The sequence below is a fragment of the Thermopolyspora sp. NPDC052614 genome, assembly GCF_040678635.1.
Classification (GTDB): Bacteria; Actinomycetota; Actinomycetes; order Streptosporangiales; family Streptosporangiaceae; genus Thermopolyspora.
Genome location: NZ_JBFATZ010000004.1, coordinates 78395 through 193095, shown reverse-complemented (window position 1 = coordinate 193095; position 114701 = coordinate 78395). Strand labels below are relative to the sequence as shown.

At 70.8% G+C, this 114701-nt stretch carries 99 protein-coding genes, 3 pseudogenes, 1 CRISPR repeat array and 1 riboswitch (1 of these 104 cut by a window edge); of the genes and pseudogenes, 60 read left to right on the top strand and 42 right to left on the bottom strand.

Going from position 1 to position 114701, the window contains the following annotated elements; translation table 11 throughout:
* The 4 genes and pseudogenes from lpdA to AB0K60_RS10470 all read right to left on the bottom strand — a co-directional run.
* On the bottom strand, positions 1-1329 hold the 5' portion of the coding sequence (gene lpdA, locus AB0K60_RS10485) for a dihydrolipoyl dehydrogenase (RefSeq protein WP_364051130.1). The gene continues 51 nt to the left of window position 1, outside the view; 1329 of the gene's 1380 nt are visible here — the first part of the coding sequence; it begins with the start codon at positions 1327-1329; its stop codon lies beyond the left edge, outside the window.
* Between the two features lie 106 nt (positions 1330-1435).
* The gene (locus AB0K60_RS10480; protein WP_364051127.1) at positions 1436-2923 is read right to left on the bottom strand and encodes a leucyl aminopeptidase; all 1488 of its coding nucleotides are present in this window, start codon (positions 2921-2923) and stop codon (positions 1436-1438) included.
* Positions 2924-3053: 130 nt separating this feature from the next.
* Positions 3054-3935, bottom strand: a pseudogene (locus AB0K60_RS10475) (adenosylcobinamide-GDP ribazoletransferase).
* Positions 3936-4009: 74 nt separating this feature from the next.
* On the bottom strand, positions 4010-5689 hold the full coding sequence (locus AB0K60_RS10470; protein ID WP_364051124.1) for a bifunctional adenosylcobinamide kinase/adenosylcobinamide-phosphate guanylyltransferase: 1680 nt from the start codon (positions 5687-5689) through the stop codon (positions 4010-4012).
* 90 nt (positions 5690-5779) lie between these two features.
* On the opposite strand from AB0K60_RS10470, the gene AB0K60_RS10465 reads away from it, so the two are divergent.
* Entirely contained in the window at positions 5780-5989 is a 210-nt protein-coding gene (locus AB0K60_RS10465) for a hypothetical protein (protein WP_364051121.1), read from the top strand.
* Positions 5990-6074: 85 nt separating this feature from the next.
* Here the strand turns inward: AB0K60_RS10465 and AB0K60_RS10460 are convergent, their stop codons facing one another.
* Together AB0K60_RS10460 and AB0K60_RS10455 are read right to left on the bottom strand one after the other, a co-directional pair.
* Positions 6075-7082: an aldo/keto reductase family protein gene (locus AB0K60_RS10460; RefSeq protein ID WP_364051118.1), complete on the bottom strand. Its 1008-nt coding sequence runs from the start codon at positions 7080-7082 to the stop codon at positions 6075-6077.
* Positions 7083-7213: 131 nt separating this feature from the next.
* Positions 7214-7837, bottom strand: coding sequence for a DUF3043 domain-containing protein (locus AB0K60_RS10455; RefSeq protein WP_364051115.1), 624 nt, complete (start codon positions 7835-7837; stop codon positions 7214-7216).
* A gap of 228 nt (positions 7838-8065) precedes the next feature.
* Between AB0K60_RS10455 and AB0K60_RS10450 the strand changes: the two genes are divergently transcribed.
* From AB0K60_RS10450 to AB0K60_RS10430, 5 genes are all read left to right on the top strand, one after another.
* Positions 8066-8908 carry a PspA/IM30 family protein gene (locus tag AB0K60_RS10450; RefSeq protein WP_364051112.1) on the top strand — a complete coding sequence of 281 codons (843 nt, stop codon included), beginning with the start codon at positions 8066-8068 and terminating at the stop codon, positions 8906-8908.
* Positions 8905-9183, top strand: a complete 279-nt coding sequence (locus AB0K60_RS10445; RefSeq protein ID WP_364051109.1) for a hypothetical protein — start codon at positions 8905-8907, stop codon at positions 9181-9183. Before AB0K60_RS10450 ends, AB0K60_RS10445 begins: the two co-directional genes overlap by 4 nt.
* A gap of 66 nt (positions 9184-9249) precedes the next feature.
* Complete coding sequence (htpX, locus tag AB0K60_RS10440; protein WP_364051106.1) at positions 9250-10161, top strand: zinc metalloprotease HtpX; 912 nt, start codon at positions 9250-9252, stop codon at positions 10159-10161.
* 5 nt (positions 10162-10166) lie between these two features.
* On the top strand, positions 10167-10760 hold the full coding sequence (locus AB0K60_RS10435; protein WP_364051103.1) for a hypothetical protein: 594 nt from the start codon (positions 10167-10169) through the stop codon (positions 10758-10760).
* Between the two features lie 89 nt (positions 10761-10849).
* Positions 10850-13318 carry a protein kinase gene (locus tag AB0K60_RS10430; protein ID WP_364051100.1) on the top strand — a complete coding sequence of 823 codons (2469 nt, stop codon included), beginning with the start codon at positions 10850-10852 and terminating at the stop codon, positions 13316-13318.
* Positions 13319-13380: 62 nt separating this feature from the next.
* Here AB0K60_RS10430 and nadA read toward each other — a convergent pair whose 3' ends face one another.
* Positions 13381-14550 (bottom strand): quinolinate synthase NadA, encoded by a 1170-nt coding sequence (nadA, locus tag AB0K60_RS10425; RefSeq protein ID WP_364051097.1) that lies wholly within the window; start codon positions 14548-14550, stop codon positions 13381-13383.
* 207 nt (positions 14551-14757) lie between these two features.
* Here nadA and erpA point away from each other — a divergent pair, with 207 nt between their 5' ends.
* Together erpA and AB0K60_RS10415 are read left to right on the top strand one after the other, a co-directional pair.
* Positions 14758-15111 carry an iron-sulfur cluster insertion protein ErpA gene (gene erpA, locus AB0K60_RS10420; RefSeq protein ID WP_364051094.1) on the top strand — a complete coding sequence of 118 codons (354 nt, stop codon included), beginning with the start codon at positions 14758-14760 and terminating at the stop codon, positions 15109-15111.
* 166 nt (positions 15112-15277) lie between these two features.
* On the top strand, positions 15278-16264 hold the full coding sequence (locus AB0K60_RS10415) for a carbohydrate kinase family protein (RefSeq protein ID WP_364051091.1): 987 nt from the start codon (positions 15278-15280) through the stop codon (positions 16262-16264).
* Positions 16265-16362: 98 nt separating this feature from the next.
* Here AB0K60_RS10415 and AB0K60_RS10410 read toward each other — a convergent pair whose 3' ends face one another.
* The 3 genes from AB0K60_RS10410 to AB0K60_RS10400 all read right to left on the bottom strand — a co-directional run bounded on the left by AB0K60_RS10410 (position 16363) and on the right by AB0K60_RS10400 (position 18307).
* Positions 16363-16797 carry a CBS domain-containing protein gene (locus AB0K60_RS10410; protein WP_364051088.1) on the bottom strand — a complete coding sequence of 145 codons (435 nt, stop codon included), beginning with the start codon at positions 16795-16797 and terminating at the stop codon, positions 16363-16365.
* A 107-nt stretch (positions 16798-16904) separates the two neighbouring features.
* Positions 16905-17174, bottom strand: coding sequence for a sulfurtransferase TusA family protein (locus tag AB0K60_RS10405; RefSeq protein ID WP_364051085.1), 270 nt, complete (start codon positions 17172-17174; stop codon positions 16905-16907).
* Positions 17171-18307 (bottom strand): aminotransferase class V-fold PLP-dependent enzyme, encoded by a 1137-nt coding sequence (locus tag AB0K60_RS10400; RefSeq protein WP_364051082.1) that lies wholly within the window; start codon positions 18305-18307, stop codon positions 17171-17173. The genes AB0K60_RS10405 and AB0K60_RS10400 overlap by 4 nt, the downstream gene beginning before the upstream one ends.
* A gap of 277 nt (positions 18308-18584) precedes the next feature.
* On the opposite strand from AB0K60_RS10400, the gene AB0K60_RS10395 reads away from it, so the two are divergent.
* From AB0K60_RS10395 to AB0K60_RS10380, 4 genes are all read left to right on the top strand, one after another.
* A complete protein-coding gene (locus tag AB0K60_RS10395; RefSeq protein WP_364051079.1) occupies positions 18585-19334 on the top strand; it encodes a cytochrome c oxidase subunit II in 750 nt (249 codons plus the stop codon).
* Positions 19331-20998, top strand: coding sequence for a cytochrome c oxidase subunit I (gene ctaD, locus AB0K60_RS10390; protein WP_364051076.1), 1668 nt, complete (start codon positions 19331-19333; stop codon positions 20996-20998). Before AB0K60_RS10395 ends, ctaD begins: the two co-directional genes overlap by 4 nt.
* The gene (locus AB0K60_RS10385) at positions 20995-21390 is read left to right on the top strand and encodes a cytochrome c oxidase subunit 4 (protein ID WP_364051073.1); all 396 of its coding nucleotides are present in this window, start codon (positions 20995-20997) and stop codon (positions 21388-21390) included. Before ctaD ends, AB0K60_RS10385 begins: the two co-directional genes overlap by 4 nt.
* A gap of 210 nt (positions 21391-21600) precedes the next feature.
* The gene (locus AB0K60_RS10380; RefSeq protein ID WP_364051070.1) at positions 21601-22839 is read left to right on the top strand and encodes an Ig-like domain-containing protein; all 1239 of its coding nucleotides are present in this window, start codon (positions 21601-21603) and stop codon (positions 22837-22839) included.
* A 180-nt stretch (positions 22840-23019) separates the two neighbouring features.
* Here the strand turns inward: AB0K60_RS10380 and AB0K60_RS10375 are convergent, their stop codons facing one another.
* From AB0K60_RS10375 to AB0K60_RS10360, 4 genes are read right to left on the bottom strand one after another with little or no spacing between them, the layout of a single operon-like run.
* Complete coding sequence (locus AB0K60_RS10375) at positions 23020-24696, bottom strand: cytochrome bc complex cytochrome b subunit (RefSeq protein ID WP_364051067.1); 1677 nt, start codon at positions 24694-24696, stop codon at positions 23020-23022.
* A complete protein-coding gene (locus AB0K60_RS10370) occupies positions 24693-25790 on the bottom strand; it encodes a Rieske 2Fe-2S domain-containing protein (protein WP_364051064.1) in 1098 nt (365 codons plus the stop codon). The genes AB0K60_RS10375 and AB0K60_RS10370 overlap by 4 nt, the downstream gene beginning before the upstream one ends.
* Positions 25787-26602 (bottom strand): c-type cytochrome, encoded by an 816-nt coding sequence (locus AB0K60_RS10365; RefSeq protein WP_364051062.1) that lies wholly within the window; start codon positions 26600-26602, stop codon positions 25787-25789. The genes AB0K60_RS10370 and AB0K60_RS10365 overlap by 4 nt, the downstream gene beginning before the upstream one ends.
* A 17-nt stretch (positions 26603-26619) precedes the next feature.
* On the bottom strand, positions 26620-27231 hold the full coding sequence (locus AB0K60_RS10360) for a heme-copper oxidase subunit III (protein ID WP_364051059.1): 612 nt from the start codon (positions 27229-27231) through the stop codon (positions 26620-26622).
* 215 nt (positions 27232-27446) lie between these two features.
* Here AB0K60_RS10360 and AB0K60_RS10355 point away from each other — a divergent pair, with 215 nt between their 5' ends.
* Positions 27447-27848 carry a hypothetical protein gene (locus tag AB0K60_RS10355; RefSeq protein ID WP_364051056.1) on the top strand — a complete coding sequence of 134 codons (402 nt, stop codon included), beginning with the start codon at positions 27447-27449 and terminating at the stop codon, positions 27846-27848.
* A 144-nt stretch (positions 27849-27992) separates the two neighbouring features.
* Positions 27993-29039: an anthranilate phosphoribosyltransferase gene (trpD, locus tag AB0K60_RS10350; protein ID WP_364051053.1), complete on the top strand. Its 1047-nt coding sequence runs from the start codon at positions 27993-27995 to the stop codon at positions 29037-29039.
* 297 nt (positions 29040-29336) lie between these two features.
* Here trpD and AB0K60_RS10345 read toward each other — a convergent pair whose 3' ends face one another.
* Both AB0K60_RS10345 and AB0K60_RS10340 read right to left on the bottom strand, forming a co-directional pair.
* Positions 29337-29624: an Lrp/AsnC ligand binding domain-containing protein gene (locus tag AB0K60_RS10345; protein WP_364051050.1), complete on the bottom strand. Its 288-nt coding sequence runs from the start codon at positions 29622-29624 to the stop codon at positions 29337-29339.
* 218 nt (positions 29625-29842) lie between these two features.
* Positions 29843-31591, bottom strand: a complete 1749-nt coding sequence (locus AB0K60_RS10340; RefSeq protein WP_364051047.1) for a DEDD exonuclease domain-containing protein — start codon at positions 31589-31591, stop codon at positions 29843-29845.
* A gap of 322 nt (positions 31592-31913) precedes the next feature.
* Between AB0K60_RS10340 and AB0K60_RS10335 the strand changes: the two genes are divergently transcribed.
* From AB0K60_RS10335 to AB0K60_RS10310, 6 genes are all read left to right on the top strand, one after another.
* The gene (locus tag AB0K60_RS10335) at positions 31914-32465 is read left to right on the top strand and encodes a hypothetical protein (protein WP_364051044.1); all 552 of its coding nucleotides are present in this window, start codon (positions 31914-31916) and stop codon (positions 32463-32465) included.
* Between the two features lie 379 nt (positions 32466-32844).
* Positions 32845-34167 carry an NYN domain-containing protein gene (locus AB0K60_RS10330; protein WP_364051041.1) on the top strand — a complete coding sequence of 441 codons (1323 nt, stop codon included), beginning with the start codon at positions 32845-32847 and terminating at the stop codon, positions 34165-34167.
* Positions 34168-34405: 238 nt separating this feature from the next.
* On the top strand, positions 34406-35353 hold the full coding sequence (locus tag AB0K60_RS10325; RefSeq protein WP_364051038.1) for an NlpC/P60 family protein: 948 nt from the start codon (positions 34406-34408) through the stop codon (positions 35351-35353).
* 1079 nt (positions 35354-36432) lie between these two features.
* Positions 36433-36596: riboswitch (cyclic di-AMP (ydaO/yuaA leader) on the top strand.
* Between the two features lie 82 nt (positions 36597-36678).
* A complete protein-coding gene (locus AB0K60_RS10320) occupies positions 36679-37251 on the top strand; it encodes a C40 family peptidase (protein ID WP_364051035.1) in 573 nt (190 codons plus the stop codon).
* Positions 37252-37636: 385 nt separating this feature from the next.
* On the top strand, positions 37637-38461 hold the full coding sequence (locus AB0K60_RS10315) for a hypothetical protein (RefSeq protein ID WP_364051032.1): 825 nt from the start codon (positions 37637-37639) through the stop codon (positions 38459-38461).
* A 409-nt stretch (positions 38462-38870) separates the two neighbouring features.
* Positions 38871-40019 (top strand): glycosyltransferase family 4 protein, encoded by a 1149-nt coding sequence (locus AB0K60_RS10310; protein WP_364051029.1) that lies wholly within the window; start codon positions 38871-38873, stop codon positions 40017-40019.
* On the opposite strand, the gene AB0K60_RS10305 is transcribed toward AB0K60_RS10310, so the two are convergent.
* Positions 39994-40404 (bottom strand): DUF2000 domain-containing protein, encoded by a 411-nt coding sequence (locus AB0K60_RS10305; protein WP_364051026.1) that lies wholly within the window; start codon positions 40402-40404, stop codon positions 39994-39996. The two genes, AB0K60_RS10310 and AB0K60_RS10305, sit on opposite strands and share 26 nt — an antisense overlap.
* A gap of 298 nt (positions 40405-40702) precedes the next feature.
* On the opposite strand from AB0K60_RS10305, the gene AB0K60_RS10300 reads away from it, so the two are divergent.
* Positions 40703-41686, top strand: a complete 984-nt coding sequence (locus AB0K60_RS10300; RefSeq protein WP_364051023.1) for an AraC family transcriptional regulator — start codon at positions 40703-40705, stop codon at positions 41684-41686.
* Positions 41687-41764: 78 nt separating this feature from the next.
* Here AB0K60_RS10300 and AB0K60_RS10295 read toward each other — a convergent pair whose 3' ends face one another.
* Positions 41765-43558, bottom strand: a complete 1794-nt coding sequence (locus AB0K60_RS10295) for a long-chain fatty acid--CoA ligase (RefSeq protein WP_364051020.1) — start codon at positions 43556-43558, stop codon at positions 41765-41767.
* Between the two features lie 164 nt (positions 43559-43722).
* Between AB0K60_RS10295 and AB0K60_RS10290 the strand changes: the two genes are divergently transcribed.
* The 7 genes from AB0K60_RS10290 (at position 43723) to AB0K60_RS10260 (ending at position 49964) form a co-directional block, all read left to right on the top strand.
* Positions 43723-44490 carry a metallophosphoesterase gene (locus AB0K60_RS10290; protein WP_364051017.1) on the top strand — a complete coding sequence of 256 codons (768 nt, stop codon included), beginning with the start codon at positions 43723-43725 and terminating at the stop codon, positions 44488-44490.
* 110 nt (positions 44491-44600) lie between these two features.
* Entirely contained in the window at positions 44601-45038 is a 438-nt protein-coding gene (locus tag AB0K60_RS10285; protein WP_364051014.1) for an SRPBCC family protein, read from the top strand.
* Entirely contained in the window at positions 45035-46261 is a 1227-nt protein-coding gene (locus AB0K60_RS10280; protein ID WP_364051011.1) for an ArsA family ATPase, read from the top strand. The genes AB0K60_RS10285 and AB0K60_RS10280 overlap by 4 nt, the downstream gene beginning before the upstream one ends.
* The gene (locus tag AB0K60_RS10275) at positions 46245-46889 is read left to right on the top strand and encodes a hypothetical protein (protein WP_364051008.1); all 645 of its coding nucleotides are present in this window, start codon (positions 46245-46247) and stop codon (positions 46887-46889) included. The genes AB0K60_RS10280 and AB0K60_RS10275 overlap by 17 nt, the downstream gene beginning before the upstream one ends.
* A 62-nt stretch (positions 46890-46951) precedes the next feature.
* Positions 46952-47896, top strand: coding sequence for an ROK family glucokinase (locus AB0K60_RS10270; protein WP_364051005.1), 945 nt, complete (start codon positions 46952-46954; stop codon positions 47894-47896).
* A gap of 100 nt (positions 47897-47996) precedes the next feature.
* A complete protein-coding gene (locus AB0K60_RS10265) occupies positions 47997-48692 on the top strand; it encodes an endonuclease/exonuclease/phosphatase family protein (RefSeq protein ID WP_364051002.1) in 696 nt (231 codons plus the stop codon).
* 117 nt (positions 48693-48809) lie between these two features.
* Positions 48810-49964, top strand: coding sequence for a hypothetical protein (locus tag AB0K60_RS10260; protein WP_364050999.1), 1155 nt, complete (start codon positions 48810-48812; stop codon positions 49962-49964).
* Between the two features lie 138 nt (positions 49965-50102).
* Here AB0K60_RS10260 and AB0K60_RS10255 read toward each other — a convergent pair whose 3' ends face one another.
* The gene (locus tag AB0K60_RS10255) at positions 50103-50546 is read right to left on the bottom strand and encodes a hypothetical protein (RefSeq protein ID WP_364050996.1); all 444 of its coding nucleotides are present in this window, start codon (positions 50544-50546) and stop codon (positions 50103-50105) included.
* A 23-nt stretch (positions 50547-50569) separates the two neighbouring features.
* A complete protein-coding gene (locus tag AB0K60_RS10250) occupies positions 50570-51331 on the bottom strand; it encodes an alpha/beta fold hydrolase (RefSeq protein WP_364050993.1) in 762 nt (253 codons plus the stop codon).
* A gap of 173 nt (positions 51332-51504) precedes the next feature.
* On the opposite strand from AB0K60_RS10250, the gene AB0K60_RS10245 reads away from it, so the two are divergent.
* Both AB0K60_RS10245 and AB0K60_RS10240 read left to right on the top strand, forming a co-directional pair.
* On the top strand, positions 51505-52239 hold the full coding sequence (locus AB0K60_RS10245; protein WP_364050990.1) for a lysophospholipid acyltransferase family protein: 735 nt from the start codon (positions 51505-51507) through the stop codon (positions 52237-52239).
* 149 nt (positions 52240-52388) lie between these two features.
* On the top strand, positions 52389-52943 hold the full coding sequence (locus AB0K60_RS10240; protein ID WP_364050987.1) for a YceI family protein: 555 nt from the start codon (positions 52389-52391) through the stop codon (positions 52941-52943).
* A gap of 147 nt (positions 52944-53090) precedes the next feature.
* On the opposite strand, the gene AB0K60_RS10235 is transcribed toward AB0K60_RS10240, so the two are convergent.
* The 5 genes from AB0K60_RS10235 to AB0K60_RS10215 all read right to left on the bottom strand — a co-directional run bounded on the left by AB0K60_RS10235 (position 53091) and on the right by AB0K60_RS10215 (position 59746).
* Entirely contained in the window at positions 53091-54707 is a 1617-nt protein-coding gene (locus tag AB0K60_RS10235) for a hypothetical protein (protein ID WP_364050985.1), read from the bottom strand.
* A 3-nt stretch (positions 54708-54710) separates the two neighbouring features.
* The gene (locus AB0K60_RS10230; RefSeq protein WP_364050982.1) at positions 54711-55664 is read right to left on the bottom strand and encodes an OmpA family protein; all 954 of its coding nucleotides are present in this window, start codon (positions 55662-55664) and stop codon (positions 54711-54713) included.
* Positions 55665-55668: 4 nt separating this feature from the next.
* Positions 55669-58149: an Hsp70 family protein gene (locus tag AB0K60_RS10225; protein WP_364050978.1), complete on the bottom strand. Its 2481-nt coding sequence runs from the start codon at positions 58147-58149 to the stop codon at positions 55669-55671.
* A complete protein-coding gene (locus AB0K60_RS10220; protein WP_364050975.1) occupies positions 58149-58493 on the bottom strand; it encodes a hypothetical protein in 345 nt (114 codons plus the stop codon). The genes AB0K60_RS10225 and AB0K60_RS10220 overlap by 1 nt, the downstream gene beginning before the upstream one ends.
* 638 nt (positions 58494-59131) lie before the next feature.
* A complete protein-coding gene (locus tag AB0K60_RS10215) occupies positions 59132-59746 on the bottom strand; it encodes a hypothetical protein (protein WP_364050972.1) in 615 nt (204 codons plus the stop codon).
* Positions 59747-59896: 150 nt separating this feature from the next.
* Between AB0K60_RS10215 and AB0K60_RS10210 the strand changes: the two genes are divergently transcribed.
* Genes AB0K60_RS10210 through AB0K60_RS10195 form a run of 4 tightly spaced genes read left to right on the top strand, consistent with a single transcriptional unit; the run spans position 59897 to position 63569 of the window.
* Positions 59897-60289 (top strand): hypothetical protein, encoded by a 393-nt coding sequence (locus AB0K60_RS10210; protein WP_364050969.1) that lies wholly within the window; start codon positions 59897-59899, stop codon positions 60287-60289.
* A complete protein-coding gene (locus AB0K60_RS10205) occupies positions 60276-61304 on the top strand; it encodes an MvdC/MvdD family ATP grasp protein (protein WP_364050966.1) in 1029 nt (342 codons plus the stop codon). Before AB0K60_RS10210 ends, AB0K60_RS10205 begins: the two co-directional genes overlap by 14 nt.
* The gene (locus tag AB0K60_RS10200; RefSeq protein ID WP_364050963.1) at positions 61297-61818 is read left to right on the top strand and encodes a hypothetical protein; all 522 of its coding nucleotides are present in this window, start codon (positions 61297-61299) and stop codon (positions 61816-61818) included. Before AB0K60_RS10205 ends, AB0K60_RS10200 begins: the two co-directional genes overlap by 8 nt.
* Complete coding sequence (locus AB0K60_RS10195; RefSeq protein WP_364052078.1) at positions 61818-63569, top strand: ABC transporter ATP-binding protein; 1752 nt, start codon at positions 61818-61820, stop codon at positions 63567-63569. Before AB0K60_RS10200 ends, AB0K60_RS10195 begins: the two co-directional genes overlap by 1 nt.
* A gap of 30 nt (positions 63570-63599) precedes the next feature.
* On the opposite strand, the gene AB0K60_RS10190 is transcribed toward AB0K60_RS10195, so the two are convergent.
* The 4 genes from AB0K60_RS10190 to AB0K60_RS10175 form a co-directional block, all read right to left on the bottom strand.
* A complete protein-coding gene (locus AB0K60_RS10190; protein ID WP_364050960.1) occupies positions 63600-64574 on the bottom strand; it encodes a Gfo/Idh/MocA family oxidoreductase in 975 nt (324 codons plus the stop codon).
* 281 nt (positions 64575-64855) lie between these two features.
* Positions 64856-68017, bottom strand: coding sequence for a DEAD/DEAH box helicase family protein (locus AB0K60_RS10185; protein ID WP_364050957.1), 3162 nt, complete (start codon positions 68015-68017; stop codon positions 64856-64858).
* Positions 68017-69261 (bottom strand): restriction endonuclease subunit S, encoded by a 1245-nt coding sequence (locus AB0K60_RS10180; protein ID WP_364050954.1) that lies wholly within the window; start codon positions 69259-69261, stop codon positions 68017-68019. Before AB0K60_RS10180 ends, AB0K60_RS10185 begins: the two co-directional genes overlap by 1 nt.
* A complete protein-coding gene (locus AB0K60_RS10175; RefSeq protein ID WP_364050951.1) occupies positions 69258-71003 on the bottom strand; it encodes a class I SAM-dependent DNA methyltransferase in 1746 nt (581 codons plus the stop codon). Before AB0K60_RS10175 ends, AB0K60_RS10180 begins: the two co-directional genes overlap by 4 nt.
* Before the next feature lie 372 nt (positions 71004-71375).
* Between AB0K60_RS10175 and AB0K60_RS10170 the strand changes: the two are divergent.
* Positions 71376-71543, top strand: a pseudogene (locus tag AB0K60_RS10170) (IS5/IS1182 family transposase); the annotation flags it as partial.
* 20 nt (positions 71544-71563) lie between these two features.
* Here the strand turns inward: AB0K60_RS10170 and AB0K60_RS10165 are convergent.
* Entirely contained in the window at positions 71564-72922 is a 1359-nt protein-coding gene (locus AB0K60_RS10165) for a helix-turn-helix transcriptional regulator (protein WP_364050948.1), read from the bottom strand.
* A gap of 144 nt (positions 72923-73066) precedes the next feature.
* On the opposite strand from AB0K60_RS10165, the gene AB0K60_RS10160 reads away from it, so the two are divergent.
* A complete protein-coding gene (locus AB0K60_RS10160) occupies positions 73067-73612 on the top strand; it encodes an ATP-binding protein (protein WP_364050945.1) in 546 nt (181 codons plus the stop codon).
* A gap of 171 nt (positions 73613-73783) precedes the next feature.
* On the opposite strand, the gene AB0K60_RS10155 is transcribed toward AB0K60_RS10160, so the two are convergent.
* Positions 73784-75244: a rhamnulokinase family protein gene (locus AB0K60_RS10155; RefSeq protein ID WP_364050942.1), complete on the bottom strand. Its 1461-nt coding sequence runs from the start codon at positions 75242-75244 to the stop codon at positions 73784-73786.
* On the bottom strand, positions 75241-76248 hold the full coding sequence (locus AB0K60_RS10150; RefSeq protein ID WP_364050940.1) for a substrate-binding domain-containing protein: 1008 nt from the start codon (positions 76246-76248) through the stop codon (positions 75241-75243). Before AB0K60_RS10150 ends, AB0K60_RS10155 begins: the two co-directional genes overlap by 4 nt.
* A 285-nt stretch (positions 76249-76533) precedes the next feature.
* Between AB0K60_RS10150 and AB0K60_RS10145 the strand changes: the two genes are divergently transcribed.
* The 13 genes from AB0K60_RS10145 to AB0K60_RS10085 all read left to right on the top strand — a co-directional run bounded on the left by AB0K60_RS10145 (position 76534) and on the right by AB0K60_RS10085 (position 89483).
* Positions 76534-78051, top strand: coding sequence for a sugar ABC transporter ATP-binding protein (locus AB0K60_RS10145; protein ID WP_364050938.1), 1518 nt, complete (start codon positions 76534-76536; stop codon positions 78049-78051).
* A complete protein-coding gene (locus AB0K60_RS10140) occupies positions 78048-78266 on the top strand; it encodes a hypothetical protein (protein ID WP_364050936.1) in 219 nt (72 codons plus the stop codon). Before AB0K60_RS10145 ends, AB0K60_RS10140 begins: the two co-directional genes overlap by 4 nt.
* The gene (locus AB0K60_RS10135; protein WP_364050933.1) at positions 78263-79369 is read left to right on the top strand and encodes an ABC transporter permease; all 1107 of its coding nucleotides are present in this window, start codon (positions 78263-78265) and stop codon (positions 79367-79369) included. Before AB0K60_RS10140 ends, AB0K60_RS10135 begins: the two co-directional genes overlap by 4 nt.
* Positions 79370-79418: 49 nt before the next feature.
* Positions 79419-80489: an ABC transporter permease gene (locus AB0K60_RS10130; protein ID WP_364050930.1), complete on the top strand. Its 1071-nt coding sequence runs from the start codon at positions 79419-79421 to the stop codon at positions 80487-80489.
* Positions 80486-81601, top strand: coding sequence for a rhamnose ABC transporter substrate-binding protein (rhaS, locus tag AB0K60_RS10125; protein WP_364050926.1), 1116 nt, complete (start codon positions 80486-80488; stop codon positions 81599-81601). The genes AB0K60_RS10130 and rhaS overlap by 4 nt, the downstream gene beginning before the upstream one ends.
* Before the next feature lie 22 nt (positions 81602-81623).
* Entirely contained in the window at positions 81624-81941 is a 318-nt protein-coding gene (locus AB0K60_RS10120; RefSeq protein WP_364050923.1) for an L-rhamnose mutarotase, read from the top strand.
* Positions 81942-81952: 11 nt separating this feature from the next.
* Entirely contained in the window at positions 81953-83119 is a 1167-nt protein-coding gene (gene rhaI, locus AB0K60_RS10115; RefSeq protein WP_364050920.1) for an L-rhamnose isomerase, read from the top strand.
* A 64-nt stretch (positions 83120-83183) separates the two neighbouring features.
* Complete coding sequence (locus AB0K60_RS10110) at positions 83184-85211, top strand: bifunctional aldolase/short-chain dehydrogenase (RefSeq protein WP_364050917.1); 2028 nt, start codon at positions 83184-83186, stop codon at positions 85209-85211.
* Between the two features lie 630 nt (positions 85212-85841).
* The gene (locus tag AB0K60_RS10105; protein WP_364050914.1) at positions 85842-87302 is read left to right on the top strand and encodes an MFS transporter; all 1461 of its coding nucleotides are present in this window, start codon (positions 85842-85844) and stop codon (positions 87300-87302) included.
* Between the two features lie 102 nt (positions 87303-87404).
* A complete protein-coding gene (locus tag AB0K60_RS10100; protein ID WP_364050911.1) occupies positions 87405-88229 on the top strand; it encodes an MOSC N-terminal beta barrel domain-containing protein in 825 nt (274 codons plus the stop codon).
* A 588-nt stretch (positions 88230-88817) separates the two neighbouring features.
* Positions 88818-89003 carry a hypothetical protein gene (locus tag AB0K60_RS10095; RefSeq protein WP_364050908.1) on the top strand — a complete coding sequence of 62 codons (186 nt, stop codon included), beginning with the start codon at positions 88818-88820 and terminating at the stop codon, positions 89001-89003.
* Positions 89000-89200, top strand: a complete 201-nt coding sequence (locus AB0K60_RS10090) for a hypothetical protein (protein WP_364050906.1) — start codon at positions 89000-89002, stop codon at positions 89198-89200. Before AB0K60_RS10095 ends, AB0K60_RS10090 begins: the two co-directional genes overlap by 4 nt.
* 10 nt (positions 89201-89210) lie before the next feature.
* Positions 89211-89483, top strand: coding sequence for a hypothetical protein (locus AB0K60_RS10085; protein WP_364050903.1), 273 nt, complete (start codon positions 89211-89213; stop codon positions 89481-89483).
* A gap of 76 nt (positions 89484-89559) precedes the next feature.
* Here AB0K60_RS10085 and AB0K60_RS10080 read toward each other — a convergent pair whose 3' ends face one another.
* From AB0K60_RS10080 to AB0K60_RS10070, 3 genes are all read right to left on the bottom strand, one after another.
* Entirely contained in the window at positions 89560-89871 is a 312-nt protein-coding gene (locus AB0K60_RS10080) for a hypothetical protein (protein WP_364050900.1), read from the bottom strand.
* A gap of 6 nt (positions 89872-89877) precedes the next feature.
* Positions 89878-90302: a CRISPR direct-repeat array (repeat unit 30 nt; unit sequence GTTGCGACCCCTCGTAGGGGCGATGAGGAC).
* A 601-nt stretch (positions 90303-90903) separates the two neighbouring features.
* Entirely contained in the window at positions 90904-92217 is a 1314-nt protein-coding gene (locus tag AB0K60_RS10075) for an FMN-binding glutamate synthase family protein (RefSeq protein WP_364050897.1), read from the bottom strand.
* Positions 92218-92273: 56 nt separating this feature from the next.
* Complete coding sequence (locus tag AB0K60_RS10070; RefSeq protein WP_364050894.1) at positions 92274-93020, bottom strand: hypothetical protein; 747 nt, start codon at positions 93018-93020, stop codon at positions 92274-92276.
* Positions 93021-93438: 418 nt separating this feature from the next.
* Here AB0K60_RS10070 and tnpA point away from each other — a divergent pair, with 418 nt between their 5' ends.
* Positions 93439-93861, top strand: coding sequence for an IS200/IS605 family transposase (tnpA, locus tag AB0K60_RS10065; protein WP_364050891.1), 423 nt, complete (start codon positions 93439-93441; stop codon positions 93859-93861).
* The gene (locus AB0K60_RS10060; protein ID WP_364050888.1) at positions 93848-95038 is read left to right on the top strand and encodes a transposase; all 1191 of its coding nucleotides are present in this window, start codon (positions 93848-93850) and stop codon (positions 95036-95038) included. The genes tnpA and AB0K60_RS10060 overlap by 14 nt, the downstream gene beginning before the upstream one ends.
* A 560-nt stretch (positions 95039-95598) precedes the next feature.
* On the opposite strand, the gene AB0K60_RS10055 is transcribed toward AB0K60_RS10060, so the two are convergent.
* Together AB0K60_RS10055 and AB0K60_RS10050 are read right to left on the bottom strand one after the other, a co-directional pair.
* Positions 95599-98088: a VIT domain-containing protein gene (locus AB0K60_RS10055; protein ID WP_364050885.1), complete on the bottom strand. Its 2490-nt coding sequence runs from the start codon at positions 98086-98088 to the stop codon at positions 95599-95601.
* Positions 98085-98993, bottom strand: a complete 909-nt coding sequence (locus tag AB0K60_RS10050; RefSeq protein WP_364050882.1) for a MerR family transcriptional regulator — start codon at positions 98991-98993, stop codon at positions 98085-98087. The genes AB0K60_RS10055 and AB0K60_RS10050 overlap by 4 nt, the downstream gene beginning before the upstream one ends.
* A 139-nt stretch (positions 98994-99132) precedes the next feature.
* Here AB0K60_RS10050 and AB0K60_RS10045 point away from each other — a divergent pair, with 139 nt between their 5' ends.
* Entirely contained in the window at positions 99133-99600 is a 468-nt protein-coding gene (locus AB0K60_RS10045; RefSeq protein ID WP_364050879.1) for a DNA starvation/stationary phase protection protein, read from the top strand.
* A gap of 925 nt (positions 99601-100525) precedes the next feature.
* Positions 100526-101383 carry an alkaline phosphatase PhoX gene (locus tag AB0K60_RS10040; RefSeq protein WP_364050876.1) on the top strand — a complete coding sequence of 286 codons (858 nt, stop codon included), beginning with the start codon at positions 100526-100528 and terminating at the stop codon, positions 101381-101383.
* A 176-nt stretch (positions 101384-101559) separates the two neighbouring features.
* Here the strand turns inward: AB0K60_RS10040 and AB0K60_RS10035 are convergent, their stop codons facing one another.
* Entirely contained in the window at positions 101560-102468 is a 909-nt protein-coding gene (locus tag AB0K60_RS10035) for a helix-turn-helix domain-containing GNAT family N-acetyltransferase (RefSeq protein WP_364050873.1), read from the bottom strand.
* A gap of 245 nt (positions 102469-102713) precedes the next feature.
* Here AB0K60_RS10035 and AB0K60_RS10030 point away from each other — a divergent pair, with 245 nt between their 5' ends.
* Positions 102714-103739, top strand: a complete 1026-nt coding sequence (locus AB0K60_RS10030; RefSeq protein WP_364050870.1) for a 6-phosphofructokinase — start codon at positions 102714-102716, stop codon at positions 103737-103739.
* A 471-nt stretch (positions 103740-104210) separates the two neighbouring features.
* Here the strand turns inward: AB0K60_RS10030 and AB0K60_RS10025 are convergent, their stop codons facing one another.
* Complete coding sequence (locus AB0K60_RS10025) at positions 104211-105134, bottom strand: MHYT domain-containing protein (RefSeq protein ID WP_364050866.1); 924 nt, start codon at positions 105132-105134, stop codon at positions 104211-104213.
* A 754-nt stretch (positions 105135-105888) separates the two neighbouring features.
* On the opposite strand from AB0K60_RS10025, the gene thiI reads away from it, so the two are divergent.
* The gene (thiI, locus tag AB0K60_RS10020; RefSeq protein WP_364050863.1) at positions 105889-107100 is read left to right on the top strand and encodes a tRNA uracil 4-sulfurtransferase ThiI; all 1212 of its coding nucleotides are present in this window, start codon (positions 105889-105891) and stop codon (positions 107098-107100) included.
* A gap of 137 nt (positions 107101-107237) precedes the next feature.
* Here thiI and AB0K60_RS10015 read toward each other — a convergent pair.
* A pseudogene (locus AB0K60_RS10015) lies at positions 107238-107801 on the bottom strand (DUF4142 domain-containing protein); the annotation flags it as partial.
* A 200-nt stretch (positions 107802-108001) separates the two neighbouring features.
* Positions 108002-108169, bottom strand: a complete 168-nt coding sequence (locus tag AB0K60_RS10010) for a hypothetical protein (protein ID WP_364050860.1) — start codon at positions 108167-108169, stop codon at positions 108002-108004.
* Here AB0K60_RS10010 and AB0K60_RS10005 point away from each other — a divergent pair.
* Complete coding sequence (locus AB0K60_RS10005) at positions 108168-108560, top strand: hypothetical protein (protein ID WP_364050857.1); 393 nt, start codon at positions 108168-108170, stop codon at positions 108558-108560. The two genes, AB0K60_RS10010 and AB0K60_RS10005, sit on opposite strands and share 2 nt — an antisense overlap.
* A 215-nt stretch (positions 108561-108775) precedes the next feature.
* Here the strand turns inward: AB0K60_RS10005 and aroF are convergent, their stop codons facing one another.
* Positions 108776-109831 (bottom strand): 3-deoxy-7-phosphoheptulonate synthase, encoded by a 1056-nt coding sequence (aroF, locus tag AB0K60_RS10000; protein ID WP_364050854.1) that lies wholly within the window; start codon positions 109829-109831, stop codon positions 108776-108778.
* Positions 109832-110113: 282 nt separating this feature from the next.
* On the opposite strand from aroF, the gene AB0K60_RS09995 reads away from it, so the two are divergent.
* The 4 genes from AB0K60_RS09995 to AB0K60_RS09980 form a co-directional block, all read left to right on the top strand.
* The gene (locus AB0K60_RS09995; RefSeq protein WP_364050851.1) at positions 110114-110734 is read left to right on the top strand and encodes a molybdopterin-dependent oxidoreductase; all 621 of its coding nucleotides are present in this window, start codon (positions 110114-110116) and stop codon (positions 110732-110734) included.
* Between the two features lie 721 nt (positions 110735-111455).
* Positions 111456-113255 carry a histidine kinase gene (locus AB0K60_RS09990; protein WP_364050848.1) on the top strand — a complete coding sequence of 600 codons (1800 nt, stop codon included), beginning with the start codon at positions 111456-111458 and terminating at the stop codon, positions 113253-113255.
* A gap of 66 nt (positions 113256-113321) precedes the next feature.
* The gene (locus AB0K60_RS09985) at positions 113322-114089 is read left to right on the top strand and encodes a LytTR family DNA-binding domain-containing protein (RefSeq protein WP_364050845.1); all 768 of its coding nucleotides are present in this window, start codon (positions 113322-113324) and stop codon (positions 114087-114089) included.
* A gap of 135 nt (positions 114090-114224) precedes the next feature.
* On the top strand, positions 114225-114701 hold a 477-nt coding region (locus AB0K60_RS09980; RefSeq protein WP_364050842.1), incomplete at its 3' end, for a hypothetical protein.

Sequence of the window (114701 nt, the reverse complement as noted above, 5' to 3'; positions counted from 1 at the left end):
GACAGCCTCCGACTGGGTGGGGTGGGCGTGGATGAGCTGGGCGACCTCGGCGGGCAGCGCTTCCCAGTTGTAGATGAGCTGCCCCTCGGTGACGAGCTCTCCGATGCGGCGGCCGACCATGTGCACCCCGAGCACAGGGCCGTCCTCGGCCGCGATGACCTTGACGGCCCCCTGCGTCTGCAGAATCTGGCTGCGGGGGTTGCCGCCGAGGTCGTACACGAACTCGGTGATCTTGTAGCCGCGTTCCCTGGCCGTCGCCGAGGTGATGCCGACCGAGGCCACCTCGGGGTCGGAGTAGGTGATGCGCGGCACGCCGTCGTAGTCGATCGGCGCCGGGTTCCGCCCGGCGATGTGCTCGGCGACGAGGATGCCCTCGGCGAATCCGGCGTGCGCGAGCTGCAGGGTGGGGATCAGGTCGCCGACCGCGTACACGCCGGGCACGCTGGTGCGGCAGTACTGGTCCACCGTGACCGTGCCGCGCTCGATGACGACCCCGGCCTCCTCGTACCCGAGCCCGGCCGTGACCGCGCCGCGCCCGACGGCGACCAGCAGCAGCTCCGCCTCGAGCGTCTTGCCGCCCTCGAGGGTGACGACCACGCCGGTGTCGGTGGTCTTCACGCCCTCGAAGCGCACGCCCAGCTCGTACTTGATGCCGCGCCGCCGGAAGGCCCGCTCCAGCAGCTTGGAGCTGGACTCCTCCTCAAGCGGCAGCAGGTGCGGCAGCGCCTCGACGATCGTCACCTCGGCGCCGAACGAGCGCCACACGCTGGCGAACTCGACGCCGATGACGCCGCCGCCGAGCACCACCACCGAGCTCGGCACCCGGCCGAGGGTGAGCGCGTGCTCGCTGGTGATCACGCGCTCGCCGTCGATCTCCAACCCGGGCAGCGACTTGGGCGCCGACCCGGTGGCGAGCACGACGTTCTTCGCCTCCAGCGTCTGGCCGCCGACCACCACCCGGTTCGGCCCCGCCAGCCGCCCGGCGCCCTCGACGATCGTGATGCCCTTGCTCTTCAGCAGGCCGGTGACGCCCTTCCAGGCCCGATTGACGATCTTCTCTTTGAAGGCGTGCACGGCGGGCATGTCGATGCCGTCGAAGCGGGCCTTGACCCCGAAGGTCTCGCTCTCGCGGGTCTCGTCGGCGACCTCGGCGCTGTGCAGGAGCGCCTTGGTGGGAATGCAGCCCCGATGCAGGCAGGTGCCGCCGATCTTGTCCTTCTCGATCAGGGCCACCTTCTTGCCGAGCTCGGCCGCCCGCAGGGCGCAGGCGTAGCCGCCGCTGCCGCCCCCCAGGACCACGATGTCGAAGGGGCCGCTGCCTTCAGCCACGGAAATGCTCCTTGTCGGATGTCGGTGCGCCGTCGGGGGGCCGGGTCACGGCCGCTCCCAACGGCATCTTTTCACTTGCGCGCACGCGTTGTGACGGGCTTGACCGTCACTTCGCGTACCTGGAGGCGAGGCCGACCAGCGTGCGGGTGATCACGCCGGTTCCTCCCTTGGGGATGTATCCGTACGGCTCGGCCCGGTGGAACGCCGGTCCCGCGATGTCGACGTGCGCCCAGCGCAGCCCCTCGGGAACGAACTCGCGCAGGAACACACCCGCCGCGAGCATGCCCGCCACCCGGTCGGGGTGGACGTTGGCGATGTCGGCGACCGCCGAGTCCAGCGACTTGCGCAGCTCCTCCGGCAGCGGCATGCCCCACGCCGCCTCGCCGGCGGCGTTCGCGACCTCGACCACCTCGGCGCGCAGCGTGTCGTCGTTCGCCATCACCCCGCTCGTACGGTTGCCGAGCGCGACGATCTGCGCCCCGGTCAGGGTGGCCACGTCCACCAGCACGTCGGGCGCGTCCTGCGCCGCCCGGCCCAGGCCGTCGGCGAGCACGAGCCGCCCCTCGGCGTCGGTGTTGAGCACCTCGACCGTCTTGCCGCCGAAGGTGGTGAGCACGTCGGAGGGGCGCTGCGCGGTGCCGCTCGGCATGTTCTCGGCCAGGCACAGGTAGCCGATGACGTTGACCTTCAGCTCCAGCTTCGCGATGGCGACCAGCGCGCCCAGCACCGCGCCCGCGCCGCCCATGTCGGACTTCATCCAGTCCATCGACGCGGCGGGCTTGAGCGACAGGCCGCCGGAGTCGAAGGTGATGCCCTTGCCGACGTACGCGAGCGTCGCGGCGGCCTCCGGGTGCCGGTAGGAGAGCCGGACCAGGCGCGGCGGGCGGACCGAGCCCTGCCCGACCCCGATGAGGCCGCCGTAGCCGCCCTCCTTCAGCGTGGTCTCGTCGAGCACCTCCACGTCGAGCCCGACATCGGCGCCGCGCTCGGCGGCGATCTGCGCGAAACGGTCGGGCCACAGGTCCGATGGCGGGGTGTTGACCAGGTCGCGCACGAGCGTGACCGACTCGGCGAGCACGGTCGCCCGCCGCGTGGCCTCGTCGGCCCCGGACGCGGCGCTCAGCACGATCACCTCGCCCACCGGGTCCTTGTGCTCGCCGGTGGTGCGGTACCGGTTGAACGCGTACGCGCCGAGCAGGCCGCCCAGGGCCACCGCCTCGGCCTGCTCCGCGGTGGCGGCCGGCAGGGCGAGCGCCACGCGGGCGGAGCCCGCCAGGGAGCGTGTCGCGGCGCCGGCGGCGCGACGCAGCGTCTCCAGGTCGTAGGCGCCCCCGTCGGGCGCGTCCCCGAGGCCCACGGCGACGATCAGCGGGGCGGGCGACGACGCCGGTGCGGGGATCTTGGCGATCTCCCCGGCCTTGCCGGTGAAGCCCAGCGCGGTCAGGCTCGCGGCGAGCCGTCCGTCCAGGGCCTGGTCGGCGCTCTCGGCGCCGGGAGCCGGCAGCGGGCCGTCGGATGCGGAGTGCACGCCCACGACCAGGGCGGCGAGATCGCCGGGAACGGTGCCGGACGAGTCGAGATTCACGGTGGTCACGTAGCCCGATGCTAGCCCTGCTTTGCGCCTACTCATAAACAGGGGTTCATCCTACCTTCGCGAAAGCACTGATCTTGCCCCGGGCATGTCGTGATTGTCATGGCGTGAATGTGCGGGCGGCCTCGCCTCGTCAGGCGGTCAGCGCGCAGACGACGAGCGCGGCCGTCGCGGGTGCTTCGACCAGGGCGCCGAGCACGTCCCCGGTCACCCCGCCGAGCCTGCGTACGGCCTGTCGCCGCAGCGCTGCTCGTCAGGCGGTCAGCGCGCAGACGACGAGCGCGGCCGTCGCGGACGCCTCGACCAGGGCGCCGAGCACATCCCCGGTCACCCCGCCGAGCCTGCGTACGGCGTGCCGCCGCAGCGCCCAGGCCACGCCCAGGCCCGCCGCGACCGCGAGCACGTGTCGGACGGCGGTCCCGAGCAGGCCTGCCGCCCCAACCCCGGCGGCGAACGGCGCGGCGACTCCGGCCAGGACCACGACGACCGCCACCGCCGCGCCGGTGGCCGCCCAGGCCGCCCGGGGGCGTACGGTGCCCGCGACCATCGCGCCGAGGCCCTCCGGGCGGGCCGGGGGCACCGTCGGCAGGCAGGCCCAGGTGACCGCGAGGCGGCCGGTGACGCAGGCGATGACCAGCGCGAGCGGCCCCGCCCGGCCCAGCGCGGCCACCTGAATCAGGGCCGTGAACACCAGCGTCATCACCCCGAACGGGCCGATGTCGGAGCGTTTCATGATCTCCAGGGCGCGCTCGGCGGGCTTGCCGCTGCCCAGGCCGTCCGCCAGGTCAGCGAGCCCATCCAGGTGCAGGCCCCGCGTGAGCACCGCGAGCAGGCCGATCGCCAGGGCGGACGACAGCAGCGCGCCCGCGCCGGTGAACGCTTCAAGGGCCCCGCAGACCGCCCCGGCGATCCCGCCGAGGAGCAGGCCGACGGCCGGCGCCAGCGTCATCGCCCAGCCGGCGGTCCGCCGGTCCACCCGTGCCACCCGCACCGGCAGCACGCTCAGCGTCCCCACCGCCAGGCGCAGCCCGTCCACCACGTCGGACGCGGAGAAGGCCGGAGGGTCCGCGGGGCGGCCCGCGTTCGCCGTCACGTCGGCAGCGGAAGGAGACGCCCGGCGACGACCAGCGCGACCTCCTCCGACTCGGCGGCTAAGCGCTGGTTGAGACGCCCGAGCGCGTCGCGGAACCGCCTTCCGCTCGCGCTCGCGGGCACCACACCGAGACCGACCTCGTCCGACACCGCGACGACCGTGTGGGCGGTGTGCCGCCAGGCGTCCACCAGTTCGTCGCAGCGCCGCGCGACGCCTTCCCGTCCCGCCGCGGACTCCCACGCGTCGCAGGCGTCGAACACCGCCGCGAGCCAGGTTCCCAGCCCGTCGACGAGCAGCGCAGCGGTGCCGTCGCGGAGCATCCCGGCCACGTCCACGGTCTCCACCGTGCGCCAGTGCGGCGGACGCCGCTCCCGGTGCGCCCGCACCCGCGCTTGCCACTCGGCGTCGCCCACCCCGGACGGCCCGGTCGCGACGTACACCACCTCGGGCAGCCCGGCGAGCCGCAATTCGGCCTCGGCCGACTTGCCCGACCCGCTGCCGCCGAGCAGCAGCGTCCGGCGCGGACGCCGGTGACCGACCGGATTCGGCCATGCTCCGGGCGACTCGACGCCGCCCGCCCGCACCCGCGCCGTCACCATGGCGGCGGCCCGTGTGCGCGGTGTGCCGGGACTGCTCGTGTACGCCCGCGGGGTCGCCTCAGCGGTGGTCTGTGCGTGCGGTGTGTCGGGACGGCCCGTGTACGCCTGCAGGGTCACCTCGGCGGCGGCCTTTGTGTGCGGTGGGCCGGGGCTGCCCGCCCGCTCCTCTGGCGTCACCTCGGCGGCCTTTGTGTGCAGTGTGCCGGGACTGCCCGCCCGCTCCTGCGGGGTCACCTCGGCGGCGGCCTTTGTGTGCGGTCGGTCGGGGCTGCCCGCCCGCTCCTGTGGCGTCACCTCGGTGGCCTCTGTGTGCGGCGTGCCGGGACTGCCCGCTCGCTCCTGCGGGGTCACCTCGGCGGCGGTCCGCGTGTGTGGCGTTCCCACGCTGTTCGTTGTCGTCTGCGGTATCTCGACCATGCCAGGGCGCACCTCAAGCACGGTCTCGTCCGGCACGGACGTCACACCCCACATGGCCAGCCGCCGGGCCAGTTCCGCCTCGCTTGGCACGCGGTGGTCGATGCCCACGGCCACCAGCACGGTCCGCTCGTGCGCCACGCCTCGCCGACGCAGATCCCCCAGCCGCTCCGGCCGGTCGAGCACGTCGATGAGCACCAGGTCGCAGGGAGGGGTCGGTTCGCTCTGGGCGGAGTCCGCGGGAAAGGAGCCGTCGGGGAGGGGGAAGGCGTGCAGCAGTCGCGTCCCGTCCGGTCCTGTCACCAGCCAACCGTCGGCGGTGGCGATCACCGCATGGGAGGCATCGGCCGCCGCGTCGCGCCCGCTCGGCGCGCCCACTTCGTCCCCGCGCCGAGGGGCGGCCGCGTCGCGAAGCCTGCCGTCGTCACCGGATTCGCCCAGGTGGCCCGGCTCGCTCGCGTCGATCGACCGGTGTCCGTGGCCGGATCGCACCGGCTCGCCCGGCGACGGACGGCCGCCGACCGCCCCCAGCCGCAGCCGGTCGTCGACGACGACCGACAGGGGGCGGCGGTGGCCCGGCGGCACCCTGCCGCAGGAGGCGCACCGGCATCCGGGGACCGGCCAGCCCTCGGGACCGCCCGTCCCGGCGAGCCGTACCCGCATGCCTGCCGCCTCCCCGGGCCTGTGGTCGGATAGGGTCTGCTGCACCTGCCCGCAAGGAGGCGCGGCGTGACAAGACAAGGAGCGTAGAACATGGCCTGGCGGTGGCGTTACGAGGATGCACGCGGAGCCGAGGTCGTCGACCGCCCGCTGCCCCGCGAGCTGTTCTCCAGCCAGGCCGACGCGGAGTCGTGGCTCGGCGAGAACTGGAGCGACCTGCTCGCCCAGGGGGTCGAGCAGGTCACGCTCCTTGAGGACGAGCGGGTCGAGTACTCGGGCATGTCACTGCGCCCGGCGGAGTGAGCGCCCCCTAGCCCCGCTGGACCTACTTGGGCCCTACCTGAGCCCTACTGTGCACTACCGGGCCCTATCTGGGCCCCGCTGAGCCCTACTGGGGACGGGACCGGGGGCTCATCGCACGGGTCTTGCCGGGGTCGCGCTCCACCACGGGGTCGAGCACCTCGTCGATCCGCCGCAGCACCTCGGCGTCGAGGCGTACGCCGCTCGCCTTGACGTTGTCGCGCACCTGCTCGGGCTTGGTGGCCCCGACGATCGCCGAGGACACGTTCGGGTTCTGCAGCACCCAGGCCACCGCGAGCTGGGCGAGGCTCAGGCCGAGGTCGGCGGCGATCGGCTTGAGCTCCTGCACCCGGGTGAGCACGTCCTCCCGCAGGTTCCGCGAGACGAAGGTGGACCCGACCGGGTCGGTGGCCCGCGAGCCCTCGGGCGGCGGCTGGCCGGGCAGGTACTTGCCGGTCAGCACGCCCTGCGCGATCGGTGAGAAGACGACCTGGCCGATGCCCTCCTTCTCGCACAGCGGCACCACCTCGCCCTCGATGACCCGCCAGAGCATCGAGTACTGCGGCTGGTTCGACACGATGCGGTCGAACCCCATGCTGTCGGCGATCTTGAGGGCCTGGGCGATCTGGTCGGCGGTCCACTCGCTGACGCCCACGTACAGGACCTTGCCCTGCCGTACCAGGTCGTCGAAGGCCTTGAGGGTCTCCTCCAGCGGCGTCTCGTAGTCGAAGCGGTGCGCCTGGTAGAGGTCGACGTAGTCGGTCTGCAGCCGCCGCAGCGAGCCGTGGATGGACTCGAAAATGTGCTTGCGGGACAGGCCGCGGTCGTTCGGCCCCGGCCCGGTCGGCCAGTAGACCTTGGTGAAGATCTCCAGGGACTCGCGGCGCACGCCCTTGAGCGCGCGGCCGAGGACCTCCTCGGCCCTGGTGTTCGCGTACGCGTCGGCGGTGTCGAACGTGGTCACGCCCTCGTCGAGCGCGGTGCGCACGCACGCGGCGGCGGCGTCCTCCTCCACCTGGGAGCCGTGGGTGATCCAGTTGCCGTAGCTGATCTCGCTGACCATCAGGCCGCTGCGGCCTAGGTGGCGGAACTCCATGAACACATCCCATCGTCCGATAGCGTTGACCGTGCGTGATCCAGTTTCGCACTGCCCCGCGCGACGCTATCGAACGCGCCCACCGTTACTTCTGACGCCTACTTCTAACGCGTCGCCCGTTACGTGTTCGGCTACTTCTTCTGGGGGACCGGGCGGCCGCCGGGGAGCACGGTCGGCGGGGGGAAGCGCAGGCGGCGGATCTGCAGGGCGCGCATCGCGGCGTAGAAGCCGACCCCGCGCAGGTTCTCGTCCGGGAACTTCTCGGCGGCCACCCGCTTGACCCGCCAGGCGACCCAGATCGAGGTGAACAGCACGCCCACCATCATCAGCGGCCACGCGATCGTGAGGACCGCGAAGTAGACGAAGGCGCGCACGTCGGGCTGCAGCGGGATCCACGTCGCCAGGAGGATGACCAGGGCGAACGGCAGGAAGTACTGGCTGACCAGCCGGCGCGAATCCACCCAGTCGCGGGCGAACCTGCGCACCGGGCCCTTGTCGCGAGCGGGCATGTACCGCTCGTCGCCGCGGGCGATGCCCTCGCGGACCCGGCGGCGCTCGGCGTCCTGCCGGGCGCGCATCTGCCGGTAGGCCTCCTTGCGGTTGGCGGGGGCGGTCACCGGCTGTCGCCGGCGTCCCTCGGCCTCCCGCCGTTTCGGGGTTGGGCGGCCCTTGCCTTGCGTCGCGGACTTAGGCTGTTCGGAGGAGACGGCCTGCGCGGCGTCTTCGGCGGGCGTTTCACTACGGCGTCGGAACACGTCGTAAGCGTACCGGGAGCGCAACTTAGTGACGCCCCCGTACGTTATGCGTAGGGTTAACCTAGGCGGCTCCGTCGTTCATTCGGGGTTCGGGGCTGGGTGACCCGGTGGCATGGGTGACCGACGCGAGGGAGCGAGGATGCGAGCGCACGAAGCCGGTGGCCGGCGATCGAGGCGACCAACGCGACCATTGGCGCAGCACAACATAGAAGGGGACGGCCGACGCGCATGAGCGTGATGAAGAGACTTTCAATGATCTTCAAGTCCAAGGCCAACAAGGCCCTGGACCGGATGGAAGACCCGCGCGAGACCCTCGACTACTCCTATCAGCGGCAGCTCGAACTGCTGCAGAAGGTACGGCGGGGCGTGGCCGACGTCGCCACCTCCCGTAAGCGGGTGGAGCTGCAGATCAACGGGCTGAAGCAGAAGGCCGACAAGCTGGAGGAGCAGGGGCGCAAGGCGCTGGGCGTCGGCCGCGAGGATCTGGCCCGCGAGGCGCTGACCCGCCGCTCGGCGATTCAAAGCCAGATGGCCGAGCTGCAGGTTCAGCACGACAATCTGCAGGCCGAGGAGGAGAAGCTCACCCTCGCCAGCCAGCGGCTGCAGGCCAAGGTGGACTCCTTCCGTACCAAGAAGGAGACGATCAAGGCGACCTACACCGCGGCCGAGGCGCAGACCCGCATCAACGAGGCCTTCTCCGGCATCTCCGAGGAGATGGGCGACGTGGGCCTGGCGATCCAGCGGGCCGAGGACAAGACCGCGCAGATGCAGGCCCGCGCCGGCGCGATCGACGAGCTGCTCGCCAGCGGCGCGCTCGACGACTTCAGCGGCAGCCGCGGCGACGACATCCAGGCCGAGCTCGACCGCCTCGGCGGCGGCCGGGACGTCGAGCTGGAGCTGGAGCGCATGAAGGCCGAGCTCGGCCAGGGCCCCGCGCCGCGCGAGGCGATCGAGGCCGGCCAGCCGGGCCAGACCGGGCAGCCGAGCCAGGCCGCCCAGACGGGCCAGGCAGGGCCGCCTCCGCAGGCGCCGCACACCCAGCAGTACCGGCAGCCGGGGGAGGGCCTGTGATCGTCCGGATTATGGGGGAGGGGCAGGTCGAGATCGCCCCCGCCGACCTCGACGTGCTCAACGCCCTCGACAGCGAGCTTGAGGCCGCGATCGAGTCCGGCGACGAGGGCGTCTTCCGGGTCAAGCTGCACGCCCTGCTGGACAAGGTCCGCCATGTCGGCAAGGCGCTGCCGGACGACGCGCTGGAGCCCTCGGAGCTGATCCTGCCGCCCGCCGACGCCTCGATGGACGAGGTGCGCGACATGCTCGGGGACTCCGGCCTCATCCCGGGGTAAAGGAGACGCACGACAGGTCGCGCGCCGTCATGGTCGACGGCCGCGATCCGTAAGGGGGCGGTGGCGATGACCAGGACGCGATATGCCGCCGATCGGGGGCTGACGACCCGGATGACGGTCACGATGTTCCTGCTCGGGCTGTTGTACGTCGTGTTCGTGGGCGTGCTGATCGCCCTGGGCGTCCGCGCGGTTGTCGTGCTGCTGTTCGCCGCGGGCCTGCTGCTGGTGCAGTTCCTCCTGTCCGACAAGATCGCCCTGTTCGCGATGCACGGACGGGTCGTGTCCCCGCAGGAGGCCCCCGAACTGCACGGCGTCGTCGATCGTCTCGCGGCGCTGGCGAACATGCCCAAGCCCAAGGTCGCCGTCGCCGACTCCGACGTGCCCAACGCCTTCGCGACCGGCCGGGGCCAGAAGACGTCGGTGGTGTGCGTCACCACCGGCCTGCTGCGCCGCCTGGAGCCGGCCGAGCTCGAAGGCGTGCTCTCCCACGAGATGTCGCACATCGCCCACCGGGACGTGGCGGTGATGACGATCGCCTCGTTCCTCGGCATCGTCGCCGGGCTCATGACCCGGGTCGCCCTCTACACCGGCCTCGGCCGCGGCCGGGGCGACCGGAACGCGCTGCCCGTCGGCTTGATCATCCTGCTCGTGTCCGCCCTGGTCTACGCCGTCAGCTTCCTGCTCACCCGTGCGCTGTCCCGCTACCGGGAGCTGGCGGCCGACCGCGCGGGCGCTTTGCTCACCCAACGCCCGTCGGCCCTGGCCTCGGCGCTGGTCAAGGTCAGCGGGGAGATGGCCCGCATCCCCACCCGCGACCTGCGCGAGGCCGAGCCGTTCAACGCCTTCTACTTCGCGCCCGCGTTGTCGGGCGGTCGTGGCGGGGTGGGGCTCGCCGCCCTGTTCGCCACGCATCCGCCGCTGGAGCGGCGGCTCGACCAGTTGCGGCGGATCTCCGCCGAGCTGGGCCGGGGGGTGTGAGCGGCATGGGCTGGCTGGACAACCTGCTCGGCCGCAGCAAACCGGCCAAACCCGACCTCGACGCGCTGTTCGCGCTGCCGTCCGCCGCCGTCACGCTGCAAAGCGCCACCGGCCTCGCCCCGACCGGCGTCGGCTCGGTGTGCTTCCGCTCGGCCGAGGGAGGGGCGTTCGCCACGCTGGAGAAGGAGATCCGGGCCCTGCTGGACGCCGGCGGCGGCCCGCCGGTCGAGCAGACCCGCGACTCCTACGGCTACACCTGGCTGGTGGTCCGCCGCCCGGCCGACGACGTGGCCGCCCTCGTGACCGATCTGCACGCGGTGAACAGCTCGCTGGAGGGGGCCGGGTTCGGGCCGTCCCTGCTGTGCTCCCTCGTCGCCTTCGCCACTGACCCGGGCGACCCCGACGACTCCGGCGGGGTCCGCCGGGTCGCCCTCGTCTACCTCTACAAGCAGGGCACCTTCTACCCGTTCGCCCCGGTGGGGGACCAGCGGCGGGACAACGCCCTCGAACTGCACATCCGCGGCGTCCTGGCGGACGAACTGAGGATGGAGCCGGATCTTGGCCGCTGGTTCCCGCTGTGGGGCGCGCCGGGGCTGTGAGTCTCGTGGCCCGCGACATCGGGTGGCAACGGCATCACAATGGTGTGAAATACATCCATAAAACGGGGTGAGGACAGGGAGGGCGGCACATGCCGAACCCGGAGCCGCTGCGGCCGGGCGATCCCGACCGGGTGGGGCGGTACCGCCTGAGCGCGCGGCTCGGCGAGGGCGGTCAGGGCGTGGTCTATCTCGGCACGTCGCCGACCGGTACGCGGGTCGCGGTCAAGGTGCTGCGCGCGGACCTGGCGACCGACGAGGACGCGCTGGAGCGGTTCGTCCGCGAGGTGTCGGTCGCCCAGCGTGTGGCCACGTTCTGCACGGCGCAGGTCATCGAGACGGCGGTCGACGACGGGCGGCCGTACATCGTCAGCGAGTACATCGACGGCCCAACGCTGGACGCCGTCGTCACCGAGGACGGCCCGCGCAGCGGCAACTCGCTGCACCGGCTGGCGATCGGCACGGTCACCGCGCTGGTCGCCATCCACCAGGCCGGCATCGTGCACCGCGACTTCAAGCCGTCGAACGTGCTGCTCGGGGACGACGGGCCGCGGGTGATCGACTTCGGCATCGCGCGGGCGCTCGACCGCACCTCGACGCTGACCTCCATGGTCATCGGCACGCCCGCGTACATGACGCCCGAGCAGCTCGCCGGGGATCCGCCGGGGCCCGCGACGGACATGTTCGCCTGGGGCTGCACCATGGTGTTCGCGGCCACCGGCGAGCCGCCGTTCGGCACCGACAGCCTGCCCGCGGTCTTCAACCGGATCATGCACAAGGAGCCCGACGTCAGCGCGCTGCAGGAGCCGCTGCGCGGGCTGGTCGCGCAGTGCCTCGACAAGGACCCCGAACGGCGCCCGGCCGCGGGCGAGGTGCTGATGCGGCTGCTCGGGCACGCTCCCGCGCCGACGCCGCCGGAGGCCATCCTCGCCGAGGGCAGCGCGGCCGCCACCCAGATCAGCATCCCCGGCAACAAGCCGCTGCCGCCGCAGTGGGCCAGCCCGGCCGGGGACTCGCGGCCCGGTGAGCCTCAGCCCGGTGCGCCTCAGTCCGGTGCGTCGCAGCCCGGTGCGCCTCGGTCCGGTGCGTCGCAGCCCGTCCGGCACGAGCCTGTGCGGGCGCGGCAGGGCGACCAGGGGAGGGGCGCCGAGGGCGGAGCGGCCGACGGGCCGGCCTACGTCGAGGGGGTGACCTTCGCGCGTCCGCCCGCGCCCGCGGCCGGGCCGTACCGGCCGCCTCAGCCGTCCCAGCCGTACCCGTATCCCGGCGGGCAGCCGCAGGGCGGCCACCACCAGGGCTTCTACCAGGGCGCGCCCTATCAAGGCCACCCTCAAGGCGGGTACCAGGGCGGGCCGTATCCGGGGTCGGGAGGCCATCCGGGCGGTCCGGCCGGGCCGTGGCAGGGACCCGGAGGCCCGCAGGGGCCGGGACCGGCGGAGCAGACCGGGCCCTCCGGCGGCGGCAACCGGGGCCTGATGGTCGTGCTGGGCGCGATCGGCGGAGTCGTCCTGCTGGTGGGCGGGATCTTCCTGACCATACAACTGACCGGCGGGTCGGGCGGGTCGCAGAGCCCGTCCCCGGAGGTGGTCGCGCAGAGCGACCCGGCGCGGACCTCGGCCCCGCCGTCGAACCCGCCGTCGAGCCCGGCGCAGACCTCGACCCCGCTGCCGACTCCGACGGGCAAGGTGGATCTGCCCGGTCTCGACATGTCCGTGTACGAGAACGCCGACGATCCGATCAAGCTGAGCTCCTACCGCTACGACGAGGGACGCAACGTCTACCTCAGGGACGGCGAGCGCTTCAGCAAGACGAGCAAGTACTTCGAGATCGCGTACGACACCGGGATGACCCGGCTGGTCGCCCCCGACGTGCAGCTCAACGCCGACGGTTACGCCACCGTCTCCATCGTCGACCGCGCCACCGGCAAATCCCGCAAGGTCGTCACGGTGAAGTCGCCGCAGTACGTCTGGAGCCCCGTCTGGTCACCCGACGGGACCAAGGTGCTGCTCACGGTCCATTCGCGGGTCGGTGAGAAGAGCACGCCCCGGGGTTTCGGCATCATCGACGCGGCCACGGGGAAGTGGACGTTCTCCCGGGTCAAGGACACTCAGGTGGGCGAGTGGTCCTACTTCTGGCCGGGCGACGGGCAGACCGTGGGCACCTGGGCGACCGGCGGCGGCACCGACGCGATCCGGTTGTTCAACCTCGACGGCACCGTCCTGCGCACGCTCGACGACGTCGGCGCGCCGCTCGCGGTCACCAGCTACGACGTGGCCCCCCGGGGCGACCGGTTCCTCAGCCTGTGCCGGAAGAACGGCTCGGAGGTCTGCGTGTGGACGCTGGCCGACGGCCGCGAGGTGGCCCGCATCCCGTTCCCCACCCAGCAGCTCATCGGCTGGTACGACGACGAGCACCTGGCCGGATGGCGCAAGCGCGAATCCGGCCAGCCCGGCTACGAGGCGGTGGTGTTCGACCTGAAGGGGAACGTGGTGCGGCTGCTCGCCACCGCCACCGACGACGCCTACCAGACCGCCTTCCTGCTGTATGCCCGCCAGCGGTGACGGGGCCCTGACCGCCGCCAGGGCCCCTCGGGTGGAGGTCAGGGCAGGGTTCAGGGCAGGGTTCAGGGCAGGGCGAGCATGCGGTCGAGGGCGACCTTGGCCCAGTGCGTGGTGTCGGGGTCGACCGTGATCTGGTTGACGACCGTGCCCTCGGCGAGCGACTCCAGGGCGTGCACCAGGTGCGGCAGGTCGATCCGGTTCATCGTGGAGCAGTAGCACACGGTCCGGTCGAGGAACGAGATGGACTTGTCCGGGTGCGTCGCGGCCAGCCGCCTGACCAGGTTCAACTCGGTGCCGATCGCCCACGCCGACCCGGCGGGCGCCTCGGCGATCGTGCGGATGATGAACTCGGTCGAGCCGATCAGGTCGGCCTTGGTGACGACCTCGTGCCGGCACTCGGGGTGCACCAGGACGTTCACGCCGGGGATGCGGGCCCGCACGTCGTCCACCGACTCGGCGGTGAAGCGGCCGTGGACCGAGCAGTGCCCGCGCCACAGGATCATCTTGGCGTCCCGCAACTGCCGCTCGGTGAGCCCGCCGTTCGGCCGGTGCGGGTTGTAGACCACGCAGTCGTCCAGGGACAGCCCGAGCTCCAGCACGGCCGTGTTGCGGCCCAGGTGCTGGTCGGGCAGGAACAGCACCTTCTCGCCCTGCTCGAAGGCCCAGGTCAGGGCGCGGCGGGCGTTGGAGGAGGTGCACACGGCGCCGCCCCGCCGGCCGCAGAAGGCCTTGATGTCGGCCGAGGAGTTCATGTACGTGATCGGCACGGTGACGTCGGCGACGCCCGCGTCGGCCAGGACGTCCCAGGCGTCCTCGACCTGGTCGAAGGTGGCCATGTCGGCCATGGAGCACCCGGCGGCGAGGTCGGGCAGCACGACCCGCTGCTCGTCGGAGGTGAGGATGTCGGCGGACTCGGCCATGAAGTGCACGCCGCAGAAGACGATGTACTCCGCCTGCGGCCGGGCCGCGGCGTCGCGGGCCAGCTTGAACGAGTCGCCGGTCACGTCGGCGAACTGGATGACCTCGTCGCGCTGATAGTGGTGGCCGAGCACGAACAGCCGGTCGCCGAGCGCGGCCTTGGCCTTGGCCGCGCGTTCCACCAGGGCGGGATCGGAGGCCGGCGGCAACTCGCCCGGGCAGTCCACCCCGCGCTCGCTGTGCGGATCGGCGCCCTGGCCGAGGATGAAGAGCGGCAGCCGAGTCTGAGTGGCCGGCGTCTGGGTGGTCGTCACGACCACACCCCCTTGCGCTTGCGGACTTATCGTCGAACTGACGACTAATGATGACACATGGATTGTGCGGGTTTATTCCGGGGTGGGCTGTTTTTTCGGGGGTGGACGGTGGAATGTGTAGTCTCCCCCGCGTGTTGGTAGCGTCTAGGTAGGACGTCACAGACAACCGGTCGCCGGGGCGGCCGGCGTAGACGCGGGAGCTAGCACATGACCGTTAAGAGCGGCGAGACCACGCAGCAGGGCATCATCCTGACCGACGCCGCTGCGGCCAAGGTCAAGAGCCTTCTGGAGCAGCAGGGAGAGGAAGGCCTGCAGTTGCGCGTCGCCGTGCAGCCCGGCGGCTGTTCGGGCCTGCGGTACCAGTTGTTCTTCGACGACCGCCAGATGGACGGCGACATCGTCTCCGACTTCGGCGGCGTGGGCGTCGTGACGGACCGGATGAGCGCCCCGTACCTGATGGGGGCCACCATCGACTTCGTCGACACCATCGAGAAGTCGGGGTTCACCATCGACAACCCCAACGCCACCGGTTCGTGCGCCTGCGGCGACTCGTTCAACTAGGCGACAACGCGGCGAATCACGGCGATACGCGGCGATAACCGGCAAAACGCGGTAACACGCGGCATACAGGACAATGATCACGATGACCCCCGTCCGGCTTCGGGCCGGCGGGGTCGTCGCGTATTCTTGACCGGTTCGCGCTGCTGACAACGAGGAGAATGACCCCGTGCGCATCGCCGTATCCGGCTCAATCGCGACCGATCATCTGATGACCTTTCCCGGTCGCTTCGGCAGCCAGTTCATCGCCGAGCAGATGGACCGGGTGTCGCTGTCCTTTCTCGTGGACGATCTGCAGATCCGGCGCGGCGGCGTCGCCGCCAACATCTGCTTCGGCATGGGCTGCCTGGGGCTGCGGCCGATCCTGGTCGGCGCGGTCGGCGACGACTTCGCCGACTACCGGTCCTGGCTGGAGCGCCACGGGGTCGACTGTGACTCGGTGCACGTCTCGGAGCTGCGGCACACGGCCCGGTTCCTGTGCACCACGGACGAGGACCACAACCAGATCGCCTCGTTCTACAGCGGCGCGATGGCCGAGTCCCGCGACATCGAGCTGCAGCCGATCGCCGAGCGCGTGGGCGGGCTCGACCTGGTCGTGGTGAGCCCGAGCGACCCCGAGGCGATGCTGCGGCACACCGACGAGTGCCGGCAGCGCGGCATCCCGTTCGCCGCCGACTGCTCCCAGCAGCTCGCCCGGATGGAGGGCGCGGAGATCCGCAGGCTCGTCGACGGCGCGGCGTACCTGTTCGGCAACGACTACGAGAAGGCGCTGATCGAGCAGAAGACCGGCTGGGACGACGAGGAGGTGCTGTCCCGCGTCGGCGTGCGGGTCACCACGCTCGGGCCCAAGGGCGCCAGGATCGACGTCAAGGGCGAGCCGTCGCTGCACATCCAGCCCGCCCCCGAGCTGCGCAAGGCCGACCCGACCGGGGTCGGCGACGCCTTCCGCGCGGGCTTCCTCGCCGGTCTGTCCTGGGGGCTGTCGCTGGAGCGGTGCGGGCAGATCGGCAACCTGACCGCGACCCACGTGCTGGAGCACGTCGGCGGCCAGGAGTACGAGCTGGGGCAGAAGGTCTTCCTTGAGCGGTTCACCGACGCGTACGGCGCGGACGCCGCCGCCGAAGTGGCCGCGCACCTGCGCTGCTACTACCCCTGACCGGCTGGCCCGATACGTCCGTTCCCGGCCCGGCCGCCAGGCGTGCAGCCGCGGCGGCCGGGGGCGCGCGCCGGGTCGTCACGGGGCGCCGCCGGGGCTCAGCGGAAGGCGTAGACCCGGTGGACGAACTCGGCGAGCTTGTCCTCCGGCAGGCTCCTGGCCAGGTCCGCCTCGCTGATCATGCCGACGATGCGGTGGTTGTCGATGACGGGCAGCCGCTTGATCTGGTACTGATGCATCATCCGCAGCGCGTCCTCCACCGACGCGTTCGCCTCCACGTACACCAGGCCCTGGGCGAACTGGCCCGCCCTGGTGCTGGTGAGGTCCCTGCCTTCGGCGCAGCACTTGATGACGATGTCGCGGTCGGTGAGGATGCCCTTGAGCCGGTCGTCCTCACCGCAGATGGGCAGCGCGCCCACGCCGAGATCGCGCATCATCTGGGCGGCCCTCTGCAGGCTGTCGTTCTCGCCGATGCACTGTGCGCCCGGATGCATCATGTCGCGTACGGTGCTGGGACCGCTGTAGGTGCTCATCTCGTCCCTCCCGAGTGTTGACGGACTTGCTCTCGCCCCCTACCCCGGTCGTACGAGGGAATGCCGCTAAAGCGGACAAACGTGGCAATTTGCCGCGCGGATCGGCGTCAGTAGTTGCGCCGCACGTGGATGGCCCAGCCGCCCCCGGGCAGTTCGAAGCTGCCCAGGTGGGTGTGCGACTTCAGCCGGCACCACGCCGGCACGTCGCTGAACGCGGCCGGGTCGTCCGCCAGGACCGCCACCACCGCGCCCATCGGCACGTGATTGATCTGCTGCGCGAGCATGATGATCGGGATCGGGCACTTGCGGCCGAGCGCGTCGATCGTCAGCGTGGGAGCCGCCTGCTGCCACTCGGTTCCGGTTGGCCGGCTCGTCACCACATCACTCCTGCTTCTTCGCGGATACGGCGCACCAGCGGGGGCAGGACCTCCAGAAAACGGTCCACGTCCGCCGCCGCGACTCCTCGTGGCAGTGATACCCGGACGTTCCCGTGCGTGACCACGCCCATCGCCTCCAAAACATGCGATGGACGAAGCGTACTCGCCGTGCAGGAGCTTCCGGACGAGATCGCGAATCCCGCCTTGTCCAGCTCGGTCAGCAGCGCCTCGCCCTCCACGTACAGACAGGAGAAGGTCACGATGTGCGGCGCCCGCTCGACCGGGTCGCCGATCACCTCGACGTCGGGGACGAGCCGGGGCACCCGCTCCCTGATGCGATCGACGAGAGCCGAGGCCCGCCGGTTCTCCTCCTCGGCCTCCTCCAGGCGCGCCCGCAACGCGGCCGCCGCCGCCACGACGGCCGGGACGTTCTCGAAGCCGGGCACCCGTCCGCGCTCGCGCTCGTCCTCCGGCAGCGGCGAGCGCCAGCGCGTCCCCTTGCGGATCACCAGCACGCCGACGCCCGCGGGCCCGCCCCACTTGTGCGCGCTGCCGGTCAGCAGCGACCAGCCCTCGGGCACGGGCAGCCGGCCCAGCGTCTGCGCCGCGTCCACCAGCAGCGGCACCCCGGCCTGGCGGCACGCCCGGGCCGCCTCCTCGACCGGCTGGAGGGTGCCGACCTCGTGATTGGCGGTCTGCAGGCAGGCCAGCGCGACGCCCGGGGCCGCCACCGCCTCGGCGAACGCCTTGGCGTCCACCCGCCCCGTACGGCTCACGCCCACCGTCGCCACGCCGCCGCCGTCCCGCTCGTGCAGCGCGGCGGCGTGCAGCACGGCCGAGTGCTCGACCGCGCCGGTCACCAGGCCGCGGCCCACCCGGCGGCGGGCGGCCAGCGCGCCGAGCACGCCCAGATGGATCGCCTGCGTGCCGGACGCGGTGAAGGTCACCTCGTCGGGGCGCACGCCGAGGGCGTCGGCGACGTCGGCGCGGGCCCGGTCGAGCAACAGGCGGGCCCGGCGTGCCTCGCCGTACAGGCGGGCCGGGTCGGCCCAGCCGGCGTCGAGCGCCGCCAGCAGGGCCTCACGCGCCCGGGGGTGCAGGGGCTCGGTGGAGGCCGCGTCGAAGTACGCCACCCGCCCATCCTCGCACCCCCGGGGCGAACGTCCCTTCTCAGGGGATCCCGACATCCTGGGGCCGCGCGGGAGGGCGACCGTGGTAGGCGCTAATGTGTCCCGTGCGTGACTGGAACCCATAACTGGAATAGCCGAGAACGCGATTGTTGCGAAACAAGGAAGAGCGCCCAAGAGAGGGACTCTTGGGCTTGATCTATGGGGTAGGCGATCCGTGAGTCCGACCCGCCGTTCGACGCGGCGCAGCCCGGCGGCCCGCAGGGCGTCGAGCGTTGCCGCCTTGGCATTGCTGCTGGCGTCCGTGACGGCGTGCAGCGGTGAAGAGTGGGCCCGGGGCGGGATGCCCCACAACGTCACAGAGCAGAGCGAGCGCGTTCTGTCGCTGTGGCAGGGCTCCTGGGTGGCCGCGCTGGCCACCGGCGCCGTCGTCTGGGGTCTCATACTTTATGCCTGTATCTTCCACCGCAAGCGGCGGCGGAAGGGCGCGCCGGAGAACGAGCTTCCGCCGCAGGTGCGGTACAACCTGCCGATCGAGATCCTCTACACCGCCGTGCCGATCGTCATGGTGGCGGTGTTCTTCTACTTCACCGCGCGCGACCAGGACTACCTGTTCGAGAAGACCGACAAGCCCGACGTCACGGTGACGGTCGAGGCCCTGCAGTGGAGCTGGCGCTTCACCACCGAGTACCAGGGCAAGACCGTGCAGGTCGTCGGCGTGCCGGTGAGCGACTACCGGCAGGGACCGCAGCTCGTGCTGCCGAGCGGCGGCAAGACGGTGCGGTTCAAGCTGGAGTCGGACAACGTCATCCACTCGTTCTGGGTTCCGGCCTTCCTGTTCAAGCTTGACGTCATCCCCGGCGTGCACAACCAGTTCGACATTAAAACGCTCAATCACACCGGCACCTTCGCCGGCCGGTGCGCCGAGCTGTGCGGGCAGGACCACTCACGCATGCTCTTCAACGTGAAGCTCGTTGAGCCGAGCAAGTTCGAGCAGTACATCAACAGCCAGGCAGCCAGGAGTACCCAGTGAGCGCCGCCGACCACGCCCTCCAGCCCCCGGACGGCCGCCGCCCCACCCGGGCGGGAGCGATCATCGCCAAGTGGGCCTCCACCACCGACCACAAGGTGATCGGCAACCTCTACCTGATCACCGCGTTCGTGTTCTTCCTGATCGCGGGCGTCATGGCGCTGGTGATCCGCGCCGAGCTGGCCCAGCCGGGGCTCCAGTTCGTCAGCACCGAGCAGTACAACCAGCTGTTCACCATGCACGGCGCGGTGATGCTGCTGCTGTTCGCGACCCCGCTGTTCGCCGGCTTCGCCAACGCGGTGATGCCGCTGCAGATCGGCGCGCCCGACGTGGCGTTCCCCCGGCTCAACATGATCAGCTACTGGCTGTTCCTGTTCGGCGGCCTGATCGCGATCAGCGCCTTCTTCACGCCGAGCGGCGCGGCCTCCTTCGGCTGGTTCGCCTACACGCCGCTGTCGGACTCAACGTATTCGCCGAGCATCGGGCACGACCTGTGGATCATGGGCCTGACCCTCGGTGGTCTGGGCACGATCCTCGGCGCGGTCAACTTCATCACCACGATCATCTGCATGCGCGCCCCCGGCATGACCATGTTCCGCATGCCGATCTTCACCTGGAACGTGCTGCTCACCAGCCTGCTGGTGCTGATGGTCTTCCCGGTGCTCGCCGCCACGCTGCTGGCCCTGGAGGCCGACCGCAAGCTCGGCACGCACATCTTCGACCCGGCCAACGGCGGGCCGCTGCTGTACCAGCACCTGTTCTGGTTCTTCGGCCACCCCGAGGTGTACATCATCGCGCTGCCCTTCTTCGGCATCGTGACCGAGATCATCCCGGTGTTCAGCCGTAAGCCGATCTTCGGCTACATCAGCCTGATCGGCGCCACCATCGCGATCGCCGGTCTGTCGATGGCCGTGTGGGCGCACCACATGTTCCCGACCGGCCAGGTGCTGCTGCCGTTCTTCTCGTTCATGACGTTCCTCATCGCGGTGCCGACCGGCGTGAAGTTCTTCAACTGGATCGGCACGATGTGGCGCGGCCATCTGACCTTCGAGGCGCCGATGATATTCACGGTCGGCTTCCTGGTCACCTTCCTCGCCGGCGGCCTGACGGGCGTCATCCTCGCCTCGCCGCCGCTGGACTTCCACATCACCGACACCTACTTCGTCGTGGCGCACTTCCACTACACGGTGTTCGGCACGGTGGTGTTCGCCATGTTCGCCGGCTTCTACTTCTGGTGGCCCAAGCTCACCGGGAAGATGCTCAACGACCGGCTGGGCAAGGTGCACTTCTGGATGCTGTTCTTCGGCTTCCACGGCACGTTCCTGGTCCAGCACTGGCTCGGCGTCGTGGGCTTCCCGCGCCGCTACGCCGACTACTCGGAGATCGACGGCTTCACCACGCTGAACATGTTCTCCTCGGCCGGAGCGCTCCTGCTGGGCCTGTCCACGCTGCCGTTCCTCTACAACGTGTGGCAGACGGCCCGCAAGGGCAAGCGGGTCATGGTCGACGACCCCTGGGGCTTCGGCAACTCCCTGGAGTGGGTGACCTCGTGCCCGCCGCCGCGGCACAACTTCGTCTCCCTGCCCCGCATCCGGTCTGAGCGTCCCGCTTTCGACCTAAAGAACCCGCACCTCCCGCCGGAGCGGGAGCTTGAGGAGGTCCGATGAAAGTTCAGGGATGGATGCTGCTGATCATCGGCCTGTTCTTCGCGGCGGTGGACATCGTCTACTGGTTCTGGTCGCGTGAGCCGGCCGGCACCACGGCGCTCGCCATCAGCGTCGGCCTGGCCTTCATGATCGGCTACTACCTCATGTTCACCGCGCGCCGCGTCGGTGATCAGCCCGAGGACGACAAGCAGGGCGAGATCCACCAGGCGGCAGGGGAGGTCGGCTTCTTCCCGCCGCACAGCTGGTGGCCGCTGTTCGTGTGCGCGGCGGCCGCGCTCGCCACGGTGGGCTTCGTCATCGGGTGGTGGATGTTCCTCATCGGGGCCGCCGCCGTCGTCCTGACGCTGGTCGGCTTCGTCTTCGAGTACTACCGCTCGCACTTCTCCCACTGATCTCCCGCTGATCTCCCACCGGATCCGGGGCTCTCCCCGGATCCGGTTTCCGGATCGCACGCCCTCGCGGGCGGCCACGGTTTCGCCAAGAACCCGTCGGCCGCCCGCGATGGTGTTTTTTGCTCCCCCACTTCGCCATATGTGGAGCGATGGTCGCCGACAGGGGTATCTATCCTGCGCAAGTGATCAATCCGGAGCTGGGGGACTCAGGTGCGACACATTTCCGCGTACGGGGTGGGGGCGCTCGCGCTGGTGCTGGCCGCCGCCTGCTCGTCGGCCCCGAGACAACAGACCGCCCCGCAACGGCAGCAGGCGGCGCCCGATGTCTGGATCACCCCGTCCAACGGCACGAACGGCGTCCGGCCGGACCTGCCGATCCTCGTCGGCACCGCCCACGGCAGGCTCAAGCGGGTGACCGTGCAGGCCGCGGGCAAGCCCGTCGTGGGGCGGCTGAGCGCGGATCGCACGCGCTGGCGCAGCGTCCGGCCCATGGCCCCCGGCCGGACGTACACGGTGACGGCCGTCGTGACCGGGCCCTCCGGCGAGACGAGCGGGACCAGCACGTTCACGACCGTGTCGGCCGCCCAGACCTTCACCATCACCGAGCTGCTGCCGAAGAAGGAGGTCACCGGCGAGACGGTCGGCGTGGGCATGCCGATCATGATCACGTTCGACCGGCCGATCGCCGACCGGGTGTCGGTGGAGCGCAACCTGCGGGTGCTCTCCTCCAAGCCCGTCGAGGGCGCCTGGCACTGGTTCGACGACAAGACCGTGCACTACCGGCCCAAGCGGTTCTGGCCCGCCAACACGAAGGTCAGGGTGGAGGCGCTGCTGGAGGGGACCGCCGGGGGCGGCGACGTGTACGGCGACCGCGACCTCGTGCGGGAGTTCCGCGTGGGCAGATCCCAGATCAGCACCGCGGACATCCGCACCCACCAGATGCGGGTCGAACGCGACGGCCGGGTCATCCGGAGCATTCCGATCAGCGCCGGCAAGGGCGGCGTGCGCAAGTACCACACGACCAACGGCATCCACCTGGCCATGTCCCGCGAGGACGTGACCGTCATGACCTCGCCCGACGCGGGACCCGGCGACCCGGGCTACTACCAGCTCACCGTGTACGACACCGTCCGCATCTCCAACAGCGGCGAGTACATCCACGCGGCCCCGTGGTCGGTGGGCTCCCAGGGGCACGCCAACGTCAGCCACGGCTGCGTCAACGTCAGCCCGGCGCACGCCAAGTGGTTCCTCGACCACACGCTGATCGGCGACCCCATCATCGTGACCGGGTCGCCGCGGGAGCTGGAGCCCACCAACGGATGGGGGCAGTGGCAGGAGTCCTGGCCGCAGTGGCTCCGGTGGAGCGCCCTGCGCACCGGTGGCATCACCGAGTCCCTGTCCGGTCCCAAGCACACGGAGGTGGCCGCGCAGGCGCGTACCGGCTCGTGAGGGCCGCGCAGAGAGAAGCAGGTGCCAGAGAGAAGCAGGTGCCAGAGAGAAGCAGGTGCCAGAGAGAAGCAGGTGCCAGAGAGAAGCAGGTGGCAGAGAGAAGCAGGTGAACGAGAAACGGCCCGGACGGGGAACCCCGTCCGGGCCGTTTCTCGTTGTGGCGGGCCGGGCGACGCCGGCTCAGTGCAGCTGCTTCTGCTCCTCGCCCGCGCCGACCGCGACGTGCTCCTCGCCGTGGGCGTGGCCGTCCCCCTCGGGGAGCGGGACGTGGTCGGTGCCGTAGATGCGGCTCATCCTGGCGCGGATCCTGCCCAGCGGACCCCGCAGGCCCTTGGGCGGGATGCCCTCGCCGTCGGCCTCGGCGGGCAGCATCGGAATCTCCTTCTTGCCGCGCATGTGCTCGGCGATGTCCTCCGCCGGCGCGGTGTGGATCTCCGAGTACCCGCCCTCCGGGGAGCGCACGATCACGCCCGACTCCACGCCGTGCGCCAGCACCTCGACGTCCGCGCGCTGCAGGCCCAGGCAGACCCGGTACGTGATCAGATAGGCGAGCGCCGGGCCGAGGAAGATGGCGAAGCGTCCGAAGATCGACAGCGCGAACAGGCTGATGTGGAAGTTCGCCGAGATCTCGTCGTTCGCCCCCAGCAGCCACAGCAGGCCGTAGAAGGTGATGACCGAGACGCCGATGGAGGTGCGGTGCGGGTTGTTGCGCGGGCGGTCGGCGATGTGGTGCTCGCGCTTGTCCCCGGTCACCCACCGTTCGATGAACGGGTACAGCGCCGCGCCCGTCATCACCAGGCCCAGTGGCACGAGGGCCGGGATGATCACGCTGAGCGGCAGCGTGTAGTCCCCGATGTTGATCTCCCAGGGCGGCATGATTCGCAGCGAGCCTTCGAGGAAGCCCATGTAGAAGTCGGGCTGCGATCCCGCGGAGATGTCCGCCGGGGTGTAAGGGCCGAACAGCCAGATCGGGTTGATCTGGGCGAAGGTCCCCAGCCCCGCCAGCACGGCGAAGGTGAACAGGAAGTAGGCGCCCGACTTGGCCATGAAGGCAGGGTAGAACGGCGCGCCCACCACGTTCGTCTCGGTGCGGCCCTTACCCGGCATCTGCGTGTGCTTCTGCACCCACATGAGGATCATGTGCGCGCTGATGAGAGCCAGCAGGAGGCCGGGGATGAGCAGGATGTGCAGGCTGTAGAACCGCCCGATGACGTCGAAACCGGGGTATTCGCCGCCGAACAGGAGGAACTGGAGGTAGGTGCCCACCAGCGGCAGCGACACCAGCACGCCCTGCGTGATCCGCAGACCGGCGCCGGACAGCAGGTCGTCCGGGAGCGAGTAGCCGAACAGGCCCTCGACCAGGGCGAGCGTGAACAGGCCCAGGCCGATCAGCCAGTTGAGCTCACGCGGCTTGCGGTACGCCCCGGTGAAGAACACCCGCAGCATGTGGGCCATGAGTCCGGCGACGAACAGCAGGGCCGCCCAGTGGTGGATCTGGCGTATCAACAGGCCGCCGCGGACGTCGAAGCTGATCTCCAGCGTCGACGCGTACGCCTGCGACATCATGACGCCCTTGAGCGGCTCGTACGAGCCGTTGTACTCCACCTCGTGCATGCCCGGCTCGAACCAGAACGTCAGGAACGTGCCGGTCAGCAGCAGGATGACGAAGGAGTACAGAGCGATCTCGCCGAGCAGGAACGACCAGTGGTCGGGGAAGATCTTGCGCATGTTGCGCTTGAGGAAGTTCCCCGCGCCGATCCGGTCGTCCATGAACGTGCTGACGCCGCCGATCGCCTTGGGCGGCGTGAAGCCGCCGGCGGTCGGGCGCCCGCCGGAACCGACGGTCGCGCTGGTCATGCCTTCCCCCTAACTTCCGCTTCCGCGTCGCCCCGCTCCCAGAAGCTGGGACCGACCGGGACCAGGAAGTCGCGCTGCGCGACGAGATACCCCTGACCGTCGACCGTGATCGGAAGCTGGGGCAGGGGCCGGGCGGCCGGGCCGAAGATCACCTTGGCGCCGTCGGTGGCGTCGAAGGTCGACTGGTGGCACGGGCACAGGATGTGGTTGGTGGTCTGCTCATACAGCGCGGCCGGGCAGCCCACGTGCGTGCAGATCTTCGAGTACGCCACGATTCCGTCGTGGGTCCAGTTCAGGTTAGTGCCGGACTTGAACTGCTCGGGACGCAGCTTGATGAGGATCAACGTGGACTTGGCCAGGGCGTTGAGGTTGTGCTCGTACCCCTCGGGGACCACCGACAGGATGCCGCCGGGGGAGTTGAAGTCGGCCGCCCGGATCGGCTGCCCGGTTCCCTCGACGACCAGCCGCATGCCCGGCTTCCACACCGTGTGGCGCAGGCTCTCGCGGGGCAGCGGGCCGAGGTCCTTCAGCAGCACCAGCGGCGCGAGGCCGAGCGGCGCGGCGGCGAGCAGCAGCGTACGGCGCAGCAGCTTGTGCTTGACGAAGCCGCTCTCCTCGGCGCCCTGCACGAAGACCTTGGCGACCTCGTCGCGCACCGCCGGCTCCGAGGCCATCGGGTGGCGCTCCTGGACCAGGTTGTACTTCGGCATGATCCGCCGGACCCAGACCACGATGCCGCAGGCGAGCGAGAGGAGGGCGAGCGTCAACGTGCCGCCCAGCGCGAGGTTGGACGTCGCGGTCTTGTCCAGGTCGCCGACCTGGAAGACCACGTAGGACACGATGAAGGCGATCCCGGCGAGGAAGGTCACCAGGAACAGCAGCGCGACCAGGCGCTCGGCGCGGCGGGCGTCCGCCGGGTCGGGCAAGATCACCCCGGTGCCCGGCTCGGCCTCGTGCACGTCGCTCTCGGTGCCGCCGAGCACGCCCACCGCACCGCCCGGACCGTCGCTGAGCCGACCGCCGGGGGTCGGCGTGCCGATCACGCGGCGTGGGACGCGCTCCTCCGGCGTACCGGTGTTTTCCGTTTCAGTCATTTCTTCGCCCGCTTCTTCGCGGTGATCCAGATGGCGGCGAGGCTGAGCAGGCCGAGGCCCGGAAGCCATGCGACGAGTCCCTCGGTGACCGGGCCGATGCGGCCCAGACCGCTGCCGCCCGGATCGGTCTGCTCACGGACCTTGACGATGTAGGCGATCATGTCCCGCTTCTGCTCGGGAGTGATCGTGGAGTCGTTGAACACCGGCATCGCCTGCGGACCGGTGATCATCGCCTCGTAGATCTGAGCGGGGGTGGCCTGGTTCAGGTTGGGCGCGTACTTGCCGCCGGTCAGCGCGCCGCCCGCGCCCGTCCAGTTGTGGCACTGGATGCAGTTCGCGCGGAACAGCTCGCCGCCCTTGGCCGGGTCGCCCTTGGCCGGGTCGACCTGCTCGGCCGTCGGCCGCGTCGGGCCGCCGCCCAGCGACTGGATGTACGCCGCCAGGTCGTCGATGGCCTTCTGATTGACCCAATCCGCCGGCTGCTTGCGCGGCGCCTGCGCGTCTTCGCTGTTGGCCGCGGGCATGCGTCCGGAGCTGACCTGGAAGTCGACGGCCGCCGCTCCCACACCGATCAGCGACGGGCCGCGGCCCGGAATGCCCTGCGCGTTGAGGCCGTGGCAGCTCGAGCAGTACTCGTCGAACAGCGCCTTGCCGCTGCCCACGTCGTCGGTCTTGCCCGACGCGATGGCCGCGTCCGCCGGCTCCCCCAAGGGGGAGAACAAGGCGTACGCCCCCCCGGCCAAACACAGGGCCAGAAGGAGGACGGCATATCGCGCGAGGGGATGCCGCCGTCGCGCGGTGATCGAGTTCACCGGAATCCCCGTTCTGATCAATGGATGATGTAGATGGTCGCGAACAGACCGATCCAGACGACATCCACGAAGTGCCAGTAATACGACACAACGATTGCGCTGGTGGCCTGCTCGTGGGTAAAGCGCTTCGCGGCGTACGTGCGTCCCAGCAGGAACAGGAACGCGATCAGTCCACCGGTCACGTGCAGGCCATGGAAGCCCGTCGCCAGATAGAAGATCGAACCGTAGGCGTCGGACGACAGGGTGAGACCCTCGTGGACCAGGTTGCCGTATTCCCAGAGCTGACCGCCCACGAAGAAGGCGCCCATCAAGAAACTGACGACATACCAGAAGCGGAGCTTCCGGACCTGACCACGCTCGGCCGCCCACACGCCCATCTGGCACGTCACACTGGACAGCACCAGGACGGTCGTGTTCGTGAGCGCGAACGGGACGTCAAGTTCGACCGCCGGCCAGGGCTTGTCCTGGCCGAGGCTGACCGACCGGATGGTGAAGTACATCGCGAACAGCGCCGCGAAGAACATGAGCTCGGAGGACAGCCAAACGATCGTCCCCACGCTGACCAGATTGGGTCGGCGCGAGGAGTGTGCTGTCGTCATAGTTGCGGATGCTGTCGCCACGCCCAGCATTATTGCGGCTACGGTGGCCGGTCCTCCGCACGGCCCCCCAATAGGTCTTCCCAAGGGCCTCGTGCGCGTGTCCTGATAGGGGTCCCGATAGGGGGTCCGATAGCGGTGTACGGCCGTCGGGCCGCCGGGCCCCGCCCGCCCGCCGGGAAATCGCGGCCGCGCGGACGGGTAGCATCCCAGGTGACCATACCTCGCCGACCGACAGTGAGCGTGACATGAGGGTTCTCGTCTACAGCGACGACGCGAGCACCCGCGAGGAGATCCGGCTGGCGATCGGGCGGCGCCCGGCCCCCGACGTGCCCCTCGTGGAGATCGTGGAGTCCGCCACCCCGCCCGCGGTGCTCAAGCACCTCGACTCCGGGGAGATCGACGTCGCCGTGCTCGACGGCGAGGCCGTGCCGGCGGGCGGCATGGGCATCTCCCGGCAGGCCAAGGACGAAATCTATGACTGCCCGCCGATCTGCCTGATCATCGCGCGGCGCGACGACCGGTGGCTGGCCAACTGGTCGCGGGCGGACGCGGTCGTGCCCCGGCCGCTGGACCCGGTGGTCCTTGCGGAGACCGTCGCGGACCTGATGCGCCGCCGGGCCGCCTCCCGGCTGCCCACCCCGCGGTGACGCCCACCCCGCGGTAACCCCGCGTTGACGGGGTGTTCGCGCGCCGGGATCCGGGCACGCCTCGGAGATAATGGGGCATCCGGATCCGGGCTCGACCGATAGGGTCCGGGGCGCAGGCGAGTTACCGAATCAACGGAGACGCATATGGACGCGCGTACCACCTGGCCCGCGTTGCTGTCGGCCCTGCTGGCCGGAGAGCACCTGACCGCCGACGAGACCGCCTGGGCGATGGACGAGATCATGTCGGGCTCGGCGACCTCGGCGCAGGTGGCGGCGTTCGCCGTGGCGCTCCGGGCGAAGGGCGAGACCGTCGCCGAGGTGACCGGCATGGCGCGCACGATGCTGCAGCGCGCCGTCCCGCTCAGCGTCGAGGGCCCGGTGGTCGACGTCGTCGGCACCGGCGGCGACCGGGCGCACACCGTCAACGTCTCGACGATGGCGGCGATCGTGACCGCCGCGGCGGGCGCGCGGGTCGTCAAGCACGGCAACCGGGCGGCATCCTCCTCCTGCGGCGCGGCGGACGTGCTGGAGCACCTCGGCGTGGCGCTCGACCACACGCCGGAGAACACCGCGCGCATCGCGGCCGAGGCCGGGATCGCGTTCTGCTTCGCGCCGGTCTACCACCCGGCGCTGCGGTTCGTCGGCCCGGCCCGCAAGGAGATCGGCGTGCCGACGGTGTTCAACTTCCTCGGACCGCTCACCAACCCGGCCCGGCCGACCTCGCAGGCGATCGGCGTGTTCGACGCGCGGATGCTGCCCGTGGTCGCCGGGGTGTTCGCCGAGCGGGGCGTGTCGGCGATCGTGTTCCGCGGCGACGACGGCCTCGACGAGCTGACCATCTCCACCACCTCGACGGTGTTCGTGGTCCGCGAGGGCACGGCCGTGCAGACCACGTTCGACCCGGCGGTGCTGGGCATCGCGCGGGCGGAGCCGGACGCGCTCAAGGGCGGCGACGTGGAGTTCAACGCCCAGGCGGTGCGCGATCTGCTGGCCGGCCGTACCGGCCCGGTGCGTGACGCGGTGCTGCTCAACGCCGCCGCCGCGCTGGCCGCGGTGGACGGCGCGGGCAAGGAGTTCGGCGACGCGATGGCCGAGGGCTACGAGCGGGCGGCGCGGGCGGTCGACTCCGGCGCGGCGGCGCAGACCCTGGAACGCTGGATCGAGGTCAGCCGCTCGCTGCACTCGGCCTGAGCACGTCGGACCGGCGGTCGCGACGAACGCCTCGCGCCGCCGACGCCGGAGCGCCCGGTCGGCGAATGATCGCCGTCATCGCCGGGTGCCGGGCCGGTGGGCGTACTGGGTGTTGCGCCCTGGCCGGTGGTGTGCGCGGGGCGGGAGCGCCGGTCGGCGGGTGATCGCCGTCATGGCCGGGTGCCGGGCCGGTGGGCGTACTGGGTGTTGCGCCCTGGCCGGTGGTGTGCGCGGGGCGGGAGCGCCCGGTCGGTGGGGTGTCCACCGGGGGCGGGCGCTCGTCCGGCCCGCCCGCCGTCAGTCGGCCTCCTTCAGGCCGATGGAGAACGCGGCCTCCACGTCGTGCCGTGAGTAGGTGCGGAAGGCGAGGTGGGTCTCGGTGGCGAGGACGCCGTGGACCTTGTTGATGCGGCCGGGGATGACCTCGGCCACGTCGTCGTAGGCCGCCACGCGCACGATCGCCAGCAGGTCGTAGTCGCCCGTGATCGAATAGACCTCGCTCACCCCGGGGATGTCGGCGATCGCCTCGGCGATCTCGGGAATCCTGTCGACCTCGGTCTTGATGTGCACGATCGCGGTGACCATCGCTGCCCCTTCCTGACACGAGTGCGGTCCGGGTCGCCCCTGCGTCCCGGACGGGTTGGTATGCGTGCTGACGCGGACGCGTCCTGCGTTGTCACGGCACGCCGGGGCGCTGACGCGGCCTCGGCGCGGGTGGTCGGTGAATCGACGGGCCTTGGGTCGCGGTGAGCCGCCGATGCGCGCTCACGCCCGGCCCGTGCCCGACTCTAGCGCGCCACCGATCACCTCAGCGGGCGGCCCTCGCGCGGCGAGCGCTCCGCGCCGCCGTTCAGCCTTGCGTCGGAGCGCCCCGGGTAGGCGCGGTCGATGCCGGCCTTGAGGCGCCCGGCGCCGCGCACGGGCAGGCTCCACGACCCGTCCACCTGAACCAGGCGCACGCCGGGGGCCTCCAGCCAGCGCAGGATGCACTCGGTCTCCTCGGCGGTGGCCGCCGGGGTGGGGCCGGGGCCGGGGACGACCGTCTCGGCGGTGGCGGTCAGGGCCTCCACGTACGGCGTGGGGTGGGCGCCCCGGGGCATGACGCCCGCGGCGGCGAGCCTGCCGTGCCGTACGACGTGGATGTCCCAGCCGCCTTCGAAGGCCGGGCTGGCGGCGATGAGCTGCGGAATCCGGGTCAGCGACGCGAGGCGCTGCATGCGGGCCGCCGCGCGCACGAAGACGGCCAGGCGGTCGCGATCGACGGCGGCCTCCTCGTAGCGCTGCTCCGCGGACAGGCGGTCCATGCGGGCCTTGAGCGCGGCGTAGACGGGCCCGGCGTCCTCGATCATGGCGCGGCGGGCGTTCGCGACGTGCACCGCGTACTCCTCGGGCGTCTCGCCGCCCTCGCAGGGGGCGCCGCAGCGGCCCAGGCCGGCCAGCGCGCACGCCGGGCGGCGGGCGCGGGTGGTGACGCGCTCGGCGCACCGGCGCAGCGGCACCGCCTCGTGGATGGCGGCGCGGGCGTCGTCGGCGGCGCGCATGCCGCCGAACGGGCCGAGGTAGGTGCCGCCGTCGTCCTTGACCTCGCGGACGACGGCGAGGCGGGGGAACTGCTCGTCGGTGAGCTTGAGCCACACGACCCGCTCGGGGAAGCGTGATCTGCGGTTGTAGCGGGGCTTGGCGGACGCGATCAGGCGTAACTCGCGGACCTCGGCCTCCAGGCCCGTGGCGCAGACGATCGGGCGCACCCGCTCGGCGATGCCGATCATCTCGCGGACCCGGGGGCGGGTCTCGCCGGCGGTGAAGTACGAGCGGACCCGGTTGCGCAGGTTGGAGCTCTTGCCGACGTACAGGGGCTCGCCGCGCTCGTCCTCGAACACGTAGACGCCGGGGGCGCCGGGGATGGCGTCGGCGAGGTGGCGCTTGCGCTGCTGTTGCGGGGAGGGGGCGCGGACGAACCCCTTCAGCTCCTCCAGCGTGCTCACGCCGAAGGCGCCGGTGCGTTCCAGCAGGCCGTGCAGGACGTCCACGGTCGCGCGGGCGTCGGCGAGGGCGCGGTGGCAGGGCTGGTTCGGGCTGTGGAAGATCCGGGCCAGGGTGGCGAGCTTGCAGTTGGGGGTCTCGTCCCGGGTGAGCACCCGCCGCGCCAGGTCGGCGGTGTCGACCACCGGGTTGGCCGGGGGCGGGTAGCCGAGCGCGGCGCAGGCGGCCTTGATGAACCCGACGTCGAAAGGGGCGTTGTGGGCGACGAGCACCGCTCCCCGGATGAACTCCAGAAAGGACGGCAGCACCGACTCCAGCTTCGGCGCGGCGACGACCATCGCGTCGGTGATGCCGGTCAGCACGGTGATGAACGGCGGGATCGGCCCGCCCGGATCGACCAGCGTGGCCAGCTCCCCGAGCCGCTCGCCGGCCTTGACCTTGACGGCGCCGATCTCGGTGATGGCGTGCTCCTTCGCCGACCCCCCGGTGGTCTCCAGGTCGAACACCACGAACGTCACCTCGTGAAGAGGGGTGCCGAGGTCGTCGAGAGTGCCCTGTACCGGTTCCACGACCAAGGACATTAGAGGTGCCCACCGACAATCGCCATCGCGATCGCCATCGCCCCAGCCAGGTACCCAGTCAGGCCCCCCCGGGGTCTCGGGGGGACGTTCTCGCACCTCAGAGGCTCGGCGGAGATCCGTCGCGGTCGGATCCGCCGCTGTGGCAGGGCTTTCCGCCCGTGCTCGAAGGTAACGGAAGGTCATCTATTTGCGCGAAAGAGCGATCGTTCGCATGAGGACTCGTTGGATGCTTTGTAGCGGTGCGTTTACAAACGTCCGAATGCGTCACTCGCACCACTTGCACCACAGCACTACGACGGGGAGTCAGGCAATGAAGCGACTCATCACGACGTTCACCTCGCTCGCGGTCGCCGCGAGTACCTTCTGGGCCGCCGCGCCGGCTCAGGCCGCCGCTCAGGCCGCCGGGGCCCAGAGCACCGCGAAGGCCGCCGCGGCCGAGAGCGCGACCGCACGCCGTCCGTACGTCCGGGTGACCTTCCCCACCCGGGTCGCCAGGGGCGGGCTGGCCACCTACACCGTCCGGGCCACCGGGCTCCGGTCCGCCCGGGGCGAGGCGATCGTCATGGTCTCCTACCTGCCCAGGCACCTCGGCACCGTGCGCATCATCCAGCGGCCCAGCAACTCCACCTGCGGTTTCCGCGCGAGCAAGTGGGCGGTGTACTGCGTGGTCTTCCTGCGCGGCCAGAGCAGCGCCCAGTGGCGATTCCGGCTCGACTGGAACTACCGCTACGCGGGCTGGTACCGCGTCGACAACTACGCCAAGGTGGTGTCGATCGGCGGTGGCACCGGTTGGGACTACGCCAGCCAGATCACCAAGGCCGACCTGATCGGCAAGCCCGCCCGCACGAAGATCCTCCGCTAGCACGATCCTCCGCTGGTACGGCGCAGCCGGATACCCGGAAGCCGCGAGTTCCGGGTATCCGGCCCGATCACCGATTCCACCGCTTGTTTCCACCGCTGTCCCCGCCGCTGTCCCCGCCGCTCGCCGCAGCCGGCGGCGAGGACCCGCCTGAACCTCCCCTCTCCACCGGCCTCCGTCCCTGGGACGGAGGCACGCGTCCCGCCGACCGCCGCGCGGACGCGCGGTTGAATCGGCTTGACCGTCCGTTTACCCGCGCTTCATGTCGCGCGATGTGACCTCGTGGACTCGATCAGGTGCGACACGGTCGTACCCTTGACAGAACAGACATGGAGAGTTCAACGAAGGCGCGCATGCTAGGGGCCAGACTGGGAGCAATGGGATGAGTTCAGCCGGAGAGGGTCTGTCTCGTCCGCTGCCCGAGCAGGTCCGCGCCCACGTCGTCGATCTCGCCGCGCAGGTTCTGGGCACGATGCCGCCCGCCGCCGTGCCGCCGCCGCTGCGCGGCATCGCCCGGTTCGACCCGCGCAAGCGCGCCCGGCTCGGCGGCGCGCCGATCGCCGCGCAGCTGGAGACCGACAAGAAGTTCCGCGAGGTCGTGGCCGAGGCCCTGGCCGAGGCCTGGCCCGAGCTCGTGACCAGCCTCGCCGAGGGCACCGTGCCGCCCGCCGCCGAGCCTGTGGTGGTCGCCGCCGCCGCGTACCTCACCCGTCCGCCCGGCTGGCCGGAGCTGGTGGAGGCCGCCCGCGTCGATCTGGAGCAGAGCGCGGCCGTGGCCGAGGGCACGGCCCAGGAGCAGGCGATCGCCCGGCTGCGCGAGCAGCTCGCCGCGCAGAAGACCGCGAGCCGGGAGGAGATCGAGCGGCTGCGCGAGCAGCTCAAGAGCGCCCGCGCGGAGATCTCCGACCTGCGCCGCAAGCTGCACGAGTCGCGGGAGCGGGCCAAGGCCGCGGAGGCCAGGGCCGACGAGCTGGAGAAGGCCGCGGCCGAGGCCAAGGCCGTGGCGGCGATGGCCGGCAGCGCGGGGGAGGCCGAGCTGCGGCGGCTGCGCGAGCGGCTCGCCGAGGCCGAGTCGCAGGTGGAGGCGAGCCGCCGGGCGGCCCGCGAGGGGCGCAGCGTGGACGACGCGCGCATCCGGGTGCTGCTGGACGCGCTGCAGGACGCCGCCGCCGGGCTGCGCAACGAGCTGGCGCTCCCGACGACCATCTCCCGCCCGGCCGACTCGGTGAGCGCGGTGCGCCCGGGACGGCCCGGCGTGCGCGCGGTGCCCGCGCGGGCGCTCGCCGACGACGATCCGGCGCTGCTGGACCAACTGCTGGCGATACCGCGCCTGCATCTCATCGTGGACGGCTACAACGTCACCAAGACCGGGTACCCGTCGCTGACCCTGGTCGATCAGCGTTCGCGGCTCTTGACGGGCCTCGGGGGGCTTGCCGTACAGTCGCGCGTGGAGATCACCTGTGTGTTCGACGGCGCGGAGCTCGACGGGCCCGTGCAGGTGCAGGCTCCGCGCGGGGTGCGGGTGCTGTTCAGCGCGCCCGGCGAGATCGCCGACGACCTCATTCGCCGGCTGGTGCGGGCCGAGCCGCCGGGACGGGCGATGGCCGTGGTCTCCTCCGACCGGGAGGTGGCCGAGTCGGTGCGGCGCATGGGCGCGCGCCCGCTGCCGTCGTCGCTGCTGCTCCGCCGCCTGAGTCGTGGGTAGATACCATATTTGTACGGCTGTGCCGGATCTTTGGTTCAATGCGGTTGAACAGGTTGAATACCACAGATCGCTTGAGTAACGTCTCGCCCCAGTTGTCTCGCTGGGGAAGGCTGGCACCAACGTGGCCGTTCGCGAAGTTCGGGATGGGCGCGCTTTTGACGAGCCCGGCCGGGATGATCTGTTCCGCCGGGGGCGTCGCGCGTGGAGCCGCAGGGGTCCGCTCGCCGTCGGCGTCTCGATGACGGTGCTGCTCGTCACGCAAGGCGGCCTGCAGGGCGACGCGATCGCCGATCCGAGGCCCACGATCGCCCAGGCCAAGGCGCGCCTGGCGAAGCTGGAGGACAAGGCCGACCAGGCCGTCGAGCGCTACAACGAGGCCAACGAAAGCTGGAAGAAGAAGCGCAAGAAATACCAGGAGCTGAACGCCGACTTCAAGCGGCAGCAGGAGCGCGTGCTGGCGATGCGGTCGAGCATCGTCGGCCTCGCGGTCACCGCCTACCAGGGGGCCGACGCGCTCGCCATGCCCGGCATCGCGGGCGGGGGCGACCCACTCATGACGCTGAACGGCCTGGCGACACTGAGCCAGATCTCGAAGGTGCGCTCCGAGGCGATGAGCGGGTACGAGGCCGAGGTGAAGGACCTCGGGGCCCGCAGGGACAGGGCCAAGACCGCCTTCGAGGAGGCCGCGGACGACCGCGAGAAGTTCCGCAAGAAGCGGGACGAGGTCGAGAAGCTGGTCACCGAGCAGGAGCGGCTGCTGCGTCGGCTGGGGACCTACAACGCCGGGAACACCAACAGCACCGGCCTGAAGTACACCGGCCCCGCCTCGGGCAACGCCAGGACGGCCCTGCAGTTCGCCTACAGCCAGATCGGCAAGCCGTACCGGTACGGCGGCACGGGACCGGGCGTGTGGGACTGCTCGGGGCTCACTCAGGCGGCCTGGCGGGCGGCCGGGGTCGAACTGCCCCGTACGACCACGCAGCAGTGGGCCTGGGGGGCGAACCGCCGCGTGTCGATGGACGATTTGCAGCCCGGCGACCTGCTGTTCAGCAACGGGCTCGGGCATGTGGGCGTGTACGCCGGTGACGGCAAGATGGTGCACGCGCCACGCACCGGCGACGTGGTGAAGGTCGTGACGCTGTCGTCCTACGGCATGGGTCGGTTCGTCGGCGCCGTGCGGCCCTGACCTCGGGCCCGGATTCTCGGGACGCCTGCGAAGAGCGCGTCGGCCCTCCGCGTCCGCGCCCCGCGTGCTGCGCCGGGTTTGGTGGGGTTTATTCGGGTTCGCATGTGACGCGGTCGGTTCCCGGTCGCGTTCACGCCCGTACGGTGCCGTTCATCGCCGCCCGCGGTGAGGTGCAGCGCGTCCGGCATCGTGTGCGTGCAGACCGGCGGGCCCTCGGCGGCATGACCCTCAGCAGGGCGCTCGCCCGGGCCGGTGGCCCCGGCGAGCGGCCGTGGGCGAGTCGAACCGCTGCGCCGCCTGGCCGGTTCGCGGTCGCATCCATGCCGAACCGCTGCCGCGCATCCAGTCCGGGGCGCATCGATGCCGGGCCTTCGCGTCACGCGGCCGGTCCGTGGCCGACCATCCGACCCGCGCCCAGATGGTGTGCCGCGACGTCCTGAATGCCCCATCGGGTCAGGGGGCCCACGCCGAGGCCCTCGCAGGAGGCCGTCTCACCTCGCCTCGTCGAGCGAGGGAGACCGGACGTCCATGAGTCGGCCGGGCGTCTCCGTCCCGTTCTTCACCAGGTCGAGGAGGCCGGTGCGGGGTGCGCTCGGTCTCGTCCGGCGTGAGCCTCTTGGCGATGTGGCATTAGTCACTTTTGAGGCAGTCAAATTCGGGGAATCGCTGCTTGATTCATCATGATTTGTCCGATCCGCCCCCTTCTGTGTGGACATTCGGATGTTCCGCTTTCGTTGGATGGCCGAGATTTTCGATCATGTTTTGGGCCCTCCCGGGGTTGTTACTCCTGTTACTGATGATGTTCGTGTGACGATCAATGGCCGCCTTCCAGTGATGTGATAAGCATCACAAACGGGTAACTTACTTCTCGTTTGTGCTGGGCTTTTATTTCGTTCGAAGCCTTGTCTTGTGGCGATTTCGGCGGAATCGTCGACGGCATTTGCTTGGCGTGTGTAGATTTGCGCCTCGCAGCGACATGCCATGCCGCTGCCAAGAACACCCGGCTGATCACCGGGTGATCAGATAACAGATCCATAATGTCGCCGCAACCCGAACCAATGGTTTAATGTTCAACGGTTTGCGGAGGCAGGCCGAATCCATGCAGTCAGGAGGCATGGAGCCGGGGACCCAAATGCCCTCCGGTGCGAGGGAGCGGGGTGAATCGGTGATGTTCACCGAAGGGCGATCAGACTTCCCCGCCCGAACCCGTCAGCTAACCCGGTAGGCGCAAGTGGAAGACCCTAGGAGAGATCCTGTCCACCACCTCGCACAACCCCCGTCTGTCGCGTGCCGTCCGGGTCTCCCTCGGCGGAGTGGCCCTCACCGTGACCGTCTCAGCCGGAGCGGTCACCCTGCAGAGCACCGCGGCCCACGCCGCGACCGCCGGCACGCCGACGACAGCCCAGGCCGGCCTGCCGGCCACCGTCCAGATGTCCGGGCAACTCAGCGGTGCGACGTTGAGCGGCGTCAATTTGGGCGGCGTCAAACTGGGCACGAGGAAGGCCACCCGGAAGCTCGGTAAGGTCGCGCGGCAACGCGCCAGGGCGAACCGGGCCATCGCGGCGGCCAAGGCGCAGATCGGCACGCCGTACCGCTACGGCGGCACCGGCAAGGGCGGCTTCGACTGCTCCGGTCTGGTGCAGTACGCCTGGCGGAAGGCGGGCGTGAAGATCCCGAGAGTGACGACGGCACAGTACCGTGCGATCAAGACCAAGGTCTCCTGGAAGAACCTCCGTGGCGGAGACCTGATCTTCTTCTACGGCAAGGGCCATGTCGGCATGTACGTCGGGAACGGAAAAATGATCCACGCTCCCAGCTCGGGGAAGCGGGTGCGCATCGACAAGCTGAACGCATGGCGCAGGGCGTCGTTCAGCGGCGCGGTACGTCCCGGCCTGTGACGTAGCCGAGACGCCGACCGCGGCACCACGGCCCCGCCCATCCTCTCCTCACGGTGGGCGGGGCCGCGTCATGCCCGGCTGCCGCATCCTCGCGCCACGCCTTGTGTCAGTCCGGGTGCCATGCCCGGGTGCCGCATCCTCGTGCCACGCCTTGTGTCACGTCCCGGTGCCGCGTCCGGGTGCCACATCCGAATGCCATGCCCGGGTGCCGCATCCTCGTGCCACGCCTTATGTCACGTCCGGGTGCCATGTCCGGCTGCCGCATCCTCGCGCCACCCCTTGTGTCACGTCCCGGTGCCGCATCCGGATGCCACGCCCCTGTGCCGCATCCTCGCGCCACGCCTTGTGTCACGTCCGGGTGCCACGCCCCGTACCATGCCGCATCATGCGCAGATGGGCCGCTCGGGCGCTTGCCGTGCTCCTGCTGGCGGCGACCGCCGCCGGAGCGGTGCCGCCCCCCGACCCGCTCCTGGGCCGCGCGCTGGCGCTCGTCCGCGAGCACCCCGCCGTCTGGACGGGTGCCGCGGCGATTACTCGGGGCGACCGGGTCGTGGTGGTCGGCGGCGGCTCCGCACTGCGTGCCGAACTCGTGGACCTCGCCGAGCGGGCCCGCCGTACCGTGGCACGAGTCTGGGGGACCGTGGACGCGATCGTGCTCGTGCCGTCCACCACCGCCCGCGCGGCCGTTCTCGCCGCGCCCGCCGACGTGCGCGGCCTGGCCGCGCTCGCGGGCGACGGCCACGTGATCGTCGAGCCCGCGGGGTTCGCCCGGCTCTCGGCGGCGGGACGGCGGGTCGTGCTCACTCACGAGCTGACCCACGTCGCCACCGGCGCCGCCGTCGACCACGACACTCCCCGATGGCTGGTGGAGGGGTTCGCCGATTATGTCGGTTTCCGTGACTCGGGCATCCCGGTGCCCGTCGCCGCGGCCGAGTTGGCCGCCGAGGTGCGCGCGGGACGGCTTCCCGACGCCCTGCCCGGCCCGTCGGACTTCGACCTGGGGCCGCGACGCGTGCGGGCCTACCAGGAGGCGTGGCTCGCCTGCCGGTACGTCGCGGCCCGCTTCGGCGAGAACCGGCTCGTTGACCTCTACCGTTACATGCGCCTCCGGCCTCGGGATGCCGACGCGGTCCTGCGGCAGGTGCTGGGGATGGGGTCGGCCGAGTTCACCGCCGCCTGGCGCGAGTATCTGCGCAGGGAACTGACATGATCGGGTCCCGCCCTTGCGTCGGCGGCCGAGGGTCTCATGGCGATATCCGATGGGGAGGACGTGGGCCGAGTTCACCGCCGCCTGGCGCGAGTATCTGCGCAGGGAACTGACGTGGACGGGTCCCGCCCTTGCGTCGGCGGCCGAGGGTCTCATGGCGATATCCGATGGGGAGGACGTGGGCCGAGTTCACCGCCGCCTGGCGCGAGTATCTGCGCAGGGAACTGACGTGGACGGGTCCCGCCCTTGCGTCGGCGGCCGAGGGTCTCATGGCGATATCCGATGGGGAGGACGTCGGCCGGTGGAGACGATCGTGCAGTAGATTCGAAACGCGTTACATCGTTACATCCGGGGGTTCCGGGGCGGCCGGCCTCGGCCCGATCCCTCGCGCGGCGAAACGGTCTGCCCTCACGTGAGCACTCTGATCGTCACCAACGACTTTCCGCCCCGGCCCGGGGGCATCCAGGCGTTCGTGCATGCCCTGGCCATGCGCCGGCCCCCTGGGTCGCTGATCGTCTACGCGCCCCGGTGGCGGGGGTGCGAGGCGTTCGACGCGCGGCAGCCGTACCGGGTGGTCCGGCATCCGACGACGCTGATGCTGCCCGTGCCGACGGTTGCCCGGCGCGCGGCGCGGCTGGTGCGCGAGCACCGGATCGACACGGTCGTGTTCGGGGCGGCGTTGCCGATCGGGCTGCTCGCGCCCGCGATGCGGCAGGCGGGCGCGAGTCGGATCGTGATGCTCACGCACGGGCACGAGGCCGCCTGGGCGGGCCTCGGCGTCGGGCGGGGGCTGCTGCGGCGCATCGCGCGGGGGGCCGACATCGTCACCTACCTGGGCGGCTTCAGCCGGGACCGGCTCGCCGGGTCCGTCCCCGAGGACAAGCTCGTACGGCTCTCGCCCGGTGTGGACACCGACGTGTTCCGCCCCGGCGCGGGCGGTGCGGAGATCAGGTCGGCGCTCGGCCTCGGGCAGCGGCCCGTCGTGGTGTGCGTGTCGCGGCTGGTGCCGCGCAAAGGGCAGGACACGCTGATCCGCGCCTGGCCGGAGGTGCTGCGCGCGATCCCGGGGGCCTTCCTGTTGCTGGTCGGCGGCGGACCCTACCGCAGGACGCTGGAACGCATGATCGCCTCGCTGGGGCTGGGCGGATCGGCGCTCGTCACCGGGTCGGTGCCGTGGAGCACGCTGCCGGCCTACTACGACGCGGGGGACGTGTTCGCGATGCCGTGCCGTACCCGCCGGTGGGGCCTGGACGTCGAGGGGCTCGGCATCGTCTACCTGGAGGCGTCGGCGACCGGCCTGCCCGTCGTCGCCGGGAACTCCGGAGGAGCCCCGGACGCGGTCGTGGACGGGCAGACCGGCTTCGTCGTGGACGGCCGCCGGCCCTCCGACGTGGCCGCCGCCCTGATCGGGTTGCTGAAGGATCCCGCCGGTGCGCGGGCGATGGGGGAGCGGGGCCGGGCCTGGGTCGAGCGCGACTGGCGCTGGGACGCGGTCGCCGACCGCTTCGCCGCGCTGCTGACCGGCGCACCCGACCTCAGGGATGCAGGGACAGGCCCTTGAGCACCTTGTCCACGGCGTTGCGGGGGCCGTAGACGCAGATGCCGACCAGATTGAGCTCCTCGGCGGGCACGGCCGCGACGGCCGCCCGGTTGTCGTCGTCGTTTCCGGTCTTGAACAGCTCCTCGGTGTAGAGGGCGACGGACAGGCCACGGGCGAGGGCCCGCTCCCGGACGCGGGCCAGTTCCGGGAGTTCGGCCGTGTAGACCAACATGGGCTGGCGGATCATCGGCAGGTAATCGTTGCCGGAGCCGTCCCGGTAAGGCAGCCCCATGACCCCGGGCACGCCCCCGGCCACGCCGCTGGCGAGGAACGCCACGACGTTGAGCTTCTGCCAGCCGGCCAGGTCCGGGCGCACGCAGATGCCAATCTTGGTGTCGAAACGCATGCACGGCAGCCTGCCTCGCGCCCTCGCCTCCGTCTTGAACGCTGGTGCGCCTCGCCCGTACGGCTGGCGCCGACGCGCGGCCCTCGCCCCCGGCCCTGCCGCCGGACCCTGCCGCCGGACCCCGCCCCCGGCCCTGCCGCCGGACCCTGCCGCCGGACCCCGCCCCCGGCCCTGCCGCCGGACCTCGCCGCCGGACCCCGCCCCCGGCCCTGCCGCCGGACCTCGCCGCCGGACCCCGCCCCCGCACCCCCGCCTCCGCACCCCGCCCGACGAATACCCTGGGAACTACTCTGGGAGCGTGGACCGACACCAGACCTGGGAGCGGGCCCGCTTCGCCCCGGTCCCGCCGCGGCGGCCGGGCGTCCCGACGGTCGAGCGGGCCGGATGGACCGGGCGGGCCGAGCGGACCGCGCATGCCTCCCAGGGCGAGCACAACGGGCGGGGCGGGCGGGGCGGCGACTGGGCGAGGTACTGGCGCAGCGCCGATGAGCCGCTGGAGGCCATGTACGCCCACTTCCGGCGGCACGTCTACCATCGGCACAGCCACGAGTCGTACTCCTTCGGCCTCACCGAGGCCGGCAACCAGGGCTTCACCTGCCGGGGCGCGCGGCACACCAGCGCGGCGGGCATGCTGCTCGCCTTCAACCCCGACGAGCCGCACGACGGGCACCCCAACGACGGCGCGGGCTTCACCTACCGCATGATCCATGTCGGCGTGGACCTGATGGGCGACATCCTCAACGACGGCATCCTCGCCGACGGCGCGGACCGGACGCCCGGCCTGCCGCTGTTCCCCCGGCCGGTGGTGGCCGCGCCGCGCGCCGCGGCCCGGCTGCGGGCCCTGCACGCGGCCCTGCTCGGCGGCGCGTCCCGGCTGCGCCGCGACGAGCTGCTGCGGGCCGCGATCGCCGCCGTCGTGCGCGAGGGGGCGGCCCGCCGGGTCTCGACGGGCGACCGGTACCTCGCCGTCCCCGGGATCGCCCGGCGGGCCCGGGAGGTGATCGCCGACCGCTACCTGGAGGACATCTCGGCCGCCGACCTCGCCGCCGCCACCGGCGCGAGCCGTTTCGCCGTCTACCGCTCCTTCCAGGCCGCGTACGGCCTGGCCCCCAGCGACTACCAGCGGGACCTGCGCCTGCGGCGGGCCCGGCGGCTCATCGCCGAGGGCATGCCGATCGCCGAGGCGGCCGCCGCGACCGGGTTCGCCGACCAGAGCCACCTGACCCGCTGGTTCGTACGCTGCTTCGGCGTCACGCCCCGCGTCTACCAGACGGCGATCTGACCCGGGCGGCTCAGGGGCGGCTCAGGGGTGGCACAGCGGCGGCTCAGGGGCGGCTCAGGGGGGCGGCTCAGGGGCGGCTCAGCCGTACAGGGCCTCGATCTGCTTGCCGAAGTCGCGCATGACGACGTTGCGCTTGAGCTTGAGGCTCGGCGTGACGTGCCCGGTCTCCTCGCTCAGATCGGTCTCAAGCACGGCGAACTTCTTGATCTGCTCGGCCTTGGAGACCATCCGGTTGGCCTCGTCGACGGCCTTTTGCATCTCGGCGAGGATCGCGGGGTCGGTGGCGAGCTCGGCCAGCGTGGCGTCCGCCTTGCCGTTGGCCTGCTTCCACTGCTCAAGCGCCTCGAGGTCGAGGGTGATCAGCGCGGCGACGAACGGCTTGTCGTCGCCGACCACCATCGCCTGGCTGACCAGCGGGTGGGCGCGGATGCGGTCCTCCAGCGGGGCGGGCGCGACGTTCTTGCCGCCGGCGGTGACGATGATCTCCTTCTTCCGGCCGGTGATCCGCAGGTAGCCGTCGTCGTCGAGCTCGCCCACGTCGCCGGTGCGGAAGCGGCCCTGCTCGTCGAACACCTCGGCGGTGGCGGCCTCGTTGTTCCAGTAGCCGTCGAAGACGTGCCGCCCGGAGACCAGGACCTCCCCGTCGTCGGCGACGGTGATCGTGACCCCGGGGAACGGCCGTCCCACCGTGCCGATCTTGTTGGCGCCCGGCAGGTTCACCGTGGAGGGGGCGCAGGTCTCGGTGAGGCCCCAGCCCTCAAGGACCTCGATGCCGACGCCGCGGAAGAAGTGGCCCAGGCGCTCGCCGAGCGCGGAGCCGCCCGAGACGGCGGCGGTGAGGTTGCCGCCGGTGGCCGCGCGCAGCTTGCCGTACACGAGCCTGTCGAAGATCGCGTGCTGGAGGCGGAGGCCGAGCCCGGGGCCGCCGGTGTCGAGCGCCTTGCTGTAACGGATGGCCACGTCCGCCGCCAGGTGGAAGATCCTGCCCTTGCCCTCGGCGGTCGCCTTCTGCTCGGCGGAGTTGTAGACCTTCTCGAACACGCGCGGCACGCCCAGCAGGAACGTGGGCTTGAACGACTGCAGATCGGGCGCGACGTTCTTGATGTTGGCGGTGTGCGCGAGCACGGTCGAGGTCTCGATCAGCGCCACCTGGATCAGCCGGGCGAAGCTGTGCGCGAGCGGCAGGAACAGCAGCGCCGCCCGGTCGGAGACGTGGAACAGCTCCTTCAGCGAGCCCTGGGTGACGTTGCGGGCGGTGAACAGCAGGTTGTCGTGGGTGAGGCGGCAGCCCTTGGGCATGCCGGTGGTGCCCGACGTGTAGATGATCGTGGCGAGGTCGGGGCCGCCGCGGGCGGTGCGGCGCTCGGTCAGGACCTCGTCGGAGACGTCCGCGCCGGCGGCGATCAGCTCGTCGAGCCCGCCGTCCTCGATCCGCCAGACGTTCTTCACCTCCGGCAGCTCGGCGAGCACCTCGCGCACCGTCGCCTCGTGCGAGGCCAGCTCGACGAACACCGCCTTGGCGCCGCTGTCGGAGAGGTTCCAGCGCACCTGGTCCGGCGCCGAGGTCTCGTAGACGGGCACGCTCACGCCGCCCGCCGCCCAGATGCCGTAGTCGAGCACGGTCCACTCGTACCGGGTGCGCGACATGATCCCGACCCGGTCGCCGGGCTCGACGCCCGAGGCGATCAGCCCCTTGGCGATCCGGGAGACCTCGTCGGCGAATTGGCGGGCGGTGACGTCCGCCCACGCCTCGCCGATCTTGCGGCGGATGACGACGGCGTCGGGCTCCCGCTCCGCGCGGCCGAACACCGTGTCGGCGCAGTTGTCCGTGGCGGGGACGTCCACGAGCATGGGGACGCTGTACTCGCGCACAAGTGGCTCCTCGATGCACGCTCCGGTGGCTGCCTGGACGTTACACCCATTGTTTACGCATGGGTAGCTTGCCCGGTCGGGGCGTTGTGAATCGGGCTCGTTTCCGGCCGCTCAACGCCACGGTACCAACCGTTCCGCGCCGGTGCCGGGTTACGATTTGCCCCATGCGGGTGCACGTCGTCAGTGATGTCCACGGCCGTGCCGACGCGCTGGCCAAGGCGGGCGATGGGGCCGACGCGCTGATCTGCCTGGGCGATCTGCTGCTGTTCATCGACTACGACGACCACGCGCAGGGCATCTTCCCCGAGCTGTTCGGCGCCGAGCACGCCTCCCGGTTCATCGGGCTGCGCACCGAGGGGCGCTTCGACGAGGCGCGGGAGCTGTCGGCCGCGCTGTGGGCGGGCCTCGGCGGCGATCCGCGCGAGCACATCGAGCGGGCGGTGCGGGCCCAGTACGCCGAGCTGTTCGCGGCGATGCCCGTCCCGGCCTACCTCACCTACGGGAACGTGGACGTGCCGCCGCTGTGGGCCGAGCACCTGCGCGACGGCCACCGGGTGCTCGACGGCGAGACCGCCGAGATCGGCGGGCTCGTCTTCGGGTTCGTCGGCGGCGGGCTGCGCACCCGCTACCGCACCCCCAACGAGATCGACGAGGAGGAGTACGCGGCGAAGGTCGAGGCGCTCGGCCCCGTCGACGTGCTCTGCTCGCACATCCCGCCCGCCGTCCCCGAGCTGCTGTACGACGTGGTCGCGCGGCGGTTCGAGCGGGGCAGCGAGGCGCTGCTCGCGGCGATCCGGCGGACGCAGCCGCGCTACGCCCTGTTCGGCCACGTGCACCAGCCGCTGTACGCGCGTACCCGGATCGGCCGCACCGAATGCGTCAACGTGGGGCACTTCCGCGGGCGGGGCACGCCGTACGCGCTGACTCTGTGAACGCGCTGACGTGCTGACTCTGTGAACGCGCGGAACCTGTGACGCGCCGAATCCGTGAAACGGCGGTCCGGCTGAACGGCGAGCGGCGCGAGAACGAGTACGGTGAACCCATGGCGGATCGCACCACGTCGAGTATCTCCATAGCCGCGGACCGGGCGGCCATCATGAAGGTCATCGCCGACTTCGGGGCCTACCCCGAGTGGGCCGGGCAGGTGAGGAAGGCCGAGGTGCTCGCCGCCGGCGACGACGGGCGACCGGCCACCGTGCGCTTCGTCCTGGACGCCGGGGTGATCAGCGACGAGTACACGCTGGGCTACGCCTGGTCCGGCGACGAGGCCGTGACCTGGCACGTCGTCGAGGCCGGCCGGATGGTGTCGGCGCTCGACGGCAGCTACCGGCTGGCGGACGAGGGCGGCGCCACCCGGGTCACCTACGAGCTCGCGGTGGACCTCAAGGTGCCGATGATCGGCATGATCAAGCGCAAGGCCGAGAAGGTCATCATCGACACCGCGCTCAAGGGCCTCAAGAAACGCGTCGAGAGCTCGTGACGCGTCCGGAGGCGCCGGTCGCGACGCCGCGCGTGCTGTTGTTCACCGGCAAGGGCGGCGTCGGCAAGACGACCGTCGCCGCGGCCACCGCGACGCTCGCCGCCCGCGCCGGGCACAAGACGCTCGTGGTGTCCACCGACACCGCGCACTCGCTCGCCGACGCCCTCGCCGTACCGCCCACGGACGAGCCGGCCGAGGTCACGCCGGAGCTGCCCGGCCTCCACCTGCAGCAGATCGACACCCAGCGCTCGCTCGAGCGGCACTGGGGCGAGCTGCGGGCGTACGCGCGGGGCGTGCTCACCGAGCTCGGCCTCGACGAGATCACCTCCGAGGAGATCACCGTGCTGCCCGGCGCGGAGGAGGTGATCGCCCTGCTGGAGCTGCGCGAGCAGGTGCGCACCGGCCGCTGGGACGTCATCGTGATCGACTGCGCGCCGACCGCCGAGACGCTGCGGCTGCTCGCCCTGCCCGAGGCGCTGGACTGGCACGTCAACCGGCTGCTTCCGGTCGGCCGCCGGGTGATGCGCGCGGTCTCGCCGCTGATGCGGCGGGTCGCCCGGGTGAGCATGCCCGGCGACGACGTGGTCGGGGCCGGGGAGCGGCTGCACCGCGGCCTGCTCGACGTGCGCGCCATCCTCACCGGCGAGAACGCGTCGGTGCGGCTCGTGCTCACCCCCGAGGCCGTCGTCGTCGCCGAGGCCCGCCGCACGCTCACCTCGCTCAGCCTGTACGGCTACCGCGTCGACGCCGCGATCGCCAACCGGGTCTTCCCCGCCGACGGCGCCGACCCCTGGCGGGAGCGGTGGGTGGCCGCGCAGGGGCGGCACCTGGCCGACGTCGCCGAGTCGTTCGCGCCGCTGCCCGTGCACACCGTGCCGTACCTGCCCGCCGAGCCGGTCGGCGTGGCGGCGCTCGGCGCCCTCGGCGCGACCCTGTACGGCGACGCCGACCCGTTCGCCCGCCCCGCCGTCGAGCCGCCGATGCGCGTGACGCCGGATGGCCGGGGAGGCTGGGAGTTGTCGCTGGCGCTGCCGTTCGCCGACCGGGACGCGGTCGACCTGGCACGCAAAGGGGACGAATTGATCATTACGGCTGGGCCGTACCGGCGGGTCCTGGCGCTGCCCGCGGCGCTCGCCCGGCGCACCGTCGCCGAGGCGGCGCTCCGCGACGGCCGGCTGCGGGTACGGTTCGAGGCAGGAGGGCCAGATGACCGAGAATCGTGACAACGGACAGCCGGAGAACGGCAAGGTCCCATCCGCCGAGGCGCCCGAGCAGGAGCGGACGGGCGAGCCCCAGGCTGAGACCGCAGGGGCAGCGGGCGCCACGGGCGCCACGGGCGCCACGGAGGCAACGGGGGCCACGGAGGGCGCGGCAGGAGGCAACGGTGGATCGCGCGGCACCGAAGGCGCCGGCCAGACCCCGCGCGACCCGCTCGGGTCGGTCGCCGAGGAGGCGATGAAGCTGTTCGACGCGCTGCAGCAGCGCGTCATGCGCGAGGTGGGCAAGAACGTCGTCAAGAGCGGCGCCAGGGCCGGCATGAGCGGCCTGGGCCAGGCGTTCGGCACCGGCAGGTCCGCCCCGCGCGACGTGTGGAGCGAGGCGGTCGCCGAGCACGACCCGCACGGCGATGAGGAGTACATTTGCCGCGCCTGCCCCATCTGCCGGATGAAGGCGGCCTCACGGGAGTCCGGTGGCGAGGTCACCGACCACCTGGTCGCCGCGGGCGGCGAGCTGTTCGCCGCCTTCCGGCAAGCGTTCGAGGCGCTGCAGCGCCCGGCGTCCGGGAGCCGGTCCCGGGACCGCGAGCGGGAGCCGCGTCCGTCCCGGGTGGAGCACATCGACCTCGGGTGATCCCGGGGAGGCGGAGGACGGCGACCGGCATGCGGCGACGTGCCGGCGGAAAGGGTTAGGCCATGGCGCTCACCATCGGCATCGACGTCGGCGGGACCAAGGTCGCGGCCGGCGTGGTCGACGAGAACGGCAAGATCATCGAGCATCTGCGCCGGCCCACGCCCGCACAGGAGCCCGACAAGGTCGCCGAGGTGATCGCCGAGGTCGTACGCGAGCTGTCGAGCCGCCACACGGTGGACGCGGTGGGCCTCGGCGCGGCCGGCTTCGTCGACGAGACCCGCTCGGTCCTGCGCTTCGCGCCCAACCTGGCCTGGCGGGAGGAGCCGCTGCGCGAGAAGGTCGGCGCGCTGATCGACCTGCCCGTCGTGGTGGAGAACGACGCCAACGCGATGGCCTGGGGCGAGTACCGCTTCGGCGCGGGCCGCGGCGAGAGCCACGTGGTGTGCGTGACGGTCGGCACCGGCATCGGCGGCGGCCTCGTGCTCGACGGCCGCCTCTACCGGGGCCGATGGGGCATGGGCGCCGAATGGGGCCACACGCAGATGGTGCCCGGCGGGCGTCCGTGCGGCTGCGGCAACCAGGGCTGCTGGGAGCGGTACGCCAGCGGCAGCGCCCTGGTCGCCGACGTCCGCGAGGCGATCGCGGCCGACCCGGCGCGCGGGGCCCGGCTGCTGGAGATGGCCGGCGGCAGCCTGGAGAACGCCGAGGGCGAGGTGGTCGCCGCCGCCGCCCACGAGGGCGACCCGGTCGCCCTGGAGGCGTTCGCGCTGCTGGCCCGCTGGCTCGGCCAGGGCCTGGCCGACCTCGCCGCCACCCTCGACCCGGGCTGCTTCATCATCGGCGGCGGCGTCTCCCGCTCGGCCGACCTGTTCCTCGACGCCGCCCGCGAGGAGTACGCCCGCCGCGTCGTCGGCCGCGGCCACCGCCCCCTCGCGGTCATCAAGGCCGCCGAACTCGGCCCCGCCGCCGGCCTCGTCGGCGCGGCCGACCTGGCCCGCACCCGCTGACCCCGCACCGACGGCCTTGACCACGCCCGAGCCTGGGCCCGAACCCGCGCCCGAACCCGGGCCCGAACCATCTCGCGGGGACGCCGAACGGGCCGCGGCCGTGTCGCTCCGGGTGGCCTCCTACAACGTGCGGTCGCTGCGCGACGACGTGGGCGCGCTGGTGCGGGTCATCCGCGCCATCGAGCCCGACGTACTGTGCCTGCAGGAGGCGCCCACGGGGTTGCGGTGGCGGCGCGGCCGGGACCGGCTCGCGGAGCGCGTCGGCATGACCGTCGTCGCGGGGCGGCGCAAGGGCGGTCTGGCGATCCTCGCCGGGCCGGGCGTGCGGGCCGTACACGCCGAATACCACCTGCTGAGCCCCCGGCCGAGGCTGCAGCGGCGGGCGCTGGCCATCGCCGTCGTGGACAAGGACGGGCGGCGGGCCGCGGTCGGCTGCGTCCACCTCGACCTGTCGGCGACGGCGCGACTGGAGCACGTCGCCGAGATCGAGGAGCACATGGCCTGGGTGCGCGACCGCTTCGGCGTGCCGGACGCGCTCGCCGGGGACTTCAACGAGGAGCCCACCGGGGCCGCCTGGCGCCGCCTGACGCGACGCTACACCGACTGCTTCGCGGCCGCGCCCGACGGCCACGGCGGCACCTTCACCGCCCGCCACCCGGCCAAACGCATCGACGCGATCTTCGCGGGGCCGGGTCTCGCCGTGCGTTCCTGCGGGGTGCCCCAGGCGGATCCGGCCGACCTGGCCGTGGCGACCGACCACCTTCCCGTCCAGGCCGACCTGCTGTTCCCGGCCTGAGCGCCCCGGCGATCCGCCGCCCTGCGACGTCGCGCTTTGTGCCGTGACGTCGCTGTTTCACCGTGACTTGAGGCAGGTGTGCCACGCGGGCGGCACGCCGCCACGTACGATTTGCTCATGACCCGCCGCCCGTCGCGGCGTGCGGCGCCGTTGTGCGTGCTCCTCACCGGCCTCCTCGCCGGGACGCTCATGCGCCCCACATCGGCCGCGCACGCCCGAGTGGATCCCACTCCCGCCGCCAGGATCACCTCGGCGGCGACGACGCCCGACCGTCACCCGGCCGCCACCGCCCGGCTGCGCGCCGACGGCTCGCTGTCGGACATCGCGGCGCTCGGCGCGACCAACGTGTGGGCGGTCGGTCAGGAGGGGATCTGGGACGACTGGCAGAGCCGGGGCGTCATCACCCACTGGGACGGCGACTCCTGGAACGCCGTCGGCATCCGCAACGACGCCTCCGGCGCCGGCCGGCTGCGCTCGATCGCGGCCGCCTCCCCGACCGAGCTGTGGGCCGTGGGGGAGGGGCACGACAGCCTGCCGTACGTGGCCAGGGGCGACGGCTCCACCTTCGACCGCGTCGCCGTCGGCTCGCTGCGCGCCGGAGACTGGCTCGGCGGGGTCGCCGCCGTGCCCGGCCGCGTGGTCGCGGTCGGCGGGCGCGCGGGCCGTCCCCTGATCGCCACCGGCGCCGCCACCGGCTGGACCGCCGCCGCCCGCCGCGCCGAGGGCACCCTGTACGGCGTGGCCCTGCTGTCGGCCAAGGAGGGCTGGGCGGTCGGCGAGACCGGCGACGGCCCGATGATCCTGCGCCTGTCCGGCAACACGTGGAAGACCGTCCGCGTGCCGCGCGTCAAGGGCGGCTTCCTGCGCGACGTGTACGCCGACGGGCCCAAGCGCGCGGTCGCCATCGGCGGCGTCTACCACGGGACCGGCGGCCGTATCTACCCACTGGCCCTGGAGTGGAACGGCAAACGCTGGTCCCGCATGCGCGTCCCGAACCACGCCGCCGAGCTCTACGGCGTCACCGGCGACGAACACGGCCGCTACTGGGCCTCCGGCTACGACCCGGCCCACTCCCACGAGCCGTTCCTGCTCCGCTACGAGAGCGGCAAATGGCGTACCGACCGAGGGGAGAAGACCGGAGACGACCAGATCGTCCGCCTCCAGGCGGTCGGCCACGTCGCCGGCCTCACCATGGCCGTCGGCCACCTCGTGGACGCCTCCGGCCGCTACACCGACATCATCGAGACCCTCGACGCCGACGAGGCCAAGTGAGCCCGTCCCCGCCGTCCGTGCCGTCCGCGCCGTTCGCGAACGTGCAGCGGGCGGGCGCCATCCGCGTGGCGCCGCCCGACGCCGTACTCCATCCCAGGGCGCACCAGCACCTACCGGACGAATCTCAGCCTCAAGACACTAGATGACGGCGCCGTCGTCCCAGCCGGAGTCCTTGGGCGGCCCGTCGCCCATGCGCACCACCAGCGCCACGAAACCGCCGATGAACGCGGCGACGGCGGCGAACAGGATCCAGCCGTCCATCGGCCAGCCGAACACGGCCGCGAGCAGCAGGTAGGCGGGACCGCCGAACAGCGCGAACCAGGCGATCTTCGTGCCCAGATCGAGCTTCGGCAGCGGCGGCGGGGGAGGGGGCACGTAGTGCTCCTCCTCGACCGCCGGGGACCGCTCCTCGCCGTCCTCCTCCACCGGGTCGTCGGCCTCGGAACGCCGCCGATCGGCGGGACGCTCCGGGACGTTCTCCCGGTCGGGCCATGGCTGACCTGCCGAGCTCACCTCGGCCGGCTCGTTGAAGGAGGCGACGATCTGACGCCAGACCTCGTCCTCGTCACTCTGCGGCGTCACCGGTCACTTCGTTCCTGGGCCGATCAGTCCTGTTGCAAGGGTACCGAGGCGTGCGCGGTGACGAACTCCAGGCTCCCCTGGAAGATCGTCTCCGCGTCGTTGTCCAAGGTCGCGACGTGGTAGCTGTTCGGCAGCTCCCGCACGGTGAGGTTGTCCCCGAGCCGCTCGCGCAGCAGCCGTACGCTCGCCGGTTTGACCACGTGATCCTCTGGACTGTGGTAGACGAGCACCGGTTGCGTGACCTTGTCCAGCTCGCTCTGCACGAGCGACCACAGCCGGAGCAGCGTGGCCGCGGCCCGCACCGGCGTCCGGTCGTAGGCAAGCTCGGTGGCCCCTTCCTTCTTGATGTCGTTGGCCACCGGCGCCACCGTCGGCACCAGCCACTTCAGCACCGGTGCCAGCTTCAGCAGCGGCGCGTCGTTGACGATCGACGGGTTCACCACGACGACGCCGCGCACGGCGTCCCCGTGCACCTGGGCCAGCCGCAGGGCCATGCACCCGCCCATCGACAGTCCCATCACGAACGTGTCGGGGCAGCGCCCGCGCAGTTCGTCATAGGCGTGTTCGAGCTCGCCGTACCAGTCCTCCCAGCCGGTGTGGCTCATCTCCTGCCAGGTGGTCCCATGGCCGGGCAGGCGCGGCAGGGACACGGTCAGGCCCGCCCGCGCCAGGAACTCCCCCCACGGCCGCAGCGACTGCGGCGTGCCGGTGAACCCGTGGCACAGCAGGACCCCGATCTTCCCGCCGTCATGGTGGTACGGCTCGGCGCCCGGCATCAGCGGCATGGCGGCACCCCTCTCGTCCATCGACGCGCACGCGCGGGGACGCGCTGGCCCGATCGTCGCACGTTCCACGCCCTCACCGCGAGTGCCCCGGTCGGCCGGGGTGGGAGTGCGGGTCGGAAGATGGGAAGATGACGCCACACATATGACCGCCTGCGCAGAAGTGAGGTGCCCAAGTGCTGTACTGGGTGGTGAAGGTCATCCTCGGACCCATCCTCCATCTGGTGTTCCGCCCTTGGGCCGAGGGCGTGGAAAACGTCCCGAAGCAGGGCCCGGTGATCCTCGCGGGCAACCACCTGTCCTTCGCCGACCACTTCTTCGGCCCCCTCCACCTTTCCCGCAAGGTCATCTCCCTCGGCAAGGCCGAGTACTTCACCGGCACCGGCGTCAAGGGCCTGATCAGCCGCCTGTTCTTCAGCGGCGTCGGCACCGTCCCCCTCGACCGCTCCGGCGGCAAGGCCAGCGAGGCCGCCCTCCGCACCGGCCTCCGCATCCTCCGCGAAGGCAACATCCTAGGCATCTACCCCGAAGGCACCCGATCTCCCGACGGCCGCCTCTACAAGGGCAAGACCGGCGTCGCCCGCCTCGCCCTCGAATCCCGCGCCCCCGTCGTCCCCTGGGCCCTCATCAACACCTTCGAGATCATGCCCACCGGCCGCCTGTTCCCCAAGCTCGGCATCCGCCCCGGCATCCGCTACGGCAAGCCCCTGGACTTCTCCCGCTACTACGGCATGGAGGAGGACCGCCTCGTCCTGCGCGCCGTCACCGACGAGATCATGTACGCCCTGATGGAACTGTCCGGCCAGGAGTACGTCGACAAGTACGCCGCCAGCGCCAAGGTCGAGATGGCCCGCGCCGCCAAGGAGGCCGCCAAACAGGCCGCCGCCGGAAACACGACGACAACCGGCTGACCCGTCACTCGCGACCGCCCGCGGCGGACCTGCCCCGTCGCGCCCTCGGCGGTCGTGCACAAATCTTGGCGCAGCCTTGCCCAATCCTGCCCACTCCACCGTTCTCCGGCGGCGGGCCTGGCGCCGCCAGGGCGGGCTAGCCTGGCACGGTGAGCATCGCTTCAGGGGATTACACCTTCGGCGCCGAATCCGGGCGTCTCATGATCGAGACGAGCCGTACGGGGCTGGGGGCGAAGGCGGGGCACGATCTCACCATCGAGGTCACCCGCTGGTACGGCGAGGCCACGATCGACGCCACAGATCCGGCCGCCTCCTCGGTGAACGTCGAGGCCGACGCGGGGTCGTTCGAGGTGCGGAAAGGAACCGGCGGCGTCAAGCCGTTGACGAGTTCCGATCGCGGCGAGATCGAAAAGATCATCCGGGAGAAGATCCTTCACACGACCCGCAACGCGACGATCACGTTCCACTCGACCCGCGTGGCCGGCACGGCGGAGTCCTTCCGCGTAGAGGGCACGCTCACCATCGCGGGCGTCACGCGGCCCATCACCGTGCAGTGCGCGTCGGCCGAAGGGCGCGTACGCGGCTCCACGAGCATCACACAGTCCCGATGGGGTATTCGGCCATACTCGGCCTTCTTCGGCGCCCTCAAACTCAACGACGAGGTCGAAGTCTGGTTCGACGTGGAACTCGTCCCGAAGAACTGATCCCGAGGGCTCGGCGGCGGCGCGGAACCTGTCGGCGGTGGCGGGGCCGCCCACCGGCCCGGCCTCGGCGGTCCGGGCGAGGGCCGCGACGCGACGCCGCCGAGGACCGCGTACATCTCGCATACGCCCTTCGGGGGACCGCTCTCGTCACCCGAGGTTCGGCGGCCGTTCGCCCAATCGCCAGCCCTGCGCGATCAGATACCGCACCGGCTCGAACGCCTGGACCGGCTGCTGCGGCACGCCCCCTTGCGAGCCGCTCGCCGCCAGCGTGAAGAAGCCGCCGATCAGGCCGATTCCGATGACGCCGAACCCGAGGCCGGGCCCGGCGGCCGCGAACGCCGGGATCGAGAGGGCGAGGATCAGCAGGGTGCCGGCGCAGCCGAGGCGGGGCGCCGTCGGCGACTTCGGCGCGTGCGCGGCCATGCACGAGGCGCAGCGCGGCACGCGGACCGTGGCGGTCCGCCAGGTGACCTGGATCTGCGGTCCGCCGTCGGCCCAGCCGACCACGGACGGCTCGACCTCGCCGTACAGCTTCTGCTCGTACGCGCAGGCGTCGTCGGCGGGGTTCTGCTCGCAGAATTGGCACGTCAGGTACTGGAGTTGGTCGCGGGCCCGGTCGAGGTTCTCCCTGATGCGGTCCTTCGTGGCCGGCGTCGCCGCCAACGGGACGGCGCGTTCGAGAAGGTCGACGCCGGCGTCCCAGCGGCCGGTCTCCGTCACGAAGGGCACGACGCAGCGCAGGACCTTGAGCGCCACGTCGTCCGCGGCGCCCTGCAGGACCGGATGTCGTTCGGGGAAGGCGAAGGCCAGCATGGTGAGTAGGGGCGCGGATCGGTCGAGCAGCCGGGTGGCCGCCTGGTCGCCGGTGGCCGGATCGGCGTCGGCTGCGCGCTCGGCGTCGTCGCACATGGCCCTGAGCCGGGCGAGGTCGGGTTCCACCGCGCCGCGCAGCGCGTCGTCGATCAGCGCCCCGTCGAACCCGGAGCCGCGCATGAGCGCGACGTGCTCGGCCGCGTCGTCCGTCCGGTCGTCGTGATAGGCGCGTACGGCCAGCCCGGCGTTGATCGACAGGAGCGTGGTGGGCAGGGCGGCCCGCATCTCCCGTACGGTGGCCGGGGTCAGCCGCGGATCGTCGATTCGCCTGACCCGCTCCTCCAGCAGCTCCCAGACCGCGTCCGTGGCGTGGGCGTCCCGCCAGTGGGCGAGGGCCCGCTCCCACTGGTCTCGGCTGCCGTCGTCCAATTCGTCCGCGTCGAGCGCCCGGGTGTGCGCGAGGACCGCCAGGTTGTGTACGGCGACGGCCCCGGCGAGCGCGTCCGGGGACGAGGGCGTGTCGCCGCCGCGCAGCGCGGCCAGCAGGCCGCCCATGCCGCCTGGGCCGTCGTCCGCGTCGCCATGCTCGGCGGCCGGTCTCAGCCGCGACCACTCTCGTTCGGCCGCGTCGAGGTCGCCGCCGCGCAGCGCCGCCATCGCGTCGTCCGGCGTCCCGTTCGGGGCGGGCCAGAACCAGAACAGCTCATCGACCAGGCGGGCGCCCGGATCCCGCAGGCGCTGCATGGCGCGCTGGACGACCGTTTCGTCGGGAGGCCGGGGCGGCGGCAGCACGCTCGGCCCGGGGGACGCGGCCAGGCCCACCTTCTCCATCACCCGCAACCGCTCCGCGCTGCGCCGGATGTCGCGGGGCGTGGCGTCCACCGCGAGCCCGGTGATCCGGAACGCGTTCTCCCGGTACAGTCCGGGCCCCACCCCGTCGAAGACGGGCATCGTTCACCCCCTTCCGGCCGCGGCGATGCGCAGGCTCACCGTCCGGTTCCGCGCCCTGGCCCACGGATCGTCGCCGCGGTACGGCGGCATCATCGCGCCCAGGGCCGACACCGAGAACCTGGCCGTCGGAATGCCCGCGGCGTCGCGGAGCACCTCGCGGACGACCGTGGCCCGGAGCATGGCCAGCTCCATGTTGCTGGCGTAGGGGCCGCCGGGCGGCACCGCGAGATCGTCGGTGTGGCCGATGACGGCGACCGAGATCCGATCGGCGTGCGGGCGCAGCCGTACGGCCAGCTCGCGCAGGACCGCCCGGCCGCCCGCCGAGAGTGTGGCGCCACTCCGGAACAGCCCGTCCTCGAAGGTGACCGCGATCTCGTCCGGCGATCGCCGTACCCGGAGTCCCCGCGCCTGGAGGTCAAGCTCGTCGAGCACGGAAGCCGTAGGTGGGGCCGTAGGTGGGGCCGTACGTGGGGACGTGGAGGAGGCGATGGAGGGAGAGGGCGCGGGGGCGGACGTCGGCGTCGTGAGGGCGTAGTCGACCGGCGTCTTGATCACATCCCGGGGCTCGCCCACGGTCAGCCGGATCTCCACCGGCGGCACCAGCACGGCCGTGGCCAGGAACCCCGCGCCGATCACGACGGCGGCTCTCGCGCGCCGCCAGGCGACGGGCCCGCGCGCCGTCATCGCGGCGATCCGCCGCCGCCCCGCCGCGATCTCCCGGTCGCCCGGGGCGAGCCGTTCGGCCTCCGCCCAGTACCGGTCGGCCGCGCGCAGGTCGCCCTGCTGCGCCTTGATGCGGGCGAGCAGGTCCAGAAAGGGCACGCCGCGGTCCGCGCCGCGCCAGGCGTCCTCAAGCAGGCCCTCGGCCTCGGCGTACCGCCCGTTCCTGGCCAGGATCCGGGCCTGGGCCAGCGCCACCTCGCGTGCGGCGAGCAGGGCCGCGGTCGGCTCGCTCATCGGCTCACCGCACCGTGCTGAACGGGTCCGGCGGAGGCGGCGGCTTGGGCAGCAGCCCCCGGAGCTGGTCGTTGACGACCCGGACCGTGTCGACGTCGCCGGTCTGCGCCGCACGCGCGCCCGTGTCGATCAGCCGCCCGGCGAGCTCCGGATCGCGCATCTCGGGGCGCAGCAGGCGGAGCTGGTCGAAGGCCATCAGGTCGAGCTCGCCGGAGTCCCGCAGCACCCGCGCCGCCACCAGCCGTAACTCGTCCATGCGCAGGCGGAGCAGGTCGGCGTCGTGCGTCGTGATGGCCTGTTCCACGGCCGCCTCGGCGTGATCCAGGACCCGCAGCTGGTCGGCGTCGCCCCGCGACAGCACGATCTCGCGGATGAGCGGCATCTCCTGCCTGGTCTCGCGGACCAGCCGGGGCCACTCCAGCGTCCGCTCGGCCTCGTCGATGGCCGCCTTCAGGTCCAGCAGCCGCTTGGCGCAGGTGGTGGCCGCGTCGGGATCGACGCGCGCGGCGTCCACCAGGGCGTCGATGTCCTGCACGGTCCGCTCGCGGTCGATCCGGGAGAGCACCTCCAGGGCGCGCGCATCGCCGATCTCGGCCGCCTGCTCGCGGACCTCGTCCAGCCGCCGCCGCTCCGCCTGCGCCTCCCGCAGCAGGTCGGCGTGCTCGGGGACGGTCTCGGTCCGCAGGTTGATCACATGCTCGAACTCCTCGTCCAGGATGGGGACGTACGCCCGCGCCACCACCAGCCGGGACTCGTCGATGACGATCGTGAAGTCGACCTCGCTCCCCTCGGGCACGTCCCGCCGGATCTGCCCGGGGCGGACCTCGACGCGGCCGATGCGCCGGTTGCGGTCGGCGCGGCGGTGCTCGCCCTCCACCACGGGGATCCGGAGCATGCCCCGGCCCTCGCCGCGGCTGATCGCGACCGTCGTTCTGAGCACCTCCCGCCGCCGCGCGGGCAGCGGCGTGCCCCGCTCCACCAGCACCTTCACCTGGTTGTCCTGCAGCCCCACGCCGATCGAGTGGGTGAGCGTGGGCTGGGTGTCCACGACGCCGACGGTGTACGTCAGGGTGCTGGGGCTCACCTCGCGCCGGGTGCCGGTCGGATCGGTGAGCTCCAGGTGGAAGACGTTGGCCCGCCCCTTCTCCGCCCAGAGCGTGACGGCGAACGCCCCGTCCGCGGACAACGCGATCCTCCCGCTGCGCCAGACCGGCTTCGCCTCCGGGTTGACGAACTCGACGGCGAACCCGGCCGTGTCCACGCCCGACACCCTGCCGCCGACCAGCGGCTCGGTGTCCGGGCCGACCGGCCGGTACACCAGCTCGACGGTGTGCCGCCCGGGCGGCGGCGCGGCGGCGGCGGTCGCGGCCGGGCGCAGGAACTGGGTCCCCGCGAAGATCGCGGCTCCCCGGGCGACCACCGTGATCGGATCCTGGCTGTGGTCGAGCGGGACGCCCAGCCCCTCGCGCGGGTCGGCGAGCCGTTCCCGCAGGTACGGTGAGAGCGTGGGCCCGCCCACCAGCAGCACCTTCTCGATGTCGCCCGGCCCGAGCCCGCTCTCCTGCAACGCCTTGCGGCACAGGTTCACCGATCGCACGATGTACGGCTCGGAGAGCCGCTCCACGTCCGCGCGCATCAGGTCGTACTCGAACTCGAACGGCCGCCGGTCGTCGTCCTCCAACTGCAGGAGGATCTCCGCGGACTCGTCCCGCGACAGCCGGATCTTGGCCGCCTCGGCGGCGAGCTTGAGCTTGTTGACGACGGCGAACCAGCGCGGGTTGCCCCGGGCGAGCCCGGTGAGCCGATGCTCCCGCGTCACCGCGGGGATGAGCAGCTCCTCGACGATCTTCCAGTCGATGAGCTTGCCGCCGAGGAAGTTGTCCCCGGCGTGCTTGACGACGGTGAACTCGCCGTCCCGCATGTTGATCACGGCCGCGTCGAAGGTCCCGCCGCCGAAGTCGTACGCCAGCCAGTAGACGTTGTCGGACTCGCTCTGGAACCCGTACGCCAGGGCCGCCGCCGTGGGCTCCTGCAGCAACGGCGCGTACCTGAGCCCCGCCAGCTCGGCCGCCCGCCGGGTGGCGTCGCAGGCGCTCAGGTCGAAGGCCGCGGGCACGGTGATGACCGCCGCCTCCAGGTCCTCCCCGAGCCGCTGGGCGACGTCGTTCTTCAGCGACTTGAGCACCTCGGCCGACATCTGCTCGGGATCCATCGACCGCCCGCTCGCCGCGAACACCTTGGGCCGGCCGGTCGTGCCCATCCGGAGCTTGAACTCGACGCAGGTGTTGTCCGCGTCGAGCTCGCCGCGCTCCTTGGCGGCCCTGCCCACGTACAGCCGGTTGCGGCGATCGATCCACAACGCCGACGGCGTCGTCTCGAACCCGTCGTTGTTCTTGACGATCTCGGCGTTGACCCCGTTCAGCACCGCGATCGCGCTGTTGGTGGTGCCCAGATCGATGCCGAAGTCGATCGTGGTCCTCGTCATCATCCCCCCGTCCGATCACGCTCGTCCGCGTCCGGCGACGCGTCGCCGCCGGAATCCGGAGTTCCCACGATCACCTCGCCGGTCTGGATCGCCCGATCGCCGAGGTAGATGCTCGGGCGGACCGCCTCGATCACCTGCTCGCGGGCGAGCCCCGGCGTCGGCTGGTAGGCCACCACGGTCAGGGACAGACCCAGGTCGAAGGGCTCGCCCACGTGATCCCGGATCTCGACGCCGGCCTGGATGAGCGCGTCCCACGTCATCTCCAGATGCCGCGCCACCGAACGCGGCGTCTCCTCGGGCGCCGCCGCCACCCGGTTGCGCATCCGCCAGATGCCCGTCGCCACATCGGCCAGCGAACGCCCGGAGAGGCCGGGCTCCCGCGCGGAGGCGTCCTGGCCGAAATGCGTAGCGTCCTCCCCGAGACGATCGGAGCCGTTCCCCGTCTCGGACCCGCGATTTTCCCCGTTCCCGACCGCTCTCAGCACGTCGAGCGCCTCGGCCGGCCACTCCGCCCGCCGGATTCTGAATTCGTGAGGAAATCTCAATTGTCGAATGGCCGCTCTTATTTCACCCACGTCACGTCACAACCGGAGTCGCGGGCGGATCCCCTCGCCGAAGGGGCCGGACCGTGCGCACTCGTGGCCGCATCGGTACGGCGTCCGCAGCTGACCTGCGGAAACGCGCCGACCCGACGACGGCCGCCTGTTCAGCATGCCCATGATCATCCCTTCGGGGGTCGACTCGACGCATGCCGACGCGGTGAAGCGGAAATTTCGCCGACATGATCCTACCCGAGGCGATGGGCCCGAGGGAACACTAATTCGCGGACCCGGTGAATGACCTGCGGAAACCGGAAAGAGCCGGGCGGGTTTCCGAGATGGCAACATTTTTCGCCCGGCTCGCCCCGGCGGACGCCCCCCTCGCGGGACTCGGCTTCCCGAACGCGGCGCCGGCCACGCCCCCGCACGGCGGGCGCGAGCGGTCAGCCGGGCTCGCCCGCCGCGTCGTTCATCCGCTCCGCCCGCGCCAGGGCCTCGGCGAGCGGGGGCACGTCCCAGGCGGCGCGCTCCTCATCGGTGGTGGCGGGATCGACGCGATACAGCGCCCAGGCGCCGCCGGTGTCCACGTACTGCGTGCCGTACCGCTGGGGCAGCCCGTGGTGGAGCAGCCAGCGGTCCAGCGCGGCGGCGGCCAGCCAGCGGGCCGGGCGGTGACCGGCCGCGGCGGCGCGGCGGCACAGCTCGAAGCCGAGGTGGTAATGCTCCGCCCTGCTTCCATGCTGCAGGATCATCGCCAGGTGGTAATAGTCGCCTGGGGAACGGACCTGGCCGGCCGCGAACTTCTCCATCGCCCGCCTCCGCCGTCGGCTGTCGCGTACGCCGCAGCCCTCCGCGAGCACGCCCCCCGCCCTGTCGCGCTGGTCGAGCTCGAACAGCTCCCGCAGTTCTGAATCGTCCACCGCGCCCGGGTCCGGATCGGGCAGGTCGCGCAACGTCTCCGGCAGGTTGAACGCCTCCGTCCCCGGGTCCGCCGACCAGGCGTCCGCCGCCCGGTCGCGGGCCTTTTTCCAATGCCTGCGCCCTTGTTCGTTATCCATGCCGTGAGCGTAGCCCGCGCCGCAGGTCGCCGGGTGTGCGGCAGGTCATCCGGCCTCGCGCAATTCATTGTTTATTGACAGGATTCTGTGGAAGGTGTCATCCTCCCATGAGACTTCACGACCCGGAATCGTGGAAAGGGTGAAATTTCAATGGGTGTAATCGCATCGGCGGTGGCCTGCAAGGCGAACTCCTCGTTTCGGCGATCCGATATCGCGCTGAATCCGCTTCCGCTGGGCGTCCCATTCGGCGTTCCGCTCGTGGTCCCGGACGAGGTCAAGGAGCGGGCGGAGGTTTTCGGCCTCACCTTCGCCCGTCCCTGCGCGACCCTGGTGTTCCAGGAGGAGCTCCAGTACGACGACGAGCTGCAACTCGCCCTGCGGTCGCTCGACGGGGACTGGGACGGCTCCATCCTGCCGAGGATGGTGACCATCGCCGGGAGCATCGAGCAGACCCCCGCCACCGGGACGATCGTCTCCACCGGCGAGCCGGCCTGCCCGGACCGCAGCCCGGACAGCGACGCCTCCGACCGTGACCGGGACTGAGCGGCCGCAGGGGGCGATCCTCGTCCTCACCCACGAGATCGACCCCACGGCCGACTTCGTCGCCCACGAATTCAACCGGCGGAATGTACCGTTCATTCGGCTCGACCTCGGCGAATTCCCCGCGAAACTCAGCCTGTCGGCCGCGATCGACGCCGAACACGACGATTGGAGCGGCATCCTGAAAAGACCCCGGCGGAGCGTACGGCTGGGCGATATCCGGAGCGTGTGGTGGCGCCGCCCCACGTCATTTCAATTCCCCGAGCATTTGAGCAGGGAAGAGCGGTGGTTCGCCCGGGACGAGGCGGCCGCCGCGCTCGGTGGATTGCTGCGCCTGCAGGACGCGTTTTGGATGAACTATCCGGAGTCGTGCATGCGCGCCGAGTTCAAGCCGGTTCAGTTGAAGGCGGCGCGGCGGGAAGGGCTGGAGATACCGCGCACGCTGATCAGCAACCAGGTGGGCGACGTCCGGGCCTTCATCCGGGACAATCGCGCGGCGGGCCGCAGGACGATCTACAAGACGCTGGCGTACGCCGATGTCATCAACCCGGTGACGGGCATGAACGAGGTGATCTACACCAGTGTGGTGGACGAGGAGGACCTCGACGAGAGCCTGGTCGAGGTCACCCCCTGCCTCTTCCAGGCCGAGGTGGAAAAGGACATCGAGCTGCGCGCCACCGTCGTGGGCGACCAGGTGTTCACCGCGGGCATCGACGCGTCCGCCTCTCCGGACGGGAAGATCGACTTTCGTACCGCGTACGAGCACATCCGGTACGAGCACGTGGAACTCCCGCCCGACGTGTCCGCACGGCTGATACGGCTCGTCCGGAACCTCGGGCTGACCTTCGGGGCGATCGACCTGATCCGTACGCCGGACGGCCGCCACGTCTTCCTGGAGATCAACCCTTCCGGTCAGTGGGCCTGGCTGGAGAGCGAACTCGGCCTGCCGATCAGCCGGGCGATCTGCGACGCCCTGGAGAACGGTCACGCCAACCGCCTGGCGGAGCGATATGCGTGAGGACCGGCGGCTGCTGCTGCGCACCGCGGCCGCCGCCCTCCGCACGCTCGACGAGAGTCTGCGGGAACTGCTGGCCGGGTTGCGGCCGGGCGATCCCGCCATGCTGGCCGAGCTACGCCGGGACCTGCTTGAGGCGGGGGTCGCCGACCCCGTCGCCGGCCGATGCTGTCGGGTCCTCCACGTCGTCCTGTCCGACCCAGACGACAGCCCCAGCCGACGGCTCGGGCTGTCCAAGGCGTTCGAGTGCGGATTCTGCGGGCGCGTGCCCGACCCGGACAACCTCGTCTTCGGCGAGGCCGTCTCGATCTGCCTGGCCTGCGCGTTGCTCGCCGCTTCCGGGGCGGCCGCGCCCGATGCCGATCTGCGTGGCCGGTCCTGCGGCTTCTGCCGCGTGACGGCCGCCGATCAGCCGGACGCCGCGAGGTATCCGGGTCTCGATCAGACGATCTTCGTGTGCGCCGCCTGCGCGGAGCTCGCGCTTGAGATCATCGTGGACAAGAGACGGCCGGAGTGATGGAGTCCATCCGGCACGTTCTCGACGGCCTGGCCTTCGTCTGGCGGGCCAGCCGCCGCTCGTACCTGAGCCTGCTGGTCATCAGCGCGCTGGCCGGCCTCGCCGCCGCGGCCATCCCGCTGGCGGCGGTGCGATTGATCGACGGCCTGACGCGGGGCCTCGCCCCGCAGGGCGTGGCCCTGCCGCTCGCCCTGCTGGCCGTCGCGATCGCCGTGGAGCGGGTGCTGGGGGTGCTGCGCGAGGGGCATCTCGCCCTGCTCGCCTTCGACGTCCGCGCCGCGGCCGAACGCGTCATCGTGGACACGGCCTCCCGCGTGGAGGTGGAGGCCTTCGAGCACGCGAAGTTCTACGACTGCCTGGAGCGCGCCTCCCGGGCGGCCTCGCTGCGGCCGACGCAGATCGCCGACTCCCTGCTCAACACCGTCACGGCGCTGGCCGGCGGCATCGGTACCGCGCTGGCCGTCATCTCGCTCGAACCCCGCATGTTCGGCGTGGCGCTCATCTCCTTCCTGCCGGTCTGGTGGATCGTGCAGCGTCGCAGCGCGGTACGGCTGCGGTTCATCGCGGAGGCGACGCCGACCGAACGGGAGGCCGCCTACTTCACCTCGGTGCTGACCGACCGGGACGGCGCCAAGGAACTGCGCCTGTTCCGCGCCGTGCCGTTCTTCGACGGCAAGCGGATGGCGGCGCTGGCCCGGCGACAGCGGGAGATCCGCCGGGAAGTGGGAGAGGTCCGCCGAGTCGACCTCATCGGCCTGCTGCTGGCGGGCATCGCCAACTGCCTCACCTGGGGCATTCTGATCGTACTGAGCATGCGAGGACTGGGCGACCCCGCGTCCCTGATCGCCTTCATCTTCGCCTTCCAGCGGCTCAAGGGCTTCCTCACCACCCTGTCCTGGGGCCTCGCCGAGGCCACGGAGGCGGCGACGCTGCTGAACGACATGCGGCTGTTGCGGGAGTGGGAGCCGGAGGAGGCGGCGCCGGCGGGCCCGCTGCCGCCGCTGCGGGAGATCACCCTGCGGCAGGTCCGCTACACCTACCCGCACAGCGCCCGCCCGGCGTTGTCGGAGGTCTCCGCGACCTTCCGCCGGGGTGAGTTCGTCGCGGTCGTCGGCGCGAACGGATCGGGCAAATCCACCCTGATAAAGATCCTCACCGGACTGCTCCGCGCGGAGAACGGCGAGCTCCTGTGGAACGGCGCCCCGGCGGACAGGGCGTCGATCCACAGGCGCGCGGGCGCGGTGTTCCAGGATTCCTGCCAGTTCGCACTGTCCGTACGGGAGAACGTCACCCTGGGCAGGGACGGGCACGACCTGGCCGGGCTACTGGCCCGCCTCGACATGACGCAGACGGTGGACGCACTGGCCGACGGGCCGGACACGATGCTCGGCAGGCAGTTCGAGGGCGGCACCGACCTGTCCGGCGGCCAGTGGCAGCGCCTGATGATCGCGCGCGGCCTCTTCGACGACCGGGCCGAGATGATCATTCTGGACGAGGCCAGCTCCGCCCTCGATCCGGTCGCCGAGTACGAGCTGGTCCGGACGGTGAAACGGCTGTGCCGCGACAAGCTCGTCGTCGTCGTCTCGCACCGGCTCTCCTCCATCGCCGAGGCCGACCGCGTCATCGTCCTGGACGAGGGCCGAGTGGTCCAGGAGGGCACGGTACGCGCGTTGCTGGACGGCGAGGGCGTCTTCGCGGACATGTTCAATGTGCAGGCCCGCACCCTCGGGCTCAGCCGTACCCCTCGCTGACCGCGAAGGGCACGCCGGGAAGCGGTCTCGTCAGGCGGGTACGCCCGTCGGATCCGTGACGCGGAGGCGGGCGTCTTCGAGCAGCCGCATCATGGCGAGGCTGTCGTCCAGCGGCATGACGGGGCTCTCCAGCGCGCCCTCGGCCAGACGGTCGCGGACCTCGCGGATCTCGCCGACGTAACCGGTGTCGCCGGGTTCGAGAAGATGCTCGCGCTGTTCGCCGTCCGGGCTGGTGAGGACCATGCGGCGGGTGGCGAAGAACGGCGCGTCCAGGTCGGCGCGCATCAGGGTGCCGGTCACCTGGGCGGTCGTGGACAGCGGGCTGAGCAGGGAGGTGTCGAGCAACGCGCGGGCGCCGTCGCGGTAGGACAGCAGCAAACCCGCCTCGGCGTCCACGCCGCCGGAAAGGGTGCCGGTGACGGTCATGACCTCCGGCTCCCCGAGCAGCAGCTGCGCCAGGCCCAGCGGGTAGATGCCGAGATCGAGCAGCGCGCCCCCGCCGAGCGCGGGGTTCCACAGCCGATGCTCCGGGTCGTACGGCAGCGCGAACCCGAAACTCGCCGAGATCGACCGCAGCCGCCCGAACTCGCCCGACGCGATCACTTCCTGGAGACGCCGTATGAGCGGATTGAACCGCATCCACATGGCCTCCATGAGAAAGACCCCGGCCTCACGCGCCAGCGCCACCATCTTCTCCGCGTCCGCCACCGTGGCCGCCAGCGGCTTCTCGCACAACACGGCCCGCCCGGCCGCGATCGCCAGCTCGGCCACCTCCAGATGGTGCGACTGCGGCGTGGCGACGTACACGACGTCGATCTCCGGGTCGCGCACCAGCTCGGCGTACGACCCGTAGGCACGCTTCGCGCCCAGCTCGGCCGCGAGCCCCTGGGCCCGCCCGAGATCCCGAGATCCGACCGCCGTCACCATCATGTCGTGCTCGGCCGCGATCACATGCCCGACCGTCCGCGCGATCCCGCCCGTCGCGGCGATGCCCCACCTGAGCACGCATCCTCCTGCGTCATGCGCTTTGAGCCCCGGTGTGACAACCATCCGGGTATGGGCGTGATCGTAGCCTGGAAACCCGGCGTCCGGCTCGGAATCGAACGTTCCCGGCGGAGGTGCCCGCTTGCGGCAGGCAAGCCCCTGCCGCGACGTTGCGCGCGCTCCTCAAGATGGCAGGCCGAACCCCGGCAGCAGGCCCTGTCGCGGCGTGGGTGGCGGGACTGCTCCGGCCGCATGGTTAAGCCGACCTAGCCGTTCTCGACGCGGCCAAGGAATGTGTCAGGTCAGCTTCGGTGCATCAGGGGTGAGGAGGGCTGGCCTGTCTCCTGGTCGATGGCGGCCTCGTAGAACGCGTCGGCGAGGGCCACGATGATTCCCTTGATCGCGGGCCCGTCGGTGAAGAAGTAGTCGGCCATGGTGTTGTGTGCCTCTTGGTTGTCGGCGACGGCCTCGGTGACGGCGGCCTGGAAGTCCTGCGACTCCATGAACTGCTTCTTTGAGTTCACCCGGGTCTGCTGGACCAGGTCCGGGTCGGCGAGCAGTCGCTGCACGAGCCCCTGCACGAACTCCCGGATCTGGGACTCGGCGAACGACTTGGCACCGAAGAGGTCGTTCATCTTGTCGATGACGACCTGGAGCGCGACGTACTTCGGCTCCTTTCTGGTGCCGGTGCCTGCCGCGCTGATCCCCTTCAGCTCGCCGTCTCCGGTCAGCGAGATGTCGACGGCGATTCCCTTGGTGTGCTTCACACCGACCAGGACCACGTCGGAGAGGTCGACATCGGCGCTCCAGGAGGACTCGGCGATGACCTTCTCCAGGAGCCGCAGGAAGATCGAGAGCATCTCCATGTACGGGTCGCCGTAGTCGACGATCTGGCTCATGAAGTCATAGAGCCGCACGTAGGTGGAGACGTCCTTGCGGAAGAGGTCGAGGGTGTTGAGCGTGACCTTGTCCCCGGCCTCGATCGCCGCCGCGTAGCGACGCCGGAAGTCGTGCTGGGCCGGGCTGATCGCCGCCGAGAGCGCGTTGTTGCCCTTGCGGGCCACCCACAGCTCGGCGACCTGGCGGACCTGTTCCTCGGTGTAGATACCCGCCTGGGCGAGCTTGTTCGCGAGGTGGACGACGACGTACGGGTCGGTCTCGGTCTCCAGGGTCGCGTTGGTGAAGTACGGCTCGAAGGCGGCCTTGATGTCGTCGGGCTTGTTGACGAAGTCGATGACGAACGTCTTGGTCTTCTGCTCCTTGTCGGCGGTGCGGTGGGTTCGGTTGAGCCGGGAGAGCGTCTGCACGGCGGTGACGCCGGAGAGCTTCTTGTCGATGTACATCGCCGAGAGCAGCGGCTGGTCGAAGCCGGTCTGGAATTTGCTGGCGACCAGCATGATCTTGTACGTGTCGCCCTTGAACGCCGCGGCCAGGTCGGCGCCCGCTCCGGGGTTCATCTTGGCCTCGGTGAACTCGTCGTCCTTCGACGGCCTCGGCCCCCACTCCTGGCTCCACTTGTCGTTCTCGGTCATCGACACCGTGCCGGAGAACGCGACCAGGGTCCGGTAGTTGTACGACGCGTCCTCGGCGGCCCGCTTGGCGATGTAGGCGTCGATCGCCTTCTTGTACTTCACCGCGGCCTTACGCGAGTCGGTGACGACCATCGCCTTCGCCTTGCCGTTCAGCAGGTGGGCGACGTTGGTGTGGAAGTGCTCGACGATGATCTGCACCTTCTGGCTGATGTTGGTCGGGTGCAGTTTCACCCACCGCATCAGCCCCTTGCGCGCCGCCGACTCCTCGACCTCGCCGCCGTCGCCGCCCTTGATCTTGTTGGCGATCTTCAACGCGGTGTCGTAGGACTGGTAGCCCTTGAGCACGTCGAGGATGTAGCCCTCCTCGATGGCCTGCTTCATCGAGTACAGGTGGAACTCGCGCGGCTTGCCGTCCGGCCCCTTGCGGCCGAACAGCTCCAGGGTCTTGTTCTTCGGCGTCGCGGTGAAGGCGAAGTAGGAGATGTTCTCCGACTCGGCCCGTTCGGCCATCTCCGCGGCCAGGACCGCCTCGACGTCGATCGAGCCGCTGTCCTCGATCTCCTTGATCTCCGCGGCGGTCAGGACCTGCTTCAGCTTCGAGGAGATCTTCCCTGACTGCGAGGAGTGCGCCTCGTCGGCGATGACGGCGAACCGCCTGCCCTTCAGGCCGGAGTCGGCCCGGATCTCATCGAGTGCGAACGGGAAGGTCTGCACCGTCACCGCGATGATCAACTCGCCGTTCTTCAGCGCCTGTGCCAGCAGGCCGGACTTCGACTTCGCACCGGCCTTGCGCACGTCCTCTGGGCTGATCGTCGCGACGATCTTCCCGCTGCCGTCCATCTGCCGGATCGCGTCCTGAAGCTGCCCGTCGAGCACCGTGCGGTCGACGACCACGATGACCGAGTCGAAGACCTTCTCGTCGTTGACGTGGAGCCGCGCGAGACGGTGCGCCGTCCAGGCGATCGTGTTCGTCTTCCCGGACCCCGCCGAGTGCTCGATCAGGTAACGCCGGCCGACACCCTCCTCGGCCACGGCGGCCACGATGTTCGTGACCGCCTCCCACTGGTGAAACCGGGGGAACAGTATGTTCGTACGGCGCGTCGACGTGCCGGTCGCGACGTCCCACTCCTCCTTGGTCTCTACGATCATCATTCGGCCGATGATGTTGAGCCAGGCGTGCTTCTCCCAGACCCGCTCCCACAGGTACGCCGTCGCCGACCTCCCGTCCGCACCGGGCGGGTTCCCGGCGCCATCGTCGAAGCCGATGTTGAACGGCCGGAAATGCGTGTCCTCGCCCTCCAACCGGGTGGTCATCGCAGCGAGGTCGTTGGAGACCGCGAAGTGGACCAGCGCCCGATGCCCGAACGACAGCAGCGGTTCGCGCCGACCGTTCGTCAGCGGGTTGCGATGCTTGCGGTACTGCTGGATCGCCTCGTCCAGCGACTGCGTGAAGTCGGTCTTCAGTTCCACTGTCGCGACCGGGAGCCCGTTGATGAAGAACACCAGGTCGATGCTGCGCTGGTCGGCGGTCGAAAAGTGCACCTGGCGCATCACCCGAACGCGCATCGCCGCATACTCGGCGTTCGTCGTCTCGTTCAGCGACGTCTCGGGCCGGAACTGCGCCATCTTCAACCGGCCACCGCCGATGTACTGCACCCCGTTGCGCAGGATGTTCAGCATCCCACCGCCGTGTTCGAGTGGCTTGTCCAGTGCCGTGGTCAGTACATCGAGAAACTTCGCCTGCGACCCCGCCGCCTTCAGCGCCTTCTCATACGCTGGCTTCTGCGTCGCCTCCAGCCATGCGAACAAATCCTCGGGGAACAGTGCCCGCTCACGGTCATAGCCGGAGTCGTTCGCCGAGTATAGCCACCCGTGGGCCGCGAGATATTCGCAGATCTCAGCCTCAAAGACGACCTCGTTGTGATCGGCCATCACGCGACCTCAAGTATGTTGATCTGACCCGTCACCGCAGCAGTGATCAGGGCGGCCCGTCGCTCACGGGCAAGCTCGATAAAACGCTCTGTCTCCCTGATGAGTGTGTCAATCTTGGCAGTTTGCTCATCCAGGTAGTGAGCGATTCGACGCTGTTCATCGATCGGCGGGAAGGGAATCGGTGTGCGCGCCAGAGTGCCAAGGTTCAAACGGCGGAAGGTCGCCCCCATAATCTGGTAGTCCCAGTACTCAGCGGTTTGCCGTGACAGCAGCGCCCACACTACGAACCTCGTGTCGACGATGTCCGGTCGGAGTGCCACGCGCACCGTGTCTTGCGTCAGATTGGCGCCTGCTAAGTCTTCCGACACGACAGCGACTTTCCCGTATGCCGGACCAATCGACACAACCACGTCTCCGCCCGCCAACACTGAGCGCTGATACGCACTCGCGATTTCGGGCGCTGTAGTTCGAAGAGCATCCTTGTCTGGGGACATGCCCTCGCCGACGATGTCCGAGGGACCAATGTAGACAATGCCGCCTTCGACCGGCTCGCCAGCCTGCAGGATGCCGTACGTCATGGGCCTCTTGCTGTCGACGAGTCGTCGGAGGTGGGTCACTTCATGGCCGTCCAACGCTTCTGCGATTGTTGCGATTCGCCGCTCGCGGAGCATATCGATCAGGCGCTGCTGCTCCTCGATGAGCGTGTCGATGCGGGCGGTCTCGCGGTCGAGGTAGTCGGCGATGGCGCACTGCTCCTCGATCGGCGGAAGGAGAACAGGCATCACTCGGTAGAGATCGTTGTCGATCTCCGCCTGGCCGATCCTCACGCCCCGCGACTGCAACGCGTAGCCGGCCGCGTAGGGAGGGCTCCGGAAGAGCCAGTTCAGGTAGCGCGAGTCTGCGTCGTGTCGAGGTGCGAAGCAGATGTAGTGTCCCGAAACTATCCCTCGCAGGCTGGAGATGCCGACTGATCCTTGCCATGCCTTCATCCGGTTCGTGACCAGCCACCCAGGGTGGACGAGTTGGTAGATGTTTCGGTTCTCAGCGGTTTTGTTGATATTGTCCCGGGAGTCCTTCGTAACGACACCATAGTCGCGGAACACCGACAGCATCTGTTCGTCGGGGTGCCCAACGTCCTTAATCCGCTCGAACATTGACCAAAGTGGCCTCGTGGTCCAGTGTGCTGGAACATCACCAAGCCACGGCACGCCCGAGTCGACGTACTTGCTGTACCGCAAGCTCATCCCTCAACCTCCCGAAGCAGGTCAAGGATCTTGGTGACCTGTTTCTCCAGGTCGGCGTCGATTTCGGCGAGGGAGCGGGGCGGGACATATTTGTAGAAGTGGCGGGTGAAAGGGATTTCGTAGCCGACCCTGACCTTGGCCCAGTCGATCCAGGCTTCGGGCACGTACGGCTTCACCTCAGTGTCGAAGTATGCCTGTATGACCTCGATCTTGCCTGCCGGACCGGCGGTCGAGCCGCCGTAGGTGAAGGGCACGTTCTCGGTGTCGCGCTTCTTGGAGTCGGGCTTCGGGTTGCCCTTGCGGTCGACGACGGGATTGCCGTCCTCGTCCAGCAACGGCCGCTCGACGGTGATGGTCCAGTAGCCGAACTCGTCGATGCGCAGCACCTTGGAGAACTCGGAGTCGGCATTTGTGAAGTCGGCGTACAGCCGGAGGATCTTGGCGCGGTCGGCGTCGCTGATCTCGCGGCCCTTGCTGCCGAGGTTCTTACGCATCTTGGTCCAAAACGACGTGCCGTCGATGAGCTGGACCAGGCCCTTGCGGTCAGGATGCTTGGTGTTGTCGAGTATCCAGATGTAGGTGGCGATGCCGGTGTTGAAAAACATGTTGGTCGGCAGCGCGACGATCGCGTCGACCAGGTCGTTCTCCAGCAGCCACTTGCGGATGTTGGAAGGGCCGGACTCGGCTGCGCCGTTGAAGAGCGGCGAGCCGTTCATGATGATCCCGGCCCGGCCGCCGCCGTCCTCCGGGGCGCGCATCTTGTGCACCAGGTGCAGCAGGAAGAGCATCTGCCCATCCGAGGTAGCGGGCAGGCCCGGCGCGAAGCGGCCGTATGGGCCGGCCTCGTCGCGCTCCTTGGTGATGGCCTTGGCGTACTGCTTCCAGTCGACGCCGTAGGGCGGGTTGGACATGCAGAAGTCGAACTGGCGGCCTTTGAAGGCGTCGTTGGTGAGCGTGTTGCCGAAGGCGATGTTGGATGCGTCGTGGCCCTTGGCGAGCAGGTCGGACTTGCAGATCGCGTAGGACTGGGGGTTGTACTCCTGGCCGTACAGGCTCAGTCGGGCGTGCGGGTTCTGTGCGAGCAGGTGCTCTTCGGCCAGGGCGAGCATGCCGCCTGTGCCGGCGGTGGGGTCGTAGAGCGTGCGGACGATGCCCGGCTCGGTCAGGGCGGCGTCCTTTTCGGCGAAGAGCAGGTCGACCAGCAGTCGGATCGCGTCGCGCGGCGTGTAGTGGTCGCCGGAGGTCTCGTTCGCGGCCTCGTTGAACTTGCGGATGATGTACTCGAACGCGTCCCCCATGTCGGCGTTGGACACGACATCGGGGTGCAGGTCGACGGCGGCGAAGGACTTCACGATCTCGCGTAGGAGACCGGCCTTTTCCAGGGCGATGATCTCCTTCTTGAAGTCGAAGTATTCGAACACATCGATATCTGGGGAGAACCGGTCGATGTAGTCGACGAGGTTGTCCTCTAGCCCGTCCGCGTCCTTCAGCAGGTTGGCGAAGCTGTACTTCGAGGTGTTGTAGAACGGCCGACCAGTGGCCTTCTTGACCTCGATTCGGAGCCGGTTCGGGTTCTCGTACGCCGCAGCCAGTTTGTGGACGGTCTCGCGGTCTGGCTCCAGGATGCAGTCGAGGCGCCGGAGGATCGTGAACGGGAGGATCACGTTCCCGTACTGGTTGGGGCGGTAGGGGCCCCGAAGCTGGTCGGCGATCGACCAGATGAAACTACCGAGCGTGCTCACAAGGCTCCTTACGGGATCGCTCAATGTGCGAGGCTGCGCCGACTCACTGGGGGAGTCGCGCCCCGCACGGAAACGTACATCCGCTGACGGGGCGTCATGAAGCCATCTTCGCGCACCTCGGCCTCCTGTGTACGCGGTAAGTCAGGCGGGGTTCAGACCCGCCCACACCGTAACGGGAGGGACCGACACAAACACGAGCAACGAGAGGTCAGGCAGCCTCGGCGAACTCCGTCTCGCACAGACCACACGGGTTCGGGCCGCTCTTAAACATCTGCGGCCGATGGCCAGATCCGGCGCGGGCGGATATCAGCGGACCCTTCGGCGTCGCACGGGATCGGCTGCGCCGAACCGGTGCGTGCGCTGGCGGCCCGGGTCGCCCGTCGTGGCATCGAGCACGGCTCTGGCCTGGGCAAACAGCGATGGGTCGTCGAGCAGACCTTCGTTTTGCCGCACGGCTTCCGGTTACTGCGGATGCGCTGGGAGGTCCGCCTGCGCATCCGCCAAGTCTTCCTCGGCCTCGGCTGCGCCCTGATCTGCTGACGCCGTCTCAGCTCGTCATGTCAGGCGCTCTGCAGCGGCGGGCTCATGACGACGGATCGATAGTCATCGAAGGCGCTGCCCTTGCGCTGGGCGGGCGGGATGATCTCCTGCACTTGACGGGCGACGTGCAGGATGATTTGGGATCGGTAGGCAGGGGCGAGGCCGGAGATGATTTCGGCGGTCAGGCGTAGGGCTTCGGCGTAACCTCCTCCCCGGGCGAGGGCGATGCCTTGGTGGAGCCGGACGCCCGTGTCGTTGTGGTAGTTGGGCAGGCGCCGCAGTGCTTCTTCGCGCGCCTTGTCGGCCGCTTTTGCCGATCCGCCGTAGGAGTGGACCCAGCTCGCGACGCACCAGGTCGTGTCCGGCGTCCAGCCGAGTTCGCTGCGCTCGCCGACCTTGTCGGCCAGCGCGAAGAAACGTCCCAAGACTTCCCGGGCCTCGGCGTCGCGGCCCATCAATGCGAGCGCCTCCGCTTCGCCGCCGAGTGCCTGGAGAACGCTCGTGGACGCCAGGCCGCCCGCCATCTCCCGAGCCTCTCGGGAAAGAGTGATCACCGACTCCGGCCCGCGGAAGGAGAAAAAGCCCATTACGGCTTCTTTGCCGCGTACCCGAACACGCATGTCGAGGTCACCCGAAGCATCCGCGGCATGCCGGGCGGTCGCCCACCATCGCCGCGCCTGGCCGACTTCGCCGAGGCACGTCAAGATGCCGGCGTGCAGCGTCGACATCCATGCGACACATCGCTGAAGATCGGTTTTGTGTTCGGGTCGGGCCTGGGTCAAAGACCACTGCAGGGCTGCCAGGTCGGCGACCAACTGGTCGCGTACCTGCGCCGGGGGACGCGTGTTCACCGCCTGCCGGTGGGCCACGCATGCCGCCTCCCAGTCCTCCACGGTGGACGACTCGGCGGTGCCGATGGCCCGTTCGAGCTGTTGCCGCACCGACTCGGCGGACGTGAGGCCGGGGCCGGCGGTGATGAGCCCGAGGCCGGTGAGACGGAAGAGTAGTCGTCGCTCCATGTCATCGTCCTGACACTGGGGGATACCGTTCCGGTTATTTCCACTATCGGCCGCGGCAACCAGTTCGTCGATGGGGTGTCGCCCCAGCCGCTGTACCAGTGGCCACAGGCAGATCAACTCGCCGTCTGCGGCCAGGGCCTCATCGAGGGCGCGGACGCGGTCGCCGCCGTCCGGCAGATGCTCGCCGCGCTCGATCGCGCTGATCATCGAGGGAGAGTAACCGGTGCGTTCGGCCAGGGCGGCGAGCCGCAAAGGGCTGCCGACGCGTTCGTCGTAGCTGTCGCGCAGGTCGCGCACCCGCGCGCCGAAGAAGTGGGCGAGGGAGCGATACCGCTCGGGCTGCTTGCGCCGTGCCGGCATGGATTCCACCTCCGAAGACGGGCCGGATGCGACTGGCCATACGACCTGGAGCGATGACTCAGCGGGTGCGATCGTAAGCGAACCGTACATCAACTACGGCTTCACGTGTTGACGATTCCCAGACAGTCAGGAGACCAGGTCTTGATGCGGATCGACCCGGCGGAGACTCTGCGCCGCGTCCGGCGGTGGGACGCGGCCCGGCGATGGGCGCTCCGCCGCATCGCGAGCGCCCCCTTCGCCTCGTCCCGGCCGGAACTCTCGGACGGCATGACGATCCTGGGAGCGATCAAGCTCCAGGCGACGCCGCGCAGCGTGGCCGACGTACGCTCCTACCTCACCGAACTGCTCGCCGACGGCCCCACCGACATGCCCACCGTCGTCCTGCTCGCCAGCGAACTGGCCACCAACAGCCTGCGCCACACCACCGCGGGCACCGACGGCACGATCGCCCTCGCCGTACTAGCCGTCGGCGACGCCATCCGCGTCGAGGTCGCCGACGGCGGCGCACCCACCACCCCCTGCCTGCGCGCCCAGGACGACGAGTACGCCGACGGCGGCCGGGGCCTGCACCTGGTGGACCTGCTCGCCGCCCGCTGGGGCTTCACCCGCGACCGCAACGGCACCACGACCTGGTTCGAGGTCACCACCTCGTGCGACGACACAACCTGCCCGGACCGGACGCTGAACTGATCAGGCGGCATTGGGGCTTGAGCTTGTGATTCGGGTGGCCCTGAGTGGACCGCCGGAGGGGCCTGCCGGCCATCCGCTCTCTGAGTCGCACTATCGACTTCGGGATCGAGGGCCGTGGACGTCGCCGGAGAACCAGAGCATGCCCGGCCTCCGGTTCAGGCGGGGGAGGAGTCAAGCGAAGCCGAGGCGAGACGCGGCCTCGGCCCAGGCGGTGGGGTCGCCCTTGGGCTCGTACGCGGTGATGGGCTCGCTTGCGCGGACGACGGCGCGGATGTCGGTGATGACGTTCTGGGAGCGGGCCTGGAGGAGGGCGTTGCCGAGGGCGGCGGCCTCCACCGGGCCGGCGAGGACGGGGAGGCCGGTGGCGTCGGCGGTCATCTGGCAGAGCAGGGCGTTGCGGGAGCCGCCGCCGACGACGTGGATGACGTCGACGTCGCGTCCGCTCAGGCGTACGGCGTCGTGGAGGGCGCGGCGGTAGGCGAGGGCGAGGCTTTCCAGGACGCAGCGGACGGTCGCCGGGTGGGTGGTGGGGGTGGGCTGGCCGGTGCGTTCGCAGTAGGCGGCGATGCGGGCGGGCATGTCGCCCGGGGGGAGGAAGAGCGGGTCGTCGGGGTCGATGAGGGCGGTGAACGGCGGGGCGTCGGCGGCGGCGGTGAGGAGGGCGGGGAGGTCGTCGGCGGACCACTCGCGCATGCATTCCTGGAGGATCCACAGGCCCATGACGTTGCGCAGGTAGCGGGTGGTGCCGTCGAGGCCGCCCTCGTTGGTGAAGTTGGCCTCGCGGCTCTCCTCGGTGAGGACGGGGGCGGGGAGTTCGAGGCCGACGAGGGACCAGGTGCCGGAGGAGATGTACGCGAAGCGGTCGGTGGCGGCGGGGACGGCGGCGACGGCGGAGGCGGTGTCGTGGGAGGCGACGGCGGTGACCAGGGTGGAGTCGGGGAGGCCGGTCTCGGCGGAGACCGCGGCGGTGAGGGTGCCCGCCGGGGTGCCGGGGTGGCGCAGGCCCGGGAAGATCTCCGGAGGGATGGACAGGCGGGTCATCAGGTCGTGGGACCAGGCGCCGGCGGTCACGTCGTAGAGGCCGGTGGTGGAGGCGTTGGTGACCTCGGCGCCGACGGAGCCGGTGAGCCAGTAGGTCAGCAGGTCGGGGATCATCAGCAGGGTGTGGGCGCCGGGGTCCTGGTCGCGGTACTCGGCGACCAACTGGTAGATCGTGTTGAAGGGGAGGAACTGCAGGCCGCTGACGCCGTACAGGAGGACGGCGCCGAGTTCGTGGACGACCTGCTCCATGATCCCGTCGGTGCGGGAGTCGCGGTAGTGGACCGGGTTGCGGAGCAGGCGGCCGGAGTGGTCGAGCAGCCCGTAGTCGACCGCCCAGGAGTCGATGCCGATCGAGTCGACCGGGCCGGCGCGGCGCAGGCCGTCGAGGACGCCCTGGTAGAGGGCGAGGATGTCCCAGTGCAGGGTCTGGTGCAGGCGGACCGGGCGGTTGGGGAATCGGTGGGCCTCGGTGAGGGTGACGCGGTCGCGGGTCACCTCGGCGACCATGACGCGGCCGCTGGACGCGCCCAGGTCGACGGCCGCGTATCGGGCGGCGGTGGTGGGGACGGGGTGGTGCGCCGGGGTGTTCAACTGGAGGACTCCCTGACGACGAGTTCGGGCTGGAACATGATCTGCTGGTGGGCGTGGGTGTCCGGGTTGTCGCACTCGTCGAGGAGGAGCTCGGTGGCGAGGCGGCCCAGCTTGTACGTGGGCTGGCGGATGGAGCTGAGGGACACCGTGGAGGCGGCGGCGAAGTCGATGTCGTCGTAGCCGATGAGGGCGACGTCGCCCGGGACGTCGACGCCGGCCTGCAGGAGGCCGCGCAGCACGCCGAGGGCGAGCAGGTCGTTAGCGCAGAAGATCGCGTCGGGGATCCGGCCGCCGTGGACGAGTTTCTCGGCGGCCTGCTGGCCTTGGCGGGCGGTCATGCCGGGCATCTCGATGACCTGGAGCGTGCCCGCGGGGTCGCGGCCGGACTCGCGCAGCGCCTGCTCGGCGCCGTTGCGGCGCTCGACGCACTGGCGGATGGTGAGCGGGCCGGAGACGTACGCGATCGTGCCGGGGTTCCGCTCAAGCAGGTGCTTGATGGCCATGTGCCCGCCGGCGCGGTCGTTGACGGCGACCGAGCACTGGTCGACGCGGTGGGCGGGGTGGTCGACGAGCACGACGCTGATGCCCCGGTCGCGCAGCGCGTCGAGGCGGTGCGGGTCGTCGTCGGACGGGGTGATCAGGACGCCGCGCACCCGCTGCTCGGCCAGGACCAGCAGGTTGCGCTCCTCCTTGGCGCGCGAACCGGCCGAGTTGCCGAGGATCACCGCGTAGCCGAGGTCGCTGGCGACGTCCTCGACGCCGGCCGCGACGTCGGTGAAGAACGGGTTGCCGATGTCGATCACCGACAGCCCGATCGTACGGCTGTGGCCCGCGCGCAACGTCGAGGCCGAGCCGTGCCGGACGAACCCCAACTCGCGGATGGCCTCCTCGACCCGGGCCCGGGTGGCGGGGGCGACGCGCTCGGGGCGGTTGAGCACGTTGGAGACCGTGCCCGGCGACACGCCGGCGTACCGGGCGACGTCCTTGATGCTGACCGTGCTCATCGCTGCTCGCTCATCGCTTCCCTGCTCGCCCTCTCTCCGCCGCCGGACCGCTCCGGCGGGCCGTTTGCCGAGGTTACCGGCCCGGATCATTAAAACGTGCTAATCCCGGCATGGGCCAGACCCAACGTCAAAGATACCCGTTCATGATCTTAGCGCGTTGGCGGGGTAACGCTCCGGAAACATCTGGTTCATAGGGGATTGACACCGGTGCCCTCGGCCCTTAGCGTCCAGAAATCATTCCTTAAAACGTTTTTGTCAGTCAGGTACGCCGAGGAGACGGACGGGATGCGGGGAGACGAGCGGTCGCCTGCGACACCGGTGCTCGCGCTGCGCGGGGTCAGCAAGTCCTTCGGGGCCGTCAACGCGCTGCGGGGGGTGTCGCTGGAGCTCTGGGGGTCCGAGGCGCACGCCCTCGCGGGCGAGAACGGCGCAGGGAAGTCCACCCTGGTCAAGATCATGGCCGGGGTGGACCGGCCGGACTCCGGCGAGATCCTGCTCGACGGCGTACCGGTGGAGTTCCACTCGCCGGCCGATGCCCAGAACGCCGGGATCGCCGTCATCTACCAGGAGCCCACCCTCTTCCCGGACCTGTCGGTCACCGAGAACATCTTCATGGGCCGCCAGGTGCGGGGCAGGTTCGGCCGCATCGACCGCGCCGCGATGCGCGAGCAGGCGGCGGGCCTGTTCGCCCGGCTGGGCGTGCAGCTCGACCCCGACCAGCCCGCCCGCGGACTGTCGATCGCCGACCAGCAGCTCGTCGAGATCGCCAAGGCGCTCTCCCGCGACGCCCGCGTACTGATCATGGACGAGCCGACGGCGGCGCTGTCAGGCAACGAGGTCGCCCGCCTGTTCGGCGTGGTCAAGGCGCTGCGTGAGCAGGGCTGCGCGGTGCTGTTCATCTCCCACCGGCTGGACGAGATCTTCGAGCTGTGCCGGCGCGCCACGACGCTGCGCGACGGCGGCTTCGTGGCGAGCGACCTGATCGCCGACATCACGCCCGACGACCTGGTACGCCGGATGGTCGGCCGGGAGCTCGACGCGCTGTTCCCCAAGCAGGACGGCATGCCCGGCGAGATCGTGCTCAAGGTGGACCGGCTGACCCGCGAGGGCGTCTTCACCGACGTCTCCTTCCACGTACGGCGCGGCGAGATCGTCGCCCTGGCCGGACTCGTCGGCGCGGGACGCAGCGAGGTCGCCCGCGCGATCTTCGGCGTGGACCGCTGGGACGCCGGATCGGTCGAGGTGTCCGGCCGACGGCTGCCGCCCGGCAGCCCGACCGCGGCGATGGCCGCCGGGGTGGCGCTGGTGCCCGAGGACCGCCGCCAGCAGGGCCTGGTCATGAACCTGTCGATCGAGCGCAACATCGCCCTGGCGGGGCTGTCGGCCGTACGCAGGGGGCCGCTGATCTCCCCGGCCGCCGAGCGGAGCCGGGCGCGGGACTGGGCGATCCGGCTGCGGCTGAAGTACTCCCGCCTGACGGACGCGGTCGAGGTGCTCTCCGGCGGCAACCAGCAGAAGGTCGTGCTCGGCAAGTGGCTGGCGCGCGAGCCGTCGGTGCTGATCGTGGACGAGCCGACGCGCGGCATCGACGTCGGCACCAAGGCCGAGGTGCACCGCCTGCTGTCGGAGCTGGCCGTCGGCGGCATCGGGGTGTTGATGATCTCCTCCGAGCTGCCGGAGGTGCTCGGCATGGCCGACCGGGTGCTCGTCATGCACGAGGGGCGGCTGGTCGCCGAGATCCCGCGTGCCGAGGCGACCGAGGAGAGCGTGATGTCGGCGGCCACCGGACGGAGCGCGGCATGAACGCCCGCCGCGCCGTGGACGGCGACCATGTGAACGGCAATCGCGTCATGGACGGCGACCGCGTCATAGACGGCGACCGTGTGAACGGCGACCGCGTCATAGACGGCAACCGCGTCGTGAACGGCGACCGGGCCGTGGACGGCGACCGCCGCGTCGGCGGCGAGCGCGCCGCGAAGGGTGCGCACGGCGGCGTGAACAGGGGGCGGAAACGATGAGCGGACCGGAGACCGAGGTGCTGCACGGCGCCGGCGACGCCGGCAAGACCGGCGAGAGGGCCGCTCAGCGGCAAACCCCCGCTCCCGCCGCCGGCGCGTCCGGTGGCGGGCGCCGGCTGGTCGAACGGGTGGCCCGGGTGCGCGAGCTGGGCATCGTGGTGGCCCTGGCCGCGCTGTTCGGCGTCACCGGCGCGGTCAACCCGGGCTTCCTCGGCTTCGACAGCCTGCGCGACATCCTGCTCAACTCGGCGATCATCGCGATGCTCGCGGTGGGCCAGACGCTCGTGGTCGTCACCCGCAACGTCGATCTGTCGGTCAGCTCCGTCGTCGGCCTCACGGCGTTCGGCGGCGCGGTGATCCTCGCCGACCACCCGGGCGTGCCGATCCCGGTGGTGATCGCCGGATGCGTGCTGCTCGGCGCGCTCTGCGGCGCGATCAACGGCGTGCTCGTCGGCGTGGCCAAGGTGCCCGCGCTGGTCGCCACCCTCGGCACCCTGTACGCGTTCCGCGGCATCGACTTCGCCGTCGCCGGAGGCCGGCAGGTGAACGCGGCCGACATGCCCGAGGCGTTCCTCTCGCTGGGGTCGCGCTCGGTGCTCGGCCTGCCGTTGCTGGCCCTGGTGGCGCTGGTCGTGCTGCTCGCCGTCGGCTGGATGATGCGCAACCTGCCCTGGGGCCGCGAACTGTACGCGATCGGCTCAAACCCGGACGCCGCCGTGCTCGCGGGCATCCAGGTACGGCGTCGCGTCGTGACGGCCTTCGTCGTCAACGGCGCGCTCGCCGGCCTGGCCGGGGTGATGTGGGCGGCGCGCTTCGGCACCGTCGACGCCACCGTGGCCACCGGCAAGGAACTCGACGTGATCGCCGCCGTGGTCGTCGGCGGCGTGGCCATCTTCGGCGGCAGCGGCACCGTGTACGGCGCGGCCCTCGGCGCCCTGCTGCTGTCGAGCATCACCAGCGCGCTCGCCGTGCTGCGGGTCGACGCCCTCGCCCAGACCGCCATCAACGGCGCGCTGCTGATCGCCGCCATCGTCCTGGACCGCGTCCTCGCGCTGCGGGTCGCCGCCGCGCTGCGCCGCAGGAGGTTCCGCGATGCCCGATAACGACAGGCCCGATGACGACGGAAACGCAAGCCGAGAGCCCGATGACCCGATGACCACAGGCAAGGCGCCCACCGGCACCGACACGAAAGCCGACACGAAAGCCGAGCCGAAAGCCGAGCCCGCCGCGGCGGGACACGGCCTGATCGGGCTGGTCCGGCGGTGGGAGGGCCTGATCCTCGTGCTGCTCGTGGCCACCCTGCTGTGGGCCTCGTTCGCCGTGGACGGCTTCGCCAACTCCTCCAACGTGTCGTTCCTGCTCCTCGACACCACCGAGATCGCGATCATGGCGCTCACCATGACGCTGGTGATCGTGGCCGCCGAGATCGACCTGTCGGTGGCCTCGACGCTCGGCCTGTCCTGCGCGGTGCTCGGCTGGCTGTGGAACGCGGGCCTCGCCATCGAGACGATCATGCCGATCTGCCTGCTCGTGGGCGCCGCGTGCGGGGCGGTGAACGGCTTCCTCGTCACCCGGCTCGGCCTGCCATCCCTCGCCGTCACGATCGGCACCTTCGCCCTCTACCGGGGCCTGGCGTACGTGATCCTCGGCGACCAGGCGGTGGCCGACCTGCCCCCGGCGTACACGAGCCTCGCGACCGAGACGCTCGGGCCGATCCCGCTGGCGACGCTGCTGGTCGCGGTGCTGGCGGTGCTCGCGGCGGTGGTGCTGCACGCCACCGGCCTCGGCCGGTCGATCTTCGCGCTCGGCTCCAACGAGGAGGCCGCGTTCTTCGCGGGCGTCCGAGTAAAACGAATCAAGTTCTGGCTGTTCGTGGCCTCGGGCGTGTTCGCCTCGCTGGCCTCGCTCGTCTACACCTTCCGCTACGCCAGCGCCCGCGCCGACAACGGGGTCGGGCTGGAGCTGGCGGTCGTCGCGGCGGTCCTGCTCGGCGGCGTGTCGATCTTCGGCGGGCGCGGCAGCCTGCCGGGGGTGCTCGTGGCCGTCCTGCTGCTCGGCGTGGTCCGCAACGCGCTGATCCTCGCCGACGTGGCCAACGAGGTGCTCAACTTCGTCACCGGGCTGCTGCTCGTCGCATCCGTGCTGGCGCCGAACCTGGGGGCGGTCTGGCGGCGGCGACTGACTCGAAGATCCGTCCGTTTGGAAGGGAACACGTCTCGATGACCATGCATACCCCCTCGCGTCGCCGCCGGGTCGGCGTCGGCCCCCGATTCGGTGTCGCGCTCGCCGCTGGTCTGGCGTTGCTCGCGACCGCGTGCGGCGGGACCACCCGCAGCGACGTGGTCGCCTCCCAGTCGGCCGCCCCGGCCGCCTCGGGCGCCGCGTCGGCGTCCGCCAACCCGAACGCGCCGCTCAAGCAGGGCCTGAAGATCGCCTTCCTGCCGAAGCAGGTGAACAACCCCTACTTCACCGTGTCCGACACCGGCGGCGCGGACGCGGGCAAGGAGTTCGGCGCGGAGGTCAAGGAGGTCGGGCCGTCCGACGCCAGCGCCTCCTCGCAGGTGTCGTACATCAACACGCTGATCCAGCAGAAGCAGGACGCGATCGTCATCTCGGCGAACGACCCCAACGCGGTCGTGCCCGCGCTCAAGCAGGCGATGGCCGCCGGGATCAAGGTCGTCTCGTACGACTCCGACGTCGCGCCCGAGGGGCGGCACCTGTTCATCAACCAGGCAAGCGCCGAGGACCTCGGCCGCACCCAGGTCCAGTTGCTCGCCGAGCAGATCGGCCACAAGGGCAAGATCGCGGTGCTGTCGGCGACGCCGAACGCGACCAACCAGAACACCTGGATCGAGTTCATGAAGGACGAGCTCAAGAAGCCCGAGTACAAGGACATGGAGCTCGTCAAGATCGCCTACGGCAACGACGACGACCAGAAGTCCTTCACCGAGACGCAGGGCCTGCTGCGCTCCTACCCGGACCTGAAGGGCATCATCTCGCCGACCACCGTGGGCATCGCCGCCGCGGCCCGGTACCTGTCGGACTCGCCGTACAAGGGCAAGGTGAAGCTCACCGGCCTCGGCACCCCCAACCAGCTCCGCAAGTTCGTCAAGGACGGCACGATCGAGGGCTTCGAGCTGTGGAGCCCCGGCGACCTCGGCTACCTGGCGAGCTACGCCGCCGGCGCGCTCGCCTCCGGCCAGATCACCGGCGCCGAGGGGGAGAAGTTCAAGGCGGGCAGGCTCGGCGAGTACACGATCGGCGCCAAGGGCGAGGTGCTGCTCGGCAAGCCGACGGTGTTCACCAAGGACAACATCGACGACTTCGACTTCTGACGCCATCGAAGGGGCCCTGATCGTGCAGCGCGTCTGCTTCCTGCTGAAGGTACGGCCGGACCGGCTCGACGAATACCGCGAACGGCACACGGCCGTGTGGCCGCAGATGCTGGACGCGCTGCGCGAGACGGGCTGGCGCAACTACTCGCTCTTCCTCCGGGACGACGGCCTGCTCGTCGGCTACCTGGAGACCGACGACTTCAAGGCCGCCCGCGAGGCGATGGCCGCCACCGAGGTCAACGCCCGCTGGCAGGCGGAGATGGCGCCGTTCTTCGAGGACCTCGACGGACGGCCCGACGAGGGCATGGTCGCCCTCACCGAAGTGTTCCATCTTGACTGAATCGGGGATTCATGACCGACCTCACCGCGGTGAAAGCGGCGCTGCGGACGCAGCACATCGAGACGCCCTCGTGGGCGTACGGCAACAGCGGCACCCGGTTCAAGGTGTTCGCGCAGAAGGGCGTGCCGCGCGACCCGCAGGAGAAGCTCGCCGACGCCGCCCAGGTGCACGCGTACACGGGCGTGGCGCCCACGGTGGCGCTGCACATCCCGTGGGACAAGGTGGACGACTACGCCGCCCTGGCCCGGTACGCCCGCGACCTGGGCGTGGGCATCGGCGCGATCAACTCCAACGTGTTCCAGGACGACGACTACAAGCTCGGCAGCGTCACGCACCCGGACCCGGCCGTGCGGCGCAAGGCGATCGACCACCTGCTGGAGTGCGTGGACATCATGGACCTCACCGGGTCCGACACGCTGAAGCTGTGGTTCTCCGACGGGACGAACTACCCGGGGCAGGACGACATCCGGGCCCGGCAGGACCGGCTCGCCGAGGCGCTGGCCATCGTGTACGACCGGCTGGGGGAGGGGCAGCGGTTCCTGCTGGAGTACAAGCTGTTCGAGCCCGCGTTCTACATGACCGACGTGCCGGACTGGGGGACCGCGTACGCCCACTGCCTCAAGCTGGGCCCGAAGGCGCAGGTCGTGGTGGACACCGGGCACCACGCGCCGGGGACGAACATCGAGTTCATCGTGGCGTTCCTGCTGCGCGAGGGCAAGCTCGGCGGGTTCGACTTCAACTCGCGCTTCTACGCCGACGACGACCTGATGGTGGGGTCGGCGGACCCGTTCCAGCTCTTCCGGATCATGTTCGAGGTGGTGCGGGGCGGCGGCTACGGGCCGGACTCGGGCGTGGCGTTCATGCTCGACCAGTGCCACAACATCGAGCCGAAGATCCCCGGGCAGATCCGCTCGGTGATGAACGTGCAGGAGGCCACCGCGAAGGCGCTGCTGGTGGACCGGGACGCGCTCGCCGCCGCGCAGCAGGCCGGCGACGTGCTCGGCGCCAACGCGGTGCTGATGGACGCCTACAACACCGACGTGCGGCCGCTGCTTGCGGAGCTGCGCGAGGAGATGGGGCTCGACCCGGACCCGATGGCGGCCTACGCCCGGTCCGGCTACTTCGAGAAGATCGCCGCCGAGCGGGTCGGCGGCACGCAGGCGGGGTGGGGAGCATGAACCAGGTCGTCGCCGTGAACACGTGGATCGTCTGGCCCGACGCCATCGTCGGGGGAGGCGGGGCATGAGCTCGCCGGTCGAGGAGCTGCTGGCGCGGGCGCACGTGCTCGGGTCGGACCGGCGCAACACCAACTACGCCGGGGGCAACGCCTCCGCCAAGGGCACGGCGATCGACCCGGTCACCGGGCGGGACGTCGAGCTCATGTGGGTCAAGGGCTCCGGCGGGGACCTCGGCACGCTCACCGAGCGGGGGCTCGCCGTACTGCGCCTTGACCGGCTGCGGGCCCTGGTCGAGGTGTACCCGGGCGTCGAGCGCGAGGACGAGATGGTCGCCGCGTTCGACCACTGCGCGTTCGGCAAGGGCGGCGCGGCCCCGTCGATCGACACCGCCATGCACGGCCTGGTGGACGCCGCGCACGTCGACCACCTGCACCCGGACGCCGGCATCGCGATCGCCACCGCCGCCGACGGCCCCGAGCTGACCCGGCGGATCTTCGGCGACCGGGTGGCGTGGGTGCCGTGGCGGCGGCCCGGCTTCCAGCTCGGCCTCGACATCGCCGCGCTGAAGGAGGCGAACCCGCAGGCGATCGGCGTGATCCTCGGCGGGCACGGCATCACCGCCTGGGGCGCGACCTCCGCCGAGTGCCGGGAGAACTCCCTGGAGATCATCCGTACGGCGGAGCGCTACATCGCCGAGCACGGCCGCCCCGAGCCGTTCGGCCCGGTGATCCACCAGACGCTCCCGGAGGACGCCCGGCACGAGCGGGCCGCCGCGCTGTTCCCGGTGCTGCGCGGGCTGTGCTCGACCGACGCCCGCCAGGTCGGCCACTACACCGACACCGACGAGGTCCTCGACTTCGTCTCCCGCTCCGAGCACCCCCGGCTCGCCGCCCTCGGCACCTCCTGCCCCGACCACTTCCTGCGTACCAAGGTCGCCCCGCTCGTGCTCGACCTGCCGCCGGACGCGCCCCTGGACCGGGTCGTCGACCGGCTCGGCGAGCTGCACGCCCGCTACCGGGAGGAGTACGCCGCCTACTACGCGCGGCACGCCTCCCCGGACTCGCCGCCGATGCGCGGCGCCGACCCCGCGATCGTGCTCGTGCCCGGGATCGGCATGTTCAGCTTCGGCAAGGACAAACAGACCGCCCGGGTCGCGGGCGAGTTCTACGTCAACGCGATCAACGTGATGCGCGGCGCCGAGGCGCTGTCGTCGTACGCGCCGATCGAGGAGGCGGAGAAGTTCCGCATCGAGTACTGGGAACTGGAGGAGGCCAAGCTGCGGCGCCTGCCGAAGCCGCGACCGCTCGCCACCCGGGTCGCGTTCGTCACCGGCGGCGGCTCCGGCATCGGCGCGGCCACGGCGCGGCGACTCGCCGCCGAGGGCGCGTGCGTCGTGGTCGCCGACCGCGACGTGGAGGCGGCCGAGAAGGTCGCGGCCGAGATCGGCTCGGCCGACGTGGCGATCGCCGTCGGCGTGGACGTCACCGACGAGGAGCGGATCGCCGCCGCGTTCCGCCGGGCCGTACGGGCCTTCGGAGGCGTGGACCTGGTGGTCAACAACGCCGGCCTGTCCCTGTCGCGCTCGCTGCTCGAAACCAGCGCCGCCGACTGGGACCTACAGCACGACGTCATGGCCCGCGGCTCGTTCCTGGTATCCCGCGAAGCCGCCAGAATCATGATCGACCAAGGCATGGGCGGCGACATCATCTACATCGTCTCCAAAAACTCGGTCTTCGCCGGCCCTAACAACGTCGCCTACGGCGCCGCCAAGGCCGACCAGGCCCACCAGGTACGGCTGCTCGCCGCCGAACTGGGCGAACACGGCATCCGCGTCAACGGCGTCAACCCCGACGGCGTCGTACGCGGCTCGGGCATCTTCGCCTCCGGCTGGGGAGCGAACCGTGCCAAGGTCTACGGCGTCCCCGAGGAGCGCCTCGGCGAGTTCTACGCCCAGCGCACCCTCCTCAAACGCGAGGTCCTCCCCGAACACGTCGCCGCCGCCGTCTTCGCCCTCACCGGCGGCGACCTCGCCCTGACCACCGGCCTCCACGTACCCGTCGACGCGGGCGTGGCCGCAGCCTTCCTGCGGTAATCCATCGGAGGTACGCAGGAACCCCTGGGCCCGCCGCCGCCCGGACCGGCGGCGGGCCCAAACACCGATCGCCCCGCTCGCCGCGCCGCTCCAGCCACAGGAGCCAGGCCGCGGCCCCCTCGGCCGCTGACACGCTCAGCGGTTCCGGCCAACAGAACGCCTGCGACGCCTCTACGGCAGCGGCTACGTGTCCGCTCCGCGTTCCGGTGCCGAGCGCCACGGCTGCGATCTCGTTCGGCCCATGTCCGGTGACGGTTCTGTGCCGTCAGGCAGGGCCACTGCGGTCGAGGGTTCGAAAAACCGTGCCCCTACAGCAGTGGCTACGTGTCCACTCCGCGTTCCGGTGCCGAGCGCCACGGCTGCGACCCCGTCCAGCCCATGTCCGGTGACGGTTCTGTGCCGTCAGGCAGGGCCACTGCGGTCGAGGGTTCGAAAAACCGTGCCCCTACAGCAGTGGCTACGTGTCCGCTCCGCGTTCCGGTGCCGAGCGCCACGGCTGCGACCCCGTCCAGCCCATGCCCGGTGACGGTTCCGTTCCACCAGGTAAGACCCCTGTGGTCAGGATTCGAGAAAACCTTCCCTGTACGATGCACATATTGTCTTTTGGACCGTTTGGCGGAGGGTGCAGGGGTGATCGCGGCATCGAAGGCCGGAGCATCGAAGGGCAAGGGTTCCGGCTCCATGGTGGCCGTGCTCGCGTTCTGCGGCAGCGTCGTGTCGCTCATGCAGACGCTGGTGGTGCCGATCCTCCCCGACCTGCCGCGGATCTTCGACGCGCCAGCCGAGGACACCTCGTGGATCGTGACGGCGACCCTGCTCGCCGCCGCAGTCTCCCACCCCGTCGTCGGCCGCCTCGGCGATATGTACGGCAAACGCCGTATGGTGCTGATCATCCTCGCGCTCATGGTCGTCGGCTCGGCGATCTGCGCGCTGACCGGATCGCTGGCGTGGGTGGTGTTCGGCCGGGCGCTGCAGGGGCTCGCCATCGGCGTGATCCCGCTCGGCATCAGCATCATGCGCGATAACCTCACCCCCGAACGCCTCGGCTCGGCCATGGCGCTGATCAGCGCCACCCTCGGCTTCGGCGGCGCGATCGGCATGCCGCTGGCCGCGTTCATCGCCCAGCACGCCCACTGGCACGCCCTGTTCTGGACCGCCGGAGGCATCGGCCTGCTCGACCTGCTGCTCGTGCTCTTCTTCGTCCGCGAGTCGCCGGTACGCGCCAATGCGCGGTTCGACCTGGTCGGCGCGGTCTGGCTCACCGCCGGCCTGATCTGCCTGATGCTCGGCATCACCAAGGGCGGCTCGTGGGGCTGGGGCAGCGCCGCCACCCTGGGCACGTTCGCCGCCGCGTTGGTGCTCCTGCCCGCCTGGGGCTGGTACGAACTGCGCCGCCGCGACCCACTCGTGGACCTGCGCACCTCGGCCCGGCGGCCCGTGCTGTTCACCAACCTCGCCTCGATCCTCGTCGGCTTCTCGATCATGGTGATGATGCTGGTGCTGCCGCACGTGCTGCAGTCACCGACGTCCACCGGGTACGGCTTCGGCCTGACCATGCTGGAAGCCGGTCTGATCCTCGGGCCGAGCGGCGCGGTCTCGATGGTGCTGTCACCAGTCTCGGCCCGAATCTCCCGCCGGTACGGCCCGAAGGTGTCGCTCATGCTCGGCGCCGTCCTGATGGGCGTGACCTACATCGTCTCGGTCGTGGCCCTGGACACCCTGTGGAAGATCGTGCTGACCTCGTCGGTCATCGGGGCTGGGCTCGCCCTGGCGTACGCCGCCATGCCCGACCTGATCATGCGGGTGGTCCCGGTGACCGAGACCGCCGCCGCCAACGGCCTCAACGCCCTCATGCGCGCCGTCGGCACCTCCACCTCCAGCGCCGTGACCAGCGCCGTCATGGCCAACATGACGATCACCGTCGGGCCGCTGACGGTGACCTCACTGACCGGCATCCAAACGGCCATGCTCATCGCCGGAGGCGCCGCCGTACTCGGCGTCCTCATCGCCGCCTTCATCCCGACCGGTCAATCCGTCGTCCGGACGCTGACCGCCGACCCCGCCGACGCCCCGGCCCGCTCCGCCGCCTGATCACCCGCGTACGGCGGCTTGGCCGATCCCGTCGGCGGTCCGCCTGGCATGAGGCGAAAACGCGCTCGAATCACGAGCCAAGCTCCTGATAACGTCCAATTCATGCGGCTGGGGAGCATCCACATCTATCCGATCAAGTCGACCCGCGGCATGGAGGTCGCCTCGGCCGTCGTCGAACCGTGGGGGCTGGCAGGCGACCGCCGCTACATGGTCGTCGACGCGGCAGGCGAGGGCCTCACCGCCCGCACCCACCCCAAAATGCTCGCCGTCACCGCCACCCCCGAGGGCTCCGGTCTCAAACTGAGCGGCCCGCACGCGCCCCCGCTGCGGCTCTCACCCGCGCCCGGCACGCCGACCCGCCGAGTACGGATCTGGCGCGACGACGTCGACGCCATCGACACCGGCGACGAGGCCGCCACCTGGTTCACCGACCTGCTGGGCCTCCCTGTCCGCCTGGTATGGCTAAACGACGCCACCCGCCGCCCCGTCAACCCCAAATACGGCACCGCCGACGACCGGGTGAGCTTCGCCGACGCCTTCCCACTGCTGCTAGCCTCGGCCGCCTCCCTACGGCAACTCAACGACTGGATCGCCGAAGAGGCCGTCGAACGCGGCGGGGAACCACCCGCCCCGCTGCCCATGCGCCGCTTCCGCCCCAGCATCGTCGTAGAGGACGCCCCGGAGCCCTTCGCCGAGGACCACTGGCGCCGCGTCCGAGTCGGCGACGTCCCCTTCCGCGCGGTCAAACTGTGCGACCGCTGCGTCCTCACCACCATCGACCCCGACACCTACACCAAGGGCAAGGAGCCCCTACGCACCCTGGCCCGCCACCGCCGCTGGGACGGCAAGGTCTGGTTCGCCGTCAACCTGATCCCCGACTCCACCGGCACCATCAGCGTCGGCGACCCGGTGATCCCCGAGGAGTGACCGACGAGCGCCCGCGGACGGCCCTGCGGCGGGTGGGATGCCCAGCACGCGAGGGATGGAGGGCGGTGTGCTCGTGTGGCCGACCGCAGCCTGATCGCTGGATGGTGGTGCCGCTTCGGTGGGCATGCGATCGCGGACGGAATGGCTATAGCCCCGGCAGCCAAGGCGGATGGCATGATGGGAAAGAGGCCGATGCAGCAGACCCCCCGGGTTTTGTGCACTACCGGAGGTTCACTGCAAAACCTCGCCTTATCGCCGCCTTGAAAGGCTTCCTGATCTGGGACTTTACCTTCGGGTTCTCATCGGCCCTACGAGGGGTCGCAACACGAAGAAGATCCGCCCGGTGGCGGGGTGGATGTAGGTTCTCATCGGCCCTACGAGGGGACGGCAACCCAAGAGGGCGAACTGGCGCTCGGCCCGCATCAGAGCGTATGGCTTTCGCTCAGCCAGCAGCCTGCGCGCCGCCACCCACGCCGGGATACCTTGGGGTACTGGGGAAAGGTTGTCGTGGCTGGCTCAAACGTGGCACCGCTGAAGGTGGACTCCGAAACCGATCGGCTGATCTCGCATGGCGCTCATTTTCTTCATTTGACGAAGAAGGAGTTTGTCGCGCAGGCCGTACGGGCGTACCTCCAGGTCCGCCAGGCCGAACTGCACGCGGCGATGCAAGAGGCGATGGCCCAGCTCGACGGCACGCACACCGCCCGGGTGGCGCTCGTCTCCGGACTCACCAAGGAGCAAATCGAGGAGCTCAGCGGCGTGGAGGAAGGGTGAACCCTACCCGCCCGACCATCCGCTGCCTACGTGAGGACCTCGACATCGCCAAGCTACCGCCCGCCCGGGTGGCCCTGGACGAGATCGACCATCCACTGCTCCGCAAGGCGTCCGCTCAGTTCGCCGGAGGCAGTAGCCGGGATCGAATCGCTGCAGTGGATGACAACGTGCTGTTCAAGGTAAAGATCCAGCGTTGACGGGGGAGCGGTGTGGCAGGGCAACCGCTGCCCCTGGCTGGTGGCGGCCGGGTGCCGCGAGGACGGCAGCCCCGACGACTTCTACGCGGCGCTCGCCGAACGAGCCCGTCAGTCACGCAAGGCGTACAACGGCTCGCAAACACCGGCACTGACCACCGACACCCACACCGATGATTTGCTTCCCGGTCCGCTGGATGACGCCCGCCTGCGACTCGAGGAGGCCGAGCGGAGCGTGCGGCGGATGGAGGCGTGCGTCGGACCTTGGTCGTCCAGGCCCTGTTGACCGGGCGCGAGCAACGGGACGATCTCGCCGGCTACACTCTCGCCGTCCTGGTCCGCGCTGACGAGGGACATGAAACCTACGTGGACATCCGGATCACCGGCCATGTAACCATCGTCGACCAGCCGCCATCCTCGACGCCGTTCCCGGCTGCGATCGCGGCAGTTGGTATCCCGATGTCATGCCGCACCGCGATTTCGAGTCCGGCGAAGTGGTCTGGTCCAACCTGATGGACCCGCACGCCGCCGCTATGCTCCTGGCCGAAGCCGGGCGGAAATAACTTGATCTCCACCAGGCCCTGGAGCACGCCAAGGCCGCTGTCCACACCTACCTGATTGTGCACGGTACGGCTGTCGGCCGCCGAAGAAGACCGGAGCCCGATGGCCGACATGATCATGTTGCTACCACTCGTAGGGGCGATGAGGACAAGGTGGTCGAGGACGTTCTGCCGACCTACACCAATATGTTGCGGCCCCTTATAGGGGGCGATGAGGACGCGTGACCTGCTCACGGTCCAGGTTGACGAGCTCGCGTTGCGACCCCTCGTAGGGGCGATGAGGACCCCGCCGGGATGGCACACGGTGACGGGGAAGAAGTTGCGACCCCTCGTAGGGGCGATGAGGACTGGCGGGCGGTCTCCGCGTCCAGGACCTTGACGAGTTGCGACCCCTCGTAGGGGCGATGAGGACTTCTCGATCACGAAGTGGTGACCCCGGAAGTGCGCTTGTTGCGACCCCTCGTAGGGGCGATGAGGACCGGCGACGACGGCGACATCATCCCGCTCACCCACCAGTTGCGACCCCTCGTAGGGGCGATGAGGACCCGAGAGTAAAGCCGCAGGTGGGGCATGCTTCTGCGGCGGCTTCGGGGGCGGGTTTTGCAGCGAACCTCCGGTTGTGCTGAAAACCCCGGAGGTTTGCTGCAAAACCATGATCGTTAAGGGCTTCTGTTGGCTGGGGGCAGCGTAATGCGCTAAGCCGGGCCGGGGCCAGTCGCATGGCCGGGAAGCCCGGGGTGAGCTGGGCAGGTGTCGTGTGGGTGGAAAGGGGTGGGCGTTGCGTTCGGAGGAGGTGTTGAGGCCCGGGCGGTCGGTGATGTGCGATCTGTTGGCTCGGGTGGTGCCGGAAGTGAGGGGCTTCATCGCCCCACGAGGGGTCGCAACTTGTCGCGGACCCATCTCGCCTGCTCGGGTGTCATGGTTCTCATCGGCCCTACGAGGGGCCACAACAACGGATGGCTGGGATGACGAATCGCCCATCGCGGCGGGCGGGGTACTCGGCACGCGGGAGCTCGGCGGCGATGTGCATCGTGTGGCCGACCGTCGCTTGACCTGGGGCGGACGAACCGGCGGACACCTGCGGCAAACGGCGCCCGCCGTTTCGCCCGCGTGACGCGGCGCGATGACGCGCCGCCTACCGCGTGATCAGGAGTCGGATGCGCCTGGGATCCAGGTGGTGCCCGCGAGGGGGACGCGGGCCATCGCGGCGGCCTCCACGGTGAGGGCGACCAGGTCGTCGGGGGTCAGGTCGTGTACGGAGGCGTGGCCGCAGGCGCGAGCGAGCATGGCGGTCTCGGCGGTGATGGCGCGTAGGTAGTTGGCGACGCGTTCCGCGCCGAGGTCGGGGTCGAGGCGGTCGGCGAGCATGTCGTCCTGGGTGGCGATGCCGACTGGGCAGCCGCCGGTGTGGCAGGCGGTGCAGGAGCCGGGTGCGGTGCCGAGCGCCCGGTAGTCGGCGGTGACGTCCGTGCCGGTGTCGTCGGACGCCGAGTTGCAGCCGAGGGCGATCATCGCGGCGACGCCTACGGAGACCGCGTCCGCGCCGAGGGCGAGGGCCTTGGCGATGTCCGCGCCGGACCGGATGCCGCCCGAGATCACGAGCTGCACCTCGCCGCGTACGCCGAGACGGTCCAGCGTGTCGGCGGCGAGGCGTACGGCAGCGAGCGTGGGGATGCCGGTGTGTTCGATGAATACCTCCTGGGCGGCCGCGGTGCCGCCCTGCATGCCGTCCACCACGATCACGTCGGCCCCGGCGGTTACCGCCAGTTCGACGTCCTGCGCGACCCGCGCAGCGCCCAGCTTCACGTAGACGGGCACCCGCCAGGAGGTGACCTCCCGGATCTCCTCGATCTTCACGGCGAGGCCCTCCGGCCCCGACCAGTCCGGATGGTACGCGGGGGAGCGCTGGGCGACGCCCTCGGGCAGTCCCCGCTTGCGCGCCACCCGCGGCCCCATCTTCGCCCCGGGCAGCAGCGCGCCCGCGCCCGGCCGCGCCCCCTGCCCGAGCACGATCTCCACCGCGTCGGCGACGCGCAGATCGTCGGGGTCGAAGCCGGACCGCGCCGGGGTGAGCTGGTATACCAGCGTCTTGGCCGCGTTGCGCTCCTCGCGGGTCATCCCGCCGTCGCCGGTCGTCGTGGAGGTGCCCGCCATCGTCGAGGCCCGGCCCAGGGCCTCCTTCGCGCTCGCCGACACCGAGCCGTACGACATGCCGGCGATCGTCACCGGCAGGTCGAGCACGACCGGGTCGCGGGCGTGCCGGGTGCCGAGCACGGTTCGGGTACGGCACGGCTCCCGGTGGGCGTCGCCCGTCTGCCGCCCGGCGGGGGCGGTGAGGATCAGCAGGTCGTCGAAGTCCGGGAGCCGCCGCATGGCGCCCCAGCCGCGAACGCCGTACCGCCCGAGCCGTGCACGCTCCTGAATCTCGGCGATCACGTGCTGCGGGAAGGTATGGCTCATCAGGTCTCCTTCGGCACGGCGCACACCGTTGTGCGCGTATGGGGACGGGTCCGCGCTCACGCGGACGCCGTGGACAGGAAACCGGACGCCGGCGTACGCAGCGCGGCCCGGCGGGGGGTCTCGAAGCGAGGAAGGTACCGCCGGGAGACGACCTTGGTGAGGTTCTCCGGGTCGATGTGGTCGAAGCCGCACGCCACCGCGAGGATCTTCGCCGCCGTCACGTCGTTCTCGTCCACCTCCTCGGCCCTGGCGCCGCCGCACAGGCCGTCGATCCGCCCCGCGACGTAGATCACCGCCTCGTAGAGCGCGTGACCGAGGTTCCGTCCGGCGTCGCCGCCGACCAGGATGACGCCCGACTGCGCCGACCACCCGCAGTACGGCCCGGCGTCCCCGGCGATCGCCAGCGTCCCGCCCTTCAACGCGATCCCGGCGCAGGGCCCGCAGTCGCCCTCGATCACGATCGTGCCCCCGTGCGCGGACGCGGCGGCGCCACGGTCGGCGGTCCCGGCGATCCGGACGCGGCCGGACATGAGGTTCTCGCCCACCCCGTGTCCCGCGGAGCCGCGCACGGTGATGTCCGCGTACTTGCCGAGCCCGCCCACGTAGTGCCCGACCGGCCCGTGGATGTCCACCTTCACGGCCTCGTTGAGGCCGACCGCCAGGTTGTGCCGCCCACGCGGGTTCACCACCCGCGCGGCCGCGCCGCCCGGCAGGGCGTGCAAAGCCGCGTTGACCTCACGGACGCCCAGTTCGTCGGCGTCCAGGGTCACCTCGACCACCTGGGGACCTCCGCGGATGATCACGATGGAGCATGGTTTGCGCGTAGTGAACCGCAGAGATGTTGCCGCCGAGGTAACCGGCTATGACAACCGTGTTACCTGGTGGCGGGCATGTTCGCCGTCGCGCCGTGCACTCCCGGCATCCGGTCGGGTATCGGCCGTTATGGCGGTCTTTGCCCGGCCTCCGGCCGTTGGGCACGGATCGCGATGGTGGTCTTTGGGCGGTATGTGGGGTGGTCCGGCCCCGTCGTCGGGGTGCCCGGCGTGCGGTCGTCAGGAGTCGGCCATCAGCCCCTCCCGAGGGGACCGGCGGCTTTAGCCGTCGGGGGAATCGGGAGCCGGAGGGCCGCCAAGGCCCGAGCGTGCCCCGACCTGTCAGGTCCGCGCATCAGAGACCTCCGTTCGTTGCTCGTTATATGTACGGCGCTGTTATAATGATCGTGTGACTCGGCAGGTGCGCACCTCCCCCGGCGCGGCATATGACCTCGGGTACCACGTCGTGTGGTGCCCGAAGTACCGCCGCCCCGTTCTTGGCGGGCGGGTGAAGACTCGCCTGGAGGAGTTGATCCAAGCCAAGGCCGACGAGCACGACTGGGAGATCGTGGCACTTGAGGTGATGCCCGACCACGTGCACCTGTTCGTCAAGCCCCACCCGAAGAACTCGCCGTCGTACGTGGCCAACCAGTTCAAGGGGTTCACCTCCCACCACCTGCGCGCCGAGTTCCCGCACCTGCGTTCCCAGTTGCCCACACTGTGGTCACGGTCCTACTTCGTGGCCACGGTCGGTGCCGTGTCCGCCCAGACCGTGCAGCGCTACATCGAGACGCAGTACGAGCGGCCATCCAAGGGCGGTGGCCGTGCGTAGGTCCTACAAGTTCCTGCTGCGCCCCACTTCCAAGCAGTCCGCCGCGCTCATGGCGTGCCTGGAGGACCACCGGCAGCTCTACAACGCCGCCTTGGAGCACCGCCGTACCGCCTACCGCAAGGCGGGCGTCACCGTCCGGTACGGCGACCAGTCGGCCGAGCTGAAGCACATCCGCGCCGACGACCCCGCCGGTCAAGGCCGGTGGTCGTTCTCCTCCCAGCAGGCCACGCTGCGCCGCCTGGAGGCGGCGTTCGCCGCGTTCTTCGCCCGTTGCAAGGCCGGGCGCACGCCGGGCTTCCCCCGGTTCAAGGGACGCGGCCGGTTCGACACCGTCACCTGGCCCAAGGACGGCGACGGCTGCCGGTGGGACTCCCAGCCCACCCACCCCGCCGCGACCTTCGTACGGCTCCAGGGCATCGGGCACGTCCGCGTCCACCAGCACCGCCCCGTAGGCGGCCGGGTCAAGACGATCAGCATCAAGCGGGAAGGCACCCGCTGGTACGTGGTCCTGTCCTGTGACGACGTACCCGCCGAACCGCTGCCCGCCACCGGCGCCGTCGCCGGGATCGACCTCGGCCTCGCCTCGCTGGTCACCACCAGCGACGGCAAGCAGGTGGCCAACCCGCGCCACCTGGCCGCCACCGCCGATCGCCTCGCGCACGCGCAGCGCGACCTGACCCGCAAGAAGCGGGGCTCCCAGCGTCGCCGCAAGGCGGTCGCCCGTGTCGCGGCGCTGCACGCCAAGGTCCGCCGCCAGCGGCTCGACCACGCCCACAAGACCGCGAACGCGCTGGTGGCCGCCTATGACGTGATCGCGCACGAGGACCTGCGGATCGCGAACATGACCCGCAGCGCGTCCGGCACGATCGACGCACCCGGCCGGAACGTCGCCGCCAAGGCGGGCCTCAACCGGAGCATCCTGGACGCGGGTTGGGGGGTGCTCCTGACGATCCTGTCGCACAAGGCTGAAAGCGCCGGTCGAGAGCTGATCGCGGTCAACCCCGCCAACACCTCCCGCACCTGCGCCCGCTGCGGGCACTGCACTGCGGAGAACCGCGTCACCCAAGCCGAATTCCGGTGTACGGCGTGCGGGCATGCCGCGCACGCCGACGTGAACGCGGCCAAGAACATTCTCAGGGCAGGGCTTGCCCTTCGTGACGCTGCGGAAGCGGCTTAGCGAGAAGCCGCTCCCTTCAGGGAGCGGAGGAGTCACTCATAGCGGCCTTTGTCCGGGCGTACGGCGGTCAAGTTCGTGCCGTCCGGCGTCTGCCCGTCTGGCGTCCGGCCGCCGGACATCGGGGCGAGTTGTTCGGCGGCGGCCAATTCAGCGGTCCGGCGTCCGACCATCGAGCCGGTCCCGATGCCCGTGGGCGGCGCGTCAGGGGCCCGTGCTGCGGCGGACGCCCGGCAGTTTGCCCGGGTTGAGCAGGCCATCGGGATCGAACCCTGGTGAACACGAGTGAACAACGACACCGAACGCGTGGTGGCCGACCGGCACGCACAAATCCGCGGACCAGAACCCCACTGTGCGAGTTCGCGGCCATCGGCTTCACCGCCATAGTCAGGCCAGGCCAGGTCGTGGATTGCCGGGGTCTGGGGCGTGAGCGGTGCTTTGCCGTGTCTCCGGTCACCTGCTCCGCCTGGCCCGGATCCCCTCCAACCGGAGTCTGGGCCAAGCGGAGGCCCGGGGTCTGGGCCAGGTGGAGGCGCAACCCGGCCCGGTGCGAGGCTGCCGGGTCAGGTGCGCTTCCAGAAGGCGCGGGTAGTGCGGCGGCGTTCCGTGGCGGGTGTGGGGCCGCCGGACGAGAGCCGGGTGAGGACGTCCAGGGCCCGCTGCCAGAGGAGGGGGAGGTCGGCGTCGGGGCCGGTGGCGGTGTCCAGTTCGGCGGCGAGGGCCGACAGGTCGGGGTCGCCGCCGGCGGCGGTGGCCAGCACCCGCAGGCGGCTGGCCAGGTCGGCCAGGTACATGCGGCGCTCGTACGGCGACAGGGACTCGGCCTCGCGGAGACGCGTCAGTTCCTGCGCGGCCACGGCGCGGACGTCGAGGTCGCCGCGTGCGGACGAGCGGGCGGCGCGGGGAGCGGCGGCGAAGCCCCTGGCCATCCTTCCTGCGATCGCGCCGAGGGCCGAGCCGGGGCGCGCAGGGGCGGACGGCGCGGGCGGCGGCATGGGGGGTGACATGGGAGGCATCGGCGCGGCGCCGGCCGTCGGCGGGGCGGCGGGTGCGGGCATCGGCGGGCCCGCCGGGGCGGCCCCGTAGGCGGCGGTCTCGACGGAGGCGGTGAAGGACATCGGGGCGGCGGCGATGGGGGCGGGGACGCCCGGCTCCCAGCCGCTGGGCAGCTCGACCGGCTGGACGACCTGGTGGCGCGGCTCGCCGTCGGCGACCACCCGCGAGTCGACCGCGACGAAGGCGGTGAAACGGCACAGCACGCCGAAGCGGAGCGAGGTGTCCACGATTTCCCGCTCCAGGTGCCGCTCGCCGATCTCGTAGCGGTCCTCCAGGTCGCGCAGGCGGGCACGGGCCCAGATCGCGCGGGCCGCCGTGCCGCCGCCGGTGACGGTCGCGGCCACGCGCCGCTCCCACGGCCCGCCCTCGCGGGTGAGACCGTGGACGACGAGGGCTCCGGCCGCGGGGCCGGAGTAGCGGCCGGACACGATCAGCGGGACCCCCGGGTACAGCGAGCCGAGACGGGTCACGGTCTCGGCCTGTACGCCGAGGCCCTCGGCCTTCAGCGCCAGGTCCGTGACGAGCGGGGCGCCGATGCGGCGGTGGATGTGCTCCATCGCGTCGTCCAGCCGATCCTCGGACTCCACCAGCTCGCAGCGGCCCGCGCCGATCGCGGCCAGGCGGCCGAGGAACCCGGCGTTGACGGCGCGGTCGATGCCGACGGTGTGCACGCGCACGCCGCCGAGCCGCGCGCCCGCCCGGTCGAGGATCTGGTCCTCGTTGCCGACCTGGCCGTCGGTGACCAGCACGAGCACACGGTCCCGGCCGGGCTCGCCGAGCAGACCGATCGCCTCCTCCAGCGGGCGCAGCAGCTCGGTGCCGCCACGTGCGTCCAGCCGCGCCAGGTGCTCGACGGCGCGGTAGCGGTTGCGGTCGGTCGCGGGCGCCAGGCCCTCGCCGAGACCCTGCGGACGCTCCACCACCGAGTCGAACGACAGCACGGCGAAGCGGTCGTCCGAGGTGAGCGAGTCGACGATGCGGGCGGCGGCGCGGCGGGCGGCCACCATCTTCCAGCCGTGCATGCTTCCCGACCGGTCCAGCAGCAGCACCACGTCGCGCGGCGACCGGACGCCGTCGGCGGCCGGGGGCACCACGGTCAGCGTGAACGTGCCCTCGGTCCCCGCCTCCTCCCGACGCCCGCCCCGCCGCTCGGCGTCGTCCTCGCGCGGCTCGTCGGGGACGAGGGCGAGGGAGGTGGAGGCGTCGAAGGACAGCCGCAGGATGAAGTCGCGGTCGAGCCGCTCGCCCGGCCGCACCCGCAGCGTCAACGGCCCGTCCTCGCCGTCTTCGCCGCTCTCCTGAGTGATCGCGTGCAGGCTGGAGCGGATCTCGCGAAGGTCGAGCCCGGCCGGGTCGACGTGGGTGGTGAGCGAGAGCCGTACCGGGTTGGGGAAGCCGGGCAGCAGCACCGGCGGGCTGATGCGGGAGGCGTCCGGGACGGCGTCGGTGTCGGCGGCCGTGCCCGAGCCGGCGGGCGAGCCGTCGAGCGGAACGCCCGGGATGTAGCGGGGGGCGACCACGAGCGGGAAGCGGAAGGTCGCCGCGCCGTCCTCGTAGGCCAGCGGCTGGCTGAGCGTCAGCCGTACCGTCACCCGCTCGTGCGGGACGAGGTTGCCGACGCGCATCGTGAACACGTCGGGACGGTCCTCCTCGACGATCGCGGCCCGCCTGCCCTCGGACAGGGCGCGGTCGTAGTCGGCGCGGGCCTCGCCCCGCTCCTTCAGCACGCCCTCGATCACGTGCCCGTCCGCCTCCATGCGGAACGCGGTGACGGCCGCCCGGTCGGGCAGCGGGAAGATGTACGTGGCCTCCAGCGACACATCGAACGGGTTGTGGAAGGTCTGCACGACCTCCACACCCCCGGCCAGGCCGGTGAGACGCGCGGTGACGTCGAGGCTCTCCAGAGGGAGATTGCCCTTCTCCGTGGCGAGCGCGCCGAGCCCGGCGTCCGGGATCGGGGCGGTGTCGCCCTGCAGCGGGGTGACGGTGACGGTCATCGGATCTCCCTTGAGGCGTCGTCGATGAGTCCGCGCTCGTACAGCGCGTCGAGCAGGGGGCGCGCGGTGGCGGCGATGGCCGCGAGGTCGTCGCCGCCCAGCGGGCGAAGAGTGGGGCCGAGGAGCAGGGTCGCCGAAGGCGAGAGCCTGATGCCCTGGATCAGTTCCGGAAGGGGAGGAGCGGCGTTCCGCTCGGCGGGTTCGTCGTGGTACGCCGCGGGCGGGCGGACCGTGACGGCCGGTTTCGGGACGGACTCCGAAGGCGGTGCCTCCAGCGACCTGACCTGCCGACTCCCCGCCTCCGGCGCGGAGGTCCGCCCGGCCGCCGCGTCCCGCGCCCAGAACCGGTCGGGGGTGTCGCGCCGGGCGGCCCTGGGCGAAGGAGCCCGCTCGGGAGGCCGGACGGCGGCCCGCCCAGGGGACGGTACGACGAGCGGCGCGGTGGGCGGTGTGGCGGGCGGCACGGCGGGTGGTGCGGCGGGCGGCACGGAGCGCACAGGCGCGTCGGCGGCCGGAGCACCCGATGAAATCGACGCCGAGGGCGACGTCCCATCGGGGAACCCGGGGGAGAAGGACAGCCCGGCGATCGCCGCAAGGGTGGCGTCGGTCGCCCCCGCGAGCTCGACCTGAATCTCGGCGATGGAGCGACCCGCCGCCTGACGGCGTTTGATCGCGACGAGTTGCGCCAGGTGGCGCATGCCGTAGAGGGCGACGCGTCCGCGCCGTGCCAGGGGCGGATCGAGCAAGCCGATCGTCGTGTACCAGCGGATGAGCCGCTCGTTGGGCACGTCCCTGACACGACCGTTGAGCGACGGCGCGCCGAGCCCCTCGCCGGTGTCGGCGGAAGCCCGCAGGGCCTCGGCCGCGCGCTCGGCAAGCTCTCCGATCGTCCACGTCTCGCTCATACCTCTACGATGACACTGTAACGATGACAGTGTCAATAATGATTGCGGGGACGACGCATACCGGCGAAAGACCCGGGTAGGGGGACGCCCGCTGACCGATGGGCGAACGCCCAGGTGAACGGATCACAGGAGGACCACAATGTCCACGATCACCAGCCCGCTCTCCGACGCTGACAGGAAGATCGTCGGCGAGTGCCTCCAGGGCGCCCTGATCGACCTTGTCGACTTGTCGCTGCTGGCCAAGCAGGCGCACTGGAACCTCATGGGCCGCAACTTCCGCTCGCTGCACCTGCAACTCGACGACATCGTCGCCATCGCGCGCAAGCACATGGACGTGGTGGCCGAGCGGGCGATCGCGATCGGCGTGAACCCGGACGGCCGCAGCGGCACAGTGGCGCGGGAGACCCAGCTCAAGCAGCTCAACGCCGGATACATCCAGGACACCCAGGTCGTCGAGGCCTTCACCGAACTGCTTGAGGGCATCAACCGCCGCATGCGGGAGCGCGTCGAGAGGACCGAGGAGACCGACCCGGTTACCCAGGACCTACTGATAGAGGCGTCCCAGGACCTGGAACAGCAGCACTGGATGATCCAGGCCCAGCGCTGACCACCGCCCACGACCACCCACCACCCCTCGCCACCGACGGGCCGCAGCGCCCCGGCCCTGTGCCCGACACGGGGCCGTGTGTGCGCCGCAGCCTCGAGGGGCCTCTCGTCGGCGAGGGTGGTGGGTGGCTCGTGTCCGCTCGCCCGCCCCGCCGCTGATCCCGCCGGGCACGGGCTCTCTGTGGGCTTAACGCACTCCAGCCCAGGCTGTAGGGCTGAGTCGGCACCATCGGGCTGTGCCGTGAACGCGTCGCCGCCGTGTCACCGCTGCGGCTTGAGTACTTCTCGCCGTGGGCATGGTGCCGGGTTTCCCTGAGAAACCTGAGCTTTACGAGGGCCGTGCCCGGTGCCAGGCAGTGCTGAGAGCCGGGCGATCACCTCTCCTATGGCTTGTGTGGTGGGGGTGACGGCGGCCGACCGAGGTGTCTTGTCGGGATCATGGCGTGCTGGAACGGCGGACGCGCGGCTTCACCGTGTCTTCGCGTGGGGATGGCAGGAGAAACGCCTGTCGTTCACCTGAATGCCCCCGTGTGGGCGGGACACGCGCGTAGCGTGGGTTTGCACGCCGACGTCATATGACGCGGCGTTCGTCGCCGAGTGCTGTTGGGGAGGCACTCATGTCCCGCACGAGGTTCCATCGGCCGGGGACGCTCACGGGCCTGGGCGTCAATGGGCGCGGGGCCGGGCCGCGGCCTGTCGTCGCCGAGCGTGCCGTCGTGAGCGGTCCGCTGTGGAGGCCGGCGCATGCGCCGCTGGGGCATGGCCCCTACGGTCCCCTTCGAACCGGGGACGAGAACGGCGTCGCGCTGCCGGAGGGGTTCCAGGTTCACGTCGTCGCGCGTTCCGGATATAAGAGCGCGGGGATGGTGTGGCACTCGGCGCCCGGTGGTGGGGCCTGCTTTCGCGACGGAGACGGCTGGATTTACGTGTCCAACTCCGAGACACCCCTGCTGGGCGGCGTCTCGGCGGTGCGTTTCGCGGCGGATGGGGCGACGCGGGGGGCGTATCGCATCCTGTCGGGGACCAACGTCAACGGCGCGGGATGCGCCACGCCCTGGAACACGTGGCTGTCGGGGGAGGCGATCCCCGGCGGCCGGATCTTCGAGTGCGACCCGTACGGCGTCGCCGCCGCGATGCCCCGCCTGTCGATGGGCCGCTTCACGCACGAGAGCATGGCGTGCGACCCGGATCGCCGGGTCATCTATCTGACCGAGGACGAGCCCGACGGCTGTTTCTACCGCTTCGTCCCCGACGAGTGGGGCGACCTGACGTCCGGGACGTTGCAGGTCCTCGTCGGCGCGGCCGACCGGCCGGACGCGATCATCTGGCGGCGGGTGCCCAACCCGGCGGCCCTGATCGAACCCGCCCGGCACCAGGTGGTCGGCGCCCGGCGGTTCGACCGGCCCACGGGATGCCACTACGCGGACGGCGTCTGCCGTTTCGTCACCGCCGACGGCCTGCTGTGGTCGTACGACTCCGTGAGCCACAGCATTCAGGCCGACCCCCGTCCCTCGTCTCCGCCGCCTCTGCCGCCGACGCGGTCGGGGGAGGTGTTCGCGGCCGGGCCGGCCATGACGATCGACGTGCTGAGCCCCGATGGGACGGCCTCGCCGTTCCTCCGCCTCATAGGACATGACGCCTCCGCGATCACCGGCGCGGCGTTCTCCCCCGACGGCCGCCACCTCTACTTCTCGTCCCAGCGCGGCACCACGGGAGCGGTGGCGGGCACCGACGGGGTCACCTACGCGGTCACCGGCCCGTTCGGGCGGGGGACCGAGGGCTGAGCCGGCCGGATCACGGTCGCTTGAGCCCGCCGCCGACCGGATACTCGGCGTCGCCGGTGCTCGCCGGGCGAATTGGAGGTAAATCGGTGGGCCCCGCGCCGCTGCGCCGACTGAGGGCCGTCGACTGGGGGACGACGCCGAACGTGTCCGCGGCGCGGGCGACACCTAGCGCGGGCTTACAGATCGCGGGACCAGGTCTGGCTGACCAGGTCCTTGCCGAAGGCGTGTTCGGGCTGCTCCTCGGCGAGCCGGAAGCCCGCGCGCTGGTAGACCCGCCGGGCGTCGGCGAGCACGCTGTAGGTCGACAGCACGATCCGCCGGTACCCGGCCAGGCGGGCGAAGCGCAGGCACTCCTCCACCAGACGGCTGCCGATGCCCATGTTCCGGGCGGACGGCTCGACGAAGAACAGGCGCAGCCGCGCGGTCTCGGCGTCCTCGCGCATGCAGGCGACGAACCCCACCGGCTCGCCGCGCACCTCGGCGACCCAGGCCGCCTGCCCCTTGTCGTCCAGACCGGCCAGGTAATCGCCGACGATGCCCAGGACGAGCTCCTCGAAGGTCTCGTCCCAGCCGTACTCGTCGTGGTAGAGCACCGCGTGCCGGTGCAGCACCCAGCCGAGGTCGCCGCGTCGGGGCGGGCGGATCACGTACGGCTCGGCCCCGCGGGAGCCGCCGAGGATCTCCTGGATCACCCCCATCGCCGCCACGAGCCGCCGCCGGTCCTCCTCGGTGAGCGGCGCGAGCACGCGGCCGACCTGCTCGGCCGAGCGTTTGTCGAGCATGTCGCGGGTCTTTCGCCCGGCGGCGGTGAGCCGTACGACCTGGCGGCGGGCGTCGGCGGCCGAACGCTCCCGCGTGACCAGGCCGTCGGCCTCGAACCGGGACAGGATGCGGCTGAGGTATCCGGCGTCGAGCCCGAGCATGCGGCGCAGCTCGCCGGTCTCGCAGGCGTCCCGTACCCCGATCTCGAACAGCACCCGGGCCTCGGTGAGGGAGTAGGGGGTGTCGAGCAGACCCGCCTGGAGAACCCCGATGTGCTCGGTGTAGAAGCGGTTGAAGGCACGGACGGTCGCGACGGTATCCATTTGCTCACCTCAACTAATCCGTTGACTTGGTCAAGTATAAGGTCCCTCGTTAGCATGGGTGTGGCCGTTTGGTCTAGACCAGTTCCGGTGCCTGCGGCACAATTTCGGTTGCGTTGTCGGTCCGTGTCGCCCGCTTCGTCGTGGGCAGCCTGGGGGGATGGTGAATACAGGCTGCGGGTGGCCCGGAACCGGCCCCGTGATCACCCGCATCTGATCGTTTGAAGTCCCATCGGGAGGAACCCGCAATGCGCATAGGAGTGCTCACCGGAGGCGGCGACTGCCCCGGTCTCAACGCCGTGATCCGGGCCGTGGTCCGCAAGGGAATCGGTGTCTACGGCCACGAGTTCGTCGGGTTCCGCGATGGCTGGCGTGGCCCGCTCGAGGGCGAGACGATGCCGCTGGACATCCAGGCGGTCCGTGGCATCCTGCCCCGCGGCGGCACCATCCTCGGCTCGTCGCGCACCAACCCCATGAAGATCGAAGGTGGCGTCGAGAAGATCAAGGAGAATCTGGCGAACGCCGGCGTCGACGCCCTCATCGCCATCGGCGGCGAGGACACCCTCGGCGTGGCCCGGCAACTGTCCGAGCGCGACGTCAACGTCGTGGGCGTACCCAAGACGATCGACAACGACCTCAACGCCACCGACTACACCTTCGGCTTCGACACGGCCGTCAACATCGCCATGGAGGCGATCGACCGCCTGCACACCACGGCCGAGTCCCACCACCGCGCCCTGATCTGCGAGGTCATGGGCCGGCACGCGGGCTGGATCGCGCTGCACGCCGGCATGGCCGCGGGCGCGAACGTCATCCTCATCCCGGAGAAGCCGTTCGACATCGACCGCGTCTGCGCCTACGTCGAGAGCCGGTTCAAGACCCGCTACTCGCCGATCATCGTGGTGGCCGAGGGGGCGCACCCGGTCGAGGGCCAGATGGCGCTGCAGACCGGCGAGCTCGACGCCTTCGGCCACGTACGGCTCGGCGGCATCGGCGAGACCCTCGCCCGGGAGATCGAGAAGCGTACCGGCAAGGAGGCCCGCACCACGGTGCTCGGCCACATCCAGCGCGGCGGCACGCCCACCGCGTTCGACCGCGTGCTCGCCACCCGGTTCGGCCTGCAGGCGATCGACGCCGTGCACGACGGCGACTTCGGCAAGATGGTGGCGCTGCGCGGCACCGAGATCGTGCGGGTCGGCCTCAACGAGGCCACCGACACGCTCAAGACCGTGCCGGTCGAGCGTTACGAGGAGGCCGAGGTGTTCTTCGGCTGATCCCGGTCGGCCGGACGTGCCGATGGCCACCGCAATCAACGCGGTCGGCTGTAGGGACCATAGGGCCATGGGGATCGGTTAAGGAGCGCCTCGGGGCCCGGCTTTCCGCCGGATGCCGGGGCGCTTCGCGTATGTGCGTCTCCGCGTGCCCTGCGGTCGCGGAGGGGCGAGCCGTCAGGGGTGGGCCCGCGGCGCCCGTGCCGTCCGTGTGGCGGCGGGCGGGCGATCGGAGAGAGCGCGCCGCGCTCCGCCGTCTGGTCACGGGCGCGCGTTTTGACCGGTCCCCGCGCCCGCTCTCCGCGGCTTTCCTCCGCGCCCATTGACGTGGCGGCGGCCGTGCTCGCCATGAGCCATCGCGGCCCGGCGTCGGCCATATGGTCCTTGACCGGCGTATTCCGCCGCGTCAGGGCCCGACCCGCGGTCCTCGCTCTCACCGCGCGCCCTCCGGTCACGGTCGGAGGGCGCGGCGCGTCAGGAGCGGGAGCGGGGGTCGAACAGCGACGGCCGGTCCGACGGCGGAGGCGGAGGCGGCGTCTGCCGCATGCCGCCGCCGTAGGTGTTCCGCGGGCCCGCGGGCGGCATGGCATCGGCCGGGGCGGCCGGGGGAGTGGCGGGCATCTGGCCCCGCCGCTCCTCGATGCGCGCCAGCAGCTCGGCCTCGCTGCGCATCTCCTTCTCCGAGGGGGAGAGCATGACGGCCATGAGCAGGCCGACGGTGAGCAGGCTGATGCCGACCAGCAGCGGCACCAGGAAGTCGATGGCCGCGGCGCCCGGCGGAAGCTCGTTCCCGACCGACCCGCTGACGCTCAACGAGAACATGCCGGTGTAGTGCATGCCGGTGACCGCGATGCCCATGAGCAGGGCCGCGCCGAGGGTGCGCAGCACGCCGCTCACCCGGACCGTGAACCACAGCGCGGTCGTGGACGCGGCCACGGCGATGACCACCGACAGCACGACCGTCGTCGGGTTGTAGCTCAGGTCCACCGTGGTGTTCATCGCCGCCATGCCCATGTAGTGCATGGCCGCCACGCCGAGCCCGGTGAGCAGCCCGCCGCCGAGCAGCGGGGCCGGGCGGGCTCCGCCGTACGAGACCAGCAGCAGACCGGCCCCGACCACGACGACGGACACCACGGCCGACACGGCGGTGAGCTGGACGTCGTACCTGATCGGCGCCAAGGTGATGGTGAAGCCCATCATCGCGATGAAGTGCATCACCCAGATTCCGGTGCCGCCGAGCGCTAGTGCGGCGCCGAGCAGCCAGCGCACGCGCGCCGCCCCCTGCGCCCCGCGGGCTCGCGCGGTGAACAACAAGCCGAGCAGCGAGCCGACGACGGACATCGCATAAGCGAGCAGGGGGGTGATCAACCCTTGGGAGAAGTGGTTGATGTGGTGCATGGCCGTACTCTTTTCGCCCAATGCGGTGTATGGGAATTGGGAGGGGTAGCAGGAGTATGCCAGGTGTAGCCGGGTGAAAGCTCCCCCTGTGGGGCCTCAACATGAACGTTTTCCGGGTGTTACATGTGTACGGCCCTGCCATTCACCGGATCCTTTGGGCACGCCTCATGATCATTTATATGTCACGGTTTGGTGTAGATTGCACGGATCGCTTCCTTGGCATTTTACGTTCAGTAGTTTGATCATAACTACGGGTTAATGGCTGCTTGGCCCGACGGAGAACTTTGATCATGCCGGACCCCGCCCCGCCGGAGACCATTCCTCGGCGCCGGTACGGCTGAAGCATTCAAAACACCGCGGCCGAGGCGGAAATATCGTCCGCTCCCACATTGTGAAACCCTGGAAAAGGCTTCCGTGTGGCGGGAAACCGGAGGCGTTCCCGCCCGCCGTTCGGTAACGCCCGGGAAGCCCGCATCGCCCGCCCCCGCCGAAACGCGGCCGACGGCCGGGCGCACGCGGACGGCCGCCCCGCCGCCCCTCCCAGCCGCAAAGGAGCCCGCGAAGGAGCTTGCGAAGGAGCCCGCGAAGGAGCCTGCGAAGAAACCGCGAAGGGACGCCGCCCGCACGCTGAACGCGCTGCCACACCGCGAGGTATGGGTACATTGAAGGGATGCCGAAATCCGTCCCTCGGCGTGCCCGGCGGACGATCGGCGCCCCCTGCCTCATCCCCTCACCGCAACGGCCGGAGGAGACCATGTCCCTTGCGATCACGTCCGCGCTCGGCGAGCCATGCGTGCTGCTCAAGCTGGGCGAGGTGGTCTTGAAGGGCAGGAACCGCGAGCTGTTCGAACGGCGGCTGCAGGGCAACATCAGGACCGCGCTGCGCGAGTTCGACATCAAGGTCGACATCCGCCAGCGGCACGGTGTCATCGTCCTCTACCTGCCCGAGGGCACCACCGTCGAGACGGCCGACGCCGTCGCCCGGCGCGTCACCGAGGTGATGGGCCTGGTCTGGGTGCACCGCGCCTGGCGCGTCGCCAAGGAGCCCGAGGCCGTCGTCAAGGCGGCCGTGGAACTGCTGGCCGACCGCGAGGACGTCCGGCGCGGCGTGTCGTTCGCCGTGCGCTCCCGCCGCCGCGACAAGCGCTTCCCGTTGCGCTCCAACGAGCTCGACCGCCTCGTCGGCGGCGCGATCTCCGACACCTATGGACTGCCGGTCAACCTGAGCAGGCCCGACCTGACCGTGCACATCGAGGTGGACCGCGACGAGGTCTTCGTCTTCACCGACGGCCTCCCGGGCCAGGGCGGCCTGCCCGTCGGAGCCAGCGGGCGCGCCCTGGTGCTGATGTCCGGCGGCATCGACTCCCCGGTGGCCGCCCACCGCATGATGCGCCGCGGCCTGCGCGTGGACTTCCTGCACTTCTCCGGCATCCCCTTCACCACCTCCGAGTCGATCTACAAGGCGTACGCGCTGGTCCGCCGCCTCGACCGCTTCCAGGGCCGGTCCCGGCTGTGGGTGGTGCCGTTCGGCAAGGCCCAGCAGTCCCTCAAGGCCTCCGGCGCCGACCGCCTCCAGGTCGTCGCCCAGCGCCGCCTCATGCTGAAGACCGCCGAGGAGGTGGCGCACCGCCTGCACGCCGCCGCCCTGATCACCGGCGACTCCCTGGGCCAGGTCTCCTCCCAGACCCTGGCCAACATCACCGCCCTGGACGACGCGGTCGACCTGCCGATCCTGCGCCCCCTGATCGGCATGGACAAGACCGAGATCATGGCCGAGGCCCGCCGCATCGGCACCCTGGAGATCTCCGAGCTCCCCGACGAGGACTGCTGCACCCTGCTCGCCCCTCGCCGGGCCGAGACCCGCGCCAAGATCCAGGACCTTCGCCAGATCGAGAAGCGCCTGGACGCCGAGGAGCTCGCCGTCCAGCTCGCCGACAACATCCAGGAGTACAAGCTCGACGCCTGACGCCGCCGGGTTACCACGTAGGGGGCGCCGGACGACTCGGGGGCGGGCGGCAGCGCGTCCGCGCCGACCAGGCCGGTCGCCTCCAGCATGTCCATGTGGCCGTTGACGAACTTGGCGGCCCGCTCGGCGAAGTCCCTGATGATCGTGTTCTGGGTGCTGCCGCGTACCCGGAAGATGAGCGGGAAGACGCCGCCGTGGGAGATGCGCAGGCGCTTGACGGCGGTGCGGTCGAACGCCTTGCCGGACTTGGCGAAGATCTCCTTGACGAAGCCCTGCTGCTCGTCGCTCGCCCGGTCCGGCAGGGGGACGCGCAGGCGGGCGGCGACGGCGCGCACGTCGTTGTCGAGGGCGACGTGCTGCTCCGCGATGCCGCCGAGCATCCGCCTGACCTTGGGCAGCGCCGCGCGCTTGGCGGCCTCGCGGCCGACGGGGATCTCCCACAGGCCGGCCTGCCGTACCTTGACCAGCAGCTCGCGGTCGGCGGCGCTCAGCGGGCGCCCTTGGCGTCGACGACGGCCTGCGTGCCGCCGCGGGTCGGCGCGGCGAGCAGCGGACCGGCGCCGACGGCCCGCCCGCCGTCCTCCGTCGCGGCGCAACCACCCCCGAATTGGATCACGGCCAGACCGGCTGCCACGGCCACGGCCAATCGTCTGCGGTGAACTCCCATGTGCCGTCGTCCCTTCTGGATCTCGGATCGGCACTGTCGTCTCGTCAGCGAACGAAGTGAGCGAAGTGAGCGAAGTGAGCGGAGTAAGAAGTAGGAAGCGGAACGTGTTCTTGTGGGGAGCTACGCCGGGCCCTGCGGTCCAGTTCGGCGCGAGATGCAATTTTTGCTCTGGACAATGATTGTCCCGGTTTGCCGCTCAACTGGCTGTGAGCCTCCCGCCCGCCCGGCACGGTCTCAGGCCGGGGCAGGACGCGGGCGGCGAGCGCGGGTGATCGTCTCGTCCGGGGACGGCTCGGTCACGGCGTCGGGGAGGGTGAGCCGCTCGGTGATCAGGCCGCTCATGGCGCAGTAGAGCGCCACGCTCACCACGGTCGATCGGCGTGGGCGTCCCCGGGCGCGCATGGTGCACACCCTGTGGGAGTGGGACGGCGAGCGGCTGGTCGGCTGGGTCGGCAGCCTCGTCACCCCGATGAAGCAGGCCCACCTGGAGCGCAACCCGTACGTGTCGTGCAACTACTGGGACGGCGTGGAGCCCTACGACACCTGCGTGGCCGAGTGCCGGGCCGAACTGCTGCTGGACGAGAAGAGCCGGCACGAGGGCTGGAAGCGCTTCAAGTCCACGCCTCCGCCGCTCGGCTACGACCCGGCGATCATCCCTCAGTGGCAGGGCGGCCCCGACTCGCCCGCCTGGGGTGTGCTGCGGCTCGACCCCTGGCACCTGCGCGTTTTTCCCGGTGTGTTCGCCAAATCGGGCGGCGCCACCGGGCGCATCCTCACCTGGCAGGAGGCATAGCCCCCAGGACGCCGCCCGGCCCGCCCATCCCTGCCGAACGGCTCGGACGGCCGCCCGGCCCTGCCATCCCTGCCGAACGGCTTGCCGGCTCACCGCGGGGCGGCACCGCGGGCGGCGCGACGGCACCGCCCGCGTGGCCGTACCCCAGTGGCCGTACCCCAGTGGCCGTACCCCAGTGGCCGTACCCCAGTGGCCGTACCTCAGTGGGCCGTACGTCAGCCGACGGGCGCGGGCTCGTGCGGCGTGTCGAGGGCCGGGGTGAGGGTGCGGCCCATCAGCGGCGGGAACTGGCGCAGCACCCGGGCCAGCTCGCGCAGGTCGTCGTCGACGAGCGCCTGGGGGCCGTCGCACAGGGCCTGCTCCGGTCGCGGGTGCACATCGACGATCACGCCGTCCGCGCCGACCGCGATGGCGGCCCGGGTGAGCGGGAGCACCAGGTCGCGACGGCCGCCGGAGTGCGACGGGTCGATGATCACCGGGAGGTGGGACAGGCGCTGCGCGACCGGCACGGCCGACACGTCAAGCGTGTTGCGGGTGGCGGTCTCGAAGGTGCGGATGCCCCGCTCGCACAGCACGATGTCGAGGTTGCCGCGCTGGGCGATGTACTCGGCGGCCATCAGCCACTCCTCGATCGTGGCCGACATGCCGCGCTTGAGCATGACCGGCTTCCCCGCCGCGCCTACGGCCTGCAGCAGCGCGAAGTTCTGCGCGTTGCGGGTGCCGACCTGCAGCATGTCCGCGTACGACGCGACCAGTTCCACGTCGTGCGCGTCCACCACCTCGGTGACGATCGGCAGACCCGTCTCGGCCCGCACCTCCGCCAGGATGCGCAGGCCCTCCTCGCCGAGCCCCTGGAAGGCGTAGGGGGAGGTGCGCGGCTTGAACGCCCCGCCGCGCAGCAGCGACGCCCCGGCCGTCTTGGCCATGCGCGCCGCCTCCAGCGTCTGATCGGGCGTCTCCACCGCGCACGGACCGGCGATCAAGGTGAGGTGGTCGGGGCCGATCGGCACCCCGCCCACCCAGACGGTGGACCGGTCGGGGTGGTTGTCCCGGGAGACCAGCTTGTACGGCGTGGACACGCGCATGACGTCGGCGACGCCCCGCATGCCCCCCAGATTCAACGCGCTGAACTGGGCGATGTCGCCGACGAGCCCGATGATGGTACGGCTGACGCCGCGGCTGACGAACGCCGAGCCGCCGGCGGTGCCGACGAGCTCGACGATCGCCTCGACGTCGTCCTGGGTGGCCTCGGGTGCCATGACGATGACCATGTGGCGTGCTGCCTTTCTGTCGCAATAAGGCGCTTGTGGGTCTTCCATGCCTTTTATGGGTCTTTAAGGTTCTTGGTGGTTCGGGGCAAAACGAAGGGCCCCGGGTCGGAATCCGACCCGGGGCCCTCGTTCGTCTTTGATCAGCGCAGCGTCTGATGGCGAACGGTCCGACCCACGGGTCCGTCGCCATACCAAAACTCATACGCGGTACGCATCGCCTGGAATAGTAGCGCAATCCATACGCCGGGGGCGGTGCGGGGCGGCCTCGGCGACGGTGGCAGTATGGCGGGCGTGCCGGATGAGATGGAGGAGGATCGTCGCCTGCCCCCGGGCCAGTACATCCCGCGCGGCCGTCCGGTAGTCCACTACGGGAGGGTTCCGACCTTCCGCCCGGAGCGCTGGAACCTGATGGTGTTCGGCGCCACGGCCGCAGGCGGGAACGCCACGCTGAGCTGGCCGGAGTTCGCCGCGCTGCCCCGCGTGAAGGTGATCGCCGACTTTCACTGCGTGACCAGGTTCTCCACCATGGGCAACGAGTGGGGCGGGGTGGCCCCCTCGACCCTGATGGAGCTGTTCCCGCCCGCGCCGGACGTGCGGCATGTCATGATCTGGGCCGAGTACGGCTACAGCGCCAACCTGCGCCTGAGCGACTTCACCGCGCCCGACACGCTGTTCGCCACCGAACTCGACGAGGAGCCGCTGTCGCCCGAACGCGGCCATCCCGTGCGGATGATCGTGCCCCACCTCTACGCCTGGAAGAGCGTCAAGTGGGTCCGCGGCGTGGAATACCTGCGCGAGGACCGCCGGGGCTTCTGGGAGGAACGCGGCTATCACAACATCGGCGACCCCTGGCGCGAGCAGCGCTATTCCTACCAGGAGGAACCAGGCGAAGGCCCACCCTGAAAAGCGCCGCTCCCCGCCCCCACCTCGCCGCGCCCCACGCGGGGGGACGGCCGCGCGCGGCGGCCACGCAAGCCGATGGCCGATCACTTGTGGCCCGCTCTCGTGTGGCCGATCGGCTTCGATGGCCGACCGATTGTGTGTGACCGCTTCCGTGGTGACCGCTTCCGTGTGGTCGCTTCCGTGTGGTCGCTTTCGCGTGGCCGATCGGCCTTGATGGCCGACCGATTCCGCGTGACCGACCCTGCGTCGCCGCCGCAGGCCGCTGCCGCACGTCACCGTCATCGCCCCCGCCACGGCACGCCCCCGTTTCTGCGGGGATATGCCGGATTTCTGGTTGCTGAAGGGTTCAGAAGCCGTATCGCGTCGTCCGAGCTGATCTAGATTCTTGGGCGCGGACCTCCGGCTCTAGCCGTGGGCTTGGCCTTCCCCCGCACTTCCGGTCATCAAATGGTCACACATCGTATGCGATTCAGGTGGCCGTAACTTGTGGTCAAACAGCAACCTAAGAACATCCTCACCGCAGGGCTTGCGGTGACAGGGGGTGGAGACCTCGCCGATGGGCGGTTTGTGAAGCGCTAACCACCCGTCACGGTCGTGTCCTAGCCGCAGATCAGGCATGGGAGCCCCCGCCTTCGGGCGTGGTGAGGAAGTCAACAACTGAATCGTGAGATTACCATGAGTTTCGATGCGATCGCTTTACGTGTTGACTACGGTGAGCGGCATGTCGACGGCGTGGTGGGTCCTGGTGTGTGCCGCCGCAGGTCTGCTGGGCTACGGCGTGGCCCTGCTGCACGACGCGAGCCGGCGCGACCCGGTCGAGGAGCTGCCTCGTGGCGCCGCCTACCTCACCCTTCCGCTGACCGGGCTGGCCGGTCGGCACCTGCGTGCCGGACTCACTCCGGAGTCGGCGGCCAAAGCCGTACGGCACCTGCGCGTCGTGCTGGGGACGGCGGGACTCGCGATCACCTCCACCGACCGGGTGCTGGCATGGGACTCGGCGGGCGACCACAGCCATCCGGTCGGCATCCCCTCGGCGGGCGACGGCGAAGGGCCGGGCGACCGAGCCCGCCCGGACGACCGTGAATACTGCGGCGCACGCGCCGAGACGGGCGCGCGGGCCCTCGCCGCCGGCAGGTCGTGCGGTGCGGGGTGGCCGGACATGGGAGTCCGCCCGCGCGACGGCCGGACCTGCGGCGGAGGGCCGGACGGCGCGCTTGGCGGCGGCGGCCAGGGGCGGGACGGCGGCGGGACGCGGCACGGCGATCCGGCGAGGGGCGATGGCCGGGCGTGGGCCGACGGCGTGGCGGGCGATGACGATCAGGGGCCTGACGGTGGCCGTGCGGGTCATGCCGGTCGGGGGCTGAGCGATGGCCGGGCGTGGGCCGACGGCGCGGCCGACGGTGAGACACGGGGTGGTGCCCGGCGGGCCGGCGGCGGCCAGAGGCGAGCGGCCCAGGCGCGGTCCGGTCCGACGCGCAGCGGTCCGGCACGGAATGGCCCAGCGCGGAACGGTCAGACGCGGAATAGTCCAGCGCGAAGTGGTCAGGCGCGAAATGGTCAGGCGCGGCGGCGGGCGGGGGCGGCGCGGGACGGGGGGCCGGGGTGGGCGCATCCGCCGGAGGAGGTGGTGCTCGGACACGTGCGTTCCGTCCTGAACGGCGGCCGTGCCCACATCGTCACCCGGGACCGGGCCGGATGCGGGGCCCCGGGATGCCCGATGCGCGCCGCCGTCGTGGTGCCCCTCACCGTCGGCGGATCCGTGGTCGGCGCGCTGGCCGCCTACGACGCCCACGCCGACGCGGGGCTGCTCCGCGTCGCCGACGAACTGGGCCGGCTCGTCTCCGGTCAGCTGGAACTGGCCGAGCTCGACGTGTGCCGGAGCCGCGTGGCCGAGGCCGAGTTCAACGCGCTGACCGCGCAGATCTCACCGCACTTCGTCTACAACTCGCTGACCGCGATCGCCTCGTTCGTCCGGACCGACCCGTCCCGAGCGCGCGAACTGCTGCTTGATTTCGCCGACTTCGCCCGATACGCCCTGCGACGCGCCCGCCGCTTCACCACGCTCGCCGACGAACTGGGCTGCGTCGATCGGTACCTGATGCTCGAACGCGCCCGCTTCGGCGACCGGCTGCAGTGCAGCGTGCGGGTCGCCCCGGAGGTGCTGCCCGTCCCGGTGCCGTTCCTGTGCCTGCAGCCGATCGTGGAGAACGCGATCAAGCACGGCCTGCGCTCCACCGACGGCGCCGGCGAGGTGCGGGTCGTGGTCCGCGACGCCGGGCCCGAGGCGCACATCACCATCGAGGACGACGGAGTCGGCATGGATCCGGAGAAGGCCAGGGCGATGCTCGGCGGCGACAACCCGCGCCACGGCGCGGGCGGCGTCGGCCTCGCCAACGTCGATTTACGGCTGCGCCAGATCTACGGCCCGGACTATGGCCTAATCGTGGAGACCGCCCCCGGACAGGGCACCAAGGTACGCCTCCGCGTCCCGAAAAGATGGAACAAACATAGCTCTCTGTAGTCAAATTTTTACAGTTAGTTGGCGTTTCGGTTGCGCGAGAGGGAGCCGGGACGGCACCGTGGGGTCATGCTGCGTGTGCTGGCCATCGACGACGAGGCCCCCGCCCTATCCGAACTGGCCTACCTGCTGCGCGAGGACTCCCGGGTGGAGCATGTCGCCACCGCCTCCGACGGCGCCACCGCGCTCAGGGACATGGCGGAGATGGTCGGCAGGGGGGAGCGTCTCGACGGGATCTTCCTCGACATCCGCATGCCGGGCCTGGGCGGCCTCGACCTCGGCCGTCTCATCGGCGGCTTCCCCGACCCGCCCCGGCTGGTGTTCGTCACCGCGCACGACGGCTGGGCGGTGGAGGCGTTCAACCTGGAGGCCGTCGACTACCTGCTCAAGCCGGTACGCTCGGCCCGCTTGGCGGAGGCGGTACGCCGCCTGGCCGCCGCGGTGGGCAAATCGGTCGATCCCGACCCCGGCGAGGTCATCCCGGTCGAGCTCGGCGGGCACACCAAGTTCGTGGCCCTGCCCGACGTGCTGTTCGCCGAGGCGCAGGGAGACTACGTGCGCCTGCACACCGCCGCCGACAACTACCTGGTCAGGGCCTCGCTGGCCACCCTCGAACGCGAGTGGGCCGACTCCGGCTTCATCCGCGTGCACCGCAGCACCCTGGTGTCGTCCCGCCACGTCAAGGAGCTCTACCTGGAGGCCGGACGCATCCTGCTCAAGGTCGGCGACCACACCGTGCCGGTGAGCCGCCGCCACAGCCGCCAGGTACGCGAGCAACTGATCCGCCAGGCGGGCTTGGGCGGCTCACCGCTGCGCCGCCGGGGACACCGCCCGTGATCCGGACCGCGCCCGACGCCGTCGGCATGACCGACGATGCGCCTGCGGCGGTCGAGGGCGAAAGAACGCCTCGGGCGGTCTCCGGCGACCGGGAGCTGGACGTCAGGCACGGCGGCGAGCGCCACGGCAGGAACCGTGGCGAAGGCCATGGTGAGGGCCATGGTGAGGGCTGGCGTGAGGCTCGTGGCGAGGCTCGTGGTGAGGGCTGGCGTGAGGCTCGTGGCGAGGCTCGTGGTGAGGGCTGGCGTGCCGCTCATGGTGAGGCGCATGGTGACGGCCGTCGTGAGGCTCCTGGCGAGGCTCGTGGTGGGGGCTGGCGCGGGGGCCGTCGTGAGGCTCGCGGTGACGGCCGTCGTGAGGCTCGCGGCGAGGCTCGTGGTGAGGGCTGGCGTGAGGCTCGTGGTGAGGGCTGGCGTGCCGCTCATGGTGAGGCGCACGGTGAGGGCCGTCGTGAGGCTCGTGGCGAGGCTCGTGGTGGGGGCTGGCGCGGGGGCCGTCGTGAGGCTCGCGGTGACGGCCGTCGTGAGGCTCGCGGTGAGGGCCGTCGTGAGGCTCGCGGTGAGGGCCGTCGTGAGGCTCGCGGTGAGGGCCGTCGTGAGGCTCGCGGTGAGG

What these genes read in the sequence shown, in the direction of transcription:
- AB0K60_RS10470 (WP_364051124.1), bottom strand. Translation starts at nt 5,689, where the DNA reads ATGCGGGTACGGCTCGCCGGGACGGGCGGTCCCGAGGGCTGGCCGGTC.
- AB0K60_RS10465 (WP_364051121.1), top strand. Translation starts at nt 5,780, where the DNA reads ATGGCCTGGCGGTGGCGTTACGAGGATGCACGCGGAGCCGAGGTCGTC.
- AB0K60_RS10460 (WP_364051118.1), bottom strand. Translation starts at nt 7,082, where the DNA reads ATGGAGTTCCGCCACCTAGGCCGCAGCGGCCTGATGGTCAGCGAGATC.
- AB0K60_RS10450 (WP_364051112.1), top strand. Translation starts at nt 8,066, where the DNA reads ATGAGCGTGATGAAGAGACTTTCAATGATCTTCAAGTCCAAGGCCAAC.
- htpX (WP_364051106.1), top strand. Translation starts at nt 9,250, where the DNA reads ATGACCAGGACGCGATATGCCGCCGATCGGGGGCTGACGACCCGGATG.
- AB0K60_RS10435 (WP_364051103.1), top strand. Translation starts at nt 10,167, where the DNA reads ATGGGCTGGCTGGACAACCTGCTCGGCCGCAGCAAACCGGCCAAACCC.
- AB0K60_RS10430 (WP_364051100.1), top strand. Translation starts at nt 10,850, where the DNA reads ATGCCGAACCCGGAGCCGCTGCGGCCGGGCGATCCCGACCGGGTGGGG.
- erpA (WP_364051094.1), top strand. Translation starts at nt 14,758, where the DNA reads ATGACCGTTAAGAGCGGCGAGACCACGCAGCAGGGCATCATCCTGACC.
- AB0K60_RS10410 (WP_364051088.1), bottom strand. Translation starts at nt 16,797, where the DNA reads ATGAGCACCTACAGCGGTCCCAGCACCGTACGCGACATGATGCATCCG.
- AB0K60_RS10385 (WP_364051073.1), top strand. Translation starts at nt 20,995, where the DNA reads ATGAAAGTTCAGGGATGGATGCTGCTGATCATCGGCCTGTTCTTCGCG.
- AB0K60_RS10375 (WP_364051067.1), bottom strand. Translation starts at nt 24,696, where the DNA reads ATGACCAGCGCGACCGTCGGTTCCGGCGGGCGCCCGACCGCCGGCGGC.
- AB0K60_RS10370 (WP_364051064.1), bottom strand. Translation starts at nt 25,790, where the DNA reads ATGACTGAAACGGAAAACACCGGTACGCCGGAGGAGCGCGTCCCACGC.
- AB0K60_RS10360 (WP_364051059.1), bottom strand. Translation starts at nt 27,231, where the DNA reads ATGCTGGGCGTGGCGACAGCATCCGCAACTATGACGACAGCACACTCC.
- AB0K60_RS10355 (WP_364051056.1), top strand. Translation starts at nt 27,447, where the DNA reads ATGAGGGTTCTCGTCTACAGCGACGACGCGAGCACCCGCGAGGAGATC.
- trpD (WP_364051053.1), top strand. Translation starts at nt 27,993, where the DNA reads ATGGACGCGCGTACCACCTGGCCCGCGTTGCTGTCGGCCCTGCTGGCC.
- AB0K60_RS10345 (WP_364051050.1), bottom strand. Translation starts at nt 29,624, where the DNA reads ATGGTCACCGCGATCGTGCACATCAAGACCGAGGTCGACAGGATTCCC.
- AB0K60_RS10335 (WP_364051044.1), top strand. Translation starts at nt 31,914, where the DNA reads ATGAAGCGACTCATCACGACGTTCACCTCGCTCGCGGTCGCCGCGAGT.
- AB0K60_RS10330 (WP_364051041.1), top strand. Translation starts at nt 32,845, where the DNA reads ATGAGTTCAGCCGGAGAGGGTCTGTCTCGTCCGCTGCCCGAGCAGGTC.
- AB0K60_RS10325 (WP_364051038.1), top strand. Translation starts at nt 34,406, where the DNA reads ATGACGGTGCTGCTCGTCACGCAAGGCGGCCTGCAGGGCGACGCGATC.
- AB0K60_RS10315 (WP_364051032.1), top strand. Translation starts at nt 37,637, where the DNA reads ATGCGCAGATGGGCCGCTCGGGCGCTTGCCGTGCTCCTGCTGGCGGCG.
- AB0K60_RS10305 (WP_364051026.1), bottom strand. Translation starts at nt 40,404, where the DNA reads ATGCGTTTCGACACCAAGATTGGCATCTGCGTGCGCCCGGACCTGGCC.
- AB0K60_RS10290 (WP_364051017.1), top strand. Translation starts at nt 43,723, where the DNA reads ATGCGGGTGCACGTCGTCAGTGATGTCCACGGCCGTGCCGACGCGCTG.
- AB0K60_RS10285 (WP_364051014.1), top strand. Translation starts at nt 44,601, where the DNA reads ATGGCGGATCGCACCACGTCGAGTATCTCCATAGCCGCGGACCGGGCG.
- AB0K60_RS10275 (WP_364051008.1), top strand. Translation starts at nt 46,245, where the DNA reads ATGACCGAGAATCGTGACAACGGACAGCCGGAGAACGGCAAGGTCCCA.
- AB0K60_RS10270 (WP_364051005.1), top strand. Translation starts at nt 46,952, where the DNA reads ATGGCGCTCACCATCGGCATCGACGTCGGCGGGACCAAGGTCGCGGCC.
- AB0K60_RS10260 (WP_364050999.1), top strand. Translation starts at nt 48,810, where the DNA reads ATGACCCGCCGCCCGTCGCGGCGTGCGGCGCCGTTGTGCGTGCTCCTC.
- AB0K60_RS10250 (WP_364050993.1), bottom strand. Translation starts at nt 51,331, where the DNA reads ATGCCGCTGATGCCGGGCGCCGAGCCGTACCACCATGACGGCGGGAAG.
- AB0K60_RS10235 (WP_364050985.1), bottom strand. Translation starts at nt 54,707, where the DNA reads ATGCCCGTCTTCGACGGGGTGGGGCCCGGACTGTACCGGGAGAACGCG.
- AB0K60_RS10230 (WP_364050982.1), bottom strand. Translation starts at nt 55,664, where the DNA reads ATGAGCGAGCCGACCGCGGCCCTGCTCGCCGCACGCGAGGTGGCGCTG.
- AB0K60_RS10225 (WP_364050978.1), bottom strand. Translation starts at nt 58,149, where the DNA reads ATGACGAGGACCACGATCGACTTCGGCATCGATCTGGGCACCACCAAC.
- AB0K60_RS10215 (WP_364050972.1), bottom strand. Translation starts at nt 59,746, where the DNA reads ATGGATAACGAACAAGGGCGCAGGCATTGGAAAAAGGCCCGCGACCGG.
- AB0K60_RS10210 (WP_364050969.1), top strand. Translation starts at nt 59,897, where the DNA reads ATGGGTGTAATCGCATCGGCGGTGGCCTGCAAGGCGAACTCCTCGTTT.
- AB0K60_RS10200 (WP_364050963.1), top strand. Translation starts at nt 61,297, where the DNA reads ATGCGTGAGGACCGGCGGCTGCTGCTGCGCACCGCGGCCGCCGCCCTC.
- AB0K60_RS10195 (WP_364052078.1), top strand. Translation starts at nt 61,818, where the DNA reads ATGGAGTCCATCCGGCACGTTCTCGACGGCCTGGCCTTCGTCTGGCGG.
- AB0K60_RS10185 (WP_364050957.1), bottom strand. Translation starts at nt 68,017, where the DNA reads ATGGCCGATCACAACGAGGTCGTCTTTGAGGCTGAGATCTGCGAATAT.
- AB0K60_RS10180 (WP_364050954.1), bottom strand. Translation starts at nt 69,261, where the DNA reads ATGAGCTTGCGGTACAGCAAGTACGTCGACTCGGGCGTGCCGTGGCTT.
- AB0K60_RS10165 (WP_364050948.1), bottom strand. Translation starts at nt 72,922, where the DNA reads ATGCCGGCACGGCGCAAGCAGCCCGAGCGGTATCGCTCCCTCGCCCAC.
- AB0K60_RS10160 (WP_364050945.1), top strand. Translation starts at nt 73,067, where the DNA reads ATGCGGATCGACCCGGCGGAGACTCTGCGCCGCGTCCGGCGGTGGGAC.
- AB0K60_RS10150 (WP_364050940.1), bottom strand. Translation starts at nt 76,248, where the DNA reads ATGAGCACGGTCAGCATCAAGGACGTCGCCCGGTACGCCGGCGTGTCG.
- AB0K60_RS10145 (WP_364050938.1), top strand. Translation starts at nt 76,534, where the DNA reads ATGCGGGGAGACGAGCGGTCGCCTGCGACACCGGTGCTCGCGCTGCGC.
- AB0K60_RS10140 (WP_364050936.1), top strand. Translation starts at nt 78,048, where the DNA reads ATGAACGCCCGCCGCGCCGTGGACGGCGACCATGTGAACGGCAATCGC.
- AB0K60_RS10135 (WP_364050933.1), top strand. Translation starts at nt 78,263, where the DNA reads ATGAGCGGACCGGAGACCGAGGTGCTGCACGGCGCCGGCGACGCCGGC.
- AB0K60_RS10130 (WP_364050930.1), top strand. Translation starts at nt 79,419, where the DNA reads ATGACCACAGGCAAGGCGCCCACCGGCACCGACACGAAAGCCGACACG.
- rhaS (WP_364050926.1), top strand. Translation starts at nt 80,486, where the DNA reads ATGACCATGCATACCCCCTCGCGTCGCCGCCGGGTCGGCGTCGGCCCC.
- rhaI (WP_364050920.1), top strand. Translation starts at nt 81,953, where the DNA reads ATGACCGACCTCACCGCGGTGAAAGCGGCGCTGCGGACGCAGCACATC.
- AB0K60_RS10110 (WP_364050917.1), top strand. Translation starts at nt 83,184, where the DNA reads ATGAGCTCGCCGGTCGAGGAGCTGCTGGCGCGGGCGCACGTGCTCGGG.
- AB0K60_RS10100 (WP_364050911.1), top strand. Translation starts at nt 87,405, where the DNA reads ATGCGGCTGGGGAGCATCCACATCTATCCGATCAAGTCGACCCGCGGC.
- AB0K60_RS10080 (WP_364050900.1), bottom strand. Translation starts at nt 89,871, where the DNA reads ATGTCGGCCATCGGGCTCCGGTCTTCTTCGGCGGCCGACAGCCGTACC.
- AB0K60_RS10075 (WP_364050897.1), bottom strand. Translation starts at nt 92,217, where the DNA reads ATGAGCCATACCTTCCCGCAGCACGTGATCGCCGAGATTCAGGAGCGT.
- AB0K60_RS10055 (WP_364050885.1), bottom strand. Translation starts at nt 98,088, where the DNA reads ATGACCGTCACCGTCACCCCGCTGCAGGGCGACACCGCCCCGATCCCG.
- AB0K60_RS10050 (WP_364050882.1), bottom strand. Translation starts at nt 98,993, where the DNA reads ATGAGCGAGACGTGGACGATCGGAGAGCTTGCCGAGCGCGCGGCCGAG.
- AB0K60_RS10045 (WP_364050879.1), top strand. Translation starts at nt 99,133, where the DNA reads ATGTCCACGATCACCAGCCCGCTCTCCGACGCTGACAGGAAGATCGTC.
- AB0K60_RS10035 (WP_364050873.1), bottom strand. Translation starts at nt 102,468, where the DNA reads ATGGATACCGTCGCGACCGTCCGTGCCTTCAACCGCTTCTACACCGAG.
- AB0K60_RS10030 (WP_364050870.1), top strand. Translation starts at nt 102,714, where the DNA reads ATGCGCATAGGAGTGCTCACCGGAGGCGGCGACTGCCCCGGTCTCAAC.
- AB0K60_RS10025 (WP_364050866.1), bottom strand. Translation starts at nt 105,134, where the DNA reads ATGCACCACATCAACCACTTCTCCCAAGGGTTGATCACCCCCCTGCTC.
- thiI (WP_364050863.1), top strand. Translation starts at nt 105,889, where the DNA reads ATGTCCCTTGCGATCACGTCCGCGCTCGGCGAGCCATGCGTGCTGCTC.
- AB0K60_RS10005 (WP_364050857.1), top strand. Translation starts at nt 108,168, where the DNA reads ATGGTGCACACCCTGTGGGAGTGGGACGGCGAGCGGCTGGTCGGCTGG.
- AB0K60_RS10010 (WP_364050860.1), bottom strand. Translation starts at nt 108,169, where the DNA reads ATGCGCGCCCGGGGACGCCCACGCCGATCGACCGTGGTGAGCGTGGCG.
- aroF (WP_364050854.1), bottom strand. Translation starts at nt 109,831, where the DNA reads ATGGTCATCGTCATGGCACCCGAGGCCACCCAGGACGACGTCGAGGCG.
- AB0K60_RS09995 (WP_364050851.1), top strand. Translation starts at nt 110,114, where the DNA reads ATGGCGGGCGTGCCGGATGAGATGGAGGAGGATCGTCGCCTGCCCCCG.
- AB0K60_RS09990 (WP_364050848.1), top strand. Translation starts at nt 111,456, where the DNA reads ATGTCGACGGCGTGGTGGGTCCTGGTGTGTGCCGCCGCAGGTCTGCTG.
- AB0K60_RS09985 (WP_364050845.1), top strand. Translation starts at nt 113,322, where the DNA reads ATGCTGCGTGTGCTGGCCATCGACGACGAGGCCCCCGCCCTATCCGAA.